The 81,268-nt window shown below is 56.5% G+C and carries 74 protein-coding genes and 5 tRNA genes; 59 read left to right on the top strand and 20 right to left on the bottom strand.

Going from position 1 to position 81,268, the window contains the following annotated elements:
• The first annotated feature begins 121 nt into the window (after positions 1-121).
• A tRNA-Trp gene (locus tag IM299_RS19910) sits at positions 122-197 on the top strand.
• 98 nt (positions 198-295) lie between these two features.
• Here IM299_RS19910 and hdfR read toward each other — a convergent pair.
• Positions 296-1,117 (bottom strand): HTH-type transcriptional regulator HdfR, encoded by an 822-nt coding sequence (hdfR, locus tag IM299_RS19915; RefSeq protein ID WP_028014823.1) that lies wholly within the window; start codon positions 1,115-1,117, stop codon positions 296-298.
• Between the two features lie 118 nt (positions 1,118-1,235).
• Here hdfR and IM299_RS19920 point away from each other — a divergent pair, with 118 nt between their 5' ends.
• A complete protein-coding gene (locus tag IM299_RS19920; RefSeq protein ID WP_008501577.1) occupies positions 1,236-1,574 on the top strand; it encodes a DUF413 domain-containing protein in 339 nt (112 codons plus the stop codon).
• A 25-nt stretch (positions 1,575-1,599) separates the two neighbouring features.
• Here IM299_RS19920 and IM299_RS19925 read toward each other — a convergent pair whose 3' ends face one another.
• A complete protein-coding gene (locus tag IM299_RS19925; protein WP_193358000.1) occupies positions 1,600-3,120 on the bottom strand; it encodes a YifB family Mg chelatase-like AAA ATPase in 1,521 nt (506 codons plus the stop codon).
• Between the two features lie 342 nt (positions 3,121-3,462).
• On the opposite strand from IM299_RS19925, the gene ilvL reads away from it, so the two are divergent.
• The 7 genes from ilvL (at position 3,463) to ilvA (ending at position 10,013) form a co-directional block, all read left to right on the top strand.
• Positions 3,463-3,561 carry an ilv operon leader peptide gene (gene ilvL / locus IM299_RS19930; protein ID WP_001311244.1) on the top strand — a complete coding sequence of 33 codons (99 nt, stop codon included), beginning with the start codon at positions 3,463-3,465 and terminating at the stop codon, positions 3,559-3,561.
• An 86-nt stretch (positions 3,562-3,647) separates the two neighbouring features.
• On the top strand, positions 3,648-3,698 hold the full coding sequence (ilvX, locus tag IM299_RS19935; RefSeq protein ID WP_166792073.1) for a peptide IlvX: 51 nt from the start codon (positions 3,648-3,650) through the stop codon (positions 3,696-3,698).
• A gap of 2 nt (positions 3,699-3,700) precedes the next feature.
• On the top strand, positions 3,701-5,347 hold the full coding sequence (gene ilvG, locus IM299_RS19940) for an acetolactate synthase 2 catalytic subunit (RefSeq protein ID WP_048957433.1): 1,647 nt from the start codon (positions 3,701-3,703) through the stop codon (positions 5,345-5,347).
• Positions 5,344-5,607, top strand: a complete 264-nt coding sequence (ilvM, locus tag IM299_RS19945; RefSeq protein WP_003860184.1) for an acetolactate synthase 2 small subunit — start codon at positions 5,344-5,346, stop codon at positions 5,605-5,607. The genes ilvG and ilvM overlap by 4 nt, the downstream gene beginning before the upstream one ends.
• An 18-nt stretch (positions 5,608-5,625) precedes the next feature.
• Positions 5,626-6,555, top strand: coding sequence for a branched-chain-amino-acid transaminase (gene ilvE, locus IM299_RS19950; protein WP_003860182.1), 930 nt, complete (start codon positions 5,626-5,628; stop codon positions 6,553-6,555).
• Between the two features lie 60 nt (positions 6,556-6,615).
• Positions 6,616-8,466, top strand: coding sequence for a dihydroxy-acid dehydratase (ilvD, locus tag IM299_RS19955; protein WP_047366694.1), 1,851 nt, complete (start codon positions 6,616-6,618; stop codon positions 8,464-8,466).
• Positions 8,467-8,468: 2 nt separating this feature from the next.
• On the top strand, positions 8,469-10,013 hold the full coding sequence (gene ilvA / locus IM299_RS19960; RefSeq protein ID WP_193358012.1) for a threonine ammonia-lyase, biosynthetic: 1,545 nt from the start codon (positions 8,469-8,471) through the stop codon (positions 10,011-10,013).
• Here ilvA and ilvY read toward each other — a convergent pair whose 3' ends face one another.
• Positions 10,014-10,904, bottom strand: coding sequence for an HTH-type transcriptional activator IlvY (gene ilvY, locus IM299_RS19965; RefSeq protein WP_008501572.1), 891 nt, complete (start codon positions 10,902-10,904; stop codon positions 10,014-10,016).
• A 152-nt stretch (positions 10,905-11,056) separates the two neighbouring features.
• Between ilvY and ilvC the strand changes: the two genes are divergently transcribed.
• A complete protein-coding gene (gene ilvC, locus IM299_RS19970) occupies positions 11,057-12,532 on the top strand; it encodes a ketol-acid reductoisomerase (protein ID WP_021242831.1) in 1,476 nt (491 codons plus the stop codon).
• A gap of 86 nt (positions 12,533-12,618) precedes the next feature.
• Here the strand turns inward: ilvC and ppiC are convergent, their stop codons facing one another.
• Positions 12,619-12,900: a peptidylprolyl isomerase PpiC gene (gene ppiC / locus IM299_RS19975; RefSeq protein WP_004886861.1), complete on the bottom strand. Its 282-nt coding sequence runs from the start codon at positions 12,898-12,900 to the stop codon at positions 12,619-12,621.
• An 85-nt stretch (positions 12,901-12,985) separates the two neighbouring features.
• Between ppiC and rep the strand changes: the two genes are divergently transcribed.
• A complete protein-coding gene (rep, locus tag IM299_RS19980) occupies positions 12,986-15,010 on the top strand; it encodes a DNA helicase Rep (protein ID WP_028014817.1) in 2,025 nt (674 codons plus the stop codon).
• A 51-nt stretch (positions 15,011-15,061) separates the two neighbouring features.
• On the opposite strand, the gene gppA is transcribed toward rep, so the two are convergent.
• Positions 15,062-16,546: a guanosine-5'-triphosphate,3'-diphosphate diphosphatase gene (gene gppA / locus IM299_RS19985; RefSeq protein WP_047366695.1), complete on the bottom strand. Its 1,485-nt coding sequence runs from the start codon at positions 16,544-16,546 to the stop codon at positions 15,062-15,064.
• 6 nt (positions 16,547-16,552) lie between these two features.
• Entirely contained in the window at positions 16,553-17,821 is a 1,269-nt protein-coding gene (gene rhlB / locus IM299_RS19990; protein ID WP_028014815.1) for an ATP-dependent RNA helicase RhlB, read from the bottom strand.
• Between the two features lie 144 nt (positions 17,822-17,965).
• On the opposite strand from rhlB, the gene trxA reads away from it, so the two are divergent.
• From trxA to IM299_RS20075, 17 genes are all read left to right on the top strand, one after another.
• The gene (gene trxA, locus IM299_RS19995) at positions 17,966-18,295 is read left to right on the top strand and encodes a thioredoxin TrxA (RefSeq protein WP_006179218.1); all 330 of its coding nucleotides are present in this window, start codon (positions 17,966-17,968) and stop codon (positions 18,293-18,295) included.
• Positions 18,296-18,639: 344 nt separating this feature from the next.
• Complete coding sequence (rho, locus tag IM299_RS20000; protein ID WP_008501566.1) at positions 18,640-19,899, top strand: transcription termination factor Rho; 1,260 nt, start codon at positions 18,640-18,642, stop codon at positions 19,897-19,899.
• 241 nt (positions 19,900-20,140) lie between these two features.
• Positions 20,141-21,244 (top strand): UDP-N-acetylglucosamine--undecaprenyl-phosphate N-acetylglucosaminephosphotransferase, encoded by a 1,104-nt coding sequence (gene wecA, locus IM299_RS20005; RefSeq protein WP_028014814.1) that lies wholly within the window; start codon positions 20,141-20,143, stop codon positions 21,242-21,244.
• 13 nt (positions 21,245-21,257) lie between these two features.
• Complete coding sequence (wzzE, locus tag IM299_RS20010; RefSeq protein WP_028014813.1) at positions 21,258-22,304, top strand: ECA polysaccharide chain length modulation protein; 1,047 nt, start codon at positions 21,258-21,260, stop codon at positions 22,302-22,304.
• A 56-nt stretch (positions 22,305-22,360) separates the two neighbouring features.
• Positions 22,361-23,491: a non-hydrolyzing UDP-N-acetylglucosamine 2-epimerase gene (gene wecB, locus IM299_RS20015; protein WP_028014812.1), complete on the top strand. Its 1,131-nt coding sequence runs from the start codon at positions 22,361-22,363 to the stop codon at positions 23,489-23,491.
• Complete coding sequence (gene wecC, locus IM299_RS20020; protein ID WP_041911817.1) at positions 23,488-24,750, top strand: UDP-N-acetyl-D-mannosamine dehydrogenase; 1,263 nt, start codon at positions 23,488-23,490, stop codon at positions 24,748-24,750. Before wecB ends, wecC begins: the two co-directional genes overlap by 4 nt.
• Entirely contained in the window at positions 24,747-25,424 is a 678-nt protein-coding gene (gene rffC / locus IM299_RS20025) for a dTDP-4-amino-4,6-dideoxy-D-galactose acyltransferase (RefSeq protein WP_049138385.1), read from the top strand. The genes wecC and rffC overlap by 4 nt, the downstream gene beginning before the upstream one ends.
• Before the next feature lie 4 nt (positions 25,425-25,428).
• Complete coding sequence (rffA, locus tag IM299_RS20030) at positions 25,429-26,559, top strand: dTDP-4-amino-4,6-dideoxygalactose transaminase (protein WP_041911819.1); 1,131 nt, start codon at positions 25,429-25,431, stop codon at positions 26,557-26,559.
• 1 nt (position 26,560) lies between these two features.
• Positions 26,561-27,811 carry a lipid III flippase WzxE gene (wzxE, locus tag IM299_RS20035; protein WP_193358001.1) on the top strand — a complete coding sequence of 417 codons (1,251 nt, stop codon included), beginning with the start codon at positions 26,561-26,563 and terminating at the stop codon, positions 27,809-27,811.
• A complete protein-coding gene (locus tag IM299_RS20040) occupies positions 27,808-28,887 on the top strand; it encodes a TDP-N-acetylfucosamine:lipid II N-acetylfucosaminyltransferase (RefSeq protein WP_193358002.1) in 1,080 nt (359 codons plus the stop codon). The genes wzxE and IM299_RS20040 overlap by 4 nt, the downstream gene beginning before the upstream one ends.
• Positions 28,884-30,236: an ECA oligosaccharide polymerase gene (wzyE, locus tag IM299_RS20045; protein ID WP_028014806.1), complete on the top strand. Its 1,353-nt coding sequence runs from the start codon at positions 28,884-28,886 to the stop codon at positions 30,234-30,236. Before IM299_RS20040 ends, wzyE begins: the two co-directional genes overlap by 4 nt.
• 12 nt (positions 30,237-30,248) lie before the next feature.
• A complete protein-coding gene (gene wecG / locus IM299_RS20050) occupies positions 30,249-30,989 on the top strand; it encodes a lipopolysaccharide N-acetylmannosaminouronosyltransferase (protein ID WP_047362652.1) in 741 nt (246 codons plus the stop codon).
• Between the two features lie 197 nt (positions 30,990-31,186).
• Positions 31,187-32,572: an amino acid permease gene (locus IM299_RS20055; protein ID WP_041911824.1), complete on the top strand. Its 1,386-nt coding sequence runs from the start codon at positions 31,187-31,189 to the stop codon at positions 32,570-32,572.
• A 102-nt stretch (positions 32,573-32,674) separates the two neighbouring features.
• Positions 32,675-32,751 (top strand) — tRNA-Arg (locus IM299_RS20060).
• A 68-nt stretch (positions 32,752-32,819) separates the two neighbouring features.
• A tRNA-His gene (locus IM299_RS20065) sits at positions 32,820-32,895 on the top strand.
• 21 nt (positions 32,896-32,916) lie between these two features.
• A tRNA-Leu gene (locus tag IM299_RS20070) sits at positions 32,917-33,002 on the top strand.
• 46 nt (positions 33,003-33,048) lie between these two features.
• Positions 33,049-33,125, top strand: a tRNA-Pro gene (locus IM299_RS20075).
• A 506-nt stretch (positions 33,126-33,631) separates the two neighbouring features.
• On the opposite strand, the gene IM299_RS20080 is transcribed toward IM299_RS20075, so the two are convergent.
• The 5 genes from IM299_RS20080 to hemC form a co-directional block, all read right to left on the bottom strand.
• Complete coding sequence (locus IM299_RS20080; RefSeq protein ID WP_193358003.1) at positions 33,632-34,843, bottom strand: MFS transporter; 1,212 nt, start codon at positions 34,841-34,843, stop codon at positions 33,632-33,634.
• A gap of 173 nt (positions 34,844-35,016) precedes the next feature.
• Positions 35,017-36,216 (bottom strand): protoheme IX biogenesis protein HemY, encoded by a 1,200-nt coding sequence (gene hemY, locus IM299_RS20085; RefSeq protein ID WP_028014802.1) that lies wholly within the window; start codon positions 36,214-36,216, stop codon positions 35,017-35,019.
• A gap of 2 nt (positions 36,217-36,218) precedes the next feature.
• Positions 36,219-37,406, bottom strand: coding sequence for a uroporphyrinogen-III C-methyltransferase (gene hemX, locus IM299_RS20090; protein WP_193358004.1), 1,188 nt, complete (start codon positions 37,404-37,406; stop codon positions 36,219-36,221).
• 20 nt (positions 37,407-37,426) lie between these two features.
• Entirely contained in the window at positions 37,427-38,167 is a 741-nt protein-coding gene (hemD, locus tag IM299_RS20095; RefSeq protein ID WP_045631336.1) for a uroporphyrinogen-III synthase, read from the bottom strand.
• The gene (hemC, locus tag IM299_RS20100) at positions 38,164-39,105 is read right to left on the bottom strand and encodes a hydroxymethylbilane synthase (RefSeq protein WP_193358005.1); all 942 of its coding nucleotides are present in this window, start codon (positions 39,103-39,105) and stop codon (positions 38,164-38,166) included. Before hemC ends, hemD begins: the two co-directional genes overlap by 4 nt.
• 350 nt (positions 39,106-39,455) lie before the next feature.
• Here hemC and cyaA point away from each other — a divergent pair, with 350 nt between their 5' ends.
• The gene (gene cyaA / locus IM299_RS20105) at positions 39,456-41,999 is read left to right on the top strand and encodes a class I adenylate cyclase (RefSeq protein WP_193358006.1); all 2,544 of its coding nucleotides are present in this window, start codon (positions 39,456-39,458) and stop codon (positions 41,997-41,999) included.
• Positions 42,000-42,040: 41 nt separating this feature from the next.
• Here cyaA and cyaY read toward each other — a convergent pair whose 3' ends face one another.
• Positions 42,041-42,361, bottom strand: a complete 321-nt coding sequence (gene cyaY, locus IM299_RS20110; RefSeq protein ID WP_041911829.1) for an iron donor protein CyaY — start codon at positions 42,359-42,361, stop codon at positions 42,041-42,043.
• Positions 42,362-42,496: 135 nt separating this feature from the next.
• Here cyaY and IM299_RS20115 point away from each other — a divergent pair, with 135 nt between their 5' ends.
• From IM299_RS20115 to corA, 8 genes are all read left to right on the top strand, one after another.
• A complete protein-coding gene (locus IM299_RS20115) occupies positions 42,497-42,700 on the top strand; it encodes a lipoprotein (protein ID WP_041911830.1) in 204 nt (67 codons plus the stop codon).
• 35 nt (positions 42,701-42,735) lie between these two features.
• The gene (gene dapF, locus IM299_RS20120; protein ID WP_041911831.1) at positions 42,736-43,560 is read left to right on the top strand and encodes a diaminopimelate epimerase; all 825 of its coding nucleotides are present in this window, start codon (positions 42,736-42,738) and stop codon (positions 43,558-43,560) included.
• Positions 43,557-44,264: a DUF484 domain-containing protein gene (locus IM299_RS20125; RefSeq protein ID WP_045260992.1), complete on the top strand. Its 708-nt coding sequence runs from the start codon at positions 43,557-43,559 to the stop codon at positions 44,262-44,264. The genes dapF and IM299_RS20125 overlap by 4 nt, the downstream gene beginning before the upstream one ends.
• The gene (gene xerC, locus IM299_RS20130) at positions 44,261-45,163 is read left to right on the top strand and encodes a tyrosine recombinase XerC (protein WP_048956664.1); all 903 of its coding nucleotides are present in this window, start codon (positions 44,261-44,263) and stop codon (positions 45,161-45,163) included. The genes IM299_RS20125 and xerC overlap by 4 nt, the downstream gene beginning before the upstream one ends.
• Entirely contained in the window at positions 45,163-45,879 is a 717-nt protein-coding gene (gene yigB, locus IM299_RS20135) for a 5-amino-6-(5-phospho-D-ribitylamino)uracil phosphatase YigB (protein ID WP_028014792.1), read from the top strand. The genes xerC and yigB overlap by 1 nt, the downstream gene beginning before the upstream one ends.
• A 79-nt stretch (positions 45,880-45,958) precedes the next feature.
• On the top strand, positions 45,959-48,121 hold the full coding sequence (uvrD, locus tag IM299_RS20140) for a DNA helicase II (RefSeq protein WP_041911833.1): 2,163 nt from the start codon (positions 45,959-45,961) through the stop codon (positions 48,119-48,121).
• Positions 48,122-48,270: 149 nt separating this feature from the next.
• Positions 48,271-48,327 (top strand): YsgD/CorL family protein, encoded by a 57-nt coding sequence (ysgD, locus tag IM299_RS23005; RefSeq protein WP_212743980.1) that lies wholly within the window; start codon positions 48,271-48,273, stop codon positions 48,325-48,327.
• 150 nt (positions 48,328-48,477) lie between these two features.
• Positions 48,478-49,428 carry a magnesium/cobalt transporter CorA gene (gene corA, locus IM299_RS20145; RefSeq protein WP_008501540.1) on the top strand — a complete coding sequence of 317 codons (951 nt, stop codon included), beginning with the start codon at positions 48,478-48,480 and terminating at the stop codon, positions 49,426-49,428.
• A gap of 42 nt (positions 49,429-49,470) precedes the next feature.
• On the opposite strand, the gene rarD is transcribed toward corA, so the two are convergent.
• Both rarD and yigI read right to left on the bottom strand, forming a co-directional pair.
• Entirely contained in the window at positions 49,471-50,367 is an 897-nt protein-coding gene (gene rarD, locus IM299_RS20150) for an EamA family transporter RarD (protein ID WP_048956663.1), read from the bottom strand.
• Positions 50,368-50,418: 51 nt separating this feature from the next.
• A complete protein-coding gene (gene yigI, locus IM299_RS20155; protein WP_193358007.1) occupies positions 50,419-50,886 on the bottom strand; it encodes an acyl-CoA thioesterase YigI in 468 nt (155 codons plus the stop codon).
• A gap of 162 nt (positions 50,887-51,048) precedes the next feature.
• Between yigI and pldA the strand changes: the two genes are divergently transcribed.
• The 3 genes from pldA (at position 51,049) to rhtC (ending at position 54,520) form a co-directional block, all read left to right on the top strand.
• Positions 51,049-51,918 carry a phospholipase A gene (gene pldA / locus IM299_RS20160; protein ID WP_028014788.1) on the top strand — a complete coding sequence of 290 codons (870 nt, stop codon included), beginning with the start codon at positions 51,049-51,051 and terminating at the stop codon, positions 51,916-51,918.
• Between the two features lie 90 nt (positions 51,919-52,008).
• Positions 52,009-53,838 (top strand): ATP-dependent DNA helicase RecQ, encoded by a 1,830-nt coding sequence (gene recQ, locus IM299_RS20165; protein ID WP_032644788.1) that lies wholly within the window; start codon positions 52,009-52,011, stop codon positions 53,836-53,838.
• Between the two features lie 61 nt (positions 53,839-53,899).
• Positions 53,900-54,520 (top strand): threonine export protein RhtC, encoded by a 621-nt coding sequence (rhtC, locus tag IM299_RS20170; protein WP_010426287.1) that lies wholly within the window; start codon positions 53,900-53,902, stop codon positions 54,518-54,520.
• On the opposite strand, the gene rhtB is transcribed toward rhtC, so the two are convergent.
• The gene (rhtB, locus tag IM299_RS20175) at positions 54,517-55,137 is read right to left on the bottom strand and encodes a homoserine/homoserine lactone efflux protein (protein ID WP_062933144.1); all 621 of its coding nucleotides are present in this window, start codon (positions 55,135-55,137) and stop codon (positions 54,517-54,519) included. The two genes, rhtC and rhtB, sit on opposite strands and share 4 nt — an antisense overlap.
• Positions 55,138-55,248: 111 nt before the next feature.
• On the opposite strand from rhtB, the gene pldB reads away from it, so the two are divergent.
• From pldB to IM299_RS20190, 3 genes are all read left to right on the top strand, one after another.
• Complete coding sequence (gene pldB / locus IM299_RS20180; RefSeq protein ID WP_041911835.1) at positions 55,249-56,241, top strand: lysophospholipase L2; 993 nt, start codon at positions 55,249-55,251, stop codon at positions 56,239-56,241.
• 25 nt (positions 56,242-56,266) lie between these two features.
• Positions 56,267-57,067, top strand: a complete 801-nt coding sequence (yigL, locus tag IM299_RS20185) for a sugar/pyridoxal phosphate phosphatase YigL (protein ID WP_193358008.1) — start codon at positions 56,267-56,269, stop codon at positions 57,065-57,067.
• Between the two features lie 82 nt (positions 57,068-57,149).
• Entirely contained in the window at positions 57,150-58,049 is a 900-nt protein-coding gene (locus IM299_RS20190; protein WP_032644934.1) for a carboxylate/amino acid/amine transporter, read from the top strand.
• Here the strand turns inward: IM299_RS20190 and metR are convergent.
• Positions 57,937-58,890 (bottom strand): HTH-type transcriptional regulator MetR, encoded by a 954-nt coding sequence (gene metR, locus IM299_RS20195; protein ID WP_028014783.1) that lies wholly within the window; start codon positions 58,888-58,890, stop codon positions 57,937-57,939. The two genes, IM299_RS20190 and metR, sit on opposite strands and share 113 nt — an antisense overlap.
• Positions 58,891-59,005: 115 nt before the next feature.
• On the opposite strand from metR, the gene metE reads away from it, so the two are divergent.
• Positions 59,006-61,267, top strand: a complete 2,262-nt coding sequence (gene metE / locus IM299_RS20200; protein WP_193358009.1) for a 5-methyltetrahydropteroyltriglutamate--homocysteine S-methyltransferase — start codon at positions 59,006-59,008, stop codon at positions 61,265-61,267.
• 45 nt (positions 61,268-61,312) lie between these two features.
• Here the strand turns inward: metE and IM299_RS20205 are convergent, their stop codons facing one another.
• Positions 61,313-62,119: a dienelactone hydrolase family protein gene (locus IM299_RS20205; protein ID WP_193358010.1), complete on the bottom strand. Its 807-nt coding sequence runs from the start codon at positions 62,117-62,119 to the stop codon at positions 61,313-61,315.
• Between the two features lie 255 nt (positions 62,120-62,374).
• Here IM299_RS20205 and udp point away from each other — a divergent pair, with 255 nt between their 5' ends.
• The 9 genes from udp to tatD all read left to right on the top strand — a co-directional run bounded on the left by udp (position 62,375) and on the right by tatD (position 70,285).
• Positions 62,375-63,136, top strand: a complete 762-nt coding sequence (udp, locus tag IM299_RS20210) for a uridine phosphorylase (RefSeq protein ID WP_003860792.1) — start codon at positions 62,375-62,377, stop codon at positions 63,134-63,136.
• Positions 63,137-63,275: 139 nt separating this feature from the next.
• Positions 63,276-64,733 carry a DNA recombination protein RmuC gene (gene rmuC / locus IM299_RS20215; protein ID WP_041911838.1) on the top strand — a complete coding sequence of 486 codons (1,458 nt, stop codon included), beginning with the start codon at positions 63,276-63,278 and terminating at the stop codon, positions 64,731-64,733.
• 66 nt (positions 64,734-64,799) lie between these two features.
• Complete coding sequence (gene ubiE / locus IM299_RS20220; RefSeq protein WP_028014779.1) at positions 64,800-65,555, top strand: bifunctional demethylmenaquinone methyltransferase/2-methoxy-6-polyprenyl-1,4-benzoquinol methylase UbiE; 756 nt, start codon at positions 64,800-64,802, stop codon at positions 65,553-65,555.
• A gap of 13 nt (positions 65,556-65,568) precedes the next feature.
• A complete protein-coding gene (ubiJ, locus tag IM299_RS20225; protein WP_028014778.1) occupies positions 65,569-66,174 on the top strand; it encodes a ubiquinone biosynthesis protein UbiJ in 606 nt (201 codons plus the stop codon).
• Positions 66,171-67,811 carry a ubiquinone biosynthesis regulatory protein kinase UbiB gene (ubiB, locus tag IM299_RS20230; protein WP_028014777.1) on the top strand — a complete coding sequence of 547 codons (1,641 nt, stop codon included), beginning with the start codon at positions 66,171-66,173 and terminating at the stop codon, positions 67,809-67,811. The genes ubiJ and ubiB overlap by 4 nt, the downstream gene beginning before the upstream one ends.
• Before the next feature lie 76 nt (positions 67,812-67,887).
• A complete protein-coding gene (gene tatA, locus IM299_RS20235) occupies positions 67,888-68,142 on the top strand; it encodes a Sec-independent protein translocase subunit TatA (protein WP_013099238.1) in 255 nt (84 codons plus the stop codon).
• A gap of 3 nt (positions 68,143-68,145) precedes the next feature.
• Complete coding sequence (gene tatB / locus IM299_RS20240) at positions 68,146-68,688, top strand: Sec-independent protein translocase protein TatB (protein WP_028014776.1); 543 nt, start codon at positions 68,146-68,148, stop codon at positions 68,686-68,688.
• Between the two features lie 2 nt (positions 68,689-68,690).
• The gene (tatC, locus tag IM299_RS20245; protein WP_028014775.1) at positions 68,691-69,461 is read left to right on the top strand and encodes a Sec-independent protein translocase subunit TatC; all 771 of its coding nucleotides are present in this window, start codon (positions 68,691-68,693) and stop codon (positions 69,459-69,461) included.
• 41 nt (positions 69,462-69,502) lie between these two features.
• On the top strand, positions 69,503-70,285 hold the full coding sequence (gene tatD, locus IM299_RS20250; RefSeq protein WP_045631327.1) for a 3'-5' ssDNA/RNA exonuclease TatD: 783 nt from the start codon (positions 69,503-69,505) through the stop codon (positions 70,283-70,285).
• Here tatD and rfaH read toward each other — a convergent pair.
• The gene (rfaH, locus tag IM299_RS20255; protein ID WP_020882871.1) at positions 70,282-70,773 is read right to left on the bottom strand and encodes a transcription/translation regulatory transformer protein RfaH; all 492 of its coding nucleotides are present in this window, start codon (positions 70,771-70,773) and stop codon (positions 70,282-70,284) included. The genes tatD and rfaH overlap by 4 nt on opposite strands.
• Before the next feature lie 170 nt (positions 70,774-70,943).
• On the opposite strand from rfaH, the gene ubiD reads away from it, so the two are divergent.
• Together ubiD and fre are read left to right on the top strand one after the other, a co-directional pair.
• Complete coding sequence (ubiD, locus tag IM299_RS20260; protein WP_028014773.1) at positions 70,944-72,437, top strand: 4-hydroxy-3-polyprenylbenzoate decarboxylase; 1,494 nt, start codon at positions 70,944-70,946, stop codon at positions 72,435-72,437.
• Between the two features lie 42 nt (positions 72,438-72,479).
• The gene (gene fre / locus IM299_RS20265; RefSeq protein WP_193358011.1) at positions 72,480-73,181 is read left to right on the top strand and encodes an NAD(P)H-flavin reductase; all 702 of its coding nucleotides are present in this window, start codon (positions 72,480-72,482) and stop codon (positions 73,179-73,181) included.
• A gap of 182 nt (positions 73,182-73,363) precedes the next feature.
• Here fre and fadA read toward each other — a convergent pair whose 3' ends face one another.
• Together fadA and fadB are read right to left on the bottom strand one after the other, a co-directional pair.
• Positions 73,364-74,527 (bottom strand): acetyl-CoA C-acyltransferase FadA, encoded by a 1,164-nt coding sequence (gene fadA / locus IM299_RS20270; RefSeq protein WP_008501515.1) that lies wholly within the window; start codon positions 74,525-74,527, stop codon positions 73,364-73,366.
• A 9-nt stretch (positions 74,528-74,536) separates the two neighbouring features.
• Positions 74,537-76,726 (bottom strand): fatty acid oxidation complex subunit alpha FadB, encoded by a 2,190-nt coding sequence (gene fadB, locus IM299_RS20275; protein WP_045260977.1) that lies wholly within the window; start codon positions 76,724-76,726, stop codon positions 74,537-74,539.
• 190 nt (positions 76,727-76,916) lie between these two features.
• On the opposite strand from fadB, the gene pepQ reads away from it, so the two are divergent.
• Genes pepQ through hemG form a run of 4 tightly spaced genes read left to right on the top strand, consistent with a single transcriptional unit; the run spans position 76,917 to position 80,910 of the window.
• Positions 76,917-78,248 carry a Xaa-Pro dipeptidase gene (pepQ, locus tag IM299_RS20280; RefSeq protein WP_028014769.1) on the top strand — a complete coding sequence of 444 codons (1,332 nt, stop codon included), beginning with the start codon at positions 76,917-76,919 and terminating at the stop codon, positions 78,246-78,248.
• On the top strand, positions 78,248-78,862 hold the full coding sequence (locus IM299_RS20285) for an IMPACT family protein (RefSeq protein WP_063155602.1): 615 nt from the start codon (positions 78,248-78,250) through the stop codon (positions 78,860-78,862). Before pepQ ends, IM299_RS20285 begins: the two co-directional genes overlap by 1 nt.
• A 40-nt stretch (positions 78,863-78,902) precedes the next feature.
• Positions 78,903-80,354 (top strand): Trk system potassium transporter TrkH, encoded by a 1,452-nt coding sequence (gene trkH, locus IM299_RS20290; protein WP_048956653.1) that lies wholly within the window; start codon positions 78,903-78,905, stop codon positions 80,352-80,354.
• Positions 80,355-80,364: 10 nt separating this feature from the next.
• On the top strand, positions 80,365-80,910 hold the full coding sequence (gene hemG / locus IM299_RS20295; RefSeq protein WP_041911844.1) for a menaquinone-dependent protoporphyrinogen IX dehydrogenase: 546 nt from the start codon (positions 80,365-80,367) through the stop codon (positions 80,908-80,910).
• The last annotated feature ends 358 nt before the right edge of the window (positions 80,911-81,268 follow it).

Below are 81,268 nucleotides of genomic sequence, written 5' to 3' on the forward strand. Positions count from 1 at the left end.
TTCAGTCGGTTAGAATACCTGCCTGTCACGCAGGGGGTCGCGGGTTCGAGTCCCGTCCGTTCCGCCACTTATTAAGACATTAAGCCTGCCAGTAATGGCAGGCTTAATGGCAAAAAACTTTAGGGGCGTAGCTCAGTTGGTAGAGCACCGGTCTCCAAAACCGGGTGTCGCGAGTTCGAGTCTCTCCGCCCCTGCCATATAGAATCCTTTGCTTCGGCAAAGGATTTTTTTTGCCTGAAACCCGGTGAAATTTCACCATTCTTAAATGCAGCCAGCGTCCCTGCTGGCCTCAGCCTCAATCCATTACATTGATTTTTAATAGATCTTTTATTTGCGATTGCTTGTCGCTATTTTGCAGCCAAATCGCATACAGCGGCCGCGAAAGGGTGGTGGAATCCACCACGGTATGCAGTCCAGGCTTGGTGTCTGCCCAACGGACTGGTAACCAGGTGCAACCCTTCAGCAAGGGGAGTTGCTGACAGGCAATCTCGGCAGAACTGGTTGTTAACTGTGGAACATCATCAGGTGCGATCAATCCCGTCTCATGTTGCTGAAAATCAGGTCCCCACTCCAGCCGCAAATAGGTCAGGTCTGCTTTCATCTTTGAGGGTTCAGAAGCATAAAGAGCCAGACCGAACTGTCCAACAATCTGGCTGCTAAATTCGTCCATCTTGGGGGCTTCTGTAGTGATCAGCAGATCCAACTGACGCTCATGAAGTTGCTTAACCAGCGACTGACGTTGCGCAATTCTGGCTTCAAATTGTAAATGGCCATGGGAGTGATATAGCCGGGTAAGCCACTGACTGAGCATGCATTCCCACAGAGATGCGCTGGCCCCTATCGAGAACTCGTTGTGCCTCGACGTATGCGCAACCTCTTTGCGCGCTGCCTGCCAGGTATTCATCAATGTCTCCGCATACGGAAGCAGTTTTTCACCGGCAGGCGTGAGGCGGATATTGTTGCGATGGCGGGTAAAAAGATTCACACCCAGTTGATTTTCCAGCTGTCGAATACGAAAACTGACTGCTGACTGCGTCAGGTAAAGGGCTTCAGCGGCTCGCCCGAAGTGACGCGTTCTACTCACTTCAAGGAAAGTTTTTAGCAATTCCGTATCCACATCTTTCTCCGCAAAATAATTTGTCGTTATGATTTAAATGTTTTGTTTTACACTCTGTCAAGCGTAACTAATACTCCGCGCCATAAATAGCTCGGCCAAAGAATTAGGAGCGTGTAGGATGGCGGAAAGCTTTACGACGACTAATCGTTTTTTCGACAATAAACATTATCCGCGCGGGTTCTCTCGTCACGGCGATTTCACCATCAAAGAGGCGCAGCTGCTTGAGCGTCATGGTTATGCCTTTAACGAGCTGGATCTGGGTAAACGTGAGCCTGCAACTGAAGATGAAAAACAGTTTGTCTCAGTGTGCCGTGGTGAGCGTGAGCCGCAGTCTGAAGCGGAACGTGTATGGATCAAGTACATGGCTCGCATTAAGCGTCCAAAACGTTTCCATACGCTGTCTGGCGGTAAACCGCAGATGGAAGGTGCAGAAGACTACACCGAGTCTGACGACTAATAAAAAAGGGGCTACGGCCCCTTTTTTATGCCAGTAACTTTTGCAGATGCAAAAGCAAACGATCAATCGCCCGATAGCTCAGCGCTTCCTGCAAGTGTATCCTCGCAATATCAGTACAGCCCTCCACGTCCGCAATGGTTCTGGCTACTTTTAACAAGCGCTGCCACGCACGTATGGAAAGCCCGAAGCGCGTCAACGTCTCCTCCAGCCAAGCCGCATCTTCAACGTTAAGAGAACAAAACTGTCGGATCCCTGCATTATCCAGTCGTGCATTCAGCCTGTTTTGACGGGCATACTGTCTCGCCTGTGCCGCGATAACCCGCTCGCGAACATGCGCGGAGCTTTCACCCAGTCTATCCGTCTGCCTGAGTAGGCCCGGCGGCGGAAGGGGGATTTCCAGTGATAAATCGAAACGGTCGAGAAACGGGCCAGACAGCTTTCCCAGATAGCGCAGCGTCTGCTCTGGCGTACAGCGGTTATGGTTGCCCTGATAATGCCCCGTCGGACTGGGGTTCATCGCCGCCACGAGCTGAAAACGGGCGGGATAGCTTATTTTGGCTCGCGTGCGTGAAATATGTATCTCACCGGATTCAATGGGCTCCCTCAGCGCATCCAGCACGCGGCGCTCAAACTCAGGCAGCTCATCGAGAAACAGAATGCCATTGTGTGCCAGCGAGATCTCACCCGGCCCCGGAATAGACCCACCACCGACCATTGCCGTCAGTGACGCGCTATGATGCGGGGAACGAAAGGGACGTCGACGCCACTGTTTGTGCAACGACGTCGAACCGATCAGGCTATAGATGGCGGCGCTTTCCAGCGCTTCATGGTTATTAAGCGGCGGGAGCAATCCGCTTAGCCTGCTTGCCAGCATGGTTTTGCCCGTACCCGGCGGGCCAATCAGCAGGAGATTGTGCCCACCCGCTGCCGTAATCTCCAGCGCCCGTTTCCCTTGCTCCTGTCCCATGATCTCGCTGAGGTCTTCTGGCGCATCCGCTATAGCCTCTTCGCACTCTTCCGGCTCGGACAGTTCATGGCGGCCTTCCAGCCAGGCGCACACTTCCTGAAGATGCCCGGCGACGAGACATCCCTTTTCTGCAATAAGACTCACTTCTGATGCGTTTTCATTGGCCACAACGATTTGCCGCCCTGCACGTATGGCTTCTAGCGCTCCCGATATCGCACCGGGAACGCCTCTCAGTGCGCCTGTGAGCGCGAGTTCACCCACGAACTCATACGAGCCTAGCCTGGTCGTATTAAGCTGCTCAGAAGCCGCGAGAAGCGCAATTGCGATAGGTAAATCGTATCGCCCACCCTCTTTGGGCAGGTCGGCGGGAGCAAGGTTGATGGTGATCTTCTTTGCGGGGAAGGTATAACCGCTGTTTATTATTGCGCTACGAACGCGGTCCCTGGCCTCTTTAACCGTGGTTTCAGGTAACCCGACAAGCGTGAGTCCGGGCAGCCCATTACTCAAATGAACCTCTACGGAAATCAGCGGTGCCTTCACCCCGAGAGCCGCACGTGTATAAACAACTGACAGTGACATTTGCACTACCTCCTGGTATGACTATGCCAGCGGCTATATCGTCCTTTTAGCGTCATTTTGCGAATTTACGGCACCTTTTCAGGATTTTTTATGCCGCATTCATGCCATTGCATAATCATGGAAGCCTTCTCGCAGAACGTGAAAAACCGCGTTTTGACGTTGTGGTCAGCAGTGAAAAAAATGAAAAATATTCATTTTCTATTTTCCTCATATAAAACAACGATTTTAAGAAATATGATTTGCTGGCTAATCAAATGAGCCATAAATAAATCTTGTGTTTGTTTTGAATTCTGTGATAACTCTTTAGGTATTCCTTCGAACAAGATGCAAAAAGAACTGAAAATGACAGCCCTTCTACGAGTGATTAGCCTGGTCGTGATTAGCGTGGTGGTGATTATTATCCCACCGTGCGGGGCTGCACTTGGACGAGGAAAGGCTTAGAAATCAAGCCTTAACGAACTAAGACCCCCGCACCGAAAGGTCCGGGGGTTTTTTTATGACTAAAAAACTTAAATGAGGAGCAGAGAATGACGACTAGCACAAAATTCTGTTTCTCCAGATTTATGACGGGGAACTAACTATGAATGGGGCACAATGGGTAGTACATGCGTTGCGCGCGCAGGGAGTCGAAACCGTATTCGGTTATCCGGGTGGCGCAATTATGCCGATTTACGATGCACTGTATGACGGCGGCGTGGAACACCTCTTGTGCCGACACGAGCAGGGCGCAGCGATGGCAGCCATTGGTTATGCCCGCGCGACAGGTAAAACCGGTGTATGCATGGCGACCTCAGGTCCGGGCGCAACGAACCTGATCACCGGCCTGGCTGACGCGCTGCTCGATTCAGTCCCTGTCGTGGCGATTACCGGTCAGGTGGCCTCTCCGTTCATCGGTACCGATGCCTTCCAGGAAGTAGACGTCCTCGGCTTATCGCTGGCCTGCACCAAGCACAGCTTCCTCGTTCAGTCCCTCGAAGAGCTCCCGCGCGTGATGGCCGAAGCGTTCGAGGTTGCCAGTTCTGGCCGTCCTGGCCCTGTTCTGGTGGATATCCCGAAAGATATCCAGGTTGCACTTGGCGATCTGGAGCCGCATTTCTCCACCGTGGAAAGCGACAATGCGTTTCCCCATGCAGAGGTTGAAGAGGCGCGTCAGATGATGGCGCAGGCGAAGCAGCCGATGCTGTACGTCGGCGGTGGGGTGGGTATGGCGCAGGCTGTTCCGGCGCTTCGCGCGTTCCTTGCAACCACGCAAATGCCCGCCACCTGCACCCTGAAAGGTCTGGGTGCGGTAGACGCGGACTACCCGTACTACCTCGGCATGCTGGGAATGCACGGCACTAAAGCGGCAAACCTGGCGGTGCAGGAGTGCGACTTGCTTATCGTCGCAGGCGCCCGTTTTGACGACCGCGTCACCGGCAAGCTGAATACCTTCGCGCCGAATGCCAAAGTGATCCATATGGATATCGACCCGGCGGAGATGAACAAACTGCGTCAGGCGCACGTGGCGTTGCAGGGCGATCTTAACGCGCTGTTACCGGCGCTGGAGCAGCCGCTGGATATCAACGCATGGCGTCAGCACACCGCAGACATGCGCGCTGAGCATGCCTGGCGTTACGATCACCCAGGCGATGCCATCTATGCGCCGCTGCTGTTGAAGCAGTTGTCCGACCGTAAACCCGCCGACAGCGTGGTGACGACCGATGTGGGCCAGCATCAGATGTGGTCAGCCCAGCATATGACCTACACCCGCCCGGAGAACTTCATCACCTCCAGCGGCTTAGGCACGATGGGCTTCGGCCTGCCGGCTGCCGTAGGCGCACAGGTGGCCCGCCCGAACGATACCGTGATCTGTATCTCCGGTGACGGCTCCTTCATGATGAACGTTCAGGAGCTCGGCACCGTGAAGCGCAAGCAGTTACCGCTGAAGATCGTGTTGCTCGATAACCAGCGTTTAGGGATGGTTCGCCAGTGGCAGCAGCTGTTCTTCCAGGAGCGTTACAGCGAGACAACCCTGACCGATAACCCCGATTTCCTCACCCTGGCCAGCGCCTTCGGCATTCCTGGCCAGCACATCACCCGTAAAGACCAGGTTGAAGCGGCACTCGACACCATGCTGTCAAGCGAAGGGCCATACCTGCTTCATGTCTCAATCGACGAGCTTGAGAACGTCTGGCCGTTGGTACCGCCCGGTGCCAGTAACTCACAAATGCTGGAGAAATTATCATGATGCAACATCAGGTCGCCGTGCAGGCTCGCTTCAACCCGGAAACGTTAGAACGCGTTTTGCGTGTGGTCCGCCACCGTGGTTTTCAGATTTGCTCTATGAATATGGAAACGGCCACCGACGCCCAGAACATCAGTATCGAATTAACCGTTGCCAGCCCGCGGCCGGTCGACTTACTGTTTAGTCAGTTATCAAAGCTGGTAGACGTTGCCCATGTTGCCATCTGCCAGAGCACAACCACATCACAACAAATCCGCGCTTGAGCGTGACAGGACGAAAAAATGACGACAAAAAAAGCTGATTACATTTGGTTCAATGGTGAGATGGTTCGCTGGGAAGACGCGAAAGTTCACGTGATGTCCCACGCGCTGCACTACGGTACCTCCGTGTTTGAAGGCATCCGTTGCTACGATTCTCACAAAGGGCCAGTGGTGTTCCGCCATCGCGAACACATGCAGCGTCTGCATGACTCAGCCAAAATTTATCGTTTCCCGGTCTCTCAAAGCGTTGATGAGCTGATGGAAGCCTGCCGCGAAGTGATTCGCCAGAACAAACTGACCAGCGCCTATATTCGCCCGCTGGTCTTCGTGGGCGACGTCGGCATGGGCGTGAACCCGCCAGCCGGTTACAACACCGATGTGATCATTGCCGCGTTCCCGTGGGGTGCCTACCTGGGCGCAGAAGCACTGGATCAGGGGATCGACGCAATGGTTTCTTCCTGGAACCGCGTGGCGCCAAACACCATCCCGACCGCCGCTAAAGCGGGCGGTAACTACCTCTCCTCACTGCTGGTCGGCAGCGAAGCGCGCCGCCACGGCTATCAGGAAGGCATCGCCCTCGACGTGAACGGCTACATTTCAGAAGGCGCGGGCGAAAACCTGTTTGAAGTAAAAGACGGCATACTGTTTACGCCGCCATTCACCTCGTCCGCGCTGCCGGGCATCACCCGTGATGCGATCATCAAGCTGGCGAAAGACCTTGGTATCGAAGTGCGCGAGCAGGTGCTGTCCCGCGAATCCCTCTACCTGGCAGACGAAGTGTTCATGTCCGGTACCGCGGCTGAAATCACGCCGGTTCGCAGCGTCGATGGTATTCAGGTGGGTGAAGGCCGCTGTGGTCCGGTGACCAAACGCATCCAGCAAGCCTTCTTCGGCCTCTTCACCGGCGAAACAGAAGACAAATACGGCTGGTTGGATCAGGTTAATCACTAAGTATAAATGTGGGACGGCACGCACCGTCCCATTAAATAGTCAGACGGGAGTCAATAAAGCATGCCTAAGTATCGTTCAGCCACCACCACCCACGGCCGTAACATGGCGGGTGCCCGCGCATTGTGGCGCGCCACCGGAATGACCGACGCCGATTTCGGCAAGCCGATTATCGCCGTGGTGAACTCCTTCACCCAGTTTGTACCGGGCCACGTGCATCTGCGCGATCTCGGTAAGCTGGTTGCCGAGCAAATCGAAGCCTCCGGCGGCGTGGCGAAAGAGTTCAACACCATTGCGGTGGATGACGGTATCGCAATGGGCCACGGGGGAATGCTCTATTCACTGCCGTCGCGCGAGCTGATCGCCGACTCGGTGGAGTATATGGTCAACGCCCACTGCGCCGATGCGATGGTCTGTATCTCCAACTGCGACAAAATCACCCCGGGGATGCTGATGGCCTCCCTGCGCCTGAACATTCCGGTGATCTTCGTCTCCGGCGGTCCGATGGAGGCGGGTAAAACCAAGCTCTCCGACAAAATCATCAAGCTCGACCTGGTCGATGCGATGATCCAGGGCGCAGACCCGAAAGTCTCTGACGAGCAGAGCGATCAGGTGGAACGCTCCGCGTGCCCGACCTGCGGCTCCTGTTCCGGCATGTTCACGGCCAACTCCATGAACTGCCTGACCGAAGCGCTGGGCCTTTCCCAGCCGGGCAACGGCTCGCTGCTGGCGACCCACGCCGACCGTAAGCAGCTGTTCCTCAACGCCGGTAAACGTATCGTTGAGCTGACCAAACGCTACTACGAGCAGGACGATGCCAGCGCGCTGCCGCGCAATATCGCCAGTAAAGCGGCGTTCGAAAACGCCATGACGCTGGATATCGCCATGGGCGGCTCCACTAACACCGTTCTGCACCTGCTGGCCGCCGCGCAGGAAGCCGAAATCGACTTCACCATGAGCGACATCGATAAGCTCTCCCGCAAAGTGCCGCAACTGTGTAAAGTCGCGCCGAGTACCCAGAAGTACCACATGGAAGACGTGCACCGTGCAGGTGGCGTCATAGGTATTCTGGGCGAGCTGGATCGCGCCGGGCTGCTGAACCGCGACGTGAAAAACGTCCTCGGCCTGACGCTGCCGGAATCGCTGGACCAGTACGACGTGATGCTGACCAAAGACGACGCGGTGAAAAAGATGTTCCGCGCCGGTCCGGCCGGTATTCGCACCACCCAGGCGTTCTCGCAGGATTGCCGCTGGGACACGCTGGATGACGACCGTGCTGAAGGCTGCATCCGCTCGCTGGAGCACGCCTACAGCAAAGACGGCGGTCTGGCGGTGCTGTACGGTAACTTTGCAGAAAATGGCTGCATCGTGAAGACCGCTGGCGTGGACGACAGCATCCTGAAATTCACCGGTCCGGCGAAAGTGTATGAAAGCCAGGACGAAGCGGTAGATGCCATCCTCGGCGGCAAAGTGGTGGAAGGCGACGTGGTTGTCATTCGCTACGAAGGGCCAAAAGGCGGCCCGGGCATGCAGGAGATGCTCTACCCGACCACCTTCCTGAAATCGATGGGCCTCGGTAAAGCCTGCGCGCTGATCACCGACGGGCGTTTCTCCGGCGGCACGTCTGGTCTCTCCATCGGCCACGTCTCCCCGGAAGCGGCAAGCGGCGGCAACATCGCGATCATCGAAGATGGCGATCTGATTGAAATCGACATTCCGAATCGCGGCATTCAGCTCAAGCTGAGCGACCAGGAGATTGCGGCCCGTCGTGAAGCGCAGGAAGCCCGCGGCGACAAAGCCTGGACGCCGAAAGATCGCCAGCGCGAAGTCTCCTTCGCCCTGCGCGCCTATGCGAGCCTTGCAACCAGTGCAGATAAAGGCGCGGTGCGCGATAAATCTAAACTTGGGGGCTAATGATGGCCGAGTCACAACCCTTATCCGCCGCCCCCGAGGGGGCGGAATACCTGAGAGCGGTGCTGCGCGCGCCGGTCTATGAAGCCGTGCAGGTCACCCCCCTGCAGAAAATGGAAAAACTCTCTTCGCGCCTCGACAACGTCGTTCTGGTGAAGCGCGAAGACCGCCAGCCGGTGCACAGCTTTAAGCTGCGCGGCGCCTACGCGATGATGGCCGGGCTGACCGACGAGCAAAAAGCGCGCGGCGTGATTACCGCGTCGGCGGGCAACCATGCGCAGGGCGTGGCGTTCTCGTCTGCTCGTCTGGGTCTGAAAGCGCTGATCGTGATGCCGGTTGCTACCGCCGACATCAAAGTCGACGCGGTGCGCGGTTTTGGCGGAGAAGTGCTGCTCCACGGCGCGAATTTTGACGAAGCCAAAGCCAAAGCGATCGAGCTGGCGCAGCAGCAGGGCTTCACCTGGGTGCCGCCGTTCGATCACCCGATGGTGATTGCCGGGCAGGGCACGCTGGCGCTTGAGCTGTTGCAGCAGGATGCCCATCTCGACCGCGTCTTCGTCCCGGTGGGCGGCGGCGGGCTGGCGGCAGGCGTGGCGGTGCTGATTAAACAGCTGATGCCGCAGATCAAAGTCATCGCCGTTGAGGCGGAAGACTCTGCCTGCCTGAAGGCGGCGCTGGACGCCGGTCATCCGGTAGACCTGCCGCGTGTCGGGCTGTTTGCCGAGGGCGTGGCGGTGAAGCGCATTGGCGATGAAACGTTCCGTCTGTGCCAGGAGTATCTGGACGATATCGTCACCGTCGACAGCGACGCCATCTGCGCGGCAATGAAAGATCTGTTCGAAGATGTACGTGCGGTGGCGGAGCCGTCCGGCGCGCTGGCGCTGGCGGGGATGAAAAAATACATCGCCCAGCACAACATTCGCGGCGAACGTCTGGCGCACGTGCTCTCTGGTGCGAACGTGAACTTCCACGGCCTGCGCTACGTTTCCGAGCGCTGCGAGCTGGGCGAACAGCGTGAAGCGCTGCTGGCGGTGACCATCCCGGAAGAGAAGGGCAGCTTCCTCAAGTTCTGCCAGCTGCTGGGCGGTCGTTCGGTAACGGAGTTCAACTACCGCTTTGCCGATGCGAAAGATGCCTGCATTTTTGTCGGCGTGCGTCTGAGCCGTGGCGTGGAGGAGCGTAAAGAGATCCTCAGCCTGCTGCATGAAGGCGGCTACAGCGTGGTCGATCTGTCCGACGATGAAATGGCTAAGCTGCATGTGCGTTACATGGTTGGCGGTCGTCCCTCAAAGCCGCTCCAGGAACGCCTGTTCAGCTTCGAGTTTCCGGAATCGCCGGGCGCGTTGCTCAAGTTCCTGCACACGCTCGGCACGCACTGGAACATCTCTCTGTTCCACTACCGTAGCCACGGCACCGACTACGGGCGCGTGCTGGCGGCGTTCGAACTGGGCGAGCACGAGCCGGATTTCGAAACGCGCCTGAACGAGCTGGGCTATGAGTGCCACGACGAAACCCATAACCCGGCGTTCAGGTTCTTTCTGGCTGGCTAGCTAGTGGTTCGGCAATATCGTCCAGAACGCATCAATAAGCGGCTCATGCAGCCGCTTTTTTTGTGCGCACACGCCTAGCTCAAATGGCGTCTTCTCGTCGCTGCGCTCCAGAATCATCACGCGATTACGCACCGGTTCCGGGCTGTTTTCCAGCACCACTTCCGGCAGCAGCGCCACGCCGCAGCCGAGCGCCACCATCGACACCATCGCCTCATGACCGCTAACGGTGGCGTAAATCGACGGATTGCTGATTTTCTGACGGCGGAACCACAGCTCGATGCGGCGGCGCACCGGCCCCTGATCGGCCATGATAAACGGTACCGTGGACCAGTCCGGTTTTTCTACCGATACCTGATTACGCACCGGGCAGGGCAGGGCCGGGGCAATCAGCACCACCGCCAGATTCTCCAGCATCGAGAACGCCACCGCGCCCGGCAGGGTTTCGGGTTTTCCGGCAATGGCCAGATCCGCTTCGCCGGTCACCACTTTTTCCATTGCGTCGGCGGCGTCGCCGGTGGTGAGCTTAATTTCAACCGACGGATGCGCTGCGCGGAAGCGGTCGAGAATGGGGGGCAGATGGCTGTAGGCGGCGGTTACGGAGCAGAAAATATGCAGCTCACCGGAGAGTGATGGCCCCTGCTGATCAATAGAGTGCCGCAGCTGCTGGTACTGCAATAGCGTCTGCTGGGCAAAAATGCGCAGCTCTTCGCCCGCTTCCGTGAGGGTAACGGTACGGTTATCGCGCACGAAAAGCGGCTGGCCGAGGTCTTCCTCAAGGCGCTGGATCTGGCGCGAAAGCGTGGACGGGCTGACGTGCATCGCCCGGGCGCTGCGGCCAAAGTGACGGCTTTCCGCCAGGTGCAGGAACATTTTTAGATCGCGTAAATCCACCGATTCCACTCCCTCTTTTTACATTGCAAAAATTGCAATGTGACGTTGTGAATATATCAATTTCCGCAATAAATTTCCTGTTGTAATGTGGGTACATTCTCGCTGAAACGCGAACCGAACAATAAGACACACAACATCACGAGGTATCACCCATGGCTAACTACTTTAATACACTGAACTTGCGCCAGCAGCTGGCGCAGCTGGGCAAATGCCGCTTCATGGCGCGCGATGAATTTGCCGATGGCGCAAGCTACCTTCAGGGTAAAAAAGTGGTCATCGTCGGCTGTGGCGCACAGGGCCTGAACCAGGGCCTGAACATGCGTGACTCCGGTCTGGATATCTCTTACGCCCTGCGTAAAGAAGCGATTGCCGAAAAGCGCGCTTCATGGCGTAAAGCGACTGAAAACGGCTTCAAAGTGGGTACCTATGAAGAGCTGATCCCGCAGGCGGACCTGGTCGTTAACCTGACGCCAGACAAGCAGCACTCTGACGTGGTGCGTTCCGTACAGCCGCTGATGAAAGACGGCGCCGCGCTGGGTTACTCCCACGGCTTCAACATCGTTGAAGTGGGCGAGCAGATCCGTAAAGACATCACCGTAGTGATGGTGGCGCCGAAGTGCCCGGGTACCGAAGTGCGTGAAGAGTACAAGCGTGGCTTCGGCGTGCCGACGCTTATCGCAGTTCACCCGGAAAACGATCCGAAAGGCGAAGGCATGGCGATTGCCAAAGCCTGGGCTGCGGCGACCGGCGGTCACCGCGCTGGCGTGCTGGAATCTTCCTTCGTTGCGGAAGTGAAATCTGACCTGATGGGCGAGCAGACCATTCTGTGTGGCATGCTGCAGGCGGGTTCTCTGCTTTGCTTCGACAAGCTGGTGGAAGAAGGTACCGACCCGGCATACGCAGAAAAACTGATTCAGTTCGGCTGGGAAACCATCACCGAAGCGCTGAAGCAGGGCGGCATTACGCTGATGATGGACCGTCTGTCAAACCCGGCAAAACTGCGTGCTTACGCTTTGTCTGAACAGCTGAAAACCATTATGGCGCCGCTGTTCCAGAAACATATGGACGACATCATCTCCGGCGAATTCTCTTCCGGCATGATGGCGGACTGGGCCAACGACGACAAGAAACTGCTGACCTGGCGTGAAGAGACCGGTAAAACCGCGTTCGAAACCGCGCCACAATATGAAGGTAAAATCGGCGAGCAGGAGTACTTCGATAAAGGCGTACTGATGATTGCGATGGTGAAAGCAGGCGTTGAGCTGGCGTTCGAAACCATGGTGGATTCCGGCATCATCGAAGAGTCGGCGTACTACGAATCTCTGCACGAGCTGCCGCTGATCGCGAACACCATCGCCCGTAAGCGTCTGTACGAAATGAACGTGGTTATCTCTGATACCGCAGAATACGGTAACTATCTGTTCTCTTACGCCTGCGTACCGCTGCTGAAAGAGTTCATGACCACACTGCAGACGGGCGATCTGGGCAAAGCGATTGCGGAAGGTGCGGTAGACAACGCGCAGCTGCGCGACGTAAACGAAGCGATTCGCAGCCACCAGATCGAGAAAGTGGGCCACAAACTGCGTGGCTACATGACCGATATGAAACGTATTGCTGTAGCAGGTTAACAACCTTGTCGGGTGGCGCTTCGCTTACCCGACCTACAAAAACGTAAGATGTAGGCCGGGTAAGGCGCAGCCGCCACCCGGCTTTTTTATTTGCGATACAGCACTTTAATAATGTGATAACCGAACTGGGTATGCAGCGGACCGGTTGGCTCCAGCACCGGGCAGGAGAAGACCACTTTATCGAACGCCGGAACCATCTGGCCCTGACGGAATTCGCCTAAATCGCCGCCACGCTTGCCTGACGGGCAAATAGAGTGCTTCTTCGCCAGCTTGCCGAAGTCGGCGCCGTTTTTGATCTGCTCCAGAAGATCCAGAGCCAGTTTCTCTTCTTTAACAAGAATATGCAGTGCTGCTGCTGTTTTTGCCATGATCGTGCCTTGAGTGGTATGGATTAGGCTCGCTATACTACCACGCTGTTATTCTCCCCTCCTGACTTTCATTGAGCGATCATTTATGCGTTTAAATCCCGGACAACAACAAGCCGTCGAATTTGTAACCGGACCGTGTCTGGTGCTGGCGGGCGCAGGATCCGGTAAAACGCGCGTCATCACCAATAAGATTGCGCACCTGATCCGCGGCTGCGGCTATCAGGCCCGCCACATTGCGGCGGTTACCTTTACCAACAAAGCGGCGCGCGAGATGAAAGAGCGTGTCGGCCAGACGTTGGGGCGCAAAGAGGCGCGCGGGCTGATGATCTCTACCTTCCACACGCTGGGGCTGGATATCATTAAACGTGAATACGCCGCGCTGGGGATGAAATCCAACTTTTCGCTGTTCGATGACACCGACCAGGTGGCGTTGCTCAAAGAGCTCACCGAGGGGCTGATCGAGGATGATAAGGTGCTGTTGCAGCAGCTGATCTCAACGATCTCGAACTGGAAAAACGATCTGATGACCCCGGCCCAGGCTGCGGCGATCGCCAAAGGCGAACGGGATCGGATCTTTGCCCACTGCTATGGTCTGTACGACGCGCACATGAAAGCATGCAACGTGCTGGACTTCGACGATCTGATCCTCTTACCGACGCTGCTTTTACAGCGAAATGAAGAGGTGCGCGAGCGCTGGCAGAATAAAATCCGCTACCTGCTGGTGGATGAGTATCAGGACACCAACACCAGCCAGTACGAGCTGGTGAAGCTGCTGGTGGGGCAGCGCGCGCGCTTCACCGTGGTTGGCGATGATGACCAGTCAATTTACTCCTGGCGCGGCGCACGCCCGCAAAACCTGGTGCTTCTGAGCAAAGATTTCCCCGCGCTGCAGGTGATTAAGCTGGAGCAGAACTACCGTTCCTCCGGGCGCATCCTGAAGGCGGCAAACATCCTGATTGCCAATAACCCGCACGTTTTTGAAAAGCGTCTCTTCTCCGAACTTGGCTACGGTACGGAGCTGAAGGTGCTCAGCGCCAATAATGAAGAGCATGAGGCGGAGCGCGTGACGGGCGAACTGATCGCCCACCACTTCGTCAATAAAACCGAATACAAGGATTACGCGATCCTCTATCGCGGCAATCACCAGTCGCGCGTCTTTGAAAAGATGCTGATGCAGAACCGCATTCCGTACAAAATTTCCGGCGGCACTTCGTTCTTCTCGCGGCCAGAAATTAAAGATCTGCTGGCCTATCTGCGCGTGCTCACGAACCCGGATGACGACAGCGCATTTCTGCGCATCGTGAATACACCAAAGCGCGAGATTGGTCCGGCGACGCTGCAAAAGCTGGGCGAATGGGCGATGACCCGCAATAAGAGCCTGTTTACCGCCAGCTTTGATATGGGGCTGAGCCAGACGCTGACGGGGCGCGGGTATGATAATTTAACCCGCTTCACTCACTGGCTGGGTGAAGTGCAGCGCCTGGCTGAGCGCGAGCCCGTGGCGGCGGTACGCGATCTGATCCACGGCATTGACTACGAATCCTGGCTGTACGAAACCTCTGCCAGCCCGAAAGCGGCAGAAATGCGTATGAAAAACGTTAACCAGCTTTTTAGCTGGATGACCGAAATGCTGGAAGGCTCTGAGATAGATGAGCCGATGACGTTAACGCAGGTGGTCACCCGCTTTACCCTGCGCGACATGATGGAGCGCGGCGAGAGCGAAGAAGAGGCCGACCAGGTTCAGCTGATGACGCTGCATGCGTCAAAAGGGCTCGAGTTTCCGTATGTGTATCTGGTCGGTATGGAAGAAGGTTTATTGCCGCACCAGAGCAGCATTGATGAAGATAATGTCGACGAGGAGCGCCGTCTGGCCTACGTGGGGATCACCCGCGCGCAAAAGGAGCTGACCTTCACGCTCTGTAAAGAGCGCCGTCAGTACGGTGAACTCGTGCGCCCGGAACCCAGCCGTTTCCTGCTGGAACTGCCGCAGGACGATCTGATCTGGGAACAGGAGCGCAAAGTGATTACCGCGGAAGAGCGGATGCACAAAGGGCAGGCTAACGTGGCGAACATTCGCGCCATGCTGGCAAAAGCCAAAGAGAAGGGATAATGATGAGTAGGCCGGGTAAGGCGAAGCCGCCACCCGGCAGTGTTCAGCGTATTACTTCACCTCAAGCACCCAGTGCACATAGCTCTGCCACTGGCACTCCTGCTCGATCATCTCTGCCCCAAGCGGGTGATTCTCAATCCAGTTTTCCGGCAGCGTCAGCGTCAGCTTCTCATCATCGGCTAGCAGATTAATGGCGGGTAACAAATCATCGCGGCGGCGGCTGGCAAACAGAATTGCCAGACGCAGCAGGCGACACAGATGCTCGGCCACGCGCGGCGGTACGGCATTTTGCTGATGCAAAGAGGAGAGATCGACGGCGTTGGTCTGGTTCAGCAGTAGCGTTGCCAGCAGCTTTTTCTGTGCGGGCGTGTAGCCCGGCAAATCCAGGTTGCGCACCAGATACGCTGCGTGAGCAGGTGCCTGCTTAAAATCTATGCTGAGCCCCACCTCGTGCAGCGCACAGGCGCTCAGCAATAAATCGCGGCTCAGATGATCAAGATCCCAGGCGTTAGCGACCTGGTCGGCAAAGCGTGATGCCAGCTGTGATACGCGGCCAGCCTGATCGATATCAACCAGAAAACGACGCTGGACGTTGCGCAGCGTACGGTTGCGGATGTCCTGATCCACCGACAGATGCAGCATCCCGTAGACCAGACCTTCGCGCAGCGCGCCGCCGGCCAGGGTCATACACTGGATATTTAGTTCGGTGAATATGGCGATCAGAATGGCCAGCCCGCTTGGGAAAACCAGGGCACGTTCCAGCGTCAGGCCTTCAATTTCCAGCTCTTCCAGACGTCCGCACTGAATGGCACGCTGTTTAAGCTGCTGAAGTTTGGCAAGCGTGATCCGCTCGTCCATGCCCTGCGCCATCATGATTTCCTGCAGGGCCTGCACGGTACCCGAAGCCCCGACGCAGACTTTCCAGCCGTGATAGCGCAGTTCGTCCATTACCGGGCGTAGCACTGCGCGCGCGGCGTTTTCCGCCTCGTCGAAGTTCTCTTTACCCAGATTCCGGTCAGTAAAGTAACGTTCAAGCCAGGTTACGCAGCCCATCGACAGGCTGAACAGCGACGTCGCCTGCGCGCCGGTGCCGGTTACCAGTTCGGTACTGGCACCGCCGATATCCACCACCAGACGGCGATCGTCACCTCCGGTGGTGTGGGCAACGCCCTGGTAGATCAGGCGTGCTTCTTCTTCACCGCTGATCACCTGAACCGGACACCCCAGAATTTCCTGCGCTTTGGCAATAAAATCTACGGCGTTAACCGCCAGTCTGAGCGTCGCTGTGGCGACGACGGTGATTTGAGCATGCGGGATATCCTGCAGACGCTCAGCAAAGAGCCGCAGGCATTGCCAGCCACGTTCCATGGCTTCAGGCGAGAGGTAATTATCGCTGCTCAGGCCCGCCGCGAGGCGGACCTTGCGCTTAATGCGCGTCAGCGTTTGTATGCTTCCCGCCACCTCACGCACAACCAGCATATGAAAACTATTCGAACCGAGATCAATTGCCGCATAGAGCGAGGTGGAGCTGAGCATAATGTATTAACCTGAACGACGACGATTACGCGGTGCGCCGCCTGAACGACGCGGACCATTGCCGGAGCGCGGGCGGGAAAGACGCTTAGGCGGCGGCAGTTCGCTTAACAACGCTTCCGGATTGTATTTACTCTGCGGAATAGAGTGACCGATGTAGGTCTCAATGGCTGGAAGATTCAGCGCATACTCTTCACACGCAAGGCTAATCGAGTGACCGCTTGCGCCCGCACGACCGGTACGACCGATACGGTGTACGTAGTCTTCGCAGTCGTCTGGCAGATCGTAGTTAAAGACGTGCGTCACGGCCGGAATGTGTAAACCACGTGCCGCCACATCGGTTGCGACCAGAATATCAAGATCGCCACGGGTGAACTCGTCGAGGATACGAAGGCGTTTTTTCTGCGCCACGTCGCCGGTCAACAGGCCAACACGGTGACCGTCGGCAGCCAGATGGCCCCAGATGTCTTCACAGCGGTGTTTAGTGTTCGCGAAGATAATGGCGCGATCGGGCCACTCTTCTTCGATCAACGTTTGCAGCAGACGCATTTTCTCTTCATTGGAAGGATAGAAGAGCTCTTCTTTAATGCGGTGGCCCGTTTTCTGCTCCGGCTCCACTTCCACATACTCGGCGTTGTTCATCTGCTCGAACGCCAGCTCGCGTACGCGATAAGAAAGGGTGGCAGAGAACAGCATGTTCAGGCGCTGATTTGCCGGCGGCATGCGGCGGAACAGCCAGCGGATATCTTTAATAAAGCCCAGATCGTACATACGATCAGCTTCATCAAGCACCACAACCTGGATGGCGCCGAGGTTGATATGGTTCTGTTTGGCGTAGTCGATAAGGCGGCCGGTGGTCCCAATCAGGATATCCACGCCGCTTTCCAGCACTTTCAGCTGCTTATCGTAGCCGTCGCCGCCATAGGCCAGGCCAAGCTTCAGACCAGTAGCCTGTGCCAGGGGTTCAGCGTCTGCATGGATCTGTACCGCCAGTTCTCGCGTCGGGGCCATAATTAGCGCGCGCGGCTGGTTAACTTTGCGGTCTGCAATCGCTGGGTGAGAAAGTAAATAATGGAACGTTGACGTTAAAAACGCCATCGTTTTGCCGGTACCGGTTTGCGCCTGCCCTGCAACATCGCGACCGGCCAGCGTCAGCGGCAGGGCGAGAGCCTGAATGGGCGTGCAGTTATGAAACCCTTTTGTTTCAAGGGCTTCGATCACTTTTGGGTGCAGGGCGAAGTCGGAAAACTTCTGTTCTGTTAAATGTGTTTTGCTCATAGTGTGGTAGAATATCAGCTTACTATTGCTTTACGAAAGCGTATCCGGTGAAATAAAGTCAACCTTTAGTTGGTTAATGCGACATCAACACGTCGTTGGTGGAGACAAAACCAACGTACCAGGCTTATTCCTGTGGAGTTATATATGAGCGATAAAATTATTCACCTGACTGACGACAGTTTTGACACGGACGTACTTAAGGCTGACGGGCTGATCCTCGTCGATTTCTGGGCTGAATGGTGTGGTCCTTGCAAAATGATCGCCCCGATTCTGGATGAGATCGCTGACGAATATCAGGGCAAACTGACGGTTGCCAAGCTGAACATCGACCAGAACCCGGGCACCGCACCGAAATACGGTATCCGTGGCATCCCGACCCTTCTGCTGTTCAAAAACGGCGAAGTGGCGGCGACCAAAGTGGGCGCGCTGTCCAAAGGTCAGCTGAAAGAGTTCCTGGACGCTAACCTGGCGTAAGGTTTCTCCGCTGTGCGTCCAGAGCCCCCGGCTAAATGATGTGGAACTCTGGACGCCCGGCTGAAGTCGTGCTAAGTTAGCTATGACTTCGTTTTAAACATATCTATTGTTTGAATCTTGTTTTACCCGATACTTCCCTTTGTTGACATGAACAATGCGTGAAGTGGCTAAATTCCGGGCTTGTCACTCAATCCGTCTTGTCGTTTCAGTTCTGCGTTTTTTCCCTGTGACCAGACAGCGAACAGACATGAGGTGATGGCCGCTAAACAGGCATGGATGACCCTGCCATACCATTCACAACATTAAGTTCGAGAATCACTCCGAGTTTAAGAACCCACACCATTATGAATCTTACCGAATTAAAGAATACGCCGGTTTCTGAGCTGATCACTCTCGGCGAAAATATGGGACTGGAAAACCAGGCTCGTATGCGCAAGCAGGACATCATTTTCGCCATCCTGAAGCAGCACGCTAAGAGTGGCGAAGATATCTTTGGCGACGGTGTGCTGGAGATATTGCAAGACGGATTTGGTTTCCTCCGCTCTGCAGACAGCTCCTACCTCGCCGGCCCTGACGACATCTACGTATCCCCCAGCCAAATCCGCCGTTTCAACCTCCGCACTGGTGACACCATTTCAGGTAAGATTCGTCCTCCTAAAGAGGGTGAACGCTACTTTGCGCTGTTGAAAGTCAATGAAGTTAACTTCGATAAACCAGAAAACTCGCGTAACAAGATCCTCTTTGAGAACTTAACGCCTCTGCACGCGAACTCTCGCCTGCGCATGGAGCGTGGTAACGGTTCTACCGAAGACTTAACCGCGCGCGTCCTGGATCTGGCCTCGCCAATCGGTCGCGGCCAGCGTGGTCTGATTGTGGCCCCGCCAAAAGCGGGTAAAACCATGCTGCTGCAGAACATCGCGCAGAGCATTGCCTACAACCACCCAGACTGCGTGCTGATGGTGCTGCTGATTGACGAACGTCCGGAAGAAGTGACCGAGATGCAGCGTCTGGTTAAAGGTGAAGTGGTTGCTTCTACCTTCGACGAGCCAGCATCTCGCCACGTTCAGGTTGCGGAAATGGTTATCGAGAAGGCGAAACGCTTGGTTGAGCACAAGAAAGACGTGATCATCCTGCTTGACTCCATCACCCGTCTGGCGCGTGCCTACAACACCGTGGTGCCAGCTTCCGGTAAAGTGTTGACCGGTGGTGTGGACGCTAACGCCCTGCACCGTCCAAAACGCTTCTTCGGTGCGGCACGTAACGTGGAAGAGGGCGGCAGCCTGACCATCATCGCAACGGCGCTGATCGATACCGGCTCCAAAATGGACGAGGTTATCTACGAAGAGTTTAAAGGTACAGGTAACATGGAACTGCACCTCTCTCGTAAGATCGCTGAAAAACGCGTCTTCCCGGCTATCGATTACAACCGTTCCGGTACCCGTAAGGAAGAGCTGCTCACCACGCAGGAAGAGCTGCAGAAAATGTGGATCCTGCGCAAAATCATCCATCCAATGGGTGAAATTGACGCGATGGAGTTCCTCATTAACAAACTGGCGATGACCAAAACCAACGACGATTTCTTCGACATGATGAAGCGCTCGTAACGTAAATAAAGCCAGCGAACGCCACGTTTTTACGTGGCGTTTTTCTTTTATGGACTATACGCTAGTATCGCCTACTCCCAATTTTGACCGGTCAGTGCGACAATAAGATAATTCGCACAGTAAAAACATTAATAGCTTGAATAATAAACAAATGGAATTGTAAGAGGTTTGCTTTATAACTTCAGGCGCGGCCCCTTGATGGTTATACTTCCTTGACTAACATTTGTTGAGAACATCCATTGTGAACCTACTTGATACGTTTACTGAACTAACCAGTATTTTCTTGTTTACCACCTGCTTTTTGTTTCTGGCACGTAAGGTTGCAAAATATCTGGGCTTAGTGGATAAACCCAACTTCCGTAAACGTCATCAAGGCATGATCCCTCTGGTCGGTGGCATCTCTGTTTTTGCGGGGATCTGCTTCACTTTTGCTATTGCAGATTACTATATTCCGCATGCCAGGCTTTATCTCATATGCTCAACAGTTCTTGTTGTGATTGGTGCGCTGGACGATAGATACGACATCAGCGTCAAAATCCGCGCTTTCGTTCAGGCAGCTGTCGCTATTGCAATGATGGTGTTTGCTAAGTTGCACCTGAGTAGCCTGGGCTATATTTTCGGGGCCTGGGAGATGGAACTCGGCCCATTCGGCTATTTCCTGACACTTTTTGCCGTGTGGGTGGCGATTAACGCGTTCAACATGGTTGACGGTATTGATGGTTTGCTTGGTGGCCTGTCCTGCGTCTCATTTGCCGCCATTGGTTTCATTTTATGGTTCGATGGGCAATATAGCCTTGCTATGTGGTGTTTCGCCATGATTGCTGCCATCCTGCCTTATATCCTGTTAAATCTCGGCGCATTGGGCCGACGCTATAAAGTCTTCATGGGCGATGCGGGTAGCACGCTTATCGGCTTTACTGTCATTTGGATCTTGCTGGAAACCACTCAGGGCGATGTGCATCCCATCAGTCCGGTAACGGCGCTATGGATTATTGCCATCCCCTTAATGGATATGGTTGCGATTATGTATCGCCGCCTGCGTAAAGGAATGAGTCCATTCTCTGCTGACCGTCAGCACATTCATCATTTGATCATGCGAGCCGGATTCACTTCCCGGCAGGCATTTGTGCTTATTACGCTGGCGGCTGCTATTCTAGCGGGGATTGGCGTGACGGCGGAATATACGCACTTTGTGCCTGAGTGGGCCATGTTGGTATTGTTCTTGCTAGCATTTTCTCTCTACGGCTACTGCATTAAGCGCGCATGGAAGGTGGCGCGATTCATTAAACGTATTAAGCGCAGGATGCGACGTAACAGTAGCAAAAACACAACATTAACTAAGTAAAACCGGGACTATGATGACTCAACCGTTGGCGGGAGCGAAATCAGTGGTAACAGAGAATGAACTGGACATTCGGGGTTTGTTTCGCGTGTTATGGGCAGGCAAACTTTGGATTGTGGGGATCGCGCTGGGGTTTGCACTGTTAGCGCTAGCCTACACGTTCTTTGCAAAACAGGAGTGGAGCGCCACGGCAATCACGGACAGACCCACGGTTAACATGCTCGGAGGGTACTACTCCCAGCAGCAGTTCCTGCGAAACCTGGATATTAAAGCCAGCCTTGCCACCCCGGATCAGGCTTCCGTTATGGATGAGGCCTACAAAGAGTTTGTGATGCAGCTGGCCTCGTGGGATACGCGCCGCGATTTCTGGTCCCAGACAGATTACTTCAAGCAGCGTCGGGTTGATAACACCAAAGCCGATGCCGCGCTGCTGGACGATCTGATTAACAATATTCAGTTCATGCCAGGCGACGTGCTGCGTAACGTCAACGACAGCGTCAAGCTGATTGCCGAAACCGCGCCGGATGCAAACAACCTGTTGCGCCAGTACGTCGCGTTTGCCAGCCAGCGTGCCGCCAGCCATCTGAATGAAGAGCTTAAAGGCGCCTGGGCAGCGCGCACTATCCAGATGAAGGCGCAGGTCAAACGTCAGGAAGAGGTGGCAAACGCCATTTTTGCGCGCCGCGTGCATAACATTCAGCAGGCGCTGAAAATTGCGGAGCAGCACAACATTTCCCGCACTGAGACGGATGTTCCGGCTGATGAATTGCCTGATTCTGAAATGTTCCTTCTTGGTCGCCCAATGCTGCAGGCGCGTCTGGAAAACCTGCAGGCCGTTGGGCCTGATTTTGATCTCGACTACGATCAAAACCGCGCGATGCTCAATACGCTTAATGTCGGCCCATCGCTGGATCCGCGTTTTCAGACCTATCGTTATTTGAGAACGCCTGAAGAACCTGTAAAACGCGACAGTCCGCGCCGCGCATTCCTGATGATCATGTGGGGGATTGTGGGTGCACTCGTTGGTGCTGGCGTGGCGTTAACGCGTCGTCGTACAAACTAAGAACGCCGTTTACGATGAAGGCTGCGGCCTTCATCGCCTAATCGAAGAGAATCGATGTGAAAGTACTTACCGTATTTGGCACCAGGCCGGAGGCCATTAAGATGGCGCCTCTGGTTCATGCGCTGGCCAGCGATCCTGATATTGAAGCGAAGGTCTGCGTCACGGCCCAGCACCGTGAGATGCTCGATCAGGTCCTAACCCTCTTTTCCATCGTCCCGGATTACGACCTTAATATTATGAAGCCGGGACAGGGATTGACGGAAATAACCTGCCGCATTCTGCAGGATCTCAAGCCGATCCTGGAGTCATTCAAGCCCGACGTCGTGCTGGTGCACGGGGATACCACGACGACGATGGCAACAAGCCTGGCCGCGTTTTACCAGCGTATTCCCGTCGGCCATGTTGAAGCGGGCCTGCGCACTGGCAATCTTTATTCTCCGTGGCCGGAAGAGGCCAACCGTACGCTTACCGGGCATCTGGCGATGTACCATTTTGCGCCAACCGAGAACTCTCGCCAGAACCTGCTGCGTGAAAATGTCGCCGATAACAACATCTTTGTTACCGGCAATACGGTCATTGACGCGTTGATTTGGGTACGCGATCGCGTGCTGGCAAACAGCGATCTGCAGAAAGAACTCGCTGCCCGCTATCCTTTCCTGAATAACGGCAAAAAAACCATTCTGGTCACTGGCCACCGTCGCGAAAGCTTTGGTCGGGGCTTTGAGCAAATCTGTCACGCGCTGGCTGAAATCGCCGCGCAGAACGACGATGTGCAAATTGTCTATCCGGTACACCTTAACCCTAACGTCAGCGAGCCGGTCAACCGCATCCTGGGCCACGTCGAAAACGTGCTGCTGATTGAACCGCAGGACTACATGCCGTTTGTCTGGCTGATGAACCACGCCTGGCTGATCCTCACCGATTCCGGTGGGATTCAGGAAGAAGCGCCCTCTCTTGGCAAGCCGGTGCTGGTGATGCGTGAAACCACTGAACGTCCGGAAGCGGTTAAAGCCGGGACAGTGCGTCTTGTCGGCACCAACGCACAGCTCATCGTCGAAGAGGTCACGCGCCTTCTGCACGACGATGAAGCGTATCAGGCGATGAGCCGGGCCCACAATCCCTACGGAGACGGGCAGGCTTGTGGCCGTATTTTGCAAGCACTTAAACACAATCGGGTATCGCTATGAGTTTTACTACCATCTCTGTCATTGGTCTTGGCTACATTGGCCTGCCTACTGCGGCGGCATTCGCCTCCCGTCAAAAGCAGGTTGTTGGTGTGGATATCAACGCACGTGCGGTAGAAACCATTAATCGTGGCGAAATTCATATTGTGGAGCCCGATCTTGACCGCGTGGTGAAAGAGGCGGTTGATGGCGGCTTCCTGCGCGCCAGCACGACGCCAGTGGAAGCGGATGCCTACCTGATTGCCGTTCCAACGCCCTTTAAAGGCGACCACGAGCCCGATATGGTCTACGTCGAGGCGGCGGCAAAATCTATTGCCCCCGTGCTGAAGAAAGGGGCGCTGGTAATTCTGGAGTCGACTTCTCCCGTCGGCGCTACCGAGCAGATGGCGCAGTGGCTGGCCGATGCGCGTCCTGATTTACGCTTCCCGCAGCAGGCCGGTGAGCAGGCGGATATCAACATCGCCTACTGCCCGGAGCGCGTGCTGCCGGGGCAGGTGATGGTCGAACTGATTAAAAACGACCGGGTGATAGGCGGCATGACGCCGGTCTGTTCTGAACGCGCCAGCGCGCTGTACAAGATTTTCCTGGAAGGCGAATGCGTGGTAACCAACTCCCGCACCGCCGAGATGTGCAAGCTGACGGAAAACAGCTTCCGTGACGTTAACATCGCCTTTGCAAACGAACTGTCGCTGATCTGTGCCGATCAGGGGATTAACGTCTGGGAGTTAATCCGCCTGGCGAATCGCCATCCGCGCGTCAACATTCTCCAGCCTGGCCCAGGGGTGGGCGGTCACTGTATCGCCGTCGACCCGTGGTTTATCGTGGCGCAGAACCCGGCGCAGGCGCGCCTGATTCGCACCGCGCGTGAAGTGAACGATAGCAAACCTCACTGGGTGCTCAACCAGGTTAAAGCGACGGTAGCGGATTGTCTGGCAGAGAGCGGCAAGCGCGCCAGCGAGCTGAAAATTGCCTGCTTTGGTCTGGCATTTAAACCCAATATTGACGATCTGCGCGAAAGCCCGGCGATGGAAATTGCTGAGATGATTGCCGAATGGCATAAGGGCGAAACGCTGGTGGTCGAGCCAAATATTCATGAACTGCCGGCAAAAATGGCGGGGCACTGCACGCTGACGACGCTCAATGACGCGCTGGCGACGGCGGACCTGCTGGTGCTGCTGGTGGACCATAAAGAGTTTAAAGCGACGTCCGGTGATGCAGTGCGTCAGCAGTATGTGGTTGATACGAAAGGCGTCTGGCGTTGAGTGCACTCCACGGCGTGCTGGAATCCCTTGAGTGGGAAAGCGCATTTTTTGCCCGCCCCTCGGCGATAGTCCGCTGGCGCGAGAATGCGCCCGCTCTGCAGGAAGTGGACTTCAGCGCCTGGCAGCGCGTGCAGGCTAAGATCCCGGCGGACCGTGCCGACCTGCTTGACGCGCTCCAGCAACACGGTTTTCAACTGGTTGAAGGCGAGGTAGACCTTTCCATCACCCTCACCCGGCACGATGCGTCCGGCGCGGAAATTGCAACGGAACAGGACATTCCTGTGCTGCGCCAGATGGCGGCCCGGGCGTTTGCGCAGAGCCGCTTTCGCACGCCCTGGTATGCGCCTGACGATAGCGGACGTTTCTATGCCCAGTGGGTAGAGAATGCGGTCAAAGGTACCTTTGACCACGTCTGCCTGATTTTCCGTGCAGCGAACGGCCAGATCCAGGGATTTGTCTCGCTGCGCAAGCTTAACGAGCGCGAGGCGCGTATTGGCTTATTAGCCGGGCGCGGCATGGGGGAGAAACTCATGCAGGCGGCGCTGCACTGGGCGCAGCTGCAGCAGGTTGAGACGCTGCGGGTGGCGACCCAGGTGGGCAACACCGCCGCGCTTAAACGTTATATTGCGAGTGGTGCCAACATCGACGCCACCGCCTACTGGTTATACAGGTGACAAGATGATTCCATTTAACGCACCACCCGTCGTGGGAACCGAGCTCGACTATATGCAGTCTGCCATGGGCAGCGGCAAACTCTGCGGTGACGGTGGTTTTACCCGTCGCTGTCAGCAGTGGATGGAGCAGCGTTTTCGCAGTGCTAAAGTGCTGCTGACCCCGTCCTGCACGGCATCGCTGGAAATGGCGGCCCTGCTGCTGGATATCCAGCCCGGTGATGAAGTGATCATGCCGAGCTATACCTTCGTCTCTACCGCGAATGCATTTGTCCTGCGCGGAGCGAAAATCGTCTTTGTGGATATCCGCCCGGACACCATGAACATTGATGAGACGCTGATTGAAGCGGCGATCACCGACAAAACGCGTGCGATTGTGCCGGTTCACTACGCGGGCGTGGCCTGTGAAATGGACACCATCATGGCAATCGCCAAAAAGCACAACCTGTTTGTGGTAGAAGATGCCGCGCAGGGCGTGATGTCCACCTACAAGGGGCGCGCGCTGGGCACTATCGGCCACATCGGCTGCTTCAGCTTCCACGAAACGAAAAACTACACTGCCGGCGGTGAGGGCGGTGCGACGCTGATTAACGATCGTGCGCTGGTTGAGCGTGCGGAAGTGATCCGTGAAAAAGGCACCAACCGCAGCCAATTCTTCCGCGGTCAGGTTGATAAGTACACCTGGCGTGATATCGGCTCAAGCTATCTGATGGCCGACCTGCAGGCAGCGTACCTGTGGGCACAGCTGGAAGCGGCAGAGCGAATTAATCTCCAGCGCCTGTCCCTGTGGCAAACCTATTACGATGCGCTTGAGCCGCTGGCAAAAGCCGGACGCATTGAGCTGCCAACCATTCCGGCCGATTGCGTCCACAACGCCCACATGTTTTACATCAAGCTGCGCGATAACGACGATCGCAGCCAGCTCATCGCCTGGCTGAAAGAAGCCGAAATTATGGCGGTCTTTCACTATATTCCGCTGCACTCCAGCCCGGCGGGCGAAGCGTTTGGGATGTTCGCAGGTGAAGACCGTTACACCACGAAAGAAAGTGAGCGTTTGCTTCGCCTGCCACTGTTCTTCAACCTCGCGCCAGTTAACCAGCGTACGGTGATCAATACCCTTCTGAGCTATTTCGGCTGATATGTCTCTGGCAAAAGCATCGGTGTGGACCGCCGCGTCCACGCTTGTAAAAATTGGTGCCGGACTGCTGGTCGTCAAGCTGCTGGCCGTCTCATTCGGCCCCTCAGGCGTCGGGCTGGCGGGCAACTTCCGCCAGCTTGTTACCGTCCTTGGGGTGCTGGCCGGTGCCGGAATCTTCAACGGCGTAACCAAATACGTTGCTCAGTATCATGATGATGCGGCCCAGCTTCGCAGGGTAGTGGGCACCGCGTCGGCAATGGTCACGGGCTTTTCGACCCTGCTGGCGATGGTGTTTCTGCTGGCCGCGGCGCCCATTAGCCAGGGATTGTTCGGGCACACCCATTATCAGGGGCTGGTGCGTCTGGTCGCGCTGGTCCAGATGGGCATTGCCTGGGCTAACCTGCTGCTGGCGCTGATGAAAGGTTTTCGCGATGCTGCCGGGAACGCGCTTGCGCTCATCCTGGGTAGCGTCATCGGCGTGATTGCCTATTATTTCTGCTACCGCCTGGGCGGCTATGAAGGCGCACTGCTTGGGCTGGCGCTGGTTCCGGCACTGGTTGTTGTGCCTGCGGCGTTCATGCTGATGCGCCAGGGCGTTATTCCTCTGAGCTACCTGAAACCGCAATGGGACAAGGTGCTTGCCAGCCAGCTGGGTAAGTTTACCCTGATGGCGCTCATTACTTCCGTCACGCTGCCGGTGGCCTACGTGATGATGCGAAACCTGCTGGCGGCGCATTACAGCTGGGATGAGGTGGGGATCTGGCAGGGCGTAAGCAGTATTTCCGATGCTTACCTCCAGTTTATAACGGCTTCCTTTAGCGTTTATTTGCTGCCAACCTTATCGCGTCTGACGTCCAGGCAGGATATTACCCGCGAAATTTTCCGCTCCCTGCGTTTTGTATTACCCGCAGTGGCGGCGGCCAGTTTGACCGTCTGGTTATTGCGTGATGTCGCCATCTGGCTGCTGTTCTCGGCGAAGTTTACCGCCATGCGCGATCTTTTTGCCTGGCAACTGGTGGGTGATGTGCTGAAAGTGGGTGCTTACGTTTTCGGCTATCTGGTGATTGCGAAAGCCTCGCTGCGGCTGTATATCCTCGCGGAGGTTAGCCAGTTTGCATTGCTGACAGCATTTTCACACTGGCTGATACCCGCGCACGGTGCGCTGGGGGCGGCTCAGGCCTACATGGCAACCTATATCGTTTATTTCGCTGCCTGCTGCGGCGTATTTTTATTGTGGCGTAAACGCGCATGACTGCACTGATTCACATCCTGGGATCGGATATCCCACACCATAACCAGACCGTTTTGCGGTTCTTCAACGACGAGCTGGCATCGGGCAATCCTGATGCGCGCGAGTTTATGGTTGCAGGTCAGGATAATGGCCTGAGCGCGGCGTTTCCGGCGCTGACAATCACCTTCTGGCCGGATAAAGCTACCCTGGCGAAGGCGGTTATTGCCAAAGCCAAAGCGGATCGTGAGCAACGTTTCTTTTTCCACGGGCAGTTCAATACCGGCCTGTGGCTGGCTCTGCTCAGCGGGGGAATTAAACCCTCCCAGTGCAGCTGGCATATCTGGGGAGCCGATCTCTACGAAGTCTCGCGCGGCTGGAAATTCCGTCTTTTCTATCCGCTGCGTCGCATGGCGCAGGGAAGGGTGGGCCGCGTTTTTGCCACCCGTGGCGATCTGAATTATTTTGCGAAGCAGCACCCTAACGTGCGCGGTGAGCTACTCTATTTCCCAACCCGTATGGATCCGGCGCTGAACACCATGGCGAATGACGCGGTTCGCGAAGGCAAGCTGATGGTGCTGGTGGGGAATTCCGGCGACCGCAGTAACGAACATGTCGCCGCGCTCCGGGCGGTACACCAGCAGTTTGGCGACACGGTGAACGTGGTGGTGCCGATGGGTTATCCGGCCAACAACGACGCCTACATTGATGAGGTTCGCCAGCAGGGGCTTGCGTTATTCAGCGAAGAAAATCTGCACATTCTCAGCGAAAAGCTGGAGTTTGATGACTATCTTGCGCTGCTGCGAAAATGCGATCTGGGCTATTTCATCTTTGCTCGCCAGCAGGGGATTGGTACGCTGTGCCTGCTGATTCAGGCGGGTGTACCGTGCGTGCTTAATCGTGAAAACCCGTTCTGGCAGGACATGGCCGAGCAGCATATTCCGGTGTTGTTCACCTCAGACGCGCTGAATGTCGAAGTGGTACGTGAAGCACAACGCCAGCTCACGCTGGTGGATAAAAATAGCATCGACTTTTTCAGCCCGAATTACCTCACGCCGTGGCACCGCGCGCTGCGTATCGCTTCAGGAGACAACGCATGAGTCAGTTGCAGTTTAGCGGCTTACTGGTTGTCTGGCTTCTGAGCACGCTATTTATCGCCACGCTCACCTGGTTTGAGTTCCGCCGGGTGCGCTTCAACTTTAACGTATTCTTCTCGTTGCTGTTTCTGCTGACCTTCTTCTTCGGCTTCCCGCTGACCAGCATTCTGGTCTTCCGTTTTGACGTGAGCGTCGCGCCGCCGGAAATTCTTCTCCAGGCCCTGCTGGCGGCGACCTGCTTCTATGGTGTTTACTACGTCACCTATAAAACGCGTCTGCGACCAGCGCAGGCCGCTGCCCCGCGTCGGGCGCTCTTTACCATGAACCGGGTGGAGACCCATCTGACGTGGGTGATGCTCATGACGATCGCCCTGGTCAGCGTCGGCATCTTCTTCATGCATAACGGCTTCCTGCTGTTTAAGCTCCACTCCTACAGCCAGATTTTTTCGGCTGAAGTGTCAGGCGTGGCGCTTAAGCGATTCTTCTATTTCTTCATCCCGGCGATGCTGGTGATCTTCTTCCTTCGCCAGGACAGCAAGGCGTGGCTGTTCTTCCTGGTCAGTACGGTTGCGTTCGGTATCCTGACCTACATGATCGTGGGCGGTACGCGTGCCAACATTATCATCGCTTTCGCTATCTTCCTGTTCATCGGCATCATCCGCGGCTGGATCTCGCTGTGGATGCTGGTTGCGGCAGGGGTATTTGGCATTGTGGGGATGTTCTGGCTGGCGCTGAAGCGCTACGGGATGAACGTGGCGGGCGACGAGGCGTTTTACACGTTCCTCTACCTGACGCGCGACACCTTCTCGCCGTGGGAAAACCTGGCATTGTTGCTGCAAAACTACGACAAGATTGATTTCCAGGGGCTGGCGCCGATTGTGCGCGATTTCTACGTCTTTATCCCGAGCTGGCTGTGGCCGGACCGCCCTGGCGTAGTACTCAATACCGCGAACTATTTTACCTGGGAAGTGCTGAACAACCATTCGGGCCTGGCGATCTCGCCAACCTTGATTGGTTCCCTGGTGGTGATGGGGGGAGGCTGGTTTATCCTGCCGGGCGCGTTTGTCGTAGGGTTGATTATTAAGTGGTTTGACTGGCTTTACGTGCGTGGTAACGAAGAGACCAACCGCTATAAAGCGGCCATTTTGCACAGTTTCTGCTTTGGTGCCATTTTCAATATGATCGTTCTGGCGCGCGAGGGGCTGGACTCGTTCGTTTCGCGCGTGGTGTTCTTCATGGTCGTTTTTGGCATCTGCCTGTTACTGGCCAAACTGTTGTACTGGCTGTTCGACAGCGCAGGGCTTGTGCACAAGCGCGAGCCACAGGGCAGCACAACGCTGTCGCAAGTCTGAGTAGGGAAAGTAATGACTGATAAAACTTCTGCACCGCGCTATGCGCTTCGTGGTTTGCAGCTGATTGGCTGGCGCGACATGCAGCACGCGCTGGATTTTTTGTTCGCCGACGGGCAGATGAAATCCGGTACGCTGGTCGCTATCAATGCGGAAAAGATGCTGGCGGTGGAAGATAACGCCGAAGTCAAAAGCCTGATAGAAGCGGCTGAATTTAAATACGCGGACGGTATCAGCGTGGTCCGCTCTATCCGTAAAAAATATCCTGACGCTAATGTATCTCGCGTGGCGGGTGCCGATCTCTGGGAGCAGCTTATGGCCCGCGCTGGTGCGGAGGGTACGCCGGTGTTCCTGATTGGCGGTAAGCCTGAGGTGCTGGCCGAGACCGAAGAGAAACTGCGTCGTCAATGGAATGTTAATATTGTTGGTAGCCAGAATGGTTACTTCAAGCCTGCAGACCAGCAGGCTTTGTTTGCCCGCGTGCACGACAGCGGGGCAAAAATCGTCACCGTGGCAATGGGGTCCCCGCGCCAGGAGATCCTGATGCGCGACTGCCGTCTGGTCTGCCCGGATGCGCTTTATATGGGCGTCGGCGGCACCTACGATGTCTTTACCGGCCACGTGAAGCGCGCGCCGAAGATTTGGCAAAATATGGGGCTGGAGTGGCTCTACCGCCTGCTCTCCCAACCCACCCGCATTAAACGACAGATTCGACTGCTTCGCTACCTCACCTGGCACTATACCGGTAAAATGTAATCAAAATGTAGCGCGATATGCTGTTCGCGCTGCAACTCACCTGCAAAACTGCTGATAATTTGTGCAATGCATTCATTTTTTTAATGCATCGTTTGCCATTTGGCCGATTTTAAGAAACCATTCGCACCGTATTTTAGTACCCCTAAAAAACAATAACCGGTATTAAGCCGGGAAACAGCAAACACAATCGAGGATCTATGGCAGAGAAACAACCGGAGCTACAGCGTGGGCTGGAAGCTCGTCATATCGAACTGATAGCGCTGGGCGGCACTATCGGCGTTGGCCTGTTTATGGGCTCCGCAAGCACCCTCAAATGGGCAGGCCCTTCCGTATTACTGGCGTATATCATCGCCGGGCTGTTTGTTTTCTTCATCATGCGCTCAATGGGCGAAATGCTCTTTCTGGAGCCGGTGACCGGTTCCTTCGCCGTTTACGCACACCGCTATATGAGCCCGTTCTTCGGCTACCTGACGGCCTGGTCATACTGGTTTATGTGGATGGCGGTGGGCATCTCTGAAATCACCGCCATAGGGGTTTACGTCCAGTTCTGGTTCCCGGACATGGTCCAGTGGATACCGGCACTCATTGCCGTGGGGCTGGTGGCGCTGGCAAACCTGGCCGCCGTGCGCCTTTACGGTGAAATCGAGTTCTGGTTTGCGATGATCAAAGTAACCACCATCATCGTGATGATTGTTATTGGCCTGGGCGTGATTTTCTATGGCTTTGGCAACGGCGGACACGCCATCGGCTTTGGCAACCTGACTGAACATGGCGGCTTCTTCGCCGGCGGCTGGAAGGGCTTCCTGACGGCGCTGTGTATTGTTGTGGCCTCGTATCAGGGCGTGGAGCTGATCGGGATTACCGCCGGGGAAGCGAAAAACCCGCAGGTTACGCTGCGTAGCGCGGTGGGCAAAGTGCTTTGGCGCATCCTGATTTTCTACGTGGGCGCAATCTTCGTTATTGTGACCATCTTCCCGTGGAACGAAATCGGCACGACGGGGAGCCCGTTCGTATTAACCTTTGCGAAGATTGGGATTACAGCAGCAGCGGGTATCATCAACTTTGTGGTCCTGACGGCAGCGCTGTCAGGCTGTAACAGCGGGATGTACAGCTGTGGCCGTATGCTCTACGCGCTCTCGAAAAATAACCAGCTGCCTGCGGCAATGAGTAAAGTCTCACGTGCTGGCGTGCCGGTAGCGGGCGTCGCGGTCTCCATTGTCATCCTGCTGATTGGCTCCTGCCTGAATTACATCATCCCTAATCCGCAGCGCGTGTTTGTTTACGTCTACAGCGCCAGCGTGCTGCCGGGCATGGTGCCGTGGTTTGTTATCCTCATCAGCCAGCTGCGTTTTCGCCATGCGCATAAAAAAGCGATCGCCAGCCATCCGTTCCGCTCGATCCTTTTCCCGTATGCGAACTATTTGACGATGGCGTTCCTGATTTGCGTATTAATTGGAATGTACTTTAATGAAGATACCCGCATGTCGCTGTTTGTCGGACTGATCTTCCTGGCGGCAGTGACGGCCGCGTATAAGCTTTTTGGCCTGGGTCGCCGTGCCACTACGCAGAAAGTGGAGGAATAAGCGGCAAAATGTGCAAACCATAACCAAACGCGCATTTTTTTCAAAAAAGCACTAGACAGCGGGGACGGAGGTACGTAATATCCAGCCCCGCAACGGCGCTAAGCGCCCGTAGCTCAGCTGGATAGAGCGCTGCCCTCCGGAGGCAGAGGTCTCAGGTTCGAATCCTGTCGGGCGCGCCATTTTAGTTCCCGGCGCTAGAGCTGCGGTGGTCTGAGAAGTAGTCAGTACCGCGTGAAAGAATACAGTGGTGGCTATAGCTCAGTTGGTAGAGCCCTGGATTGTGATTCCAGTTGTCGTGGGTTCGAATCCCATTAGCCACCCCATTATTGAAAGAGTTGTGAATTGCGAAGGTGGCGGAATTGGTAGACGCGCTAGCTTCAGGTGTTAGTGTCCTTAGGATGTGGGGGTTCGAGTCCCCCCCCTCGCACCACGACTTTTTAAATGAATTGAACTAAAAATTCAAAAAAGCAGTACATCGGCGAGTAGCGCAGCTTGGTAGCGCAACTGGTTTGGGACCAGTGGGTCGGAGGTTCGAATCCTCTCTCGCCGACCAATTTTGAACCCCGCTTCGGCGGGGTTTTTTGTTTTCTGTAAGTTTTCTCCCCTGTCGTTATCTCCAGAAAGCACCCTTTATCATTGTCGCGATTCAGTGACATGCAAGTCATTGAAAATAAGATAAATAATTATTTGTGGGATTTACTGTCTCTTCCTGGCGACATATTTCTGCTTTTGCCGATACGCTATGAAGCTTCAGGTGCGACTTAACAGCATAATTTCCTTTTATCTTAAAATGTTGCGCCATGTAAAAGTTCTGCGTGTAAATCTGGCACGTAACGTGCAATAATATACGCGTAGATGCTCATTCCATCTCTTATGTTCGCCTTAGTGCCTCATAAACTCAGGAATGACGCAGAGCCATTTACGGTGCTTATCGTCCACTGACAGATGTCGCTTCGGCCTCATCAGACACCATGGACATAACGTTGAGTGAAGCACCAAATATGTTGTCTTACAGACCTGTTTTAACGCCTGCTTTTATAGCAGGCGTTTTTTTATGTCTTATTCCCGATACCCACGCATGATCAGGGCGACCAACAGCAGGGCGGCTGACGAGACCGTATAGAGCGCCAGCACTGAGCCAAGCCCAACAGCCACTATCGCTGTAATGCCGGTGAAAAGCGAGGCGCTGAGCGTTTGCCAGCGCCAGGCTTTACCGCTGGCTGACGCGGTTTGCGTGATATGAAAACTGCTGAGTACGCCAAACGTGCCGGCTGCGAAGAGAACGTTTGAGGCCAGATGCGCGATAAAGATCATCCCCAGCGCACATGCCATCCACCCGGACAACAACGGCAGCATTCCATAAGCGGCAAGAAAAATACCGAGACAAACGATGATTCGCGGCGTGTGGACGGCAATGCGCGTCAGGCTCTCTTTTTTTAGCAGCATGGGGCCGCAAAGTTGGCCCATGCTCCTTGCGAAAAGCAGAGGCAGAGCAAGGCCCGCCGCATTCTGAGGATGGAGCTGCTGCGCCAGGGCCGGAAGTAGCGCCATAGCCGGTGAGCCGACGGCCGCCAGCGCCGGCAAAATGAGCAGGCTGCGCTTTTGCCGAACGGTCAACGTCCGCCAGCGCAGTGGCGCGTGGGCTGCCTCTTCACCGGGGAGAGGTAGCAATGGCGAAGAAAACCGCCGCCCGGCCAGCCACAGCAGCAGCAGCGACCCGAGAAAACTGGCGGCATCAATAGCCAGCAAGGTAAACACGGAGGTCTGCTTGAATAGCACCACGCCGAGTCCAGTACCTAATAACACCTGAGAAGCAAAAATCACATTTTCCAGACAGGTCGCAGCAGGCAGCTCTGTTTCGCTAAGTCCGCGTTTAAAGAGCAATGTCAGCGCGGGCCAGCTCATCCCGCTGAGCAGCGCTTCGGTGGATTGCACGGCGAGTAGCGAGGCAATACTGTGATAACCCGCACCGAGCAGGGGGAAGAGCAGGGCGAGCAATCCCAGCCCCTCGGTCAGTATCAGCAGGAATACTGGAGAATAGCGCGAGCACAGCTTTTCGCCGATCGCGCTGCCGATGAATCCCGGAACCGTTGCGAAAAGAAAAGCGAGGGTGAGCAGGGCGGGCGGGGCCGACCACGCTAACAGTAAACCAAAGACCACGACCTGGGTTAGACCATTTCCCAGCGAAGAAAAGATAAAAGCACAGGCAAGCAGGCGCAGCCAGCGGTGGCAGCGCAGCGCTTCAATAAGCGCATACAAAAGCGAGTTCATGAAGATTTCCTTTCAAAAACGATTTAATCCACGCTGCAGAAAGTACGCGTGTGTGAAAAAAGGTTAATGAAAAGACATCGTTACATTGGCGGGTTCGTTTGCAGATGTGGGTGTAAAGAATGTAGCAGGAGAAAGGCGATAAAAAAAGGAGGCCGTCTGGCCTCCTTTTTTATTTATTGCGGGTTACCGTTATTTTGCAGCGTCAGCAACAGCCCATCGCGCCGCATGGCGGCCGCCTCTTCTGGCTTATGCTGTTTGTCCAGCGTATCGGCAAGCCACGCGTAGTCAAACGCGTCCGGACGCTGTTTCAGTGCCGCACGGAAGGCCAGGCTCGCCTCTTGCCATTCGCCGTGCTTCATCAGCGACTGGCCCAGGGTACTCCACAGCAGCGGACGGTCACCGACGGTTTTGATCTGCTGGCGCAGCACTTTTTCGACCTGCTCAGGGTTATTGGTTTTCAGGCGCGGGATCACCATGACCAGGCGATCGTCGTACTGGCGCTTCAGGCCGTCGAGAAGGATCTCCTGGGCAGTGTCATGATCGTCACATTCAATAAGATGTTCCGCCATGGCCACCTGCAGGGGGACCTGCTGGCGCGTTTTCCGGCTCTGATTCTTCCACCAGGTTTTCAGGCCTTCGCTGCCCAGGTCGGCGCGCGCCTGATCCATCAGGCCAATCCATGCCAGACGCTGAAGTTCATCACGATGTTCATCATCACCCACCTCGGCCTTCGCCATCGACGGAATAATGTCCAGCAACGAGCCCCACGCTCCGGTACGAATATAGGCCTGCTCCGCAAGGCGCAGGACTTCCGGATGACGCGGTGCGATTTCCAGCAGACGGTCAATGCCGTGGCGCGCCGCGTGGTTCTCATTGCGCGCGAGCTGCAGGCGGACGCGGGTAATTTCCACTGGGATCGGGTCGCCAGACGCCAGTTCTGACGCGCGTTCCAGATGCTGGTTAGCGCGGGCTTCATCACCGCGCTGCTGCGCCGCTTCGGCAGCCAGAAGATAGTTCACCACCGGCTGTTCCGCGTGATCGGCGTTTTTCGACATCAGCTTTTCAACCTGCTGGTAATCGCCTTCGGCCAGCTTTAGCAGTGCCTGTTCCGTTTGCTTACGGGCGCGGCGACGCTTACGACCAACGAACCAGCCGCGGGTATGGGCACCGGTGCGGAAAATACGGCGTAGGATCCATTCAACGGCAAGCAGGACCACGACGCCGAGGATCAGAACGATCGCCAGACCCGTTACGCTGGTTTCAATGTTGTAGTTATCGGTCTGGATCAGGACGTATCCCTGATGACCCGCAAGCATCGGGCCCAGGACGATCCCGGCGATCAGCAGGATGAAGAGTAAAAGGACTTTTAGCATCATTACTCTCCCTGTGGCGCGCTTTCAGGCGCTGGTGCCGCCGCTGTGCCGGTCTGCCCGGCCGGAACGCCCGGCTGCGCCAGCAGGTTACGCACGCGCGTCTGCATCAGCTTCTCCAGAATCGGCTGGCTGGCCAGTTTATCCGGCACGTTCATGGTGATGTTCTGCTGGCTCAGCTTGTCGATATCTTCGAGGAAGGCGGTGGTCGTTGCATCATCGGTGTTGTAGTAGGCGCGTACCCACGTCGAGACGTTATCCAGCGCCTGTTTGTACGTTTCTTCCTGATGGCGCGGCACGGCCTGCGCCGCGACCAGCAGGCGGGAACGGATGTTTTCGCGCAGATAGATATCCTGATTCGGCGCTAACAGCGGTACGGCGGTTTCATCGCGACGGCGGATGGTGATGAAGCTGTCCATAAAGTTCTGCCAGCTTTTCTGCAGGTTTATGCGCCATTCGCTCAGGGAGCTGGACAGCTCGGTACCGTCAGAGTCCATCGGGGAGTCGTCGTCATTGTTATCCGCCAGCTGCAGGTTATCTATTTGATTCGAAAGCTGGTTCACCTTGAGGATAATGCCGTCGTAATCCACCTGTGAAACGGCGGAGAGGCTGGCAATATCTTCGGTAATCGCACGGCGCGCGGTAATGAGGCTCGGGTCGTTCATGTCGGCCAGGCTCGCATCGGCGCTTTTCAGCAGCGCGGCGGCGGTGGTCACGTCCTGATCGCTCCACAGCTTACGCCCGGCGAGTTTGACGAGGAAATCGGCCTGCGAGAGCAGCCAGGTTTTGGCATCGGTGCCGGAGATGGTGGCGACTTTCTGCTGTACTTCGCCCAGCTGTTTGGTCAGCTCTTCCTGTTTGCTGTTCGCCTCGGCAAGCGCGGCGGCCTGCTGCTTAATCACCGCTTCCAGCTCGGTTTTCTGCGTTTCCTGCGCTTTTTGCAGGGAGGTAAGCTGATTGACCAGCGTATCGCTGGTGGCCGTCTGGTTAGCACTCTGTTGCTTTACCAGACCATACAGGCCGGCGCCTGCTGCCAGCGCAATGGCGATGGCAATCGCGCTCAGCGCGAGGCTGGTTTTATTGCTGCCGTTTTTCTTCTCAGCGGTTTTCTCAGTCGTCTCTGGCTGTGGCGTTGTCTCCACAGTCTCCCTGGTCTCTTCAACCACGGCGGAGGATTTTTCGTGTTCCGTCATTATGGCTTCCCATTTGAGAGTTATTGTAATGCGCGCAGCAGCGCATCGTTGTCGGCGTTATCAGCGATCCGAATATCCTGCCAGCCCAGTTCCCGGGCGAGGTTCGCCAGACGCTCACTGACGACCAGAAGCCGACAGCGGAGTAACCAGTTTTCGCGATACCAACGCGGTATTAGCGACCAAAGCTGTTGTAACATTTCACCGCTGGTGACCACCAGCGTATTAATACCGCGCGCGTGCCAGCGCATCGCCTCTTCAGCACCGTCGTAGTGTTTCGCACAGCGCTGGTAGCACTCAACAAACGTGACGTCAGCCCCGCGTTCCCGCAACGTTTCACCCAGCAGTTCGCGGCCACCGTTGCCGCGCAAAATGAGCGCGCGCTTTCCGGCAATAGTTTGTAATTCAGGTAATTGTAGCAAGACTTCGCTGATTTCCCGATCCAACGGGTAGCGAACGTCTGTTCCACTCACGGTATGTAAGGCCAGCGCGGTGGTTCTGCCGATAGCGAAATAGCGCGGAGCGGTCGGCCAGCGTGTTCCCGCCTGTTGCAGCTGCGCATGGGCAAATTCCACGGCATGCTGCGATAGCGCAAACAGCAGGTCGCCTTCCTGAAGAGTATTCATCTGGTCGGCGAGCGCAGAGAGCTCCCGACCGGGGGAGAATTCAATTAGCGGAAAACTCCAGGCCACCTGCCCCAGTGCGCGCAGACGGCTCACTAACTGCTCTCCTGCGGGAGAAGGGCGGGTGACAAGAATACTCATGCAGGGGGTTCTCCGTTATAGACCTCGGCCAGAATTTCACGTGCGCCGTTATTCAGCAGCTCTTCCGCCAGCGACACGCCAAGCGCTTCGGCATCCTGCGGCTTGCCGCGACGTTCGCCGCGCACCATCTGTGAACCGTCCGGCGCGCCCACCAGCGCACGCAGCCACAGTTCACCGTCTGTTAATTCAGCATAGCTGCCAATCGGCACCTGACACCCGCCTTCGAGGCGAGTATTCATCGCCCGCTCGGCTTTTACGCGGGTTGCGGTCTCGTCATGGTTCAGCGGAGCGAGCAGCTCGCGGGTGCGCGCATCGTTCAGACGGCACTCAATGCCGACGGCGCCCTGTCCGACGGCCGGCAGCGACAGCTCTGGTGGCAACGCCACGCGAATGCGTTCCTCCAGCCCCAGGCGCTTCAGGCCTGCAACGGCAAGAATAATGGCATCGTAATCGCCGTTATCCAGCTTGCCCAGACGCGTGCCAACGTTACCGCGCAGCGAGCGGATGATAAGGTCAGGACGACGCTCCGCCAGCTGACACTGACGGCGTAAACTGGACGTGCCAACCACGCTACCCGCCGGCAGCGCGTCGAGCGAGTCATAGTGGTTCGAGACAAACGCGTCACGCGGATCTTCGCGCTCGCAGATGGTCACCAGCCCCAGCCCTTCCGGGAACTCGACGGGCACGTCTTTCATCGAATGTACGGCGATATCGGCGCGGTTCTCAAGCAATGCCAGTTCCAGCTCTTTGACAAACAGGCCCTTGCCGCCCACTTTCGCCAGCGGCGTATCCAGAATCACGTCACCGCGCGTGACCATCGGCACCAGCTCGACGCGCAATCCACTGTGGCAGGCTTCAAGGCGCTGCTTAACATAATGTGCCTGCCAGAGCGCGAGAGGGCTTTGGCGTGTGGCAATTCTCAAAACATTGTCTAACATGCTTGTTACCGTCATTATCAATCGCTAACCATCCTAACATTGTTGACTCTGGGATGGCAGTTTTACGGTTGATGAAGCGTGAGAGGGACAAGGCGGCGTATTCGTCAGCCATAGCCGTATTCAGGAATTTACACGTACAGAACGGTGCTACACTTGTATGTAGCGCATCTTTCTTTACGGTCAACCGGCAAGGTGTTAAATTGATCACGTTTTAGACCATTTTTTCGTCGGTACCACCATAATGACAAGGGCGAAAAAAGGGTAACGGTTATCTTTTTGAAATACTGCGGGCTCGCTGTTATTCGTGTTTTGAATAGCTTACGACACCCGGAAACATCAGGCGATACGTCTTGTACCTCTATATTGAGACTCTGAAACAGAGACTGGATGCCATAAATCAACTGCGTGTGGATCGCGCGCTTGCTGCCATGGGCCCTGCTTTCCAGCAGGTATACAGTCTGCTGCCGACATTATTGCACTATCACCACCCGCTAATGCCTGGCTACCTTGATGGTAACGTTCCCCAGGGCATTTGCCTCTTCACGCCTGATGAAACCCAACAGCATTATTTGAACGAGCTGGAACTCTACCGCGGCATGCCGCCTCAGGTTTCTCCGAAAGGTGAACTGCCGATTACCGGCGTTTACTCGATGGGGAGCACCTCATCGGTAGGGCAGAGCTGTTCTTCGGACCTGGATATCTGGGTCTGCCATCAATCCTGGCTCGATAACGAAGAGCGCCAGCTGCTGCAGCGTAAATGCAGCCTGCTGGAAAGCTGGGCGGCCTCGCTTGGCGTGGAAGTGAGCTTCTTCCTGATTGATGAAAACCGTTTCCGCCATAATGAAAGCGGCAGTCTGGGTGGTGAGGACTGCGGCTCGACTCAGCACATCCTGTTGCTGGATGAGTTTTACCGTACTGCCGTTCGCCTGGCCGGGAAACGTATTCTGTGGAATATGGTGCCGTGCGATGAAGAAGAGAATTATGACGATTACGTCATGTCGCTTTACTCGCAGGGCGTACTGACGCCAAACGAGTGGCTGGATCTGGGCGGCCTCAGCTCCCTGTCCGCCGAAGAGTACTTTGGCGCAAGCCTCTGGCAGCTCTATAAGAGTATTGATTCACCGTACAAAGCGGTGCTGAAAACCCTGCTGCTGGAAGCCTACTCGTGGGAATACCCTACGCCGCGCCTGCTGGCGAAAGATATCAAGCAGCGCCTGCACGATGGCGAAATTGTCTCCTACGGGCTCGACGCCTACTGCATGATGCTGGAGCGCGTTACCGAATACCTGAAAGCCATTGATGACACCACGCGTCTTGACCTGGTGCGTCGATGTTTCTATCTCAAGGTCTGTGAAAAGCTGAGCCGTGAGCGCGCCTGCGTGGGCTGGCGTCGTGAAGTGGTCAGTCAGCTTGTGAAAGAGTGGGGATGGGACGAAGCGCGTCTGTCCATGCTTGATAACCGCGCCAGCTGGAAGATCGATCAGGTGCGTGGAGCGCACAACGAACTGCTCGACGCGATGATGCAAAGCTACCGTAACCTGATCCGCTTTGCGCGCCGCAATAACCTTAGCGTCTCCGCCAGCCCGCAGGATATCGGGGTGTTAACCCGTAAGCTGTACGCCGCGTTTGAAGCGCTGCCGGGCAAAGTGACCCTGGTTAACCCGCAGATTTCGCCTGACCTGTCAGAACCGAACTTGACCTTTATCTATGTGCCGCCGGGCCGCGCGAACCGCACCGGGTGGTATCTGTACAACCGTGCGCCAAGCATGGATTCCATCATCAGCCATCAGCCGCTGGAATATAACCGCTATCTGAATAAGCTGGTGGCCTGGGCCTGGTTTAACGGCCTGCTGACCTCGCGCACGCGCCTGTTTATCAAAGGCAACGAGGTGGTCGATTTAGCCAAGTTGCAGGAGATGGTGGCGGATGTGTCGCACCACTTCCCGCTGCGTCTGCCTGCCCCAACGCCAAAAGCGCTCTACAGCCCGTGTGAAATTCGCCATCTGGCGATCATCGTCAACCTGGAATACGACCCGACGGCGGCCTTCCGCAATCAGGTAGTCCATTTTGACTTCCGCAAGCTGGACGTCTTCAGCTTTGGCGAGCAGCAAAACTGCCTGGTGGGCAGCGTAGACCTGCTGTACCGCAACTCGTGGAACGAAGTGCGTACCCTGCACTTCAACGGCGAGCAGGCGATGATTGAAGCGCTGAAAACCATTCTCGGCAAGATGCACCAGGACGCCGCGCCGCCGGACAGCGTCGAAGTGTTCTGCTACAGCCAGCACCTTCGCGGTTTAATTCGTACCCGCGTGCAGCAGCTGGTGTCTGAATGCATCGAACTGCGTCTATCCAGCACCCGCCAGGAAACCGGGCGCTTTAAAGCGCTGCGCGTCTCCGGGCAGACGTGGGGCCTGTTCTTCGAGCGTCTGAACGTGTCGGTGCAGAAGCTGGAAAACGCTATCGAGTTCTACGGCGCGATTTCACACAACAAGCTGCACGGCCTGTCGGTTCAAGTGGAAACCAACCACGTCAAGCTGCCGCAGGTGGTGGATGGCTTTGCCAGTGAAGGGATTATTCAGTTCTTCTTTGAAGAGTCGGGCGACGATGCCGGGTTCAACATCTACATTCTGGATGAGACCAACCGCGCCGAGGTGTATCACCACTGTGAAGGCAGCAAAGAGGAGCTGGTGCGCGACGTCAGCCGCTTCTACTCTTCCTCGCATGACCGTTTCACCTACGGTTCCAGCTTTATCAACTTCAACCTGCCGCAGTTCTATCAGATTGTGAACGTTGACGGTCGTACGCAGGTGATCCCGTTCCGCACCCAGACCGTCACGCCTGCCGCGCCTGCCAATCAGGACACCGCCCCGCTGTTGCAGCAGTATTTCTCCTGAGCCTTTTCGCCGGGTAAGCGCAGTGCCACCCGGCACAGAAACTACCTGAAACGCACTTCCTCGCCCGCCTGCGCGGTCGCCGCCTGTTCCAGCAGATCCCAGAACGTTTCGCCGCTGCGATCGCAAACCCACTCGTCACCCTTCAAATCAAAGTGATAGCCGCCCTGTTTGGCCGCCAGCCACACCTGGTGAAGCGGCTCCTGACGGTTAATAATAATTTTGCTGCCGTTTTCGAAGCTCAGGGTCAGAATGCCGCCGTTGATTTCACAATCGATATCGCTGTCGCCGTCCCAGTCGTCAATACGCTCTTCGATGGTCATCCACAGGGTGTCGGCAAGGCGATGGAATTCACTGTCGTTCATGGTTTTGTTCCTGTTTTTCGTGATGGCGGCAGTATAACGCTAAATAATTCCCGTTGCAGGAAAGCGGCAAACTCTTGCTTTTGTGTCTTCTCCTGCGATGATAGAAACAGATTTGAACTTACGGGCAACTTTATAATGAAAAACGCTTTCCGAACGCTTGCCGTTCTCATCACGCTGTTTAGCCTGACCGGCTGCGGACTGAAGGGACCACTCTACTTCCCGCCTGCGGATAAAACCGCGCCGCCGCCGACAAAACCGGTTAACAGCGGCATCGAGTCTTCCACGCCAAAGACTAACGATCGTGGCGATAACGGCGGTCCGACTCAGGTTAACCTCTGACGACAACGTTCTGTACCCGCGCAATGGAGCAAATGATGCAGTTCTCTAAAATGCATGGCCTTGGCAACGATTTTATGGTCGTCGACGCGGTAACGCAGAATGTGTTTTTCTCCCCGGAACTGATCCGCCGCCTGGCGGATCGGCACGTGGGCGTGGGGTTCGATCAGCTGCTGGTGGTTGAGCCGCCCTACGATCCTGACCTCGATTTCCACTACCGTATTTTCAACGCTGACGGCAGTGAGGTTAACCAGTGCGGCAATGGCGCGCGCTGTTTCGCCCGCTTTGTCCGCCTGAAAGGGCTCACCAATAAGCGCGATATCCGCGTCAGTACCGCCAACGGTCGTATGGTGCTCAGCGTTACCGACGATGAGCTGGTGCGCGTCAATATGGGTGAGCCTAACTTCGAGCCTTCCGCCGTGCCGTTTCGCGCAAACAAAGCGGAAAAGACCTATATTATGCGGGCGGCCGAGCAGACAGTATTGTGCGGCGTTGTCTCGATGGGTAACCCGCACTGCGTGATTCAGGTGGATGACGTGGAAACCGCGGCGGTCGAAACGCTCGGTCCGGTGCTGGAGAGCCACGAGCGGTTCCCGGAGCGGGCGAACATCGGCTTTATGCAGGTAGTGAAGCGTGAACACATCCGTCTGCGGGTTTACGAGCGCGGCGCGGGCGAAACCCAGGCCTGCGGAAGCGGCGCCTGTGCGGCGGTGGCCGTCGGTATCTCCCAGGGGTTACTGGCAGAAGAGGTTCGCGTGGAATTACCGGGCGGGCGTCTTGATATCGCCTGGAAAGGAGCGGGTCATCCACTGTACATGACTGGCCCGGCGACACATGTTTATGACGGGTTTATCCATCTATGAAACAACCAGGGGAAGAACTGCAGGAAACAGTGACGGAACTGGACGACAGCGCTGTTGTTGATTATCTGCTGAACAATCCTGAGTTTTTTATTCGCAATGCACGCGTCGTCGAACGAATGCGCGTGCCGCATCCGGTTCGCGGGACCGTGTCGCTGGTCGAATGGCACATGGCGCGCGCGCGTAACCACATCAACCAGCTTGAAGAGAATATGACGCTGTTGATGGAGCAGGCCAGCACCAACGAAAGCCTGTTCTATCGCCTTCTGCACCTGCAGGCGCGTCTGGCCTCGGCGCACAGCCTTGAAGAGTTTCTCAGCCGCTTCCACCGCTGGGCGCGCGAGCTGGGGCTGGCGGGCGCAACGATTCGTCTGTTCCCTGACCGCTGGCGCATTGGCGCACCGTCGGGGTTCACCCATCTGGCGCTCAGCCGTCAGGCGTTTGAACCGCTGCGCATTCAGCGCCTGGGTCATGAGCATCACTATCTGGGGCCGCTGAACGGACCTGAGCTGCTGGTAGTGCTGCCGGAAGCCAAAGCGATTGGCTCGGTGGCGATGTCGCTGATGGGGCGCGATGGCGACCTGGGGGTAATATTATTTACCAGCCGCGACGCGCACCACTATGAGCAGGGGCAAGCCACGCACCTGCTGCAGGAGATCGCCCTGATGCTGCCCGAGCTGCTGGAGCGCTGGATTGAACGCGTATGACGGACGGACTGCTCGCCACTGACGTCACCCGGTTTCTGCGCTATCTGGGCGTTGAGCGTCAGCTCAGCCCCATCACGCTGCTTAACTATCAGCGTCAGCTTGATGCCATCATGCAGATTGCCGAAGAAATCGGCCTGAAAAGCTGGCAACAATGTGACGCCGCCACGGTACGCGGGTTCGTCGTGCGTAGCCGTAAAAAAAACCTTAGCCCGGCGAGCCTTGCGCTGCGGCTCTCTGCCCTGCGCAGCTTCTTCGACTGGCTGGTCAGCCAGGGCGGCCTGAAAGCTAACCCGGCAAAAGGGATCGCCACGCCGAAAGCCCCGCGCCATCTGCCGAAAAATATTGACGTCGACGACGTAAACCGCCTGCTGGATATCGATCTGAACGATCCGCTCGCCGTGCGCGACCGCGCGATGCTGGAGGTGATGTACGGCGCGGGCCTGCGTCTCTCCGAACTGGTGAACCTCGACTTAAGGCATCTCGATCTGGAATCCGGCGAAGTGTGGGTGATGGGCAAGGGCAGCAAAGAGCGCCGCCTGCCGATTGGCCGCAACGCCGTCTCCTGGATTGAGCACTGGCTGGATCTGCGCGGCCTGTTTGGCGCGGAAGAGGATGCGCTGTTTTTATCAAAGCTCGGCAAGCGGATCTCCGCGCGTAACGTGCAGAAGCGCTTTGCGGAGTGGGGCATCAAGCAGGGGCTGAACAGCCACGTGCATCCCCACAAGCTGCGCCACTCCTTTGCGACACACATGCTGGAATCGAGCGGCGATCTGCGTGGCGTACAGGAACTGCTTGGCCACGCGAATCTGTCGACCACTCAAATCTACACCCACTTAGACTTCCAACACCTTGCCTCGGTGTATGACGCGGCGCATCCACGCGCCAAACGGGGGAAATAATGCGTTTTTACCGCCCACTCGGTCAGATCTCAGCCCTGACGTTTGACCTTGATGACACCCTTTATGACAACCGCGAGGTGATCCTGCGTACCGAGCAGGAGTCGCTGGCGTTTGTGCAGAACTACCATCCCGCGCTGAAGGCGATGCAGAACAAGGACTTCCAGAAGCTGCGTCAGTCCCTGCGGGAGACCGAGCCGGACATTTACCACGACGTGACCGAATGGCGTCGTCGCGCGGTTGAGCAGGCGATGCTGAACGCGGGTCTGAGCGCACAGGATGCCGCCGTCGGTGCCGAAGCGGCAATGGAAAACTTCGCCAAATGGCGTAGCCGCATCGACGTGCCACAGGAAACCCACGACACGCTGGCGAAGCTTGCCGAAAAGTGGCCGCTGGTGGCCATCACCAACGGCAATGCCCAGCCGGAGCTGTTTGGCCTCAGCGATTATTTTGAATTCGTGCTGCGCGCGGGTCCGCACGGGCGCGCGAAGCCGTTCAGCGACATGTACCATCTGGCAGCGGAGAAGCTTAACCTGCCGCTGGGTGAGATCCTGCACGTGGGCGATGACCTGACCACCGACGTGGCCGGTGCCATCCGCTGCGGCATGCAGGCCTGCTGGATCAAGCCAGAAAATGCGGAGCTGATGACCGCAACAGACAGCCGTCTTCTGCCGCACGTGGAAATTTCGCGGTTGGCATCCCTCACGACGCTGATATAATCATCAATTGTTCTGTATAAATTAACAGGGTTTTGGCGAGTGGAAACATTTGCCTGCCCGACATGACGTGACGGTGCCAATGGACGTTTCTTACCTGCTCGACAGCCTTAATGACAAACAGCGTGACGCGGTTGCCGCCTCGCGCACCAACCTGCTGGTTCTGGCTGGGGCGGGGAGTGGTAAGACACGCGTGCTGGTTCACCGTATCGCCTGGCTGCAGAGCGTGGAAAACTGCTCACCGTACTCGATTATGGCCGTGACGTTTACCAACAAGGCGGCGGCGGAGATGCGTCACCGTATCGCCCAGCTGATGGGCACCAGCCAGGGCGGCATGTGGGTTGGCACCTTCCACGGCCTGGCGCACCGTCTGCTGCGCGCGCACCATATGGACGCTAACCTGCCGCAGGATTTCCAGATCCTCGACAGCGAAGATCAGCTCCGTCTGCTGAAGCGCCTGATCAAGGCGATGAACCTCGATGAGAAGCAGTGGCCGCCGCGTCAGGCGATGTGGTACATCAACGGTCAGAAAGACGAGGGGCTGCGCCCGCACCACATTCAGAGTTTCGGCAACCCGGTCGAGCAGACCTGGCAGAACGTCTATAAGGCCTATCAGGAAGCGTGCGACCGCGCCGGCCTGGTGGATTTCGCCGAACTGCTGCTGCGCGCCCACGAGCTGTGGCTCAACAAACCGCATATCCTGCAGCACTACCGCGAACGCTTCACCAACATCCTGGTGGACGAATTCCAGGATACCAACAACATCCAGTACGCGTGGATCCGCCTGCTGGCCGGAGATACCGGCAAGGTGATGATCGTGGGCGATGACGACCAGTCGATCTACGGCTGGCGCGGCGCGCAGGTGGAAAACATCCAGCGCTTCCTCAACGATTTTCCCGGCGCGCAAACCATCCGTCTGGAGCAGAACTACCGCTCAACCAGCAACATCCTGAGCGCGGCCAACGCCCTGATTGAGAACAACAACGGGCGTCTGGGCAAAAAGCTGTGGACCGACGGCGTCGACGGCGAACCGATCTCGATTTACTGCGCCTTCAACGAGCTCGACGAAGCCCGCTTCGTGGTGAACCGCATCAAAACCTGGCAGGACAACGGCGGCGCGCTGGAGCAGTGCGCCATTCTCTACCGCAGCAACGCCCAGTCGCGCGTGCTGGAAGAGGCGCTGCTGCAGGTGAGCATGCCGTACCGCATTTACGGCGGCATGCGATTCTTCGAACGTCAGGAGATCAAAGATGCGCTTTCGTATCTGCGCCTGATCGCCAACCGCAACGACGACGCGGCGTTTGAGCGCGTGGTGAACACGCCGACTCGCGGGATTGGCGACCGTACGCTGGACGTGGTGCGTCAGGCCTCGCGCGATCGCCAGCTGACGCTGTGGCAGGCGTGCCGCGAGCTGCTGCAGGAAAAAGCCCTCGCCGGACGTGCCGCCAGCGCGCTCCAGCGCTTCCTGGAATTAATTGATGCCCTGGCGCAGGAAACCGCCGACATGCCGCTGCACGTGCAGACCGACCGGGTGATTAAAGACTCCGGGCTGCGTACCATGTACGAGCAGGAAAAAGGCGAAAAGGGGCAGACCCGTATCGAGAACTTAGAGGAACTGGTCACGGCAACGCGCCAGTTCAGCTACAACGAAGAAGACGAAGACCTGATGCCGCTGCAGGCGTTCCTCTCTCACGCCGCGCTGGAAGCGGGTGAAGGGCAGGCGGACACCTGGCAGGACGCGGTTCAGCTGATGACCCTGCACTCCGCCAAAGGTCTGGAATTCCCGCAGGTGTTTATCGTCGGCATGGAAGAGGGCATGTTCCCAAGCCAGATGTCGCTCGATGAAGGCGGGCGTCTGGAAGAAGAACGTCGTCTGGCCTACGTGGGCGTGACGCGAGCGATGCAGAAGCTGACGCTAACCTACGCTGAAACCCGCCGCCTGTACGGTAAAGAGGTCTATCACCGTCCGTCACGCTTTATCGGTGAACTGCCGGAAGAGTGCGTGGAAGAGGTGCGTCTGCGCGCCAGCATCAGCCGTCCGGTTAGCCATCCGCGCATGGGCTCGCCGATCTCTGAAACCGACACCGGCTACAAGCTGGGCCAGCGCGTGCGCCATTCGAAGTTTGGTGAAGGTACCATTGTGAATCTGGAAGGCAGCGGCGAGCACAGCCGCCTGCAGGTGGCGTTCCAGGGGCAGGGGATCAAATGGCTGGTGGCGGCCTACGCGAAGCTGGAAACAGTCTAACATTCAGAAAAATATCATTATTTTGTAATAATCTGCTAGCCTTATACAGTGAAGGTCAATTAATGCCCTTCAGCGTTCCGTTGCGTGTTGACGCCACAGTTACTGCTGGCGTAACATGCGCGCACGATTACGCTAAGAGGACATTCGCCTTGGACACACCCAGTAGATACTGGCTCAATTCCCTGTCATCCAGGAACAACTCCTAAGGCTATCTCCTCATGCTGATGGCCTTAGTGGTTGTCAGCGACTGCATTATTCCCGTCGCGCTGAGTCAGGCTGTTTAATGGTCTGAAACCCAATTTGTTTCTGTGTGCCCACCGAACTGTCCGATATTTTTTGCATTGGGAGTCCCGGTCATGTTGAGCGCATTTCAACTCGAAAATAACCGACTGACTCGGCTTGAAGCCGAAGAGTCACAGCCCCTCATTGATGCCGTATGGGTGGATCTGGTCGAGCCGGACGACGATGAGCGCCTTCGCGTACAATCTGAGCTGGGGCAAAGCCTGGCAACCCGCCCGGAACTGGAAGACATCGAAGCCTCCGCGCGTTTCTTTGAAGATGAAGACGGCCTGCACATTCACTCCTTCTTCTTCTTTGAAGATGCGGAAGATCACGCGGGCAACTCCACCGTGGCGTTTACCATTCGCGACGGTCGTCTGTTTACTCTGCGTGAACGCGAACTGCCGGCATTCCGTCTCTACCGCATGCGCGCCCGCAGCCAGGCGATGGTGGACGGCAACGCTTACGAGCTGCTGCTCGATCTGTTCGAGACTAAAATTGAACAGCTGGCGGATGAAATTGAAAACATCTACAGCGATCTGGAAAAGCTGAGCCGCGTGATCATGGAAGGCCATCAGGGGGATGAGTACGACGAAGCGCTTTCGACGCTGGCAGAGCTGGAAGATATCGGCTGGAAGGTGCGCTTGTGTCTGATGGATACCCAGCGCGCGCTGAACTTCCTGGTGCGCAAGGCGCGTCTGCCGGGCGGTCAGCTGGAGCAGGCGCGTGAGATCTTACGCGATATCGAATCCCTGCTGCCGCACAACGAATCTCTGTTCCAGAAGGTGAACTTCCTGATGCAGGCGGCGATGGGCTTTATCAACATCGAGCAGAACCGCATCATCAAGATCTTCTCGGTAGTGTCCGTGGTGTTCCTGCCGCCGACGCTGGTGGCGTCCAGCTACGGGATGAACTTCGAGTTTATGCCGGAGCTGAAGTGGAGCTTTGGCTACCCGGGGGCGATTATCTTTATGATCCTCGCCGGGCTGGCACCGTATCTGTACTTTAAGCGTCGGAACTGGCTGTAAAATCTGGCGGGTGGCGCTGCGCTTACCCGCCCTACAAAACATCTACATTCCTCTGCGGATTCTGCGCTGGGTATAAATCGCATCGGCGACGAAAATCGCCAGCGCCACCCAGATAAAGGCGAAGGTCACCATCTTATCCGCACCCGGCACTTCGCCATAAAACACCACTGCCAGCAGGAACATCAGCGTCGGGCCAATGTACTGGAAGAAGCCCAGCGTGGAGAGGCGCAGGCGCGTTGCCGCACCGGTGAAGCACAGCAGCGGAATGGTGGTCACTACGCCCGCCGCCATCAGCATCAGGTTCAGCGACCACGGGTTGCTGCCCATATGGCTGGTGGCGCTGTCGGCGATACCGAACAGATAGATCGCCGCCACCGGCAGCAGCCACAGGGTTTCAAACAGCATCCCGGTTTGCGCTTCCACCGCAATTTTCTTACGTACCAGGCCGTAAAAAGCAAAGCTGAACGCCAGACCGAGAGCGATAATCGGCAGCGAGCCAAACGTCCACAGCTGCACCAGCACGCCGCAGAAGGCGAGAATCACCGCCACCCACTGCATCCGGCGGAAGCGTTCGCCGAGGAAAATCATCCCCAGCACGATATTCACCAGCGGGTTAATGAAGTACCCCAGGCTCGCTTCGAGCATGTGGTGGTTATTCACCGCCCAGATAAACAGCAGCCAGTTGCCGCCGATCAGCACCGCAGAAAGCGCCAGCAGGAAGACCTTTTTAGGGGTTTGCAGCAGCGTTTTAACGCCGGACCACTGACGGCTGAGGCTCATCAGCGCGATCATGAAGAAGAACGACCAGATGACGCGGTGAGTGAGGATCTCGTCGGCCGGAACATAGGCGATAAATTTGAAGTACGCCGGGGCGATACCCCAAATAAAATAAGCGGCAAGGGCGAGTAAAACGCCCTGCCGCGTCTGTTTAGCATCCATCGGGAAAATCCATGACAAAAAAGTGAATCAATTTTACCCGAATTTGCCGCCTCAACCCACAATATAAGTGGCGGTTGCGCTGGCGATATAAACCTGCTCCTCGTTATGCAGCTCAACGCGGGCAACGGCAACTTTGTTCCCGGCACGCAGCAGGCTGCTGGTGCAGGTAAAGCGGTTTCCGCGCCCCGGGCGAAGATAGTCGACGCGTAAATCAATGGTGCCCATGCGCGCCAGACGCTGGCGGAGTTCATCTTCGTTGATGGTGTCATGGCGCGTCAGCGTACTGCCCACGCAGACCAGGCCTGCCGCCACGTCCAGCGCGGAGGCAATCACCCCTCCGTGCAGAATACTTTGCGCCCAGTTACCCACCATCATCGGCTGGTTGTTGAAACTCAGCTGGGCAAACTCTTTCTCGTAACGCTCCAGCTCAAGACCCAGTGCACGGTTAAACGGCATATGGTAAACAAAAATCTCGCCCACGAGTTTTAACACTTCTTCGGCGGTAAGCATGGCTGACATGAGGCATTACATCCTTATTGTTAATGAAATGTTGATTTTATGCTTCAGCAATAAGGAATTCCACTTTCAGAAACGAGGATGCAGCAGTTATCGCAGAAGTCTGTAGAATGTTCGCCTCATAACTATTCAGGTAATTTTACTCTTTGCAGGAGAACACCACCGATGCGGACGTATCTGGCCTGGTTACTGGCGGCGGTTGCGCTGCCCCTCACAGCATATGCGCAGGAAGCGACGATTAAAGAAGTCCATGATAAACCTGCCGTTAAGGGCAGCATTATCGCTAATATGCTGCAGGAGCATGACAATCCGTTCACGCTCTACCCCTATGACACCAACTACGTGATCTACACCCAGACCAGCGATCTCAACAAAGAGGCGATAAGCTCCTATAACTGGTCTGATAATGCGCGTAAAGATGAGGTGAAGTTCCAGCTTAGCCTCGCGTTCCCGTTCTGGCGCGGTATTCTGGGGCCAAACTCGGTGCTCGGCGCGTCTTATACGCAGAAATCCTGGTGGCAGCTCTCCAACAGCGGCGAATCTTCACCGTTCCGTGAAACCAACTATGAGCCGCAGCTTTTCCTCGGCTTCGCAACGGACTATGAATTTGCTGGCTGGACGCTGCGCGACGTCGAAGTGGGCTTTAACCATGATTCTAACGGACGTTCCGATCCAACCTCCCGTAGCTGGAACCGCGCCTATACGCGCCTGATGGCGCAGAACGGTAACTGGATGGTGGAAGTGAAGCCGTGGTATGTGCTCGGCAGCACCGATGACAACCCGGATATCACCAAATATATGGGCTACTACCAGCTCAAAGTCGGCTACCAGCTTGGTGATGCCGTGCTGAGCGCGAAAGGCCAGTACAACTGGAACACCGGCTACGGCGGTGCGGAGCTCGGTCTGAGCTACCCGGTGACGAAGCACGTGCGTCTCTATACCCAGGTGTATAGCGGCTACGGCGAGTCGCTGATCGACTACAACTTCAATCAGACTCGCGTTGGCGTGGGCGTAATGCTGAACGATATTCTCTAAGCTGCTCGAATGTTTTTGCGTTAAACGTTGAAGTTTCTCTCTCAGGCGCTGAAAATAGCGCCTGTTTTATTTTTCGCAAATGGGGTTAACGTGGCGCAGGCGGAAGTATTGAATCAGGAGTCGCTGGCTAAACAGGTTTTGCATGAAACCTTTGGCTACCAGCAGTTCCGCCCCGGCCAGGAAACCATCATTGAAACGGTGCTGGAAGGCCGAGACTGCCTGGTGGTGATGCCGACCGGCGGCGGTAAATCCCTCTGTTATCAGGTGCCCGCGCTGGTGCTTAACGGCCTGACGGTCGTGGTATCGCCTCTCATTTCCCTGATGAAAGACCAGGTTGACCAGCTGCTCGCCAACGGCGTGGCGGCGGCCTGTCTTAACTCGACCCAAACCCGGGAGCAGCAGCAAGAGGTGATGGCCGGGTGCCGCACCGGGCAGATCCGCCTGCTGTATATCGCGCCGGAACGCCTGATGCTGGATAACTTCCTCGACCATCTCGCGCACTGGAACCCGGTCCTGCTGGCGGTGGATGAAGCGCACTGTATCTCCCAGTGGGGACACGATTTCCGCCCGGAATATGCCGCCCTCGGCCAGCTGCGTCAGCGCTTCCCCGAGCTGCCGTTTATGGCGCTTACCGCCACGGCGGACGACACCACGCGTCTGGACATTGTTCGCCTGCTGGGGCTGAACGACCCGTATATTCAGGTCAGCAGCTTCGACCGCCCGAACATCCGCTACATGCTGATGGAAAAATTCAAGCCGCTGGACCAGCTCCTGCGCTACGTTCAGGAGCAGCGCGGCAAGTCCGGTATCATCTACTGCAACAGCCGCGCGAAGGTGGAAGACACCGCCGCGCGTCTGCAAAACCGTGGCTTTAGCGCCGCGGCCTATCACGCCGGGCTGGAAAACCATATCCGCGCCGACGTGCAGGAGAAATTCCAGCGCGACGACCTGCAAATCGTGGTCGCGACGGTGGCGTTCGGGATGGGCATCAACAAGCCGAACGTGCGCTTTGTGGTGCATTTCGACATTCCGCGCAATATCGAATCCTACTATCAGGAGACCGGCCGCGCCGGGCGTGACGGCCTGCCTGCGGAAGCGATGCTGTTTTACGATCCGGCTGATATGGCGTGGCTGCGCCGCTGTCTGGAAGAGAAGCCGCAGGGACAACTCCAGGACATTGAGCGCCACAAGCTCAACGCGATGGGTGCCTTCGCTGAAGCGCAAACCTGCCGCCGTCTGGTGCTGCTCAACTACTTTGGTGAGGGGCGACAGGAGCCGTGCGGCAACTGCGATATCTGCCTCGATCCGCCAAAGCAGTACGATGGGCTGATGGACGCGCGCAAAGCGCTCTCGACCATTTACCGCGTGAATCAACGCTTCGGGATGGGCTACGTGGTGGAAGTGCTGCGCGGTGCTAATAACCAGCGTATTCGCGATATGGGGCACGACAAGCTGCCGGTTTACGGCATCGGTAAAGACCAGAGCCACGAGCACTGGGTCAGCATTATTCGTCAGCTGATCCACCTCGGCTTTGCCACTCAGAACATTGCCCAGCACTCCGCGCTACAGTTGACCGAAGCAGCGCGTCCGGTCCTGCGCGGTGACGTCGAGCTCAAGCTCGCCGTGCCGCGCGTGGTCGCCCTCAAGCCGCGCGTGATGCAGAAATCCTACGGCGGTAACTATGACCGCAAGCTGTTTGCCAAGCTTCGCAAGCTGCGTAAAGCTATCGCTGACGAAGAGAACATTCCGCCATACGTGGTGTTCAACGACGCGACGCTGATAGAGATGGCCGAGCAGATGCCGCTCAGCGCCAGCGAAATGCTCAGCGTTAACGGCGTGGGGACGCGCAAGCTGGAGCGCTTCGGTAAAGAGTTTATGGCGCTTATCCGCTCTCACGCCGATGGTGACGACGAGGAGTAGTCAGCCGGGCGAAAAAGTGCCAGGATGATGACTCACTGAATTATTTCCCCGCGAGCTAATTATGTTAATGCTATTTCTCACCGTGGCGTTAGTGCACATCGTTGCGCTGATGAGCCCTGGACCAGACTTTTTCTTCGTGTCGCAAACTGCCGTCAGCCGTTCCCGCAAAGAAGCGATGATGGGCGTGCTCGGTATTACCATGGGCGTTATGGTCTGGGCGGCGGTCGCGCTGCTCGGTCTGAACCTGATCCTGGCGAAGATGGCGTGGCTGCATAACATCATTATGGTTGGCGGCGGGCTGTACCTGTGCTGGATGGGCTACCAGATGCTGCGCGGGGCGCTGAAGAAAGAAGAGAAAAAACCGGAAGAGCCAAAGGTAGAGCTGGCAACGGGCGGCCGCAGCTTTGTAAAAGGGCTCCTGACTAACCTGGCAAACCCGAAAGCGATTATCTATTTCGGATCCGTGTTCTCGCTGTTTGTGGGTGACAGCGTCGGCGCAGGCGCGCGCTGGGGGATCTTCCTGCTGATCGTTGTTGAGACGTTCGCCTGGTTCACTATTGTTGCCAGCCTGTTCGCCTTACCGGCGATGCGCCGCGGCTATCAGCGCATCGCGAAGTGGATCGACGGCTTTGCCGGCGCGCTGTTCGCCGGCTTCGGCATTCATCTCATCATTTCTCGCTAAGCATGACGCGCTGACGCAAGCAGCGCGCCAACCAGCATAAACAGCGAACCAAAGACTTTATTCAGGGCCTTCATCTGCTTAGGCCCTTTAATCCACGCCGCTATCCGCTGCGCCAGCGTCGCGTAACCAATCATCACGATGATATCGACGATGATGGTGGTCGCGCCCAGCACCACGTACTGCATCACCTGGGGCTGATGTGGCACGATAAACTGCGGGAACAGCGCGGCGAGGAACACAATGCTTTTCGGGTTCGTCAGGTTCACGAACACCGCGCGCTTAAACAGATGGCCGCGCGTTTGCGCCCTGGAGAGCGTATTCAGGTCAATCGAGCCTGCCGCGCGCCACTGCTGGATACCGAGCCAAATCAGATACGCCGCACCGGCCCACTTCAGCACTTCAAACGCCAGCACCGAACGAGAGAACAGCGTCCCCAGACCAATCCCCACCAGCACAATATGAATGCCGAGCCCGGTCTGTAAACCGGCAATGGACGCCGCCGCACCGCGATAGCCGTGGTTGATGGAGGTGGTCATAGTGTTAATGGCGCCAGAGCCGGGTGAAAGGCTAAGGATGATTGATGTCAGCAGGTAGGCGAACCACCACTCGAAGGTCATTTGAAGCTCCCGAACCGTCTATTTTTATGCCACAATACGCTATTGTTGAGTCATTTTGTGACCAGTGACGAAAAAAAACGATATTCCCTGGATTACGTGAGTGGAAACCCAATGTTTCAGCAGAAAAAGGACTGGGAAACACGAGAAAACGCGTTTGCTGCTTTCTCAATGGGGCCGCTGACCGATTTCTGGCGGCAGCGTGAGGAAGACGAGTTTACGGGCGTCGGTGGCATCCCGGTGCGCTTCGTTCGCTTCCGCAATGAAAAAAATGACCGGGTGATCGTGGTCTGCCCCGGGCGTATCGAAAGCTACGTTAAATATGCCGAACTGGCCTACGACCTGGTTAACATGGGGTTTGACGTGCTGATCATCGACCACCGTGGGCAGGGGCTGTCCGGACGCATGCTGCCGGATACGCACCGCGGGCATGTGGATCACTTCAGCGATTATGTCGACGATTTTGCCGCGTTCTGGCAGCAGGAAGTTCAGCCCGGCCCCTGGCGCAAGCGGTACATCCTTGCGCACTCCATGGGCGGCGCCATTTCGACGCTGTTTTTGCAGCGGTATGAGCACCAGTGCGACGCCATTGCGCTCACCGCGCCGATGTACGGTATTGTCATTCGTTTTCCCGACTGGATGGTGCGCCATCTTCTCGACTGGGCTGAGGGCCATCAGCGCATTCGTGAAGGCTATGCCATCGGAACCGGACGCTGGCGCGCATTGCCGTTCGCCATCAACGTCTTAACCCACAGTCGTCAGCGCTATCGCCGCAACCTGCGCTTTTATGCCGATGAACCGCGCTTGCGCGTCGGCGGCCCGACCTGGCACTGGGTGCGTGAGGGTATTCTGGCCGGTGAGCAGGTGTTGGCAGGCGTAGGCGATGATGACACGCCGACGCTTCTGATTCAGGCGGAAGAAGAGCGTGTGGTGGATAACCGCATGCATGACCGCTATTGTGAACTGCGCGCTGCCGCCGGTCACCCTTGTGAAGGGGGTAAACCGCTGGTCATCAACGGCGCGTACCATGAGATCCTTTTTGAAAAGGACGCTATGCGCTCAGTCGCGCTTAACGCCATCGTCGAGTTTTTCGACCGGCATAACTGATTTTCTATTGAGGTTAAATTTTCCTATGTACCAGGTTGTTGCATCTGATTTAGATGGCACGCTGCTTTCCCCTGACCACACCCTGTCGCCTTACGCGAAAGAGACCCTGAAGCTTCTGACCGCCCGGGGCGTGAACTTTGTGTTTGCCACCGGCCGCCACCACGTCGACGTGGGGCAGATCCGCGATAATCTTGAGATCAAATCGTACATGATCACCTCCAACGGTGCGCGCGTGCATGATACCGACGGCAACCTGATCTTTACCCACAACCTGGATCGCGATATTGCCGCCGATCTGTTCAGCGTGGTGCACAACAACCCGGCTATCGTTACGAACGTTTACCGCGACGACGACTGGTTCATGAACCGCCACCGCCCGGATGAGATGCGTTTCTTCAAGGAAGCCGTATTCAACTACTCCCTCTACGAGCCGGGCCTGCTGGAGCCGGAAGGGATCAGCAAGGTGTTCTTCACCTGCGACAGCCACGAAGAGCTGCTCCCGCTGGAACAGGCGATCAACGCCCGCTGGGGCGATCGCGTCAACGTCAGCTTCTCAACCCTGACCTGTCTGGAAGTGATGGCGGGAGGTGTCTCCAAAGGGCACGCGCTGGAAGCGGTCGCGAAACGTCTGGGCTTCGCGCTTAAAGACTGTATCGCCTTTGGCGACGGCATGAACGACGCCGAGATGCTCTCTATGGCGGGCAAAGGCTGCATCATGGAAAACGCGCACCAGCGCCTGAAGGATCTGCATCCGGAGCTGGAGGTCATCGGCACCAACGCAGACAACGCAGTACCGAAATACCTGCGCAAACTGTTCCTTGAATAATCGTCACTCGGTTGTTTATTGTTCAGTTGTCAACTAAAGAGTTCGCTACAATGCCTGTCCTTCTTTCTGAGAGACAAGCATTGTGGCGCTACTCATTATCACCACTATCCTGTGGGCCTTCTCCTTTAGCCTGATTGGCGAATACCTTGCCGGTTCGGTCGACAGCTACTTCTCGGTGCTAATGCGCGTGGGGCTGGCGGCGCTGGTGTTTCTGCCGTTCCTGCGCACGCGCGGGCAATCGCTGAAAACCATTCTGCTGTACATGCTGGTGGGGGCGATGCAGCTTGGCATCATGTATCTGTTCAGCTTCCGGGCTTACGTCTACCTGTCCGTCTCCGAATTCCTGCTCTTTACCGTGCTGACGCCGCTCTATATCACCCTGATCTACGACCTGCTCAGCAGGCGCCGTCTGCGCTGGGGATATCTGCTAAGCGCCGCGCTGGCGGTTATTGGCGCGGCGATCATTCGCTACGACAAAGTTAGCGATCACTTCTGGACAGGGCTGATGTTCGTCCAGCTTGCCAACATCAGCTTTGCCATTGGTATGGTGGGCTACAAGCGCCTGATGGAAACCCGCCCGATGCCGCAGCACAACGCGTTTGCGTGGTTCTATATGGGTGCGGCGATCGTCGCGGTGGCGGCGTGGTTTATGCTCGGCAACCCGCAAAAGCTGCCGACCACCACCGTGCAGTGGAGCGTTCTGGTCTGGCTGGGCGTGGTGGCGTCGGGGCTGGGGTACTTTATGTGGAACTACGGCGCTACGCAGGTAGACGCCGGTACGCTGGGGATCATGAACAACGTGCACGTCCCGGCGGGGCTGCTGGTGAACCTTGCCATCTGGCAGGAACAGCCGCACTGGCCGAGCTTCCTTATTGGGGGGGCGGTGATCCTGGCTTCACTGTGGGTCCATCGCCGCTGGGTCGCTCCGCGCTCCGCACAAACGGAAGATGGTCGCACGCGTGGTTCCGCGCTGAGCGAATAAACGCCTCCGTAACCGGCTGACGCTGCTCGCCATCGCGCACGGCGGCGTACAACCGGCTCCACAGTCCTTCCCCCAGGGTTTTGGTGACCACCAGACCCTGGCGTTCAAAGCTCTCAACCACCCAGTGCGGCAGCGCCGCGATACCCATGCTGGCCGCCACCATCTGGATCAGCAGCAGGGTGTTATCCACGCTTTTCAGTTGAGGGCTGATGCCTGCCGGCTGCAGAAAATGACGCCAGATATCCAGGCGGCTGCGCTGAACCGGGTAAATCAGCAGCGTTTCTGTCGCCAGATCTTCCGGCGTAATGCGCGTTTTGGCCGCCAGCGGATGGTCCGGCGCCAGCACCAGACGCACCTCAAAATCAAACATCGGCGAATAGTGCAGGCCGCTGCGCGGCAGGATGTCGGACGTCATCACCAGATCCAGCTCGCCCTGCTGGAGCGAGGGCTGCGGGTCAAAGGTCACGCCGGATTTAAAGTCCATCTCCACCTGCGGCCACTTCTGGCGGAAGTTCTCAAGCGCGGGGGTCAGCCACTGAATACAGCTGTGGCACTCAATGGCGATCCGCAGTTTGGTCTGCTGCGGCTCGTTACACGCCTGCAGCGCACTGGCGATCTGCGGCAGTACCTGATTCGCCAGTTGAAGAAGAATTTCACCCTGCGGCGTAAAGCGCAAAGGCTGGCTCTTACGCACAAAAAGACGAAATCCGAGGCGTTGTTCCAGATCGCTGAACTGGTGAGAAAGGGCGGACTGGGTCTGGTGCAGCGTGGCCGCTGCCGCCGCTAGCGAACCGCAATTCCGCAACGCTTGTAGCGTTTTCAGGTGTTTAATCTCGATCATGAAAGTCCTTCACTCCGCCATGAACATTTTGCGCTTGAGGAATATACAGTACCTGCCAATTATAGATGTGTAAACATCTGGACGTCTAAATAACAAATTTCACAAGGGGCATACCATGACAATCCGCACTCACACTCTCGGTTTTCCTCGCGTTGGCCTGCGTCGCGAGCTGAAAAAAGCGCAAGAAAGCTACTGGGCGGGCAACGCCACCCGTGAAGAACTCCTGGCGGTGGGGCGGGAGCTGCGCGCCCGTCACTGGGATCAGCAAAAACAGGCGGGTATTGACCTGCTGCCTGTGGGCGATTTCGCCTGGTACGACCATGTTCTGACGACCAGCCTGCTGCTGGGCAACGTGCCGGCTCGTCATCAGAACAAAGATGGATCGGTGGATATCGACACCCTGTTCCGCATCGGCCGTGGCCGCGCGCCAACGGGTGAGCCAGCGGCAGCGGCGGAAATGACCAAGTGGTTTAACACCAACTATCACTATATGGTGCCGGAGTTCGTCAAAGGTCAGCAGTTTACGCTGACCTGGACGCAGCTTCTGGACGAAGTGGATGAAGCGCTGGCGCTGGGCCACCAGGTGAAGCCCGTATTGCTGGGGCCGGTAACCTACCTGTGGCTGGGTAAAGTGAAGGGCGAACAATTTGACCGCCTCAGCCTGCTGAACGATATTCTGCCGGTCTATAAGCAGGTGCTGATTGAGCTGGGCAAGCGCGGCATTCAGTGGGTGCAAATCGACGAACCCGCGCTGGTGCTGGAGCTGCCGCAGGAGTGGCTCGATGCCTTCAAACCGGCGTATGACGCGCTCACCGGACAGGTGAAGCTGCTGCTGACCACCTATTTCGAGGGCGTGACGCCGAACCTCGACACTATCACCGCGCTGCCGGTTCAGGGCCTGCACGTTGACCTGGTTCACGGTAAGGACGATGTCGCAGAGCTGCACGAGCGCGTGCCTGAGGAGTGGTTACTCTCCGCCGGTCTGGTCAACGGCCGTAACGTCTGGCGCGCCGATCTGACCGAGAAATACGCCCAAATTAAAGACATCGTCGGCAAACGCGAGCTATGGGTGGCTTCATCCTGCTCGCTGCTGCACAGTCCGATCGATCTGAGCGTGGAGACCCGTCTCGACCCTGAAGTGAAAAGCTGGTTTGCCTTCGCCCTGCAAAAATGTGAAGAGCTGGCACTGCTGCGCGACGCGCTCAACAGCGGCGACACGGCGGCGATTACCGACTGGAGCGCACCGATTCAGGCGCGTCGTCACTCGGCTCGCGTGCACAACCCGGCGGTAGAAAAACGTCTGGCGGCCATCACCGCCGGGGACAGCCAGCGTCAGAGCCCGTACGAGGTACGTGCCGAAGCCCAGCGCGCCCGCTTCAACCTGCCCGCATGGCCGACCACGACCATCGGTTCATTCCCGCAAACTACCGAGATCCGCGGCCTGCGTCTGGACTTCAAAAAGGGCAATTTGGATGCGAATCACTACCGCACCGGCATTGCGGAACACATCAAGCAGGCGATTATCGAGCAGGAACGCCTCGGGCTGGACGTGCTGGTGCACGGTGAAGCCGAGCGTAACGACATGGTGGAATATTTCGGTGAGCACCTGGACGGCTTCGTCTTTACCCAGAACGGCTGGGTACAGAGCTACGGCTCCCGCTGCGTGAAGCCGCCGGTGGTCATTGGCGACGTCAGCCGCCCGGAACCGATCACGGTGGAGTGGGCGAAGTACGCCCAGTCCCTGACCGACAAGCCGGTAAAAGGCATGCTGACCGGCCCGGTGACCATCCTCTGCTGGTCGTTCCCGCGCGAAGACGTGACCCGTGAAACCATCGCCAAACAGATCGCCCTGGCGCTGCGTGATGAAGTGGCGGATCTGGAAGCCGCAGGCATAGGCATCATCCAGATTGACGAACCGGCCCTGCGCGAAAGTTTACCGCTGCGCCGCAGCGACTGGGATGCTTACCTGCAGTGGGGCGTGGAAGCGTTCCGCATCAACGCCGCAGTGGCGAAGGACGACACCCAGATCCACACCCATATGTGTTACTGCGAATTTAACGACATCATGGATTCGATTGCCGCGCTGGATGCAGACGTGATCACCATCGAGACCTCGCGTTCAGACATGGAGCTGCTGGAGTCGTTTGAAGAGTTCGACTACCCGAACGAAATTGGGCCGGGCGTGTACGACATTCACTCCCCGAACGTGCCGAGCGTGGAGTGGATTGAGGCGCTGCTTAAAAAAGCCGCTCAGCGTATCCCGGCAGAACGCCTGTGGGTAAACCCGGACTGCGGCCTGAAAACCCGCGGCTGGCCGGAGACGCGTGCGGCGCTCGCCAACATGGTGAAGGCGGCGCAGAACTTACGTCAGGCTTGATGACGCGCAGGCCCGGTAAGGCGCAGCCGCCACCGGGCTTTTTTTTTATGCTTTCTTCCCGCCGTACTGGCTAAACCATGCCAGCATTCTCTGCCAGCCATCTTTAGCGGATTCCGTGTGATAGCTCGGACGATAATCGGCATTAAACGCGTGTCCGGCATCGGGATACACCACGATTTCGGCCTTCGCGTTCGCCGCCCGCAGCGCGTGGCGCATCGTCTCGACGGTATCAAGCGGAATGCCGGTATCCTGGCCGCCATATAGCCCTAACACCGGGGCATTGAGATCGGTAGCGATATCAACCGGATGCTTCGGTGAGTTCAGCGTCTTTTCGCCCACCAGTTTGCCGTACCAGGCAACGGCGGCTTTCAGCTGCGGGTTATGCGCGGCATACAGCCAGCTAATGCGTCCACCCCAGCAGAAACCGGTGACCATTAAGCGGTGCGGGTCGCCGCCGTTGCGCGCCGCCCAGCTGGCGACGTGGTCGAGGTCTGCCAGCACCTGCGCGTCCGGCACTTTGCTGACCAGGTTGCTGAACAGCGTCGGGATATCACTGTAGTCATTCGGATCGCCCTGACGGAAGTAGAGCTCTGGCGCAACGGCCAGATAACCCTCCAGCGCCAGGCGGCGGCAGAGGTCGCGAATATGTTCGTGAACGCCGAAAATCTCCTGAACCACAATCACGATGGGCAGCGGGCCGTCTGCTGACTTTGGCCGCGCGTGCCAGGCAGGCATATTTTCTCCCTGAGAGGGGATGGAGGTCTCGCCTGCCGTAATGGCCTCTTCTGAGGTTGAGACGATAGTTGAAGCATGCGGAGCCGCAGCAGGTGCAAATCCGGTTTTTTCAGTCATGGCATTCTCCGTACCAATGAGTTAGCGCAAAGGTAAATATAGACACCAGGTTAACAACTCACAGTGCCTTAAACGGTCTATCTTTTGTGCAGCACCTGACGATATAACTTGTTAATGTGATGTGAATCACTTTTTGATGGAAATTCAATGCAATCATTTTCATTCATGGTGAGATGCGTCACGAAATTATGCTTACCGCTTCTGTAAAGTACCGTTTTACTTCTTCTGACTAACCGACCCACAGAGGAGTCACCTATGTCTAAGTCTGATGTTTTTCATCTCGGCCTCACTAAAAACGATTTACAAGGGGCTACGCTCGCTATCGTCCCTGGCGACCCAGAGCGTGTGGAAAAGATCGCCGCGCTGATGGATAAGCCGGTCAAGCTGGCTGCCCATCGTGAATTCACCACCTGGCGTGCAGAGCTGGATGGCAAAGCGGTGATTGTGTGCTCTACCGGTATCGGTGGCCCGTCTACCTCTATCGCCGTGGAAGAGCTGGCGCAGCTGGGCATTCGTACTTTCCTGCGTATCGGCACCACCGGCGCGATTCAGCCGCACATTAACGTGGGCGACGTGCTGGTGACGACCGCTTCCGTGCGTCTGGACGGCGCAAGCCTGCACTTTGCACCGATGGAATTCCCGGCAGTGGCTGACTTCGAGTGCACCACCGCGCTGGTTGAAGCGGCGAAATCCGTGGGCGCAACCACTCACGTGGGCGTAACTGCCTCTTCTGATACCTTCTATCCGGGCCAGGAGCGTTACGACACCTTCTCAGGCCGCGTGGTGAGCCGCTTCAAAGGCTCAATGGAAGAGTGGCAGTCTATGGGCGTGATGAACTACGAGATGGAATCCGCAACGCTGCTGACCATGTGCGCAAGCCAGGGTCTGCGTGCCGGTATGGTGGCGGGCGTTATCGTCAACCGTACCCAGCAGGAGATCCCGAACGCCGAAACCATGAAGCAGACAGAAAGTCACGCGGTGAAAATCGTGGTTGAAGCGGCTCGCCGCCTGATCTAGTCCTCCTCTCTGAGATAAAAGGCCGACGCGTTCGGCCTTTATTTTTTGCGTAGCGCCTCGCAGGAAAACCCTTTCAAACTGGACGTTTATACAGCACAATCTTATTTTGTGCGGGTAATACGTTGATGCAGGGGGCATTGTGGATATCTCAATCCTGATTTATGCGGTAATTGCGCTGGCGGGCGTGGCGATAGGCTGGCTGATATCCAGCTATCAGCATGCACAGCAGAAGGCCGAGCAGTTGGCTGAACGCGAAGAGATCGTCGCCGATTTAAGCGCCGCAAAACAGCAGCTTGCCCTAAGCGACCACTGGCGCGACGAGTGTGAACTGCTCAATAACGAACTGCGTAACCTGCGTGATATCAACACCTCGCTGGAGGCCGATCTCCGCGAAGTGACTACCCGCCTTGAATCCACCCAGCTGCATGCCGAAGACAAAATCCGCCAGATGATCAACAGCGAGCAGCGCCTCAGCGAACAGTTCGAGAACCTCGCCAACCGCATTTTCGAACACAGCAACCGCCGCGTTGATGAGCAAAATCGCCAGAGCCTGAACAGCCTGCTGACGCCGCTGCGCGAACAGCTGGACGGCTTTCGCCGTCAGGTACAGGACAGCTTTGGTCAGGAAGCCCGCGAACGCCACACGCTGGCGCATGAGATCCGCAATCTTCAACAGCTGAATGCCCAGATGGCGCAGGAAGCGGTCAACCTGACGCGGGCGCTGAAAGGCGATAACAAAACCCAGGGTAACTGGGGGGAAGTGGTGCTCACCCGCGTGCTGGAGGCCTCTGGCCTGCGGGAAGGGTATGAATACGAAACGCAGGTGAGTATCGAAAACGATGCCCGCTCGCGCATGCAGCCGGATGTGATTGTGCGTCTGCCGCAGGGCAAAGATGTGGTCATTGACGCCAAAATGACGCTGGTGGCCTATGAGCGCTACTTCAACGCTGAAGATGACTATACGCGCGAATCGGCGCTGCAGGAGCACATTGCCTCCGTGCGTAACCATATTCGCCTGCTGGGTAGAAAGGATTATCAGCAACTGCCGGGGCTGCGCTCGCTGGACTACGTGCTGATGTTTATCCCGGTCGAACCCGCGTTTTTGCTGGCGCTCGACAGACAGCCTGAACTGATCACCGAAGCGCTGAAAAATAACATTATGCTGGTCAGCCCCACCACGCTGCTGGTGGCCTTACGCACCATTGCGAACCTGTGGCGCTATGAGCACCAGAGCCGTAACGCGCAGCAGATTGCCGACCGCGCCAGCAAGCTGTACGACAAAATGCGCCTCTTCGTGGACGACATGTCCTCCGTCGGGCAAAGCCTGGATCGTGCGCAGGATAACTACCGCCAGGCGATGAAAAAGCTCTCCTCCGGGCGTGGCAACCTGCTTGCGCAGGCTGAAGCATTCCGCAGCCTGGGAGTGGAGGTTAAACGCGAGATTAATCCGGAATTGGTCGAACAGGCGACAGCCCAGGACGAAGAGTTCCGACTGCGTGAGGGCGGGGATGAACAAAATTCACCCAGCCAGGACAACGATTTAGCGCCGGATTTATCGCCAGACGAGCAGCCAGCGCGTTTCTTTCGCGGTGGTTGAATCGTAGGGCAATTGCGCCCAATCTGTTACACTTCACGAACATTTGACTGATTAGCAGGCTCTGAAATGGTTGACGATTCACAAGACACGACGCACTTTGGCTTTCAGACTGTAGCCAAAGCGCAGAAAGCTGACATGGTGGCCCACGTATTTCATTCCGTGGCGGCGAAGTACGATGTGATGAATGACTTGATGTCGTTCGGCATTCATCGCTTGTGGAAGCGCTTCACCATCGACTGCAGCGGTGTGCGTCGTGGACAAACGGTTCTCGATCTGGCTGGCGGTACGGGCGATCTGACGGCGAAATTCTCCCGTCTGGTGGGCGAAACCGGTCGCGTTGTACTGGCTGATATTAATGACTCCATGCTTAAAATGGGACGCGAAAAGCTGCGTAACATCGGCGTGGTGGGTAACGTGGAATACGTGCAGGCCAACGCCGAAGCGCTGCCCTTCCCGGACAATACTTTTGACTGCATCACGATTTCCTTCGGTCTGCGTAACGTCACCGATAAAGAAAAAGCGCTGCGCTCCATGTACCGCGTGCTGAAGCCGGGTGGACGCCTGCTGGTGCTCGAGTTCTCTAAACCGATTATCGACCCGCTGAGCAAAGCCTACGACGCATATTCCTTCCACGTGCTGCCGCGTATTGGCGAACTGGTGGCAAACGACGCGGAAAGCTATCGCTATCTGGCGGAATCAATTCGCATGCATCCGGATCAGGATACCTTAAAAGCCATGATGCAGGATGCGGAATTTGAGAACGTTGAGTACTTCAACATGACGGCGGGTGTCGTCGCGCTGCATCGCGGTTACAAATTCTGAGTGGAGGTGTCCCGTGCCCTTTAAACCCTTAGTCACCGCAGGCATCGAGAATGTGCTGAATGCCTTCCTGTATCGCGCTCCGGCGCTGAAAGCCGCACGTCAGCGGCTAAACGGGAAGGTACTGCGCATTGTGTTAAAAGAGTTCTCGACGCCGCTCGTGCTGGTTTTCAGCGAACGTCAGCTTGACGTTCTGGGTGAGTGGGAAGGTGAAGCTGATTGCTCGGTCATTACCCATATGAGCGTGCTGCCAAAACTGCGCGATCGCCAGCAATTAACGGCGCTTATCCGCAGCGGTGAGCTGGAAGTGGAAGGCGACATCCAGGTCGTGCAGAACTTCGTTGCGCTCAGCGATCTGGCTGAGTTTGACCCGGCAGAGCTGCTGGCGCCTTTTATTGGCGACATCGCCGCTGAAGGGATCGGGAAAGTTATTCATGGCGGCACGGCGTTCCTGCGCAAAAATCTGCAACGCCAACAGCGTTATGCCGCAGAAGTACTGACCGAGGAGTGGCGCATGGCGCCCGGGCCGCTGGAAGTTGCGTGGTTCGCAGAAGAGACGGCCGCGGTTGAACGTGCGGTTGATGCCCTAAGCAAACGGCTGGAAAAACTGGAGGGCAAATGACGCCTGGTGAAATTCGGCGCCTCTATTTTATCATCCACACCTTTTTGAGTTACGGGCTCGACGAGCTCATCCCCAAAATGCGTATCACGCTGCCGCTCAGGATCTGGCGGCGGACGCTGTTCTGGATGCCAAATCGCCATAAAGGTCAGCCGCTGGGTGAACGCCTGCGTCTGGCGCTGCAGGAGCTCGGCCCGGTATGGATTAAGTTCGGACAGATGCTCTCAACTCGCCGCGATCTCTTCCCGCCGCACATTGCCGATGAACTGGCGATGCTGCAGGACCGTGTCGCCCCGTTTGACGGGGTGAGAGCGAAGAAACAGATCGAGGAGGCGATGGGTAACCTTCCCGTTGAAACCTGGTTTGACGATTTCGAAATAGAACCGCTGGCGTCGGCTTCTATCGCTCAGGTGCACACTGCGCGTCTGAAAGAGAACGGCAAAGAGGTGGTGATCAAGGTGATCCGCCCGGATATCCTGCCGATTATCAAAGCCGACATGAAGCTAATTTATCGTCTGGCGCGTTGGGTTCCGCGTCTGCTGCCGGACGGCCGTCGACTGCGCCCGATGGAAGTGGTGCGGGAATATGAAAAAACGCTGATTGATGAGCTTAATCTGCTGCGTGAATCGGCAAACGCCATTCAGCTGCGCCGCAATTTTGAAAACAGCCCGATGCTGTACGTGCCTGAAGTCTATTCTGACTATTGCAGCCAGAACATGATGGTCATGGAGCGCATCTACGGTATTCCGGTTTCGGATGTGGTGGCCCTGGAGAAGCAGGGAACGAACATGAAGCTGCTGGCCGAACGTGGCGTGCAGGTCTTCTTTACTCAGGTATTCCGCGACAGTTTTTTCCATGCGGACATGCATCCGGGCAATATCTTCGTGAGCTATGAGCATCCTGAGGATCCGAAATACATCGGTATCGACTGCGGAATTGTGGGCTCGCTGAATAAAGAAGATAAACGTTATCTGGCTGAGAACTTCATCGCCTTCTTCAACCGCGACTACCGTAAGGTGGCCGAGCTGCATGTGGATTCCGGCTGGGTTCCGCCAGACACCAACGTCGAAGAGTTCGAGTTTGCTATCCGTACCGTTTGCGAACCGATTTTTGAAAAACCGCTGGCAGAGATCTCTTTTGGACACGTGCTGTTAAACCTGTTCAATACGGCCCGCCGCTTTAATATGGAAGTTCAGCCACAGTTAGTTTTACTTCAGAAAACATTACTTTACGTTGAGGGTGTAGGTCGACAACTCTATCCTCAGTTAGACTTGTGGAAGACGGCTAAACCTTTCCTGGAATCCTGGATTAAGGATCAGGTTGGCCTTCCAGCGCTGGTGCGTTCGCTGAAAGAGAAAGGACCGTTCTGGATCGAAAAAATGCCTGAAATTCCTGAACTGGTTTACGACAGTTTGCGTCAGAGCAAGAATCTTCAGCACAGCATGGATAAAATCGCCCGCGAGCTTCAGTCCAGCCGTGTGCGCCAGGGACAGTCACGCTACCTCTTTGGCATTGGCGCAACGCTGCTGCTGAGCGGTACGTTGCTGCTGATCAACCGTCCTGACTGGCAGATGATGCCCGCCTGGCTGATGGCTGGCGGGGTTGTTGTCTGGCTTGCAGGATGGAGAAAAACGCGCTGAGTTTGCATCGCCATCGACAGGTCGCATACGTATAATGCGACCTGACCAATTAATCATCTATCCCTGAGGAATATGTATGGGTGGTATCAGTATCTGGCAATTAGTCATTATTGCCGTCATCGTTGTGCTGCTGTTTGGCACCAAAAAGCTCGGTTCTATTGGTTCCGATCTGGGCGCGTCTATCAAAGGCTTCAAGAAAGCAATGAGCGATGATGAGAGCAAGCAGGATAAAACCAGCCAGGACGCTGACTTTACTGCTAAATCCATCTCCGATAAGCAGGAAGATGCCAAAAAGGAAGACGCTAAACGCCACGATAAAGAGCAGGTGTAAGTCGTGTTCGACATTGGTTTTAGTGAGCTGCTGCTGGTCTTTGTGATTGGTCTGATCGTGCTGGGACCGCAGCGTCTGCCGGTAGCGGTGAAAACCGTTGTGGGCTGGGTTCGAGCGCTAAGATCGCTGGCTTCGACCGTTCAGAACGAGCTGGCGCAGGAACTTAAGCTGCAGGAGTTTCAGGAAAGCCTGAAAAAGGTTGAGAAGGCGAGCATGGATAACCTGACGCCGGAACTGAAAGCCTCAATGGATGAGTTGCGCGAAGCGGCGGAATCCATGAAGCGCTCTTACAGCGTTAACGATCCTGAAAAAGCGAGCGATGAAGCGAACACTATTCATAACCCGGTGGTGAAGGACAGCGAAGCGCAGCGTGAGGGCGTGACGCCAGCCAGTGCGGAGCACCAGGCCGCAGCGCCTGAACAAACGCCGCAGGAAACTGAACTGAAAAAACAGGCGCAGCCGGAAGAGCCGGTTGTAAAAGCGGCTGAAGCGAAACCCGCCGCGCCCGTTTCCGAATCATCCCCCTCGTCGAGTGATAAAGCGTAACCATGGCAGTAGATGATACTCAACCGCTTATTACGCACCTGATTGAGCTGCGTAAGCGCCTGTTAAACTGCATTATTGCGGTATTCCTCATATTCCTGTGCCTGGTCTATTTCGCCAACGATATTTATCAGGTGGTTTCTGCGCCGCTGATCAAGCAGATGCCGCTGGGGGCAACGATGATTGCAACAGACGTTGCATCACCGTTTTTCACCCCGATTAAGCTCACCTTCTGGGTGTCGTTGATTGCGTCTGCACCCGTCATCCTTTATCAGGTATGGGCATTTGTGGCGCCAGCACTGTACAGGCACGAACGTAAACTGGTGATCCCGCTGCTGGTCTCCAGTTCGCTGCTGTTCTATATCGGCATGGCGTTTGCCTACTTCGTTGTCTTCCCGCTGGCCTTTGGTTTCCTGACGCATACCGCGCCGGAAGGGGTTCAGGTATCGACGGATATCGCCAGCTACCTCAGCTTTGTGATGGCGCTGTTTATGGCGTTCGGTGTGGCGTTTGAAGTGCCGGTGGCCATTGTGCTGCTCTGCTGGGTTGGGGTAACCACCCCTGATGACCTGCGTAAGAAGCGTCCCTATATTCTGGTGGGCGCCTTCGTAGTCGGCATGCTGCTGACGCCGCCGGACGTCTTCTCACAAACGCTGCTGGCAATACCGATGTACTGCCTGTTTGAGGTTGGCGTATTCTTCTCGCGTTTCTACGTGGGAAAAGGACGCCGGTCGGACGATGAAGACGATGCGTCCGAAAAGACCACTGAAGAGTAAAACCAGCCGCCCGTCAGGGCGGTTGTTCTATGGGGAATCGCATGTTTGATATCGGACTCAACCTGACCAGCTCGCAGTTTGCGAAAGATCGTGACGAGGTGGTTGCGCGTGCTTTTGAGGCTGGCGTAAAAGGGCTGCTCCTGACCGGGACCAACCTGCATGAGAGCGAGCAGGCGCTGCTGTTGGCGCAACGCTATCAACACTGCTGGTCAACCGCCGGCGTCCACCCTCATGACAGCAGCCAGTGGACGGCTGAGAGCGCAGAAACCCTGCGCACGCTGGCAAAAACGGCAGAGGTGGTGGCTATTGGCGAGTGCGGGCTCGATTTTAACCGCAACTTCTCCACGCCTGAAGAACAGGAAAAGGCGTTCACTGCCCAGCTTGCGCTGGCGGCAGAGCTTCAAATGCCCGTCTTTATGCACTGTCGCGATGCGCATGAACGTTTTCTCGCACTGCTGGACCCGTGGCTGGATAAACTGCCCGGCGCAGTGCTCCACTGCTTCACCGGGTCTCGCCAGGAAGCGCTGGATTGCCTGAACCGCGGTTTGTATCTGGGGATCACCGGTTGGGTGTGTGATGAGCGCCGCGGGCTTGAGCTTCGCGAGCTGCTGCCGATAATCCCGGCAGACCGTTTGCTTCTTGAAACCGATGCGCCATACCTGCTGCCGCGAGATATGAAGCCCAAACCGGCATCGCGGCGAAACGAGCCCGCCTTGCTGGGGCACATTGTTGAGCGCGTAGCGCACTGGCGCGGAGAGGATCCGCACTGGCTTTCCGCGCAGACGGATGACAACGTGCGTCGCCTGTTCGGGATAAACGTTTAAACTTTGCGGAAGTCGGTGTTTTTCACGCTCTGCAGCACCTGCTTGTTCAGCAGATTGAGCAACAGCATGGAGCGCGCTTCACCGTCCGGCTCGGCGAAAATCGCCTGCAGGCCTTCGAATGCGCCTTCGGTAATGACGACGCTATCGCCCGCGTAAGGGGTTTCCGGGTCGGTGATCCCTTCAGGCTGTTGATAAACAGACAGCTGATGAATGACGGTCGACGGAACGGTTGCCGGGTGGGCACCAAAACGAACGAAGTGGCTGACGCCGCGCGTTGCGCTGATGGTAGTGGTGTGGATCACCTCAGGGTCGAACTCCACGAACAGATAGTTCGGGAATAAAGGCTCACTGACGGTTGTGCGCTTCCCGCGCTGCATTTTTTCAAGCGTGATCACGGGTGTCAGACAATTTACAGACTGACGTTCAAGATGTTCCTGCGCGCGCTGAAGTTGCCCGCGTTTGCAATACAGTAAATACCAGGCCTGCATAATCACTCTTTCCCTTAGTTCGGGGCGCAAGCATATCAAAACCCTGGAGGGATCGCTAAGTTGATTATAATGGGGGAAATTCGAACACAGCGGATAAGTTCACGCTAATTTAACAAAATTACAGCATCAAGCAGGCTTACGCCGTATAATGAAGCGCTTACAGAGAGGCCATGACTAACTGCATGAAATACCACGATCTCCGCGACTTCCTGACGCTGCTGGAAAAGCAGGGTGAACTGAAACGCATTACACTTCCTGTTGATCCTTATCTGGAAATGACAGAAATTGCTGACCGCACCCTGCGTGCCGGTGGCCCTGCATTACTGTTTGAAAATCCAAAAGGTTACTCAATGCCGGTGCTGTGCAACCTGTTTGGCACCCCGCGTCGTGTCGCGCTGGGAATGGGGCAGGAAGACGTTACCGCGCTGCGTGAAGTGGGGAAACTGCTGGCATTTCTGAAAGAGCCTGAGCCACCGAAAGGTTTCCGCGATCTGTTCGATAAGCTGCCGCAGTTTAAGCAGGTGTTGAACATGCCCACCAAACGCCTGCGCGGCGCGCCGTGTCAGCAGAAAGTGCTGGAAGGCGATGCGGTGGATCTCACCAAAATCCCTATCATGCAGTGCTGGCCTGAAGATGCTGCGCCGCTGATAACCTGGGGCCTCACCGTGACGCGCGGACCGCATAAAGAGCGGCAAAACCTCGGTATTTATCGCCAGCAGCTGATTGGCAAGAATAAGCTCATCATGCGCTGGCTGTCGCACCGCGGCGGCGCGCTGGATTTCCAGGAGTGGTGTGCTGCACATCCGGGTGAACGGTTCCCGGTGTCTGTCGCGTTAGGTGCCGATCCGGCCACCATTCTGGGGGCGGTCACGCCCGTACCGGATACGCTCTCTGAATATGCGTTTGCTGGCCTGCTGCGCGGGACTAAAACCGAGGTCGTGAAGTGTATCTCCAACGATCTCGAAGTGCCGGCCAGCGCCGAAATTGTGCTGGAAGGTTACATTGAGCAGGGTGAAATGGCGCCAGAAGGCCCATACGGCGACCACACCGGCTATTACAACGAAGTGGATAACTTCCCGGTGTTTACCGTCACGCATGTTACTCAGCGTGAAGATGCGATTTATCACTCCACTTATACTGGCCGCCCACCGGATGAACCGGCGGTGCTCGGCGTGGCGCTGAACGAAGTATTTGTGCCGATCCTGCAAAAGCAGTTCCCGGAAATCGTTGATTTTTATCTGCCGCCTGAAGGATGCTCATATCGCATGGCGGTGGTCACGATGAAGAAGCAGTATCCCGGACATGCTAAACGCGTGATGATGGGCGTATGGTCTTTCCTGCGCCAGTTTATGTATACCAAATTTGTTATTGTCTGCGATGATGACGTTAACGCCCGTGACTGGAACGATGTTATCTGGGCGATAACCACGCGAATGGATCCTGCGCGTGATACGGTGTTAGTCGAAAATACGCCGATAGATTATCTGGATTTTGCCTCGCCGGTTTCCGGTCTTGGCTCAAAGATGGGACTGGATGCCACAAATAAATGGCCTGGCGAAACCGACCGTGAATGGGGTCGCCCGATCAAAAAAGATCCTGCTGTGACCGCGCGAATTGACGCGATCTGGGACGAACTGGCCATAATGAATAACGGTAAACCCTGAGCTGACCGTTAAGCCCTATAGACTTCCCGACAGAGAGAGCGAATGACAACCTTAAGCTGTAAAGTGACGTCGGTAGATGCTATTACCGACACCGTATATCGCGTCCGTTTGGTTCCTGAAGCGGCATTCTCATTCCGTGCCGGCCAGTACCTGATGGTGGTGATGGATGAGCGTGATAAGCGTCCTTTCTCTATGGCCTCTACGCCAGCAGAGCAGGAATTTATTGAGCTGCATATTGGTGCGTCTGAGCTTAACCTGTACGCGATGGCCGTGATGGACCGCATCCTGAAAGAGCGTGAGATTGTGGTCGACATTCCTCACGGCGACGCGTGGTTGCGTGATGACGAAGACCGTCCGCTGATTCTGATCGCGGGCGGTACGGGCTTCTCCTATGTGCGCTCTATTCTGTTGACCGCGTTGGCGCGTAATCCAGACCGTGACATCACCATCTACTGGGGCGGCCGCGAAGAGAAGCACCTGTACGACCTGTCTGAACTGAAAGCGCTGAGCGTTAACCATCCTAACCTGCGCATTGAGCCAGTGGTCGAGCAGCCGGAAGAGGGCTGGCGTGGACGTAGCGGGACGGTGCTGACGGCGGTACTGCAGGATCACGGCACGCTGGCGGGACATGATATCTACATTGCAGGCCGTTTCGAGATGGCGAAAATTGCCCGCGACCTGTTCTGTAACGAACGCGATGCACGTGAAGATCGCCTGTTTGGCGATGCGTTTGCCTTCATTTAAATAAAAAACCCGCCCCTGACAGGCGGGAAGAACGGCAACTAAACTGTCTCTCTTCGCCAATGACGCCATAACTGCGTTGGCTGCGCTCGTTCACCCGAATCACTTACTAATGTAAGCTCATCGGGATTCTCTCGCTTGCCGCCTTGTTCTGACGTCATTGGCTTTGAGATACTTTTCCTTACTTACACTCTCTCAAACACCGTCGCGATACCCTGACCCAGGCCGATACACATCGTTGCCAGACCAAACTGGGCATCTTTGCGTTCCATCAGGTTAATCAGCGTCGTGCTGATACGCGCCCCGGAACAGCCCAGCGGGTGACCGAGGGCGATCGCGCCGCCGTTGAGGTTAATCTTCTCGTCGATCTGCTCCATCAGCCCCAGATCTTTAATGCACGGCAGGATCTGCGCGGCAAACGCTTCGTTCATCTCGAACAGATCGATATCGCTGGCAGTTAAGCCCGCTTTTTTCAGCGCCAGCTTCGAGGCCGGAACCGGGCCGTAACCCATGATTGAAGGATCGCAGCCCACCACCGCCATCGAACGCACGCGAGCGCGTGGCGTCAGGCCCAATTCGCGGGCGCGGCTTTCGCTCATTACCAGCATCGCGGCGGCACCGTCGGACAGCGCCGACGACGTCCCTGCCGTTACCGTACCGGTGACCGGATCAAATGCCGGACGCAGGGTAGAAAGCGCTTCGACCGTCGTTTCCGGACGAATGACTTCGTCGTAGCTGAACTGCTTCAGTACGCCGTCTGCATCATGGCCCCCGGTCGGGATGATCTCATTCTTGAAGGCACCGGACTGCGTGGCGGCCCAGGCGCGGGCGTGAGAGCGCGCGGCAAAAGCATCCTGCATTTCACGACTGATGCCGTGCAGGCGGGAGAGCATCTCGGCGGTCAGGCCCATCATGCCTGCGGCTTTCGCCACGTTGCGGCTCATGCCCGGATGGAAATCGACCCCGTGGCTCATCGGCACATGGCCCATGTGTTCAACGCCGCCGACCAGACAGGCCTGCGCATCGCCGGTCATGATCATGCGCGCCGCGTCGTGCAGGGCCTGCATCGACGAACCGCACAGGCGGTTGACGGTGACCGCCGGAACCGAATGCGGGATCTCCGCCAGCAGCGACGCGTTGCGGGCGATGTTGAAGCCCTGCTCCAGCGTTTGCTGCACGCAGCCCCAGTAGATATCGTCGAGCGCTGCTGGGTCCAGCGCCGGGTTACGCGCCAGCAGGCTACGCATCAGGTGCGCGGAGAGATCTTCCGCGCGCACGTTACGGAACGCACCGCCTTTTGAACGGCCCATCGGGGTGCGAATCGCATCAACAATGACAACCTTTTCCATTGTGACTCCTTAAGCCGTTTTCAGCGCGCCAACCGGACGGGCTGGCTCAACTGCTGGATAGTAGGGTTCGTTATGGCGCGCTTTGTTACGCAGCCCTTCCGGCACTTCATAAAGCGGGCCGAGGTGCTGATACTGCTGCGCCATATCGAGATAGCGGGCGCTGCCGAGCGTATCCAGCCAGCGGAACGCGCCGCCGTGGAACGGAGGGAAGCCCAGGCCGTATACCAACGCCATATCCGCTTCTGCCGGGCTGGCAATAATGCCTTCTTCCAGGCAACGGACCACTTCGTTGATCATCGGAATCATCATGCGGGCAATAATTTCGTCGTCGGTGAAGTCGCGTTTCGGCTGGCATACGTCGGCCAACAGGCCATCCACCGCCGCATCTTCTTCTTTCTTCGGTTTGCCTTTGCTGTCTTCTTTATAACGCCAGAAGCCCAGGCCGTTTTTCTGTCCGAAGCGGTTGGCGTCAAAGAGGGCGTCAATGGCATCGCGATAATCTTTCTGCATGCGCTGCGGGAAGCCCGCCGCCATGACGGCCTGCGCGTGGTGGGCGGTATCAATGCCGACGACGTCCAGCAGATACGCCGGGCCCATCGGCCAGCCGAACTGTTTTTCCATTACTTTGTCGATTTTGCGGAAGTCCGCGCCGTCGCGCAGCAGCTGGCTGAAGCCGGCGAAGTACGGGAACAGCACGCGGTTCACAAAGAAACCTGGGCAGTCATTAACGACGATCGGCGTTTTACCCATCTTGCTTGCCCACGCCACGACTTTAGCGATGGTTTCGTCAGAGGTTTTTTCTCCACGGATCACTTCGACCAGTGGCATACGGTGTACCGGGTTGAAGAAGTGCATTCCGCAGAAGTTTTCCGGACGCTTCAGCACGCTCGCCAGTTCGCTGATGGGGATGGTGGAGGTGTTTGAGGCCAGGACGGCGTCCGGGCGAACCTTGTCTTCCGTTTCCGCCAGCACCGCTTTTTTGACTTTCGGGTTCTCAACGACCGCTTCAACCACCACGTCCACACGATCGAAACCGCTGTATTCCAGCACAGGCTGGATGGTTGAGATCACGCCTGCGAGCTTCAGCCCGTCAATTTTTCCGCGCTCAAGCTGTTTATTCAGCAGCTTGGCGGCTTCGGTCATGCCCAGCGTCAGAGATTTCTCGTTGATGTCTTTCATCACTACCGGCACGCCTTTCCAGGCCGACTGGTAAGCGATGCCGCCGCCCATAATACCGGCGCCGAGTACCGCCGCGTGTTTTGGCGTCTCAACGTTTTTGGTCAGCTGTTTGGCTTTGCCTTTCACGAACTGATCGTTGAGGAAGATGCCAACCAGCGCGCGGGCTTCATTGGTGTGCGCCAGCGGAACAAAGCTCTGGTTTTCCAGTTTCAGGGCTTCGTCGCGGCCAAAGCGGGCTGCCGCTTCAATGGTTTTCACCGCCGTGATTGGCGCCGGGTAGTGTTTACCCGCCGTCTGCATCACCATGCCTTTGGCGATGGTGAAGCTCATGGTGGCTTCAATCTTGCTGAGCTTTAACGGCTCCAGCTTCGGCTGACGTTTGGCCTTCCAGTCGAGGTCGCCGTTAATCGCCTGACGCAGAATGGCGAGTGCGCCTTCAACCAGCTTCTCTGGTTTCACGACGCCGTCGACCAGGCCGATTTTCTGCGCCTGTTCTGCACCCACGTCTTTACCGGCGGCAATGATTTCCAGGGCGCTGTCGGCGCCCAGCATGCGCGGCATACGCACGGAACCGCCAAAGCCCGGCATGATGCCCAGCTTGGTTTCCGGCAGGCCGATACGCAGGTCCGGCGTCGCCAGACGGTAGTCGGTCGCCAGCACGCACTCGCAGCCGCCGCCCAGCGCGTAGCCGTTCACGGCAGAGATCGTTGGAACAGGCAGATCTTCCAGACGATTAAAGACGCTGTTGGCAAAGTGCAGCCACTGGCTCAGCTGTTCTTCCGGAACCTGGAACAGCGAAAGGAATTCGGTGATATCGGCACCGACGATAAAGGCCGCTTTGTTCGAACGCAGCAGCAGCCCTTTTAATTCAGATTGCTTTTCAAGTACTTCCAGCGCCTGGCCAAGACTGGCCACCGTCGCGGTATCAAGCTTATTCACTGAGCCGGGGGCATCGAACACCAGTTCGGCAATGCCATCTTCCAGCCAGTTGAGGTACAGGGTGTCGCCTTTGTAAAGCATGTCAGTCTCCTGAATCCAGCAAGTGGATCTGGTCATACCAGATGAGACGGAGTGTGGAATTTATGTTAATAAAATGCAAATTACTCATTAAGAAATTGCTGCGTTGATCACGGTCGGTGGAAATCACGCAGCCGGAGTGAGGTGTGCTAAGATGCGATGACTTGAGGTCAAAAAAACGAAAGGAAGAATGATGGACTCACTGGCTTCGCTTTATAAAAATCATATCGTTACCCTACAGGAACGTACCCGCGATGTACTGGCCCGCTTCAAGCTGGATGCTCTTCTGATCCACTCCGGCGAGCTGATGAATACTTTTCTTGATGACCACGCCTATCCGTTTAAGGTTAACCCGCAGTTTAAAGCCTGGGTGCCGGTGACACAGGTTCCGAATTGCTGGCTTCTGGTGGACGGCGTGAACAAGCCGAAACTGTGGTTCTACCTGCCGGTTGATTACTGGCACAACGTCGAACCGCTGCCGACCTCTTTCTGGACCGAAGAAATTGAGGTGATCGCCCTGCCAAAAGCGGACGGCATTGGCAGCCAGCTGCCAGCGGCGCGCGGCAACATCGGCTACATTGGCCCTGTGCCTGAACGTGCGCTCGGTCTGGATATTCCGGCTGACAAACTCAATCCGAAAGGCGTGCTGGATTACCTGCACTATTACCGCGCGTATAAAACCGACTATGAACTCTACTGCATGCGTGAAGCGCAAAAAACGGCGGTGAATGGCCACCGCGCCGCGCACGAAGCGTTCCAGTCAGGCATGAGCGAGTTCGATATCAACCTGGCCTACCTGACCGCAACCGGTCATCGTGACACCGACGTACCGTACAGCAACATCGTCGCGCTGAATGAGCATGCGTCTGTTCTCCACTACACCAAACTGGATCATCAGGTTCCGTCTGAGATGCGCAGCTTCCTCCTGGACGCAGGCGCAGAGTACAACGGCTATGCGGCCGATCTGACCCGCACCTGGGCGGCGAACGCGGATACCGATTTTGCGCAGCTTATTAAGGACGTAAACGACGAACAGCTGGCGTTGATTGGCACCATGAAGGCCGGAACCAGCTACGTGGATTACCACATCCAGTTCCATCAGCGCATTGCCAAACTGCTGCGTAAGCATCAGATTGTGAAAGACATGAGTGAAGAGGCGATGGTCGAAAACGACCTGACCGGACCATTCATGCCGCACGGTATCGGCCACCCGCTGGGCCTGCAGGTTCACGACGTTGCGGGCTTCATGCAGGATGATACCGGTACGCACCTGGCGGCACCGTCTAAATATCCTTACCTGCGCTGCACCCGTATTCTTGAGCCGCGCATGGTATTGACCATCGAGCCGGGGATCTACTTTATTGAATCCCTGCTGGCGCCGTGGCGTGAAGGGCAGTTCAGCAAGCACTTCAACTGGGAAAAAATCGACGCGCTGAAACCGTTTGGCGGCATTCGTATCGAAGATAACGTGGTGGTTCACGAGAACGGTATTGAGAATATGACGCGAGACCTGAAGCTGGCCTGATGGAAAGCTGGCTGATACCGGCTGAACCGGTCACCTTTGTTGAGGAAATCAAGAAAAGCCGCTTTATTACGCTGCTGGCGCACACCGACGGCGTAGAGGCGGCGAAAGCGTTTGTCGAGTCCGTTCGCGCGGAGCACCCTGACGCACGTCACCACTGCGTGGCGTGGGTAGCAGGGCCGCCGGACGATTCGCAACAGCTCGGTTTTTCCGACGACGGTGAACCGGCGGGCACTGCCGGTAAACCCATGCTCTCCCAGCTGATGGGCAGCGGCGTGGGTGAAATTACCGCCGTGGTGGTGCGCTACTACGGCGGCATCCTGTTGGGCACGGGCGGGCTGGTTAAAGCGTATGGCGGTGGAGTGCAGCAGGCACTGAATATCCTGACGACCATCCGCAAAACGCCGCTCACCGAATATACTTTATTGTGCGATTACGCTCAGCTATCGGGCATTGAAACACTGCTCAAACAATTTAACGGCGTGATTGCGCACAGTGATTACCAGGCAATGGTGCAATTACGCGTGGCGCTTCCTCAGGCAGAACTGGCTGCTTTTTCAGCAAAACTGGCTGATTTCAGTCGCGGTTCGTTGCAATTGCTGCCGATTGAAGAATAATCCCCACCTCACTTTTTGAATACCAAAGGAAGCGGCAGAGATGCATTTTCGTGCCATAACCCGAATCGTTGGACTGCTGGTCATACTTTTTTCCGGGACGATGATTCTCCCTGGACTGGTGGCACTTATCTACCGGGACGGTGCGGGGCGTGCGTTTACCCAGACATTTTTTGTCGCGCTGGCGATTGGCTCGCTGCTCTGGTGGCCAAACCGTCGTGAGAAAGGCGAGCTGAAATCTCGCGAAGGGTTTCTGATCGTTGTGCTGTTCTGGACGGTGCTGGGAAGCGTCGGTTCGCTCCCGTTTATCTTCTCTGAACAGCCCAATCTGAGCATCACGGATGCCTTTTTTGAATCGTTTTCTGGTTTAACGACCACCGGTGCGACGACGCTGGTGGGGCTGGATTCGTTACCCCACGCTATTCTCTTTTATCGCCAGATGCTGCAGTGGTTCGGCGGTATGGGGATCATCGTCCTGGCAGTGGCCATCCTGCCGATTCTGGGCGTCGGGGGGATGCAGCTGTACAGGGCTGAAATGCCGGGGCCGCTGAAAGACAACAAGATGCGTCCGCGTATTGCCGAGACGGCGAAAACCCTGTGGCTGATTTATGTTCTGCTGACGGTAGCCTGCGCGCTGGCGCTATGGTTTGCCGGGATGCCTGCCTTCGATGCTATCGGGCACAGCTTCGCGACGATTGCCATTGGCGGGTTCTCCACTCACGATGCCAGCGTGGGGTACTTCGACAGCCCAACGATTAACACCATCATTGCGATTTTCCTGCTGATCTCCGGCTGTAACTACGGCCTGCACTTCTCTTTACTGAGCGGACGTAGTCTGAAGGTGTACTGGCGCGATCCTGAGTTTCGCATGTTCATTGGCGTCCAGCTTACCCTGGTCGTCATCTGTACCCTGGTGCTGTGGTTCCATGATGTTTACAACTCGGCGCTGACCACGCTCAATCAGGCGTTTTTCCAGGTGGTGTCGATGGCGACGACCGCCGGGTTTACCACGGACAGCATCGCGCGCTGGCCGCTGTTCCTGCCGGTACTTCTGCTGTGCTCCGCGTTTATCGGCGGCTGCGCCGGGTCGACGGGCGGTGGTTTGAAGGTGATTCGTATTCTGCTGCTGTTCAAGCAGGGGAACCGTGAGCTGAAACGCCTGGTCCACCCGAATGCGGTCTACAGCATTAAGCTGGGGAACCGCGCGCTGCCGGAACGTATACTCGAAGCGGTGTGGGGGTTCTTCTCGGCGTATGCGCTGGTCTTTATCGTCAGCATGCTGGCGATCATCGCGACGGGAGTGGATGATTTCTCCGCCTTTGCGTCCGTCGTCGCAACACTGAACAACCTCGGGCCTGGGCTGGGGGTTGTGGCGGATAACTTTGCCAGCATGAACCCGGTTGCGAAATGGATCCTTATTGCCAATATGCTGTTTGGTCGTCTTGAGGTCTTTACGCTGCTGGTGCTGTTCACCCCAACATTCTGGCGCGAATAAGGAGCCGTTGATGAAAACACTGATTCTTTTCTCTACGCGAGACGGACAAACGCGTGAGATTGCCGCTTATCTGGCGTCGGAATTAAAAGAGCTGGGCATTTACTCAGATGTGGTGAACCTGAATCGCGCAGAGCAGATTGCCTGGCAGGAGTACGATCGCGTGGTGATTGGCGCCTCCATTCGTTACGGACACTTCCATCCGGCGCTGGATCGCTTTGTGAAAAAGCATACGGCGGTACTCAACACATTGCCGGGCGCGTTTTACTCGGTCAATCTGGTTGCCCGTAAAGCTGAGAAGCGTACGCCGCAGACCAACAGCTACACGCGCAAGTTTTTGCTCGGCTCGCCGTGGCAGCCAGACCTGTGCGCCGTCTTTGCCGGTGCGCTGCGCTATCCTCGCTACCGCTGGTATGACCGCTTCATGATCCGCCTGATAATGAAGATGACGGGTGGCGAAACCGATACGCGTAAAGAAGTGGTTTATACCGACTGGTCGCAGGTGGCCAGTTTTGCGCGGGAAATTGCCCATTTAGCGGGCGATTCGCGACTTAAATAAGCGTTAAGTTTGAAAAGTGAGCGAACGAAAAGTTTTTTGTATTTTGTGCTTGTCACTTCAGAATAACTCCCTATAATGCGCCTCCACTGACACGGAACAACGGCACACACGCCGCCGGGTCAGCAGAGAACAGCGAAAATAATCGCTTGACTCTGAAGCGGGAAAGCGTAATATGCACACCCCGCGCCGCAGCGAAAACGAAGCGGCACTGCTCTTTAACAATTTATCAGACAATCTGTGTGGGCACTCAAAGTGACATGGATTCTTAACGTCGCAAGACGAAAAATGAATACCAAGTCTCTGAGTGAACATACGTAATTCATTACGAAGTTTAATTCACGAGCATCAAACTTAAATT

The sequence above is a fragment of the Enterobacter cloacae complex sp. P47BA genome, assembly GCF_014930485.1.
GTDB lineage: Bacteria > Pseudomonadota > Gammaproteobacteria > Enterobacterales > Enterobacteriaceae > Enterobacter > Enterobacter bugandensis.

Coding starts and splice junctions, on each gene's coding strand:
- IM299_RS19920 (WP_008501577.1), top strand. CDS start 1,236: ATGGCGGAAAGCTTTACGACGACTAATCGTTTTTTCGACAATAAACAT.
- IM299_RS19925 (WP_193358000.1), bottom strand. CDS start 3,120: ATGTCACTGTCAGTTGTTTATACACGTGCGGCTCTCGGGGTGAAGGCA.
- ilvL (WP_001311244.1), top strand. CDS start 3,463: ATGACAGCCCTTCTACGAGTGATTAGCCTGGTCGTGATTAGCGTGGTG.
- ilvG (WP_048957433.1), top strand. CDS start 3,701: ATGAATGGGGCACAATGGGTAGTACATGCGTTGCGCGCGCAGGGAGTC.
- ilvM (WP_003860184.1), top strand. CDS start 5,344: ATGATGCAACATCAGGTCGCCGTGCAGGCTCGCTTCAACCCGGAAACG.
- ilvE (WP_003860182.1), top strand. CDS start 5,626: ATGACGACAAAAAAAGCTGATTACATTTGGTTCAATGGTGAGATGGTT.
- ilvD (WP_047366694.1), top strand. CDS start 6,616: ATGCCTAAGTATCGTTCAGCCACCACCACCCACGGCCGTAACATGGCG.
- ilvA (WP_193358012.1), top strand. CDS start 8,469: ATGGCCGAGTCACAACCCTTATCCGCCGCCCCCGAGGGGGCGGAATAC.
- ilvC (WP_021242831.1), top strand. CDS start 11,057: ATGGCTAACTACTTTAATACACTGAACTTGCGCCAGCAGCTGGCGCAG.
- ppiC (WP_004886861.1), bottom strand. CDS start 12,900: ATGGCAAAAACAGCAGCAGCACTGCATATTCTTGTTAAAGAAGAGAAA.
- rep (WP_028014817.1), top strand. CDS start 12,986: ATGCGTTTAAATCCCGGACAACAACAAGCCGTCGAATTTGTAACCGGA.
- gppA (WP_047366695.1), bottom strand. CDS start 16,546: ATGCTCAGCTCCACCTCGCTCTATGCGGCAATTGATCTCGGTTCGAAT.
- rhlB (WP_028014815.1), bottom strand. CDS start 17,821: ATGAGCAAAACACATTTAACAGAACAGAAGTTTTCCGACTTCGCCCTG.
- trxA (WP_006179218.1), top strand. CDS start 17,966: ATGAGCGATAAAATTATTCACCTGACTGACGACAGTTTTGACACGGAC.
- rho (WP_008501566.1), top strand. CDS start 18,640: ATGAATCTTACCGAATTAAAGAATACGCCGGTTTCTGAGCTGATCACT.
- wzzE (WP_028014813.1), top strand. CDS start 21,258: ATGACTCAACCGTTGGCGGGAGCGAAATCAGTGGTAACAGAGAATGAA.
- wecC (WP_041911817.1), top strand. CDS start 23,488: ATGAGTTTTACTACCATCTCTGTCATTGGTCTTGGCTACATTGGCCTG.
- rffA (WP_041911819.1), top strand. CDS start 25,429: ATGATTCCATTTAACGCACCACCCGTCGTGGGAACCGAGCTCGACTAT.
- wzxE (WP_193358001.1), top strand. CDS start 26,561: ATGTCTCTGGCAAAAGCATCGGTGTGGACCGCCGCGTCCACGCTTGTA.
- IM299_RS20040 (WP_193358002.1), top strand. CDS start 27,808: ATGACTGCACTGATTCACATCCTGGGATCGGATATCCCACACCATAAC.
- wzyE (WP_028014806.1), top strand. CDS start 28,884: ATGAGTCAGTTGCAGTTTAGCGGCTTACTGGTTGTCTGGCTTCTGAGC.
- wecG (WP_047362652.1), top strand. CDS start 30,249: ATGACTGATAAAACTTCTGCACCGCGCTATGCGCTTCGTGGTTTGCAG.
- IM299_RS20055 (WP_041911824.1), top strand. CDS start 31,187: ATGGCAGAGAAACAACCGGAGCTACAGCGTGGGCTGGAAGCTCGTCAT.
- IM299_RS20080 (WP_193358003.1), bottom strand. CDS start 34,843: ATGAACTCGCTTTTGTATGCGCTTATTGAAGCGCTGCGCTGCCACCGC.
- hemY (WP_028014802.1), bottom strand. CDS start 36,216: ATGCTAAAAGTCCTTTTACTCTTCATCCTGCTGATCGCCGGGATCGTC.
- hemX (WP_193358004.1), bottom strand. CDS start 37,406: ATGACGGAACACGAAAAATCCTCCGCCGTGGTTGAAGAGACCAGGGAG.
- hemD (WP_045631336.1), bottom strand. CDS start 38,167: ATGAGTATTCTTGTCACCCGCCCTTCTCCCGCAGGAGAGCAGTTAGTG.
- hemC (WP_193358005.1), bottom strand. CDS start 39,105: ATGTTAGACAATGTTTTGAGAATTGCCACACGCCAAAGCCCTCTCGCG.
- cyaY (WP_041911829.1), bottom strand. CDS start 42,361: ATGAACGACAGTGAATTCCATCGCCTTGCCGACACCCTGTGGATGACC.
- IM299_RS20115 (WP_041911830.1), top strand. CDS start 42,497: ATGAAAAACGCTTTCCGAACGCTTGCCGTTCTCATCACGCTGTTTAGC.
- dapF (WP_041911831.1), top strand. CDS start 42,736: ATGCAGTTCTCTAAAATGCATGGCCTTGGCAACGATTTTATGGTCGTC.
- IM299_RS20125 (WP_045260992.1), top strand. CDS start 43,557: ATGAAACAACCAGGGGAAGAACTGCAGGAAACAGTGACGGAACTGGAC.
- xerC (WP_048956664.1), top strand. CDS start 44,261: ATGACGGACGGACTGCTCGCCACTGACGTCACCCGGTTTCTGCGCTAT.
- yigB (WP_028014792.1), top strand. CDS start 45,163: ATGCGTTTTTACCGCCCACTCGGTCAGATCTCAGCCCTGACGTTTGAC.
- uvrD (WP_041911833.1), top strand. CDS start 45,959: ATGGACGTTTCTTACCTGCTCGACAGCCTTAATGACAAACAGCGTGAC.
- corA (WP_008501540.1), top strand. CDS start 48,478: ATGTTGAGCGCATTTCAACTCGAAAATAACCGACTGACTCGGCTTGAA.
- rarD (WP_048956663.1), bottom strand. CDS start 50,367: ATGGATGCTAAACAGACGCGGCAGGGCGTTTTACTCGCCCTTGCCGCT.
- yigI (WP_193358007.1), bottom strand. CDS start 50,886: ATGTCAGCCATGCTTACCGCCGAAGAAGTGTTAAAACTCGTGGGCGAG.
- pldA (WP_028014788.1), top strand. CDS start 51,049: ATGCGGACGTATCTGGCCTGGTTACTGGCGGCGGTTGCGCTGCCCCTC.
- rhtC (WP_010426287.1), top strand. CDS start 53,900: ATGTTAATGCTATTTCTCACCGTGGCGTTAGTGCACATCGTTGCGCTG.
- rhtB (WP_062933144.1), bottom strand. CDS start 55,137: ATGACCTTCGAGTGGTGGTTCGCCTACCTGCTGACATCAATCATCCTT.
- pldB (WP_041911835.1), top strand. CDS start 55,249: ATGTTTCAGCAGAAAAAGGACTGGGAAACACGAGAAAACGCGTTTGCT.
- yigL (WP_193358008.1), top strand. CDS start 56,267: ATGTACCAGGTTGTTGCATCTGATTTAGATGGCACGCTGCTTTCCCCT.
- metR (WP_028014783.1), bottom strand. CDS start 58,890: ATGATCGAGATTAAACACCTGAAAACGCTACAAGCGTTGCGGAATTGC.
- metE (WP_193358009.1), top strand. CDS start 59,006: ATGACAATCCGCACTCACACTCTCGGTTTTCCTCGCGTTGGCCTGCGT.
- IM299_RS20205 (WP_193358010.1), bottom strand. CDS start 62,119: ATGACTGAAAAAACCGGATTTGCACCTGCTGCGGCTCCGCATGCTTCA.
- udp (WP_003860792.1), top strand. CDS start 62,375: ATGTCTAAGTCTGATGTTTTTCATCTCGGCCTCACTAAAAACGATTTA.
- ubiE (WP_028014779.1), top strand. CDS start 64,800: ATGGTTGACGATTCACAAGACACGACGCACTTTGGCTTTCAGACTGTA.
- ubiB (WP_028014777.1), top strand. CDS start 66,171: ATGACGCCTGGTGAAATTCGGCGCCTCTATTTTATCATCCACACCTTT.
- tatA (WP_013099238.1), top strand. CDS start 67,888: ATGGGTGGTATCAGTATCTGGCAATTAGTCATTATTGCCGTCATCGTT.
- tatC (WP_028014775.1), top strand. CDS start 68,691: ATGGCAGTAGATGATACTCAACCGCTTATTACGCACCTGATTGAGCTG.
- tatD (WP_045631327.1), top strand. CDS start 69,503: ATGTTTGATATCGGACTCAACCTGACCAGCTCGCAGTTTGCGAAAGAT.
- rfaH (WP_020882871.1), bottom strand. CDS start 70,773: ATGCAGGCCTGGTATTTACTGTATTGCAAACGCGGGCAACTTCAGCGC.
- ubiD (WP_028014773.1), top strand. CDS start 70,944: ATGACTAACTGCATGAAATACCACGATCTCCGCGACTTCCTGACGCTG.
- fre (WP_193358011.1), top strand. CDS start 72,480: ATGACAACCTTAAGCTGTAAAGTGACGTCGGTAGATGCTATTACCGAC.
- fadA (WP_008501515.1), bottom strand. CDS start 74,527: ATGGAAAAGGTTGTCATTGTTGATGCGATTCGCACCCCGATGGGCCGT.
- fadB (WP_045260977.1), bottom strand. CDS start 76,726: ATGCTTTACAAAGGCGACACCCTGTACCTCAACTGGCTGGAAGATGGC.
- pepQ (WP_028014769.1), top strand. CDS start 76,917: ATGGACTCACTGGCTTCGCTTTATAAAAATCATATCGTTACCCTACAG.
- IM299_RS20285 (WP_063155602.1), top strand. CDS start 78,248: ATGGAAAGCTGGCTGATACCGGCTGAACCGGTCACCTTTGTTGAGGAA.
- trkH (WP_048956653.1), top strand. CDS start 78,903: ATGCATTTTCGTGCCATAACCCGAATCGTTGGACTGCTGGTCATACTT.
- hemG (WP_041911844.1), top strand. CDS start 80,365: ATGAAAACACTGATTCTTTTCTCTACGCGAGACGGACAAACGCGTGAG.